At 71.0% G+C, this 114,175-nt stretch carries 97 protein-coding genes and 1 tRNA gene (2 of these 98 only partly in view); 38 read left to right on the top strand and 60 right to left on the bottom strand.

What is annotated here, in order from left to right; all coding sequences use genetic code 11:
* On the top strand, positions 1 to 790 hold the 3' portion of the coding sequence (locus ACFVQ0_RS13745) for an ABC transporter ATP-binding protein (protein WP_390087504.1). The gene continues 1,073 nt to the left of window position 1, outside the view; only the last 790 of its 1,863 coding nucleotides appear in the window; its start codon lies off the left edge, out of view; it ends in the stop codon at positions 788 to 790.
* On the opposite strand, the gene ACFVQ0_RS13740 is transcribed toward ACFVQ0_RS13745, so the two are convergent.
* Positions 729 to 2,315 carry an MFS transporter gene (locus ACFVQ0_RS13740; RefSeq protein ID WP_390087502.1) on the bottom strand — a complete coding sequence of 529 codons (1,587 nt, stop codon included), beginning with the start codon at positions 2,313 to 2,315 and terminating at the stop codon, positions 729 to 731. The two genes, ACFVQ0_RS13745 and ACFVQ0_RS13740, sit on opposite strands and share 62 nt — an antisense overlap.
* Before the next feature lie 138 nt (positions 2,316 to 2,453).
* Here ACFVQ0_RS13740 and ACFVQ0_RS13735 point away from each other — a divergent pair, with 138 nt between their 5' ends.
* Complete coding sequence (locus ACFVQ0_RS13735; protein ID WP_390087500.1) at positions 2,454 to 3,365, top strand: TetR/AcrR family transcriptional regulator C-terminal domain-containing protein; 912 nt, start codon at positions 2,454 to 2,456, stop codon at positions 3,363 to 3,365.
* A 163-nt stretch (positions 3,366 to 3,528) separates the two neighbouring features.
* Positions 3,529 to 5,574 carry a M4 family metallopeptidase gene (locus tag ACFVQ0_RS13730; RefSeq protein WP_390087498.1) on the top strand — a complete coding sequence of 682 codons (2,046 nt, stop codon included), beginning with the start codon at positions 3,529 to 3,531 and terminating at the stop codon, positions 5,572 to 5,574.
* 82 nt (positions 5,575 to 5,656) lie between these two features.
* On the opposite strand, the gene ACFVQ0_RS13725 is transcribed toward ACFVQ0_RS13730, so the two are convergent.
* Complete coding sequence (locus ACFVQ0_RS13725) at positions 5,657 to 6,871, bottom strand: alginate lyase family protein (RefSeq protein ID WP_390087496.1); 1,215 nt, start codon at positions 6,869 to 6,871, stop codon at positions 5,657 to 5,659.
* A gap of 214 nt (positions 6,872 to 7,085) precedes the next feature.
* Complete coding sequence (gene glgP, locus ACFVQ0_RS13720) at positions 7,086 to 9,689, bottom strand: alpha-glucan family phosphorylase (RefSeq protein ID WP_390087494.1); 2,604 nt, start codon at positions 9,687 to 9,689, stop codon at positions 7,086 to 7,088.
* A gap of 765 nt (positions 9,690 to 10,454) precedes the next feature.
* On the opposite strand from glgP, the gene ACFVQ0_RS13715 reads away from it, so the two are divergent.
* The 4 genes from ACFVQ0_RS13715 (at position 10,455) to glgB (ending at position 18,474) form a co-directional block, all read left to right on the top strand.
* Positions 10,455 to 12,494, top strand: a complete 2,040-nt coding sequence (locus ACFVQ0_RS13715) for an alpha-1,4-glucan--maltose-1-phosphate maltosyltransferase (RefSeq protein ID WP_390087492.1) — start codon at positions 10,455 to 10,457, stop codon at positions 12,492 to 12,494.
* Positions 12,491 to 14,197 (top strand): maltose alpha-D-glucosyltransferase, encoded by a 1,707-nt coding sequence (gene treS / locus ACFVQ0_RS13710; RefSeq protein WP_390087490.1) that lies wholly within the window; start codon positions 12,491 to 12,493, stop codon positions 14,195 to 14,197. The genes ACFVQ0_RS13715 and treS overlap by 4 nt, the downstream gene beginning before the upstream one ends.
* 239 nt (positions 14,198 to 14,436) lie before the next feature.
* Positions 14,437 to 15,840: a maltokinase gene (locus ACFVQ0_RS13705; RefSeq protein ID WP_390087488.1), complete on the top strand. Its 1,404-nt coding sequence runs from the start codon at positions 14,437 to 14,439 to the stop codon at positions 15,838 to 15,840.
* Between the two features lie 90 nt (positions 15,841 to 15,930).
* Positions 15,931 to 18,474 carry a 1,4-alpha-glucan branching enzyme gene (gene glgB / locus ACFVQ0_RS13700; protein WP_390087487.1) on the top strand — a complete coding sequence of 848 codons (2,544 nt, stop codon included), beginning with the start codon at positions 15,931 to 15,933 and terminating at the stop codon, positions 18,472 to 18,474.
* Between the two features lie 67 nt (positions 18,475 to 18,541).
* Here the strand turns inward: glgB and ACFVQ0_RS13695 are convergent, their stop codons facing one another.
* From ACFVQ0_RS13695 to ACFVQ0_RS13680, 4 genes are all read right to left on the bottom strand, one after another.
* A complete protein-coding gene (locus tag ACFVQ0_RS13695; RefSeq protein ID WP_390087485.1) occupies positions 18,542 to 19,831 on the bottom strand; it encodes a haloacid dehalogenase-like hydrolase in 1,290 nt (429 codons plus the stop codon).
* Between the two features lie 122 nt (positions 19,832 to 19,953).
* Positions 19,954 to 20,298 (bottom strand): thioredoxin, encoded by a 345-nt coding sequence (trxA, locus tag ACFVQ0_RS13690; protein WP_390087483.1) that lies wholly within the window; start codon positions 20,296 to 20,298, stop codon positions 19,954 to 19,956.
* Positions 20,295 to 20,711, bottom strand: coding sequence for a MerR family transcriptional regulator (locus tag ACFVQ0_RS13685; RefSeq protein WP_390087481.1), 417 nt, complete (start codon positions 20,709 to 20,711; stop codon positions 20,295 to 20,297). The genes trxA and ACFVQ0_RS13685 overlap by 4 nt, the downstream gene beginning before the upstream one ends.
* A 124-nt stretch (positions 20,712 to 20,835) precedes the next feature.
* On the bottom strand, positions 20,836 to 22,197 hold the full coding sequence (locus ACFVQ0_RS13680) for a cation:dicarboxylate symporter family transporter (protein ID WP_311303132.1): 1,362 nt from the start codon (positions 22,195 to 22,197) through the stop codon (positions 20,836 to 20,838).
* Between the two features lie 293 nt (positions 22,198 to 22,490).
* On the opposite strand from ACFVQ0_RS13680, the gene ACFVQ0_RS13675 reads away from it, so the two are divergent.
* The 3 genes from ACFVQ0_RS13675 (at position 22,491) to ACFVQ0_RS13665 (ending at position 25,658) form a co-directional block, all read left to right on the top strand.
* Positions 22,491 to 24,179 (top strand): ATP-binding protein, encoded by a 1,689-nt coding sequence (locus ACFVQ0_RS13675; protein ID WP_390087479.1) that lies wholly within the window; start codon positions 22,491 to 22,493, stop codon positions 24,177 to 24,179.
* Between the two features lie 5 nt (positions 24,180 to 24,184).
* A complete protein-coding gene (locus ACFVQ0_RS13670; protein ID WP_390087818.1) occupies positions 24,185 to 24,859 on the top strand; it encodes a response regulator in 675 nt (224 codons plus the stop codon).
* A gap of 175 nt (positions 24,860 to 25,034) precedes the next feature.
* Positions 25,035 to 25,658: an XRE family transcriptional regulator gene (locus tag ACFVQ0_RS13665; protein ID WP_390087816.1), complete on the top strand. Its 624-nt coding sequence runs from the start codon at positions 25,035 to 25,037 to the stop codon at positions 25,656 to 25,658.
* Positions 25,659 to 25,761: 103 nt separating this feature from the next.
* Here ACFVQ0_RS13665 and ACFVQ0_RS13660 read toward each other — a convergent pair whose 3' ends face one another.
* Positions 25,762 to 26,787 (bottom strand): ATP-dependent 6-phosphofructokinase, encoded by a 1,026-nt coding sequence (locus tag ACFVQ0_RS13660; protein WP_390087477.1) that lies wholly within the window; start codon positions 26,785 to 26,787, stop codon positions 25,762 to 25,764.
* A 225-nt stretch (positions 26,788 to 27,012) separates the two neighbouring features.
* On the opposite strand from ACFVQ0_RS13660, the gene pta reads away from it, so the two are divergent.
* From pta to pyk, 3 genes are all read left to right on the top strand, one after another.
* Positions 27,013 to 29,148 (top strand): phosphate acetyltransferase, encoded by a 2,136-nt coding sequence (pta, locus tag ACFVQ0_RS13655; protein WP_390087475.1) that lies wholly within the window; start codon positions 27,013 to 27,015, stop codon positions 29,146 to 29,148.
* Positions 29,145 to 30,383: an acetate kinase gene (locus ACFVQ0_RS13650; protein ID WP_390087473.1), complete on the top strand. Its 1,239-nt coding sequence runs from the start codon at positions 29,145 to 29,147 to the stop codon at positions 30,381 to 30,383. Before pta ends, ACFVQ0_RS13650 begins: the two co-directional genes overlap by 4 nt.
* Before the next feature lie 74 nt (positions 30,384 to 30,457).
* On the top strand, positions 30,458 to 31,888 hold the full coding sequence (gene pyk / locus ACFVQ0_RS13645; RefSeq protein ID WP_390087471.1) for a pyruvate kinase: 1,431 nt from the start codon (positions 30,458 to 30,460) through the stop codon (positions 31,886 to 31,888).
* A gap of 94 nt (positions 31,889 to 31,982) precedes the next feature.
* Here pyk and ACFVQ0_RS13640 read toward each other — a convergent pair whose 3' ends face one another.
* From ACFVQ0_RS13640 to ACFVQ0_RS13625, 4 genes are all read right to left on the bottom strand, one after another.
* Complete coding sequence (locus tag ACFVQ0_RS13640) at positions 31,983 to 33,305, bottom strand: hypothetical protein (protein WP_390087469.1); 1,323 nt, start codon at positions 33,303 to 33,305, stop codon at positions 31,983 to 31,985.
* Complete coding sequence (locus ACFVQ0_RS13635; RefSeq protein WP_311303141.1) at positions 33,295 to 33,876, bottom strand: DUF6114 domain-containing protein; 582 nt, start codon at positions 33,874 to 33,876, stop codon at positions 33,295 to 33,297. The genes ACFVQ0_RS13640 and ACFVQ0_RS13635 overlap by 11 nt, the downstream gene beginning before the upstream one ends.
* Positions 33,877 to 33,972: 96 nt before the next feature.
* Positions 33,973 to 34,629, bottom strand: coding sequence for a DUF6230 family protein (locus ACFVQ0_RS13630; protein WP_390087467.1), 657 nt, complete (start codon positions 34,627 to 34,629; stop codon positions 33,973 to 33,975).
* Positions 34,630 to 35,227: 598 nt separating this feature from the next.
* On the bottom strand, positions 35,228 to 36,208 hold the full coding sequence (locus tag ACFVQ0_RS13625) for a tetratricopeptide repeat protein (RefSeq protein WP_390087465.1): 981 nt from the start codon (positions 36,206 to 36,208) through the stop codon (positions 35,228 to 35,230).
* A gap of 317 nt (positions 36,209 to 36,525) precedes the next feature.
* Between ACFVQ0_RS13625 and ACFVQ0_RS13620 the strand changes: the two genes are divergently transcribed.
* Positions 36,526 to 37,155 carry a TetR/AcrR family transcriptional regulator gene (locus ACFVQ0_RS13620; RefSeq protein WP_390087463.1) on the top strand — a complete coding sequence of 210 codons (630 nt, stop codon included), beginning with the start codon at positions 36,526 to 36,528 and terminating at the stop codon, positions 37,153 to 37,155.
* Between the two features lie 9 nt (positions 37,156 to 37,164).
* Here ACFVQ0_RS13620 and ACFVQ0_RS13615 read toward each other — a convergent pair whose 3' ends face one another.
* The 5 genes from ACFVQ0_RS13615 to ACFVQ0_RS13595 all read right to left on the bottom strand — a co-directional run bounded on the left by ACFVQ0_RS13615 (position 37,165) and on the right by ACFVQ0_RS13595 (position 42,462).
* Positions 37,165 to 38,244 carry an alpha/beta fold hydrolase gene (locus ACFVQ0_RS13615; protein ID WP_390087461.1) on the bottom strand — a complete coding sequence of 360 codons (1,080 nt, stop codon included), beginning with the start codon at positions 38,242 to 38,244 and terminating at the stop codon, positions 37,165 to 37,167.
* A gap of 84 nt (positions 38,245 to 38,328) precedes the next feature.
* On the bottom strand, positions 38,329 to 40,029 hold the full coding sequence (locus tag ACFVQ0_RS13610; protein WP_390087459.1) for a methylmalonyl-CoA mutase: 1,701 nt from the start codon (positions 40,027 to 40,029) through the stop codon (positions 38,329 to 38,331).
* Between the two features lie 121 nt (positions 40,030 to 40,150).
* Positions 40,151 to 40,483, bottom strand: a complete 333-nt coding sequence (locus ACFVQ0_RS13605; protein ID WP_390087457.1) for a DUF3817 domain-containing protein — start codon at positions 40,481 to 40,483, stop codon at positions 40,151 to 40,153.
* A gap of 76 nt (positions 40,484 to 40,559) precedes the next feature.
* Positions 40,560 to 41,069, bottom strand: coding sequence for a MarR family winged helix-turn-helix transcriptional regulator (locus tag ACFVQ0_RS13600; protein WP_073737055.1), 510 nt, complete (start codon positions 41,067 to 41,069; stop codon positions 40,560 to 40,562).
* A gap of 10 nt (positions 41,070 to 41,079) precedes the next feature.
* Positions 41,080 to 42,462 (bottom strand): MFS transporter, encoded by a 1,383-nt coding sequence (locus tag ACFVQ0_RS13595; protein ID WP_390087455.1) that lies wholly within the window; start codon positions 42,460 to 42,462, stop codon positions 41,080 to 41,082.
* Positions 42,463 to 42,574: 112 nt separating this feature from the next.
* On the opposite strand from ACFVQ0_RS13595, the gene ACFVQ0_RS13590 reads away from it, so the two are divergent.
* Positions 42,575 to 43,561, top strand: coding sequence for a DUF5937 family protein (locus ACFVQ0_RS13590; protein ID WP_390087453.1), 987 nt, complete (start codon positions 42,575 to 42,577; stop codon positions 43,559 to 43,561).
* Positions 43,562 to 43,581: 20 nt separating this feature from the next.
* Here ACFVQ0_RS13590 and ACFVQ0_RS13585 read toward each other — a convergent pair whose 3' ends face one another.
* Complete coding sequence (locus ACFVQ0_RS13585; protein WP_390087451.1) at positions 43,582 to 43,875, bottom strand: MTH1187 family thiamine-binding protein; 294 nt, start codon at positions 43,873 to 43,875, stop codon at positions 43,582 to 43,584.
* Complete coding sequence (locus tag ACFVQ0_RS13580) at positions 43,872 to 44,222, bottom strand: DUF3817 domain-containing protein (RefSeq protein ID WP_024494214.1); 351 nt, start codon at positions 44,220 to 44,222, stop codon at positions 43,872 to 43,874. The genes ACFVQ0_RS13585 and ACFVQ0_RS13580 overlap by 4 nt, the downstream gene beginning before the upstream one ends.
* A 177-nt stretch (positions 44,223 to 44,399) precedes the next feature.
* Here ACFVQ0_RS13580 and ACFVQ0_RS13575 point away from each other — a divergent pair, with 177 nt between their 5' ends.
* From ACFVQ0_RS13575 to ACFVQ0_RS13560, 4 genes are all read left to right on the top strand, one after another.
* Positions 44,400 to 45,032: an AIM24 family protein gene (locus ACFVQ0_RS13575; RefSeq protein WP_390087814.1), complete on the top strand. Its 633-nt coding sequence runs from the start codon at positions 44,400 to 44,402 to the stop codon at positions 45,030 to 45,032.
* Positions 45,032 to 45,682: an AIM24 family protein gene (locus tag ACFVQ0_RS13570; protein ID WP_371776074.1), complete on the top strand. Its 651-nt coding sequence runs from the start codon at positions 45,032 to 45,034 to the stop codon at positions 45,680 to 45,682. Before ACFVQ0_RS13575 ends, ACFVQ0_RS13570 begins: the two co-directional genes overlap by 1 nt.
* On the top strand, positions 45,679 to 46,440 hold the full coding sequence (locus ACFVQ0_RS13565; RefSeq protein WP_390087449.1) for an AIM24 family protein: 762 nt from the start codon (positions 45,679 to 45,681) through the stop codon (positions 46,438 to 46,440). The genes ACFVQ0_RS13570 and ACFVQ0_RS13565 overlap by 4 nt, the downstream gene beginning before the upstream one ends.
* Positions 46,441 to 46,567: 127 nt before the next feature.
* The gene (locus tag ACFVQ0_RS13560) at positions 46,568 to 47,038 is read left to right on the top strand and encodes a MarR family winged helix-turn-helix transcriptional regulator (protein WP_390087447.1); all 471 of its coding nucleotides are present in this window, start codon (positions 46,568 to 46,570) and stop codon (positions 47,036 to 47,038) included.
* A gap of 29 nt (positions 47,039 to 47,067) precedes the next feature.
* Here the strand turns inward: ACFVQ0_RS13560 and ACFVQ0_RS13555 are convergent, their stop codons facing one another.
* Together ACFVQ0_RS13555 and ACFVQ0_RS13550 are read right to left on the bottom strand one after the other, a co-directional pair.
* Positions 47,068 to 48,519, bottom strand: coding sequence for a sensor histidine kinase (locus ACFVQ0_RS13555; protein ID WP_390087445.1), 1,452 nt, complete (start codon positions 48,517 to 48,519; stop codon positions 47,068 to 47,070).
* A complete protein-coding gene (locus ACFVQ0_RS13550; RefSeq protein ID WP_390087444.1) occupies positions 48,516 to 49,175 on the bottom strand; it encodes a response regulator transcription factor in 660 nt (219 codons plus the stop codon). Before ACFVQ0_RS13550 ends, ACFVQ0_RS13555 begins: the two co-directional genes overlap by 4 nt.
* Before the next feature lie 118 nt (positions 49,176 to 49,293).
* Between ACFVQ0_RS13550 and ACFVQ0_RS13545 the strand changes: the two genes are divergently transcribed.
* Positions 49,294 to 49,881: a PepSY domain-containing protein gene (locus ACFVQ0_RS13545; protein WP_390087442.1), complete on the top strand. Its 588-nt coding sequence runs from the start codon at positions 49,294 to 49,296 to the stop codon at positions 49,879 to 49,881.
* 19 nt (positions 49,882 to 49,900) lie between these two features.
* Here the strand turns inward: ACFVQ0_RS13545 and ACFVQ0_RS13540 are convergent, their stop codons facing one another.
* From ACFVQ0_RS13540 to ACFVQ0_RS13525, 4 genes are all read right to left on the bottom strand, one after another.
* Positions 49,901 to 52,141 carry a protein kinase gene (locus ACFVQ0_RS13540; protein WP_390087440.1) on the bottom strand — a complete coding sequence of 747 codons (2,241 nt, stop codon included), beginning with the start codon at positions 52,139 to 52,141 and terminating at the stop codon, positions 49,901 to 49,903.
* Positions 52,138 to 54,591, bottom strand: coding sequence for a protein kinase (locus tag ACFVQ0_RS13535; protein WP_390087438.1), 2,454 nt, complete (start codon positions 54,589 to 54,591; stop codon positions 52,138 to 52,140). The genes ACFVQ0_RS13540 and ACFVQ0_RS13535 overlap by 4 nt, the downstream gene beginning before the upstream one ends.
* Positions 54,592 to 54,807: 216 nt before the next feature.
* A complete protein-coding gene (gene meaB, locus ACFVQ0_RS13530) occupies positions 54,808 to 55,770 on the bottom strand; it encodes a methylmalonyl Co-A mutase-associated GTPase MeaB (RefSeq protein WP_390087436.1) in 963 nt (320 codons plus the stop codon).
* A gap of 27 nt (positions 55,771 to 55,797) precedes the next feature.
* Complete coding sequence (locus ACFVQ0_RS13525) at positions 55,798 to 57,000, bottom strand: acetyl-CoA C-acetyltransferase (RefSeq protein ID WP_390087434.1); 1,203 nt, start codon at positions 56,998 to 57,000, stop codon at positions 55,798 to 55,800.
* Positions 57,001 to 57,135: 135 nt separating this feature from the next.
* Here ACFVQ0_RS13525 and mce point away from each other — a divergent pair, with 135 nt between their 5' ends.
* From mce to ACFVQ0_RS13490, 7 genes are all read left to right on the top strand, one after another.
* Positions 57,136 to 57,564, top strand: a complete 429-nt coding sequence (gene mce / locus ACFVQ0_RS13520) for a methylmalonyl-CoA epimerase (RefSeq protein WP_073736859.1) — start codon at positions 57,136 to 57,138, stop codon at positions 57,562 to 57,564.
* A gap of 226 nt (positions 57,565 to 57,790) precedes the next feature.
* Positions 57,791 to 61,573, top strand: coding sequence for a polarized growth protein Scy (gene scy / locus ACFVQ0_RS13515; RefSeq protein WP_390087432.1), 3,783 nt, complete (start codon positions 57,791 to 57,793; stop codon positions 61,571 to 61,573).
* A gap of 188 nt (positions 61,574 to 61,761) precedes the next feature.
* A complete protein-coding gene (locus ACFVQ0_RS13510) occupies positions 61,762 to 62,700 on the top strand; it encodes a cellulose-binding protein (protein WP_390087430.1) in 939 nt (312 codons plus the stop codon).
* 134 nt (positions 62,701 to 62,834) lie between these two features.
* The gene (locus ACFVQ0_RS13505; protein WP_390087428.1) at positions 62,835 to 63,875 is read left to right on the top strand and encodes an ATP-binding cassette domain-containing protein; all 1,041 of its coding nucleotides are present in this window, start codon (positions 62,835 to 62,837) and stop codon (positions 63,873 to 63,875) included.
* Positions 63,876 to 63,880: 5 nt separating this feature from the next.
* A complete protein-coding gene (locus tag ACFVQ0_RS13500; RefSeq protein ID WP_390087426.1) occupies positions 63,881 to 64,660 on the top strand; it encodes an ABC transporter permease subunit in 780 nt (259 codons plus the stop codon).
* 190 nt (positions 64,661 to 64,850) lie between these two features.
* Entirely contained in the window at positions 64,851 to 66,071 is a 1,221-nt protein-coding gene (locus ACFVQ0_RS13495; RefSeq protein ID WP_390087424.1) for an ABC transporter ATP-binding protein, read from the top strand.
* Positions 66,068 to 66,958 (top strand): ABC transporter permease subunit, encoded by an 891-nt coding sequence (locus ACFVQ0_RS13490; RefSeq protein ID WP_390087422.1) that lies wholly within the window; start codon positions 66,068 to 66,070, stop codon positions 66,956 to 66,958. The genes ACFVQ0_RS13495 and ACFVQ0_RS13490 overlap by 4 nt, the downstream gene beginning before the upstream one ends.
* Before the next feature lie 39 nt (positions 66,959 to 66,997).
* Here the strand turns inward: ACFVQ0_RS13490 and ACFVQ0_RS13485 are convergent, their stop codons facing one another.
* On the bottom strand, positions 66,998 to 67,327 hold the full coding sequence (locus ACFVQ0_RS13485; protein WP_073736866.1) for an ATP/GTP-binding protein: 330 nt from the start codon (positions 67,325 to 67,327) through the stop codon (positions 66,998 to 67,000).
* Positions 67,328 to 67,537: 210 nt separating this feature from the next.
* Here ACFVQ0_RS13485 and ACFVQ0_RS13480 point away from each other — a divergent pair, with 210 nt between their 5' ends.
* Positions 67,538 to 68,581, top strand: coding sequence for an LLM class flavin-dependent oxidoreductase (locus ACFVQ0_RS13480; protein ID WP_390087419.1), 1,044 nt, complete (start codon positions 67,538 to 67,540; stop codon positions 68,579 to 68,581).
* 90 nt (positions 68,582 to 68,671) lie between these two features.
* On the opposite strand, the gene ACFVQ0_RS13475 is transcribed toward ACFVQ0_RS13480, so the two are convergent.
* Positions 68,672 to 69,064 carry an SCO5389 family protein gene (locus ACFVQ0_RS13475; protein ID WP_024490852.1) on the bottom strand — a complete coding sequence of 131 codons (393 nt, stop codon included), beginning with the start codon at positions 69,062 to 69,064 and terminating at the stop codon, positions 68,672 to 68,674.
* Positions 69,065 to 69,327: 263 nt separating this feature from the next.
* Between ACFVQ0_RS13475 and nucS the strand changes: the two genes are divergently transcribed.
* A complete protein-coding gene (gene nucS, locus ACFVQ0_RS13470) occupies positions 69,328 to 69,999 on the top strand; it encodes an endonuclease NucS (RefSeq protein ID WP_390087417.1) in 672 nt (223 codons plus the stop codon).
* 33 nt (positions 70,000 to 70,032) lie between these two features.
* Here the strand turns inward: nucS and ACFVQ0_RS13465 are convergent, their stop codons facing one another.
* The 4 genes from ACFVQ0_RS13465 to ACFVQ0_RS13450 all read right to left on the bottom strand — a co-directional run bounded on the left by ACFVQ0_RS13465 (position 70,033) and on the right by ACFVQ0_RS13450 (position 74,949).
* Positions 70,033 to 72,525: an ATP-binding protein gene (locus ACFVQ0_RS13465; RefSeq protein WP_390087415.1), complete on the bottom strand. Its 2,493-nt coding sequence runs from the start codon at positions 72,523 to 72,525 to the stop codon at positions 70,033 to 70,035.
* Positions 72,526 to 72,766: 241 nt separating this feature from the next.
* The gene (locus ACFVQ0_RS13460; protein ID WP_018102617.1) at positions 72,767 to 73,090 is read right to left on the bottom strand and encodes an STAS domain-containing protein; all 324 of its coding nucleotides are present in this window, start codon (positions 73,088 to 73,090) and stop codon (positions 72,767 to 72,769) included.
* Between the two features lie 238 nt (positions 73,091 to 73,328).
* A complete protein-coding gene (locus ACFVQ0_RS13455) occupies positions 73,329 to 74,177 on the bottom strand; it encodes a 3-hydroxyacyl-CoA dehydrogenase family protein (RefSeq protein WP_390087413.1) in 849 nt (282 codons plus the stop codon).
* Positions 74,178 to 74,307: 130 nt separating this feature from the next.
* Positions 74,308 to 74,949, bottom strand: a complete 642-nt coding sequence (locus ACFVQ0_RS13450) for a TetR/AcrR family transcriptional regulator (protein WP_390087411.1) — start codon at positions 74,947 to 74,949, stop codon at positions 74,308 to 74,310.
* An 82-nt stretch (positions 74,950 to 75,031) separates the two neighbouring features.
* On the opposite strand from ACFVQ0_RS13450, the gene ACFVQ0_RS13445 reads away from it, so the two are divergent.
* Genes ACFVQ0_RS13445 through ACFVQ0_RS13435 form a run of 3 tightly spaced genes read left to right on the top strand, consistent with a single transcriptional unit; the run spans position 75,032 to position 77,159 of the window.
* Positions 75,032 to 75,811: an ABC transporter ATP-binding protein gene (locus ACFVQ0_RS13445; protein WP_390087409.1), complete on the top strand. Its 780-nt coding sequence runs from the start codon at positions 75,032 to 75,034 to the stop codon at positions 75,809 to 75,811.
* Positions 75,812 to 75,823: 12 nt separating this feature from the next.
* A complete protein-coding gene (locus tag ACFVQ0_RS13440) occupies positions 75,824 to 76,573 on the top strand; it encodes an ABC transporter permease (protein ID WP_390087407.1) in 750 nt (249 codons plus the stop codon).
* A 13-nt stretch (positions 76,574 to 76,586) separates the two neighbouring features.
* Positions 76,587 to 77,159 carry a cob(I)yrinic acid a,c-diamide adenosyltransferase gene (locus tag ACFVQ0_RS13435; protein ID WP_390087405.1) on the top strand — a complete coding sequence of 191 codons (573 nt, stop codon included), beginning with the start codon at positions 76,587 to 76,589 and terminating at the stop codon, positions 77,157 to 77,159.
* 38 nt (positions 77,160 to 77,197) lie between these two features.
* Here ACFVQ0_RS13435 and ACFVQ0_RS13430 read toward each other — a convergent pair whose 3' ends face one another.
* Positions 77,198 to 77,773 carry a hypothetical protein gene (locus ACFVQ0_RS13430; RefSeq protein ID WP_390087403.1) on the bottom strand — a complete coding sequence of 192 codons (576 nt, stop codon included), beginning with the start codon at positions 77,771 to 77,773 and terminating at the stop codon, positions 77,198 to 77,200.
* Positions 77,774 to 77,924: 151 nt separating this feature from the next.
* Between ACFVQ0_RS13430 and ACFVQ0_RS13425 the strand changes: the two genes are divergently transcribed.
* The 3 genes from ACFVQ0_RS13425 to ACFVQ0_RS13415 all read left to right on the top strand — a co-directional run bounded on the left by ACFVQ0_RS13425 (position 77,925) and on the right by ACFVQ0_RS13415 (position 81,831).
* A complete protein-coding gene (locus tag ACFVQ0_RS13425) occupies positions 77,925 to 79,121 on the top strand; it encodes a sensor histidine kinase (protein ID WP_390087401.1) in 1,197 nt (398 codons plus the stop codon).
* A complete protein-coding gene (locus tag ACFVQ0_RS13420) occupies positions 79,118 to 79,765 on the top strand; it encodes a response regulator (RefSeq protein ID WP_390087399.1) in 648 nt (215 codons plus the stop codon). Before ACFVQ0_RS13425 ends, ACFVQ0_RS13420 begins: the two co-directional genes overlap by 4 nt.
* 179 nt (positions 79,766 to 79,944) lie before the next feature.
* Entirely contained in the window at positions 79,945 to 81,831 is a 1,887-nt protein-coding gene (locus tag ACFVQ0_RS13415) for a glycosyl hydrolase family 18 protein (protein ID WP_390087397.1), read from the top strand.
* 98 nt (positions 81,832 to 81,929) lie between these two features.
* Here the strand turns inward: ACFVQ0_RS13415 and ACFVQ0_RS13410 are convergent, their stop codons facing one another.
* From ACFVQ0_RS13410 to ACFVQ0_RS13290, 25 genes are all read right to left on the bottom strand, one after another.
* Positions 81,930 to 82,376: a DUF2550 domain-containing protein gene (locus tag ACFVQ0_RS13410; protein WP_037777657.1), complete on the bottom strand. Its 447-nt coding sequence runs from the start codon at positions 82,374 to 82,376 to the stop codon at positions 81,930 to 81,932.
* Between the two features lie 140 nt (positions 82,377 to 82,516).
* Entirely contained in the window at positions 82,517 to 82,891 is a 375-nt protein-coding gene (locus ACFVQ0_RS13405; RefSeq protein WP_311303183.1) for a F0F1 ATP synthase subunit epsilon, read from the bottom strand.
* Between the two features lie 109 nt (positions 82,892 to 83,000).
* Positions 83,001 to 84,443 (bottom strand): F0F1 ATP synthase subunit beta, encoded by a 1,443-nt coding sequence (gene atpD, locus ACFVQ0_RS13400; protein ID WP_327339065.1) that lies wholly within the window; start codon positions 84,441 to 84,443, stop codon positions 83,001 to 83,003.
* Positions 84,443 to 85,357, bottom strand: coding sequence for a F0F1 ATP synthase subunit gamma (locus ACFVQ0_RS13395; protein ID WP_390087394.1), 915 nt, complete (start codon positions 85,355 to 85,357; stop codon positions 84,443 to 84,445). Before ACFVQ0_RS13395 ends, atpD begins: the two co-directional genes overlap by 1 nt.
* 3 nt (positions 85,358 to 85,360) lie before the next feature.
* Positions 85,361 to 86,932, bottom strand: coding sequence for a F0F1 ATP synthase subunit alpha (gene atpA / locus ACFVQ0_RS13390; RefSeq protein ID WP_390087392.1), 1,572 nt, complete (start codon positions 86,930 to 86,932; stop codon positions 85,361 to 85,363).
* A 140-nt stretch (positions 86,933 to 87,072) separates the two neighbouring features.
* The gene (locus ACFVQ0_RS13385; RefSeq protein ID WP_390087391.1) at positions 87,073 to 87,888 is read right to left on the bottom strand and encodes a F0F1 ATP synthase subunit delta; all 816 of its coding nucleotides are present in this window, start codon (positions 87,886 to 87,888) and stop codon (positions 87,073 to 87,075) included.
* Positions 87,885 to 88,427: a F0F1 ATP synthase subunit B gene (locus ACFVQ0_RS13380; RefSeq protein WP_390087390.1), complete on the bottom strand. Its 543-nt coding sequence runs from the start codon at positions 88,425 to 88,427 to the stop codon at positions 87,885 to 87,887. Before ACFVQ0_RS13380 ends, ACFVQ0_RS13385 begins: the two co-directional genes overlap by 4 nt.
* A gap of 41 nt (positions 88,428 to 88,468) precedes the next feature.
* Positions 88,469 to 88,708 (bottom strand): ATP synthase subunit C, encoded by a 240-nt coding sequence (locus ACFVQ0_RS13375; RefSeq protein WP_055538220.1) that lies wholly within the window; start codon positions 88,706 to 88,708, stop codon positions 88,469 to 88,471.
* 72 nt (positions 88,709 to 88,780) lie between these two features.
* The gene (atpB, locus tag ACFVQ0_RS13370) at positions 88,781 to 89,617 is read right to left on the bottom strand and encodes a F0F1 ATP synthase subunit A (RefSeq protein ID WP_390087812.1); all 837 of its coding nucleotides are present in this window, start codon (positions 89,615 to 89,617) and stop codon (positions 88,781 to 88,783) included.
* Positions 89,618 to 89,827: 210 nt separating this feature from the next.
* The gene (locus ACFVQ0_RS13365) at positions 89,828 to 90,271 is read right to left on the bottom strand and encodes a hypothetical protein (protein WP_390087388.1); all 444 of its coding nucleotides are present in this window, start codon (positions 90,269 to 90,271) and stop codon (positions 89,828 to 89,830) included.
* 259 nt (positions 90,272 to 90,530) lie between these two features.
* Complete coding sequence (locus ACFVQ0_RS13360) at positions 90,531 to 91,919, bottom strand: MraY family glycosyltransferase (RefSeq protein ID WP_390087386.1); 1,389 nt, start codon at positions 91,917 to 91,919, stop codon at positions 90,531 to 90,533.
* A gap of 115 nt (positions 91,920 to 92,034) precedes the next feature.
* Positions 92,035 to 93,288, bottom strand: a complete 1,254-nt coding sequence (gene glyA / locus ACFVQ0_RS13355) for a serine hydroxymethyltransferase (protein WP_390087384.1) — start codon at positions 93,286 to 93,288, stop codon at positions 92,035 to 92,037.
* A 118-nt stretch (positions 93,289 to 93,406) separates the two neighbouring features.
* Entirely contained in the window at positions 93,407 to 94,048 is a 642-nt protein-coding gene (locus tag ACFVQ0_RS13350) for a protein-tyrosine-phosphatase (protein ID WP_390087382.1), read from the bottom strand.
* Positions 94,045 to 94,692 (bottom strand): L-threonylcarbamoyladenylate synthase, encoded by a 648-nt coding sequence (locus ACFVQ0_RS13345; protein ID WP_390087380.1) that lies wholly within the window; start codon positions 94,690 to 94,692, stop codon positions 94,045 to 94,047. Before ACFVQ0_RS13345 ends, ACFVQ0_RS13350 begins: the two co-directional genes overlap by 4 nt.
* A 64-nt stretch (positions 94,693 to 94,756) precedes the next feature.
* A complete protein-coding gene (gene prmC / locus ACFVQ0_RS13340; protein WP_123461669.1) occupies positions 94,757 to 95,602 on the bottom strand; it encodes a peptide chain release factor N(5)-glutamine methyltransferase in 846 nt (281 codons plus the stop codon).
* A gap of 45 nt (positions 95,603 to 95,647) precedes the next feature.
* A complete protein-coding gene (gene prfA / locus ACFVQ0_RS13335) occupies positions 95,648 to 96,724 on the bottom strand; it encodes a peptide chain release factor 1 (protein WP_073736888.1) in 1,077 nt (358 codons plus the stop codon).
* 151 nt (positions 96,725 to 96,875) lie between these two features.
* Positions 96,876 to 97,100 carry a 50S ribosomal protein L31 gene (rpmE, locus tag ACFVQ0_RS13330; protein WP_024490824.1) on the bottom strand — a complete coding sequence of 75 codons (225 nt, stop codon included), beginning with the start codon at positions 97,098 to 97,100 and terminating at the stop codon, positions 96,876 to 96,878.
* 155 nt (positions 97,101 to 97,255) lie between these two features.
* Positions 97,256 to 98,356 carry an LCP family protein gene (locus tag ACFVQ0_RS13325; RefSeq protein WP_390087377.1) on the bottom strand — a complete coding sequence of 367 codons (1,101 nt, stop codon included), beginning with the start codon at positions 98,354 to 98,356 and terminating at the stop codon, positions 97,256 to 97,258.
* 351 nt (positions 98,357 to 98,707) lie between these two features.
* Positions 98,708 to 100,759, bottom strand: a complete 2,052-nt coding sequence (gene rho / locus ACFVQ0_RS13320) for a transcription termination factor Rho (RefSeq protein ID WP_390087375.1) — start codon at positions 100,757 to 100,759, stop codon at positions 98,708 to 98,710.
* 391 nt (positions 100,760 to 101,150) lie between these two features.
* On the bottom strand, positions 101,151 to 102,068 hold the full coding sequence (thrB, locus tag ACFVQ0_RS13315) for a homoserine kinase (RefSeq protein ID WP_390087373.1): 918 nt from the start codon (positions 102,066 to 102,068) through the stop codon (positions 101,151 to 101,153).
* 387 nt (positions 102,069 to 102,455) lie between these two features.
* Positions 102,456 to 103,526, bottom strand: coding sequence for a threonine synthase (thrC, locus tag ACFVQ0_RS13310; protein ID WP_390087371.1), 1,071 nt, complete (start codon positions 103,524 to 103,526; stop codon positions 102,456 to 102,458).
* Between the two features lie 6 nt (positions 103,527 to 103,532).
* On the bottom strand, positions 103,533 to 104,834 hold the full coding sequence (locus ACFVQ0_RS13305) for a homoserine dehydrogenase (RefSeq protein WP_371776105.1): 1,302 nt from the start codon (positions 104,832 to 104,834) through the stop codon (positions 103,533 to 103,535).
* Positions 104,835 to 104,960: 126 nt separating this feature from the next.
* A complete protein-coding gene (gene lysA / locus ACFVQ0_RS13300) occupies positions 104,961 to 106,352 on the bottom strand; it encodes a diaminopimelate decarboxylase (RefSeq protein ID WP_327339054.1) in 1,392 nt (463 codons plus the stop codon).
* Positions 106,353 to 106,378: 26 nt separating this feature from the next.
* Positions 106,379 to 107,524: an ArgS-related anticodon-binding protein NrtL gene (nrtL, locus tag ACFVQ0_RS13295; protein WP_390087368.1), complete on the bottom strand. Its 1,146-nt coding sequence runs from the start codon at positions 107,522 to 107,524 to the stop codon at positions 106,379 to 106,381.
* Between the two features lie 66 nt (positions 107,525 to 107,590).
* Complete coding sequence (locus ACFVQ0_RS13290; RefSeq protein WP_242436760.1) at positions 107,591 to 108,025, bottom strand: response regulator; 435 nt, start codon at positions 108,023 to 108,025, stop codon at positions 107,591 to 107,593.
* Positions 108,026 to 108,254: 229 nt separating this feature from the next.
* Between ACFVQ0_RS13290 and ACFVQ0_RS13285 the strand changes: the two genes are divergently transcribed.
* Both ACFVQ0_RS13285 and ACFVQ0_RS13280 read left to right on the top strand, forming a co-directional pair.
* A tRNA-Arg gene (locus ACFVQ0_RS13285) sits at positions 108,255 to 108,326 on the top strand.
* A gap of 197 nt (positions 108,327 to 108,523) precedes the next feature.
* Complete coding sequence (locus ACFVQ0_RS13280; protein WP_390087366.1) at positions 108,524 to 108,835, top strand: hypothetical protein; 312 nt, start codon at positions 108,524 to 108,526, stop codon at positions 108,833 to 108,835.
* A gap of 79 nt (positions 108,836 to 108,914) precedes the next feature.
* Here ACFVQ0_RS13280 and ACFVQ0_RS13275 read toward each other — a convergent pair whose 3' ends face one another.
* From ACFVQ0_RS13275 to ACFVQ0_RS13265, 3 genes are all read right to left on the bottom strand, one after another.
* Positions 108,915 to 109,310 (bottom strand): VOC family protein, encoded by a 396-nt coding sequence (locus ACFVQ0_RS13275; RefSeq protein WP_390087365.1) that lies wholly within the window; start codon positions 109,308 to 109,310, stop codon positions 108,915 to 108,917.
* 43 nt (positions 109,311 to 109,353) lie between these two features.
* Positions 109,354 to 109,830 carry a hypothetical protein gene (locus tag ACFVQ0_RS13270; protein ID WP_390087363.1) on the bottom strand — a complete coding sequence of 159 codons (477 nt, stop codon included), beginning with the start codon at positions 109,828 to 109,830 and terminating at the stop codon, positions 109,354 to 109,356.
* Positions 109,831 to 109,927: 97 nt separating this feature from the next.
* Positions 109,928 to 111,298 carry a cellulase family glycosylhydrolase gene (locus ACFVQ0_RS13265; protein WP_390087361.1) on the bottom strand — a complete coding sequence of 457 codons (1,371 nt, stop codon included), beginning with the start codon at positions 111,296 to 111,298 and terminating at the stop codon, positions 109,928 to 109,930.
* A 432-nt stretch (positions 111,299 to 111,730) separates the two neighbouring features.
* Here ACFVQ0_RS13265 and ACFVQ0_RS13260 point away from each other — a divergent pair, with 432 nt between their 5' ends.
* Positions 111,731 to 114,175: the beginning of a polymorphic toxin type 27 domain-containing protein gene (locus ACFVQ0_RS13260; RefSeq protein ID WP_390087359.1), read on the top strand. It continues 4,971 nt past the right edge of the window; only the first 2,445 of its 7,416 coding nucleotides appear in the window; it begins with the start codon at positions 111,731 to 111,733; its stop codon lies off the right edge, out of view.

The raw sequence follows: 114,175 nt of genomic DNA, 5'->3' as shown, positions 1-114,175 counted from the left end.
GGTCCCGGAGGCCCTGGAGCCCCGGGAGCTGCCGCCGCTCAAGGGCGAACTGCCGGGCCGCGAGGTGGTCTTCGACGCGGTGAGCTTCGCCTACCGCACGGGCGGTGAGGTGCTGCCCCGCTTCGATCTGACCGTTCCGGCCGGCCAGACGATCGCCGTGGTCGGTTCGACGGGCGCCGGCAAGTCGACGCTCGCCAAGCTGCTGGCCCGCTTCTACGACCCGACCGAGGGCCGGGTCCTGCTGGACGGCACCGACCTGCGGGACCTCGCCGTTCCCGAACTGCGGCGCGGGGTGGTGATGGTGACGCAGGAGGCGTTCCTGTTCTCCGGGACCGTCGCCGAGAACATCGCGATCGGCAGCCCGGACGCGACCCGCGAGGAGATCGAGCGGGCCGCGAAGGCGATCGGCGCCCACGACTTCATCAGCGGCCTGCCCGACGGCTACGACACCGACGTACGCAAGAGGGGCGGCCGGATCTCGGCCGGCCAGCGCCAACTGGTCGCCTTCGCCCGCGCCCTGCTGGCGAACCCGGCGGTGCTGATCCTCGACGAGGCGACCAGCTCCCTCGACATCCCGGGCGAACGTGCGGTGCAGCGGGCGATGGACACCGTGCTGCACGGCCGCACCGCGGTGGTCATCGCCCACCGGCTGTCGACCGTGGAGATCGCGGACCGGGTCCTGGTGATGGAGTACGGCCGCATCGTGGAGGACGGCGCCCCCGCCGACCTCATCGGCGGTACGGGGCGGTTCGCGGGGCTGCACCGGGTGTGGCGGGAGAGTCTGGTCTGACCTGGGTGCCCGGCGCGCCGCGCTCCTCCCCCGCCCGTCGCAGCAGCACCACAGAGACCAGCGCGGCCAGTACCATCGCCGCGGCCGCGCCCGCCGCCGCCGTGTTCAGGCCGTGGGTGAAGGCCTTGGACGCGGCGGAGAGCAGGGCGTCCTGGCCGCGCGACGGGAGATCCCGGGCGACGGCCACCGCGCCGCCCAGGGTTTCCCGGGCAGCGTCGGGGGCGTCCGGGGCGGCGTCGGCCATGTCGCGTCCGTAGACGACCGCGCCGAGCGAGCCGAGCAGGGCCATGCCCAGGGCGCCGCCGAGTTCCTGGCCGGATTCGAGTACGGCGGCCGCGGAGCCCGCGCGCTCGGGCGGGGCGGCGCCCAGGGCGAGTTCGTTGGCGAGGGTCATCGCCGCGACCAGGCCGCCCGCGTAGACGGCGGAGCCCGCCAGCGTCGCCCAGAGCGGGGAGCCGGTCCCGATTCCGGTGAGCCAGAGGAAGCCCGCCGCCGAGACGAGGAAGCCGCCGGCCATGACGTAACCGCGGTCCAGGCGCTTGGCGAGCGCGCCCGCGGCGGGTGCGGCGACGATGACGCCGACCGACGGCACCAGGCTCCACATCGCGGCCTCGAACGGGCTCTTGCCGAGTACCGACTGCACGTACTGCGAGAAGAAGGCGGCGAAGCCGATCGTGGCGCCCATCGCCAGCAGGTTGACCAGGACCGAACCCCCGTAGGCGCGGCGGCGCAGGAGGGCCAGGTCGACCATGGGGTGGGCGAGCCGGCTCTGCCGGTGGACGAAGACCAGTCCGAGGACGAGCCCGACGGCGATGCCGAGGGCGGGCAGCGGCCGGTAGCCGTGCTTGGCGAGCTCCTTGATGCCGTGGATCACCGGCAGCAGCGCGGCGAGGGAGAGCGCCGCGCTCAGGACGTCGAACCGCGTCTTCACCGGGTTCCGGGACTCCGGGAGCAGGATCGGCGCGAGCACCAGCAGGAGCGCCATCGCGGGCAGGTTGATCAGGAAGACCGCGCCCCACCGGAAGTGTGCGAGGAGGATTCCGCTGACGACCGGGCCGAGCGAGATCCCGGTGGCCATCACGGTCGTCCAGAGCGCGACGGCCCGGGACCGCTGGCCGCGGTCGTGGAACAGGTTGCGGACGAGCCCGAGCGTGGACGGCATCAGGCAGGCACCGCCCACCCCGAGCAGGGCGCGGGCCGCGATCAGGGCTTCCGGGGAGCGCGCGAGGGCGGCGGCGAGGGAGGCGGCGGCGAACACGACCGTGCCGGCCGTCAGCACCTTCCGGCGGCCGATCCGGTCACCGAGCGCGCCCATCGTGATGAGCAGCCCGGCCAGCACGAAGCCGTACATGTCCAGGATCCAGAGCTGCTGGGTGGAGCCCGGTTCCAGATCGGCGCCGATGGCGGGCAGCGCGTAGAAGAGGATGGACACGTCCATCGAGACGAAGAGCAGCGGCAGCATCAGTACGCCGAGCGCGGTCCATTCACGGCGGCCCGCGAGGGCGGCCGGCGGTGAGGAAGTCATGCCGCGAGCACAGCAGCGGGTCCGCGTACACCACAAACAGCGCCGTAGTGCATGTCCGCCGTCCCGGAGGGCACTTGAGCGGTTCGGGCAGCTCCGGGCGGTGTACGTCGTACTGGGTGCACTAGTACAGTCCGCTCCGTGCCGACCGAACCGCCCTACCTCAGGATCGCCGCCGAGCTGCGCCGGCGGATCGACTCGCGTGAACTCGCCCCGGGTGAGCGGGTGCCGTCCACCCGGGCCGTCGTCCGGGAGTGGGGTGTCGCCATGGCTACGGCCACGAAGGCGCTGTCCGTGCTGCGCGCGGAGGGCCTGGTGCGGGCCGTGCCGGGGGTCGGCACCGTGGTTTCCGAGCGCGGGCCCGAGCTCGGCGCCGCCGGGGCGGGACCGGCGCTGAGCCGGGAGCGGATCGTGCGCACCGCCGTCGGGCTGGCCGACGCCGAGGGGCTGCCGTCGGTGTCGATGCGCCGGGTCGCGACCGTACTGGGCACGTCCACGATGGCGCTGTACCGCCATGTCCCGGGCAAGGCAGAGCTGGTGCGGCTGATGTCGGAGGCGGCCTTCGGTGAGCATCCGCTCGGTCCCGTACCGCAGCACTGGCGGACCGGGCTGGAACTCGCCGCCCGCTGGCTGCGCGCGGTGTACGGGCGGCATCCGTGGATGGTCCAGGCGATGGCGTCCTTCACCCGGCCCACCGCCTCCCCGCACGCGATGGGTTACACGGAGTGGGTGCTGCGGGTCCTCAGGGGTACCGGGCTCGCCCCGCACGCCATGCTCCACACCCATCTGACCCTGTTCGCCTATGTGCAGGGGGTGGCGCTGGCGGCCGACCTGGAGGCGCAGGCGTTCCAGGACACCGGGCTTTCGGACGAGGAATGGATGACGCGGAACGAGCCACAGTTCGAAGCCGTCTCGACAGGTGGTCACTTCCCGGTTCTTCACAGTCTTTTCGAACACGAGGACTTCGAGCTGGACCTCGGCGTCCTCTTCGAATTCGGGCTCCAGAGGACTCTGGACGGCATCGCGGTGATGATCGGCGAAACGTCCGCTTAACGAACATGACCATTACGGCAACGGACGAATTCCGGCCATCTTGTTGACGCGGTCCTGACAGCAACACCTTTCTCCTGCCACTGTTCACCCCGTTCTGCGCACTGCCTGCTCTGCCCGGACGGCTCACCCAGCCGCCGGTACCCCCCTTGCAGAAGGAGTCCGCGTGAGATCCACGCCCAGCCGTCGTGCCACCGCGACCGGCGCTCTGATAGCCGCAGCAGCTCTCCTGGCCGCCGGAGTCCAGACCGGCACAGCCACCGCTACACCGGCCGGCGACAACAGCGCCGCCGCCATCACCGCCGCGGCCTCCGCGGGCGCCGACCACGGTGCGCTGCCCAAGCAGCTCTCTCCGTCCCAGCGCGCGGAGCTGATCCGCGAAGCGAACGCGAGCAAGGCGGCCACCGCCAAGGACCTCGGTCTCGGCTCGCAGGAGAAGCTCGTCGTCCGGGACGTCATCCAGGACAACGACGGCACCACGCACACCCGTTACGAGCGCACCTTCAGCGGCCTCCCGGTCCTCGGCGGCGACCTGATCGTCCAGGAGTCGAAGGCCGGCGCGACCGAGAGCGTCACCAAGGCGTCCAAGGCGACCACCGCCCAGCTGAAGGCCGTGGACACGACCGCGAAGGTCGCCCCGGCGGCCGCCGAGAAGCAGGCGCTCGGCGCGGCGAAGGCCGACGGCTCGGCGAAGACCGCTGCCGAGAAGGCGCCCCGCAAGGTCGTCTGGATGGCGAGCGGCACACCGCAGCTCGCCTACGAGACCGTGGTCGGCGGCCTCCAGGACGACGGCACGCCCAACGCGCTGCACGTCGTCACGGACGCGAGCAGCGGCGCGAAGATCTACGAGTGGCAGGCCATCGAGAAGGGCACCGGCAACACCGAGTACAGCGGGCAGGTCACCCTCGGTACCGCCCCCTCGTACACGCTGACCGACACCGGTCGCGGCGGCCACAAGACGTACAACCTGAACCACGGCACCTCCGGCAAGGGCACCCTCTTCTCCGGCTCGGACGACATCTGGGGTGACGGCACCCCCCAGAACGCCGAGACCGCCGCCGCCGACGCGCACTACGGCGCGGCCGAGACGTGGGACTACTACAAGAACGTCCACGGCCGCACGGGCATCCGGGGCGACGGCGTCGGCGCGTACTCCCGCGTCCACTACGGCAACAACTACGTCAACGCCTTCTGGGACGACAGCTGCTTCTGCATGACGTACGGCGACGGCAGCGGCAACGTGAACCCGCTGACCGCGCTCGACGTCGCCGCGCACGAGATGACGCACGGCGTCACCTCGAACACCGCCGGTCTGGTCTACAGCGGTGAGTCCGGTGGCCTCAACGAGGCGACCAGCGACATCTTCGCCACCGCCGTGGAGTTCTACTCCAACACCAGCGCCGACCCGGGCGACTACCTCATCGGCGAGAAGATCGACATCAACGGCGACGGCACCCCGCTGCGCTACCAGGACAAGCCGAGCAGGGACGGCGCGTCCAAGGACGCCTGGTACTCGGGCATCGGCAACGTCGACGTGCACTACTCGTCGGGCCCGGCCAACCACTTCTTCTACCTGCTCTCGGAGGGCAGCGGCGCCAAGACCATCAACGGCGTCTCGTACAACTCCCCGACCTCCGACGGCCTGCCGGTGACCGGAATCGGCCGCGACAAGGCCGCGCTGATCTGGTTCAAGGCCCTCACCACCAAGTTCAGCTCCAACACGAACTACGCGGGCGCCCGCACGGGCACGCTCGCCGCGGCCGGTGAGCTGTACGGCACGACCAGCGCCGAGTACAAGGCCGTGGCCGACGCCTGGGCCGGCATCAACGTCGGCTCGCGTCCCGGCGGCGGCACCGACCCCGGCGGCACGGTCTTCGAGAACACCACCGCCACGGCCATCCCGGACCACGGCTCGGCGGTCACCAGCTCGGTCAACGTCACCGGCCGTACCGGCAACGCCCCGAGCACCCTCAAGGTCGGCGTGGACATCACCCACACCTACCGAGGTGACCTGGTCATCGACCTGGTCGCCCCGGACGGCACCGCCTACCGGCTGAAGAACTCCTCCTCCAGCGACTCGGCGGCCAACGTCAAGACCACGTACACGGTCAACGCCTCCTCGGAGACGGCGAACGGTACCTGGAAGCTGAAGGTCCAGGACGTCTACTCGGGCGACACCGGGAAGATCAACAGCTTCAAGCTCACCTTCTGAACCGAGTCCCACCACATGCCCCGCAGCTGACGCGGCATCCCGCCCGGGAGGAGAAGAACTCCTCCCGGGCGGTCGCGCGCGCTCAGCTCGGGTTGTTCGCGTGGGTCAGCGTCTCCCAGGCGACGAACAGGTTGTCGGTCCCGGCGGGCCTGCGCTGCTCCGTCAGGGTCTGGGTGTTGGTCATCGCGATGCCCATCCGGTTGTGCAGCGCGTTGAACCCGACCTCGGTGACCGGGCCGAGGTTGTCCTTGAGCGATCCGCCGCAGAGCGAGGACGGAACGGCCGCCCCCAGCTGGTACTTGGCATGCAGCCCCAGCGCGTGGCGCAGCCGGTCCGCGATCTCCGGGTAGAGGTCCTGCCCCTGGATCCGACTGGTCTCCGCGATGTGCGAGATGGCTGAGAGCCCGTAGCCGGTGTGGGTGAGGTCGCGGCAGGTCTCCTGGGAGAGTCCGTCCATGAACGTGGACTGGCCCTGCCAGTAGTTGATGATCTTGTCGCGGGTGTCGAGCCCGCTGCCGGGCGCGGTCTTGGGCAGCGCCCCGTCCGAGGTCAGATAGATGTACGCGGGGACCCGGCCGCGGAACTTGCCGACCGCCTTGTCGTACGAGGTGCGGTCCTCCAGGAAGACCGAGATGCCGATCGCGGCCTCGGTCATGCTCAGCTCCCAGTTCCCGTTGCTGTTGGAGCCGTTGATGACCTTGGGCAGGTAGACGTCGCGCAGCATGGTGGCGAACCGCCCCGCGTTGGGCCAGCCGCTGTAGGTGTACTTGATGATCTCGGCGGCCCTCGGCCAGGAGGAGCCGGCCCAGCCGGTCTGGAGCGGGGCGTTGCTGTTGGTGTGGTCCTTGATCACGGCCGACCAGGCGTCCATCAGCTCGATGGCCTTGGCGGCGTAGCGGCTGTCCTGGGTGATGTACCAGGCGAGCGAGAGCGTGTAGGCGGCTATCGCGTCCTCGCGCTCGTCGGTGCAGCCGTAGTTGGGGTTGGAGTACGAGCCGCACTCCACGACGGCCCGGGGTTTGGCGGTCCGGCCGAGCGAGGCGTACTTGCTCGCCATCATCTGGTCGTACGCGCCCTTCCAGGGCTGCGCGCCCGCCTGCACCTTGGCGCGGACGAAGTCCAGCTGGGGACGGCTGACGAGGACGCCGGGGTGGGTGAAGGCGGCGGGGGCGGCGGCCGCCGGGGCCCGGTCCGGGGCGGCCCGGCCGGCCGAGGCCGGGGTCATGGAGAGGCCGGTGATCAGTGCCGCGAGGGCGGTGGCGAGGCCGAGGCCGCGCGCGATGGTTCCGGTGCGCATGTGGGGGTGCCTTCCGGTGCGGGGGAGGTCCGGCAACTCGGCCCGAAACCACGGACGTTCACACACATGAACTCTGGGTCGAGTTGTGAACCCTGTGATGAGTGAGGAACTTAAAGGCATCGCATGAACACGTCAAGCACTTGTGTTCAGAAGACGAAGGGCCCGGCACCGTGGAGCGGCACCGGGCCCTTCGCATGGGACGGAGAACGCGACGTCAGCGCATCAGCAGCCCCGCGCCTTCGCCCGTGGCCCCGTTCGGCTGCGCGACCAGGCCGAGTTCGGCGCCGCCGGCCAGCAGCCGGTGGGCGGGAAGCACCCGCACCGTGTACCCGTAGGGTCCGGTGCGGTCGAGCGCGAGCGGGCCGTCGTACAGCCAGCGGCCCTCCAGGTCCTGGCCGCCGGCCGGCTTCAGCGGGAAGATCTGGGCATCGGTGATGGCATCGGCGGCGTCCACCCGGCCGGCCACCGCCTGCACCTCCACATCGTCCGGCTCCAGCGCCCCGAGGGTGATCCGGACCCGCAGCGCCAGCGTCGAACCCAGCTCCGCGGAGCCGCCCGCCCCGGTGGGCGTCACCGCCTCGACGTGGTCGACCGCCACCCGGGGCCAGGCCGCCCGGACCCTCGCCTTCCAGTCGGCCAGCTCCCGTGCCGCGGTGGCGTCCAGCGAGCGCTGGGCGAGGGCCGCGGGGGCGTACAGCCGCTCCACGTACTCCCGGACCATGCGCCCCGCGAGGACCTTGGGGCCGAGGGTGCCCAGGGTGCGGCGGACCATCTCGATCCAGCGGTCCGGGAGCCCCTCGCCCCCGTGATCGTAGAAGCGCGGGGCGACCCGGTCCTCGATCAGCTCGTAGAGCGCGTTGGCCTCCAGATCGTCACGCCGGTCCTCGTCCATGGCGGAGCCGTCGGCCGTCGGGATCGCCCAGCCGAAGTCCGGCTCGAACCACTCGTCCCACCACCCGTCCAGGACCGAGAGGTTGAGGCAGCCGTTGAGCGCCGCCTTCATCCCACTCGTACCGCACGCCTCCAGCGGGCGCAGCGGGTTGTTCAGCCAGACATCGCAGCCCGGATAGAGCTTCTGGGCCATCGCCATCCCGTAGTCGGGCAGGAAGACGATGCGGTGGCGCACCCGGGGGTCGTCGGCGAACCTGACCAGCTCCTGGACCAGCCGCTTCCCGCCGTCGTCGGCCGGATGCGCCTTGCCCGCCACGACGATCTGGATCGGCCGCTCCGGGTGCAGGAGCAGCGCCCGCAGCCGGTCGCGGTCGCGCAGCATCAGCGTCAGCCGCTTGTACGAGGGCACCCGGCGGGCGAACCCGATCGTCAGCACGCCGGGGTCGAGCACGCCGTCGATCCAGCCCAGTTCGGCCGGTTCCGCGCCCCGGGTGCGCCAGGAGGCGTGCAGCCGTTCCCGCACCTCGGTGACCAGTTGTTCGCGCAGCGTCCGCCGCACGTCCCAGAGCTGCCGGTCGGGGATGCCGGCGGCGGAGTCCCACCGGCCCGGGGTGCCGCCGGACTCGGTGCGCAGCCGGTAGATCTCGGGGGCGACCCAGGTGGGTGCGTGGACCCCGTTGGTCACGGAGGTGATCGGCACCTCCGGGGGGTCGAATCCCGGCCAGAGTCCGGCGAACATCTCCCGGCTGACCGCGCCGTGCAGGGTGGAGACCCCGTTGGCGCGCTGGGCGAGCCGCAGGCCCATCACAGCCATGTTGAAGACGCCGGGGTCGCCGCCCTCGTACGTCTCCGTGCCCAGGTGCAGGATGCGGTCGGCCGCAACGCCGGGCAGCTCTCCGTCGTCACCGAAGTGACGGGCGACCAGCTCGCGGTCGAACCGGTCGATCCCGGCCGGTACCGGGGTGTGGGTGGTGAAGACGGTGCCCGCCCGTACGGACTCGACCGCGGAGGCGAAGTCCAGGCCGTCGCCGGACAGCTCCCGGATGCGCTCCAGGCCGAGGAACCCGGCGTGGCCCTCGTTGGTGTGGAACACCTCGGGCGCGGGGTGGCCGGTGAGCCGGCAGTAGCTGCGGACGGCGCGCACGCCGCCGATGCCCAGCAGTATTTCCTGGAGCAGCCGGTGCTCGCTGCCGCCGCCGTACAGCCGGTCGGTGACCTCGCGTTCGCCGGGGGCGTTGCCCTCGACGTCGGAGTCGAGCATGAGGAGCGGCACCCGGCCGACCTGGGCCTGCCAGATGTGGGCGCGCAGCGAGCGGCCGCCGGGGAGGGCCAGGACGACCTCGCTCGGTGTTCCGTCGGCTTCGCGGAGCAGGGTGAGCGGCAGCTCGTTGGGGTCGAGGACGGGGTAGTGCTCCTGCTGCCAGCCGTCCCTGGAGAGGCTCTGGCGGAAGTAGCCGTGGCGGTAGAGCAGGCCGACGCCGACCAGGGGTACGCCCAGGTCGCTGGCGGCCTTGAGGTGGTCCCCGGCGAGGATGCCGAGACCGCCGGAGTACTGGGGCAGGGCCGCGGTGACCCCGAACTCGGGTGAGAAGTAGGCGATGGCGGCGGGCAGTGAGACGCCCTGCGCCAGCTGTTCCTGGTACCACCTGGGGCCCTGGAGGTAGTCCCGGAGACCGGCGGACACCTCGGTGAGCCGCCGCAGGAACTCCTCGTCCCCGGCCAGCTCGGCGAGCCGGCCGGCGGACACGGCGCCGAGCAGCCGCACGGGGTCGCCGTCCGCCGTCCGGCCGGCCACCGGGTCGACGGCCTGGAAGAGCTCACGGGTCTCGGTGTGCCAGGACCAGCGCAGGTTGCGGGCGAGGTCGCTGAGCGGTTGAAGGGGGTCGGGAAGGACGGGACGCACGGTGAATCGACGAATGGCCTGCACGTGTTCCACCTTTACAGGGGACGTCCGGATCCGAGGGGACGCACCACGGTGTGCGCCGCTCCGTCACCCTCGACGTTAGCCGGGTGCGGCACTCGGCAACCACGGCGCACGGCCGTCCGGCGGCGTGCGACCCCGGACGGGCCGACCGCCCCCTCCGCTCCACGCCCCCGTGCAACGCCAGGCACGGTAGGTAGATCCGGACCCATCCGTCACAGGCGTTATGGCCGATTCCCTCCCCTCTTACGGTCTTGTGAGCCTTCGCCCCACAGGGAAGGCTTCCCAGTGGCGCCCGCCGTCCCCGCGTGCGCCGGCTTTCCGCAACCCCGCGCACGCGCGGCGGAGCCCGGCGCATTCAGACCGTCACAGATACGCCCGAGTAGTTAACAAACCACCGGATTGGCCCACCGGTATCCGTGGGAAGGCTTCTCCGGTACCCGGAGCGAATGCGTTCGGACGACAGCTCAAGGCGATCCGGCTCTGGCCACGGAGCCGGTTCATCCGCCGTTCGGCGGCTTTCCGCCCACGGTTCGTATGCAATCCGTGCGGCCCGTGCGCATTCGATCCACACCCGTGCACCACACCCGCGACCCATCCATTCGAGTGCCATTCGAGTGAACGCGGACAGGAGCGGCCATGCCCACACCCCACCAGTCGTCAACGGAGCAGCTAGAAAGGACGGAACCCCACCATCGCGGCGCGCGCGTTCAGCCCTCCGCGGCCGCAACGCGCCCTGTTGAGTCAGAGCTCCAGTCCCCAGGTGATTTCATGATCGGTCGCATTCCCGTCCTCGACGTCCGCCCGCTCGTCGATTGCGGAAGAAGGCCCGCCAAGGCGGTTTCCGGTGAGACCTTCGAGGTCTCGGCGACCGTCTTCCGCGAGGGGCACGACGCGGTCTCGGCCAATGTCGTCCTGCTGGACCCGAACGGGCGTCCCGGCCCCTGGACGCCGATGCGCGAACTCGCCCCGGGCACCGACCGCTGGGGCGCGGACGTGACACCCGACGCCGAGGGCCGCTGGACGTACACCGTGGAGGCCTGGAGCGATCCGGTGGCCACCTGGCGGCACACCGCGCGGATCAAGATCCCGGCGGGGATCGACACGGCGCTCGTCCTGGCGGAGGGCGCCGAGCTGTACGAGCGGGCCGCGGAGGGCGTGCCCAAGCGGGACGGGCGGGAGGCGGTGCTGGCCGCGGTCGACGCCCTGCGCGACACGTCCCGCCCGGCCGCCGCCCGGCTGGCCGCCGCGCTCACCCCCGAAGCGGCGGCGGCGCTGGACCGCCATCCGCTGCGTGAGCTGGTCACCGCCTCGCACCCGCTGCCGCTCGTCGTCGAGCGCCGGCGTGCGCTGTACGGGTCCTGGTACGAGATGTTCCCCCGGTCAGAGGGCGCCAGGAGCGAACCGGTGAAGGCGCCGCGCAGGAGCCGGGCGGCGAAGGCGGCAGCGGCCCCGAAACCTCCCCGGATCATCAGCGGCACCTTCCGGACGGCCGCGGAGCGGCTGCCCGCGGTCGCCGCGATGGGCTTCGACGTGGTCTACCTGCCACCGATCCACCCCATCGGGACCACCCACCGCAAGGGCCCGAACAACTCCCTCTCGCCCGCGCCTCACGATGTCGGGGTGCCCTGGGCGATCGGCTCCGCCGAGGGCGGCCACGACGCCGTGCACCCCGATCTCGGTACGCTCGACGACTTCGGCCATTTCGTGGAGACGGCCCGTAACCTGCGCATGGAGATCGCGCTGGATTTCGCCCTCCAGTGCTCCCCCGACCACCCGTGGGTCACCGAACACCCCGAGTGGTTCCAGCACCGCGCGGACGGCTCCATCGCCTACGCGGAGAATCCGCCGAAGAAATACCAGGACATCTATCCGATCGCTTTCGACAAGGATCTCGGCGGAATTGTCACGGAGACCGTGCGTATCCTGCGCTTCTGGATGGATCACGGAGTGCGGATCTTCCGCGTGGACAATCCGCACACCAAGCCGGTGATCTTCTGGGAGAAGGTGATCGCCGACATCAACGGGACCGATCCCGATGTGATCTTCCTGGCCGAGGCATTCACCCGTCCCGCGATGATGCGCGCGCTCGCCACCATCGGATTCCAGCAGTCGTACACCTACTTCACCTGGCGGAACAGCCGGCAGGAAATCACCGAGTACGTGACGGAGCTCTCCGGCGAGTCGGCCTCCTGCATGAGGCCCAATTTCTTCGTGAACACCCCCGACATCCTCCCCGGATATCTCCAGGACGGCGGCAGACCCGCCTTCGAGGCACGGGCGGTGCTCGCGGCGACACTCTCCCCGGCCTGGGGGGTGTACGCGGGGTACGAGCTCTGTGAGAACGCCCCGATCCGCAGCGGCAGTGAGGAGTACCTCAACTCGGAGAAGTACGAGATCCGGCCCAGGGACTGGGAAGCCGCCGAGCGCGAGGGCAGGTCGCTGGCCCCGCTCATCACCACGCTCAACCGGATCAGGCGCCGCCACCCGGCGCTTCAGCAGCTGCGTGACGTGCACTTCCACTCGTCCGACAACGACGCCCTGATCGTGTACAGCAAGCGCTCCGGTTCGAACATCGTTCTGATGGTCGTCAACCTCGACCCGCACCACACCCAGGAGGCGACCGTCTCGTTGGACATGCCGCAACTCGGCCTCGACCGGCACGAGAGCGTGCCGGTGCGCGACGAGCTCACCGGCACTTCCTATCACTGGGGCAGGACCTTCTATGTGCGTCTGGAGCCGGGCGTCACGCCCGCGCACATCGCCGTCCTGCGACCGTCCCCGCCGACCGGAGGGTCACCCACACCATGATCGTCAATGAGCCCGTCCACGACACGTTCGAGGACACCCCGGCCAAGGACCGCGATCCCGACTGGTTCAAGCGCGCCGTCTTCTACGAGGTACTCGTCCGTTCCTTCCAGGACTCCAACGGCGACGGCATCGGAGATCTGAAGGGCATCACGTCCAAACTGGACTACCTCCAGTGGCTGGGCGTCGACTGCCTCTGGCTGCCACCGTTCTTCAAGTCGCCGCTGCGCGACGGTGGTTACGACGTCTCCGACTACACCGCCGTACTCCCGGAGTTCGGTGATCTCGCCGACTTCGTCGAGTTCGTCGACGCCGCGCACCAGCGCGGGATGCGCGTGATCATCGACTTCGTCATGAACCACACCAGCGACCAGCACGACTGGTTCCAGCAGTCCCGTACCGACCCCGACGGGCCGTACGGCGACTACTACGTCTGGGCCGACGACGACAAGCAGTTCCAGGACGCCCGGATCATCTTCGTCGACACCGAGACGTCCAACTGGACCTTCGACCCGGTGCGCAAGCAGTACTACTGGCACCGGTTCTTCTCGCACCAGCCCGACCTCAACTACGAGAACCCGGCCGTCCAGGAAGAGATCCTCGCGGCCCTGCGCTTCTGGCTGGACCTGGGCATCGACGGCTTCCGGGTCGACGCCGTGCCGTACCTCTACCAGCGCGAGGGCACCAACTGCGAGAACCTCCCGGAGACCCACGGCTTCCTCAAGCGGGTCCGCAAGGAGATCGACGCCAACTACCCGGACACCGTGCTGCTCGCGGAGGCCAACCAGTGGCCGGAGGACGTCGTCGACTACTTCGGCGACTACCAGGCGGGCGGCGACGAGTGCCACATGGCGTTCCACTTCCCGGTGATGCCGCGCATCTTCATGGCGGTACGGCGCGAGAGCCGCTACCCGGTCTCCGAAATCCTGGCCAAGACACCGGCGATCCCGAAGAACTGCCAGTGGGGCATCTTCCTGCGCAACCACGACGAGCTGACGCTCGAAATGGTCACGGACGAAGAGCGCGACTACATGTACGCGGAGTACGCCAAGGATCCCCGGATGCGGGCCAACATCGGCATCAGGCGGCGCCTGGCACCCCTGCTGGACAACGACCGCAACCAGATCGAGCTGTTCACCGCCCTGCTGATGTCGCTGCCCGGCTCCCCGATCCTCTACTACGGGGACGAGATCGGGATGGGCGACAACATCTGGCTGGGCGACCGGGACGCCGTACGCACCCCGATGCAGTGGACGCCCGACCGGAACGCCGGCTTCTCCTCCAGCGACCCGGGCCGGCTCTTCCTGCCCACGATCATGGACCCGGTCTACGGCTACCAGGTCACCAACGTCGAGGCGGCGATGGCCTCGCCGTCCTCGCTGCTGCACTGGACGCGGCGGATGATCGAGATCCGCAAGCAGAACCCGGCGTTCGGCCTCGGCTCGTACACCGAACTGCCCTCGTCCAACCCCGCGGTGCTCGCCTTCACCCGTGAGCACGGGGACGACCTCGTGCTGTGCGTGCACAACTTCTCGCGGTTCGCGCAGCCGACGGAGCTGGATCTGCGGTCCTTCAACGGGCGTCATCCGGTGGAGCTGATCGGCGGGGTGCGCTTCCCCGCCGTCGGCCAGTGGCCCTACCTGCTGACTCTCGCCGGACACGGCTTCTACTGGTTCCGTCTCCGCAAGGACGCGCCGCCCAGCTGACCGGCAGGCGGCACACAGGCTCTGGTGCGGGGCGGTTTCCGCCGCTCCGCACGGGGCACTCTCCACCCATATCGAACGCTTCAGGACCCTTCCTGGATCCTCCTGGCGTTTCGTTCCCTCCGAGTCGAGTCCGTACGGACCATCCTGACCCGACACGTCCCGCACAGCCGGACAGCCAAAGCCGCAATCCGGGACACTCTTCGCATCCTGTGGTGTGCCCGGGGAAAGGACGCGATGCCATGTCGGAGGCTGCATCCGCTCAGGTCACCCTGGCGAACAGCACAGCCCTGCTCCCGTCTCTCGGACCGCTGCTCCACGAATGGCTGCCCCGGCAGCGCTGGTTCGCGGGCAAGGGACGGCCGATCACGGCCTTCTCGCTCGTCTCCGCGACCGAGATACTGCCGGTCGAGAAGCCCGGCGACACCGCCGCCGCTACCGGCCCCGGACTCCTGCACCTGCTGGTCCGGGTCCATCAGCCCACCATGCCCGCCCAGCCGCCCATCGACAGCTACCAGTTGCTGCTCGGCGTACGGCCCACCCTGCCGACCCGGCTGGCGCCCGCCCTCATCGGCCATCTGACGGAGGGTCCGCTGGCCGGGCTGACCGTCTACGACGGGCTGCACGACCCGCGCCTCGCCGCCCTGCTGCTGGAGCGGCTGCGCACCCCCGGCACGCTCGGCGCGCTCCGGTTCGGCCGGGGCACGGAGCCGGTCCCGGCCGGTCTCGCGCCCCGGGTGCTGGACACCGAGCAGTCCAACTCCTCGCTCGTCTACGGCAACGCCTACATCCTCAAGCTCTTCCGCCGGGTCTTCCCCGGCACCAACCCCGATCTGGAGCTTCCCCTCGCGCTCTCCGGCGAGGGGTGCGGGCGCGTCCCGGCCCCCGTCGCCTGGTTCGAGTCGGCCGTCCCCGAGCCCCTCACGCTCGGAGTGCTCCAGCCGTTCCTGAGCGGCGCGCAGGACGGCTGGCAGCTCGCCCTGGGCGCACTCGCGTCGGGCGACGACTTCGGCCCGGAGGCCCACGCGCTGGGGCGGGCCACCGCGGAGGTGCACACCGCGCTCGCCTCGGCGCTGCCCACTCCGGCGCTGCGCCGGGGCGAGAGCGAGGAGCAGGCCGCCGGTATGGTGCGGCGGCTGGAGGCGGCCGCGCACGCGGTGCCGGAGCTGGTGCCGTACGTGCCGGGGCTGCGCGCCGCGTTCGACGCCGTGACGGCGCTGGGCCACCGGGGGCGGAGCTGGGCGGCCCAGCGGGTGCACGGCGATCTCCACCTCGGCCAGACCCTGCGCGGGGCCGACGGCTTCTGGTCGCTGATCGACTTCGAGGGCGAACCGGCCCGGCCGCTCACCGAGCGCCGCAGCCCGCAGCCACCGGTGCGCGACATCGCCGGGATGCTCCGCTCCTTCGACTACGCGGCCCGCTCGCACCGGCCGTGGAACGCCGACTGGGCGGCGCGCTGCCGCTCCGCGTACTGCGACGGCTACGCGGCCGCCTCCGGCGTCGATCCACGCGCCGAACCCGAACTGCTGCGGGCCCACGAGACCGACAAGGCGGTCTACGAGGTGCTGTACGAAGCCCGGCACCGGCCCGACTGGTTGCCGGTCCCGATGGCCGCGATCCACCGCCTCGCCGCCGCCACCGGCTGACCCCCGCCGCCGCGCCGACCGGCCGCACCCGGTCCGCCGGCCCCACCTCTCCCGCCCCACCCCGCCCACTCCCCCGAGGAGGCTGTCCCTGTGACCGCCCGCAAGCCGTCCCGCAAAGCGCCCGCTCCCGCCCCCGCCACGAGCACCCCGGAGGCCACGCCCGGCGCGTCCGCGTCCGCCGCCGCGTCCGCCGCCGCCGAGCACGCCGACGCCGCAGGCCCGGCGACCGGAACCCTCGCACCGCTGGAGGCGAGCGCCCCGCCACCGGAGCCGGTCACCACACCGATGCCGACGCCGGACGCGACCCCGGCCCCGGCCGCCGCGCCCACGGCCGCGCCGGCCTCCGCGCCCGCCTCCGCTTCCGCCTCCGCTTCCGCTCCCAAGCGGGCGAAGCGCGCGGCGGCCCCGCCCCGGCCCCGGCGGGCGGGCGGCGGTCAGGGGGTCCGCCCGGCGCGTCCCCTGGACGACGGGGACCGGGCCCGGCTGCTGGCGGGCGAGCACCACGCCCCGCACGATCTGCTCGGCGCGCACCAGATCCGCGGTGGGGTGGCCTTCCGGGTGCTGCGGCCCTACGCACGGACGGTCACCGTGCTGGCGAAGGGGCTCAGGGCCCAGCTGCACGACGACGGCGACGGCTTCTTCTCCGGGCTCCTGCCGATGCCGGCAGTCCCCGAGTACCAGCTCCTGGTCGGCTACGCGGACAACGAGATCGAGATCCACGACCCGTACCGCTTCCTGCCCGCGCTCGGCGATCTCGATCTGCATCTCATCGGCGAGGGCAGGCACGAGGAGCTGTGGACCGCGCTGGGCGCCCGGACGATGGAGCACCAGGGCGTCGCCGGTACCCGGTTCACCGTCTGGGCCCCCAACGCACGCGGGGTCCGCGTCTCGGGTGACTTCAACTACTGGGACGGCACCGGCTTCCCGATGCGCTCGCTCGGCTCGACCGGGGTGTGGGAGCTGTTCCTGCCCGCGATCGGGGAGGGCGCGCTGTACAAGTTCGACATCTGCCGCCCGGACGGTACGCACACGCTGCGCGCCGACCCGATGGCCCGCCATGCCGAGGTTCCGCCCGCCAACGCCTCGGTCGTGACGGCCGCGCACCACGTCTGGCAGGACCAGGAGTGGATGGCCCGTCGCGGGGACGTCCCGGTGCACGAGGCGCCGCTGTCCGTCTACGAGGTGCACCTGCCGTCCTGGCGCCCCGGACTCACCTACCGTCAGCTGGCGGAGCAACTCCCCGCGTACGTACGCGATCTGGGGTTCACGCACGTGGAGCTGATGCCGGTCTCCGAGCACCCCTTCGGCGGTTCCTGGGGCTATCAGGTGACCGGTTTCTACGCCCCGACCTCCCGGATGGGCTCGCCGGACGACTTCCGCTTCCTGGTCGACGCGCTGCACCGGGCCGGGATCGGCGTCATCGTCGACTGGGTGCCCGCGCACTTCCCGCGCGACGAGTGGGCGCTCGCGGAGTTCGACGGCCGGCCGCTCTACGAGCACTCGGACCCGCAGCGCGCCGCGCATCCGGACTGGGGCACGCTCGAATTCGACTACGGCCGCACCGAGGTGCGCAACTTCCTGGTCTCCAACGCCACTTACTGGTGCGAGGAGTTCCACATCGACGGGCTGCGGGTGGACGCCGTCGCCTCGATGCTCTACCTCGACTACTCGCGCGAGGAGGGCGAGTGGTCCCCGAACGAGCACGGTGGCCGGGAGAACCTGGACGCGGTCGCCTTCCTCCAGGAGATGAACGCGACGGTCTACCGGCGCAGCCCCGGCGTCGTCACCATCGCGGAGGAGTCCACCGCCTGGGACGGTGTCACCCGCGCCACGCACCACGTCGGTCCGGGCGGTTTCGGCGGGCTCGGCTTCGGGCTGAAGTGGAACATGGGCTGGATGCACGACTCGCTGGAGTACGTGTCGAAGGAGCCGGTGCACCGCAAGTACCACCACAACGAGATGACCTTCTCGATGGTGTACGCGTACAGCGAGAACTACGTGCTGCCGATCTCGCACGACGAGGTCGTGCACGGCAAGCGGTCCCTGGTCAGCAAGATGCCCGGCGACTGGTGGCAGCAGCGCGCCAACCACCGCGCCTACCTCGGCTTCATGTGGGCCCACCCCGGGAAGAAGCTGCTCTTCATGGGCCAGGAGTTCGCCCAGGGGGCGGAGTGGTCGGAGGGCCACGGCCCGGACTGGTGGCTGCTCGATCCGTCGTACGCGGCGGAGAGCGACCACCGGGGTGTGCGGACCCTGGTCAGCGATCTGAACACGGTGTACGGGGCGACGCCCTCGCTCTGGCAGCGCGACACGGTCCCGGAGGGGTTCGCCTGGGTGGAGGGGCACGCCGCGGAGGACAACGTGTTCGCGTTCGTCCGGTACGACGAGGCCGGATCACCGCTGATCGCCGTCTCCCACTTCTCCCCGGTGGTGCGGCACGACTACCGGATCGGGGTGCCGGACGGACCGGCGGCCTGGGTGGAGGTGCTGAACACGGACGCGGCGCGGTACGGGGGCGGCGACGTGTGCAACGAGGAGCCGCTGAAGCCGGAGGCCGTACCGTTCCACGGCCGGGAGGCCAGCGTGACCCTGACGCTCCCGCCGCTCGCGACGGTGTGGCTGCGGCCGGCCTGACAGCACGGCGGCGGCCCCGGGTCGGTTCCCGGGGCCGCCGCCGACTGCTTCCCGTGCGGGTCCGGCGTCAGTACACCGTGTCCCGCTGGTCGGGTACGAGGCTGCCGTCGCCGCGCCGCACCGGGCCGAAGCCACCGCCGGGCTCGGTGTAGGCGGCGGTCGCGCAGGGGTAGGGCGTGGTCCTGCGGGGCAGCGGTTCGATGAACATGGGGTTCACGACCCAGCGGCCGTCCGCGTTGTCGTAGGCACGGCACATCACCTCGTTCTTGTTGCGGTTGAGCACGAGGTGCGCGCCGGTGGCGTCACCGACGAACGTCACGTCGGTGTCGGCGTCCCCGCCGCCGACGGTGATCCGCCGGTCCGGGGCCTGCTTGTGCCAGGCGGCCCGGCCCTTGATCCCGTAGATCTCCTGGTTGATCCAGCAGCGCTTGCCGTCGATGTACGGGATGGCCTCGCCCTCGGTGACGCCCGTCCCGCCGCAGCCCTCGTTCCTGGTCGTGATGCGGCCCTCGCGGTCGAGTACGGAGCGGATCGCGACGGTGTGCGCGCGGTCGATCCCGATGCCGCGCGACCAGACCTCGGTGACCGGCTCGGAGCCCGCCGAGACGATCCAGACGTCGAACCCGGCCTTCTGGAGCGTACGGACGAGGTCGCGCTGCTGGTCGTAGTAGCGGACGTAGGCCTGGAGGACGTGGGTGCCGACGGTGCGGGTCGCGCCGACGGGCGCGGCGAGGGCCTCCGTGCGGGCGGCCGCCGTGTACGCGCGCAGTTCGGGGACGGTGTGTCCGGCGAAGAGCTGGGGCACCCAGGCGTACTGCGGAACGGTGCGCCGGTGGTTCCACTTCCCCGCGAAGGCGGCCTCGCCGCTCATCGTGGTGCCGTCCTCACGGATCTGGAGGATCTCGTCGGCGCAGCGGGCGTTGGTGGAGGTGGGCAGTGGCGCTCCCACCCGGACCTCCGTGCCGCAGGCCTCGGTGAGGGCCTTCTCCGCGGTGTCGGTCAGCCACTTGCTGGTGTCCTTCCAGCGGGCGGGCCGCAGGATCTTGTCGTGCCGCAGGGACCAGCTGATGGTGGCGTCGGTGACGTCGTTCTTGGTGATGGTGTTGTCCCAGTCGAACGCCGCGACCGGGCGCGGGCCGCCCCTGCCGTGGCAGCTGCCGCGCTCGTCGATCACGCGTTGCAGCCGGGCGCGGTTGTCGCCGTACCAGGGGAGTCCGTCGGAGAGTTGGGGGCAGCGGGCCGTCGGCGGCGCGGACGCGCGACCGGCCGGGGAGGCTGCCACGGGTCCGGCCGCGGCGGCGACCGCGAGTGCGGCGGTCACCGCCGAGGTCCACGCGAGAACAAGTCGGGTGCGCATGCGAGTGGACCGTACATCAATGTTTCCGCGGTGTAGAGGGGGCACGCTCCGCTGCGGGGAAGCGAACTGACGGGCACTCACCCCTTGGCCCCCACGGTGTCCGGCCGCCCGTGGCGGGATTCTCAGACCGCCGCCGGGAGCACCTCTTCGAGCTCCTGGAGCAGCCGCCGCTTCGGCCGGGCGCCGACCATCGACTTCACGGGCTCGCCCGAGCGGAACACCATCAGGGTCGGCATCGACAGCACCGCGTACCGGGAGGTGATCCCGGGGTTCCGGTCGACGTCGATCTGGACGATCTTGATGCGGTCGCCCTCCTCTGCCGCGATCGCCCCCAGCACCGGGGCGAGCTGGCGGCAGGGTCCGCACCAGTCGGCGGTGAATTCGACGAGGACGGGGAGCGAGGCGCCCAGTACCTCCGCGTCGAACGTCCCGTCGGTGACCTCGGCCACGCCTTCCACCTGGATCATGTGTCGTCCTCCCAGTTCAGTTCGCATCGTGGTTCGGGGCCGCCGGGCAGTTCTGCGGACGCCTCCAGCTCGGCGCGGGCCAGCTGGGCGCCCACCTCCGCGCGGACAGAGCGCAGCTGGTCGATGAGCGTGTCCAGCTCGCCGAGCTTGCGCCGGTAGACGGCCAGCGACGCCGGGCAGGAGTCACCGGCCGGATGACCGGCCCGCAGGCAGTCGACGAAGGGCCGGGTCTCCTCCAGGTCGAACCCGAAGTCCTGAAGGGTCCGGATCTGCTGGAGCAGCCGCAGATCGGCCTCGTCGTAGGTGCGGTACCCGTTCTCCGCCCGCCGCGTGGGCAGCAGCCCGCGCGACTCGTAGTAGCGCAGCGTCCGCGTCGTCGTTCCGGCCCGCTCGGCCAGCTCCCCGATTCGCATGTCCCGACGGTAATCCTTGACGTCGGCGTCAAGGCAAGGGCGGCGGTGCGAGGACGGCGGGAGGACGGACGCACGCCGGGCCGGTACGGAAGCTCCGTACCGGCCCGGCGTGCATGGGGGGTTCCTACGCCTTGGCGAGCGAGGGCTGTTCCTCGCCGCCGTCCCTGGCCTCGGGGACGTGCGGCTCCGCGGGGCCCTCGTCCGAGAGCATCGTCTCGTCGAACGGCAGCGCCCCGGAGAGGACCTGGTCGACCTTCTCCCGGTCGATCTCCTTGGTCCAGGTGCCGACCAGGACGGTGGCGACCGCGTTGCCCGCGAAGTTCGTCAGGGCGCGGGCCTCGCTCATGAAACGGTCGATGCCGACGATCAGGCCGACGCCGTCCACCAGCTCGGGGCGGTGCGACTGGAGGCCGCCCGCGAGGGTGGCGAGCCCGGCGCCGGTGACGCCCGCGGCGCCCTTGGAGGCGATCACCATGAAGACCAGCAGCGAGATCTGCTCGCTGATGCTCAGCGGGTCGCCCGTCGCGTTGGCGATGAAGAGCGAGGACATCGTGAGGTAGATCGCGGTGCCGTCGAGGTTGAAGGAGTAGCCGGTCGGCACGGTGATGCCGACGACGGGCTTGCTGACGCCCAGGTGCTCCATCTTCGCGATCAGCCGGGGCAGGGCCGATTCGGACGAGGAGGTGGAGAGGATGAGCAGGAACTCCCGGCCGAGGTACTTCAGCAGGGAGAAGATGTTGAGCCCGGCCACCAGGCGCAGGATCGCGCCCAGGATCAGGAACACGAAGAGCCCGCAGGTGATGTAGAAGCCGATCATGATGACGGCGAGGGACTTCAGCGCGTCCACGCCGGTCTCCCCGACCACGGCCGCCATGGCGCCGAACGCACCGACCGGGGCCAGCCACATGATCATGGCGAGGATCCGGAAGACCAGGCGCTGGAGGTGGCCGATGCCGCGCAGGACGGGCTCACCGGCCGATCCCAGTGCCTGCAGCGCGAAGCCAGCGAGCAGGGCGATGAGCAGGGTCTGCAGGACCTCGCCCGAGGTGAAGGACGACACCATCGTGTCGGGGATGATGCCGAGCAGGAAGTCCGCGGTGGACTCGCTGTCCCCCGCCTGCGCCTCGCCCGCGGCGCGGGTCGCCTCGGTGATGTGGAGGCTGGAGCCGGGCTCCAGGATGTTGCCGACGACCAGGCCGATGGCCAGCGCGACGGTCGACATCACCAGGAAGTAGCCGAGGGCCAGACCGCCGACGGCGCCGACCTTGGCGGCCTTGCGTACCGAGCCGACGCCCAGCACGATCGTGCAGAAGATGATCGGCGAGATCATCATCTTGATCAGATTGACGAAGCCGGTTCCGATCGGCTTGAGCTCGACGGCGGCATCCGGGGCGACAAGACCCACCAGGATGCCGAGCCCCACCGCCACGATCACGGCGAGATACAGATACTTCGTACGGTCCCGTTTGGCGGCGGCCACTGCCACGAGGGTCTCCTCGGCTCATCTTTGTCCCTCCCCCGTCCCTGGGGGCCCCGGCGACTATTCCGCGCCCTGTGATGCCGGTCACCCTTACGTGCATTTCGTTCACAAGAGGGGCCGGCCATTGGGGGGTGGAAGAAGGAGCGGGGCTGGGTGCGTGCAGCTGCAAGGCGGAGGATTGAGGCAACGCGGAGCGTTGTTGATTGACGACAACGCCGCAGATGTGCGTACCCAGCCCCGCGACGCCGCCCCCCAATGGCCGGCCCCTCTTAGGTTTTCGGCCAGGCAGACTGTGGCTCATGCGTCTTCCCCGTACCCGTCCACACAGCCTGGCCGGTCAGCTTTTCGCCATGCAGGTGGTGCTGGTGGCGGCCGTGGTGGCGGGGTGCGCCTTCTTCGCGTACGCCTCGGGCAGCGCGCAGGCCCGCGAGACCGCGACCAGGCAGGCGCGGGCGGTGGCGCTCTCTGTGGCCGATTCGCCTTCCGTACGGGAGGCCATCCGCACCCCGGACCCCTCTGCCGTGCTCCAGCCGTACGCGGAAGCGGCCCGCCGGGACACCGGGATCGCCTTCGTCACGATCATGGATCCGCACCGGGTCCGCTGGACGCACCCGGACACCGGCCAGATCGGGGCGACCTTCCTCGGGCACACCGCGCGGGCGCTGCGCGGGGAGACGTTCTCCGAGACGTACACCGGCACGCTCGGCCCCTCCATCCGGGTCGTCACACCGGTGAGGGACGGTGGCCGGATCGTCGGCCTGGTCAGCGCGGGCATCACGGTCGAACGGGTCTCCACCCAGGTACGGGCGCAGCTGCGCGCGCTGGGCCTCGCGGCGGGTGCGGCGCTGGCGCTCGGCGGCGTCGGCACCTACGTGATCAACGCCCGGCTGCGCCGGCACACCCACGGGATGAACGCCGCCGAGCTGAGCCGGCTGCACGACTACCACGAGGCCACGCTGCACGCGGTGCGCGAGGGGCTGCTGATGCTCGACGGGCAGCGCAGGATCGCCCTGATCAACGACGCGGGCCGGGAGCTGCTGGGGCTCGCCCCGGGGACGGTCGGGCGCCGGGTCGCCGAACTCGATCTGCCGGCGCCGCTGACCGGGGCGCTGCTCGCCTCGGAGGAGCGGGTCGACGAGGTGCATCTGACGGCGGACCGGGTGATCGTGGTCAACACCCGTCCGGTGGTGGGCGGCGAGCGGCGCGGCACCGTCATCACCCTGCGCGATCACACCGAACTCCAGGCGCTCTCCGGTGAGCTGGACTCGGAGCGGGGCTTCACGCAGGCGCTGCGCTCGCAGGCCCACGAGGCGGCGAACCGGCTGCACACGGTGGTGTCGCTGATCGAGCTGGACCGGGCCCAGGAGGCGGTCGGCTTCGCCACGGCGGAGCTGGAGCTGGCGCAGGCCCTGACCGACCGCGTCGTCGGCGCGGTGGCCGAACCGGTGCTGGCGGCCCTGCTGCTGGGCAAGGCGGCGCAGGCGAACGAGCGGGGCGTGGAGCTGGTGCTGGCGGACGACAGCCTGATCGACGACGGGGCGCTGCCCGCGTCGCTGCCGCAGCGCGATCTGGTGACCGTCCTGGGCAACCTGATCGACAACGCGGTGGACGCGGCGTCAGAGGCGGCGGCCGGCCCGCCGGACACCGTCCCCGCCGACGGCGCCGTCCCCGGCCAGCGCACCTCGTCCCCGCACCGCCCGGTCCGCGCCCGGGTCACCGTCACGGCACTCGCCGGGGACGGCGAACTCCTGCTGCGGGTAGCGGACAACGGGGCCGGCGTCGATCCGGCCGACGCCGCGGAGGTGTTCCGGCGCGGCTGGTCGACGCACGGCGCCGGCCGGGGGATCGGCCTGGCGCTCGTCCAGCAGGCCGCGCACCGCAACGGCGGCTCGGTCACACTGGAGCGGGGGCCCGACGGCGGCGCGGAGTTCACCGTACGGCTGCCGCTGCGCGACGGCAGCGGCGCGAGAAGGAGCAGGGCCACATGAACCCCGTGATCAGGGTGCTGGTCGTCGAGGACGACCCGGTCGCCGCCGACGCCCACCAGCTGTACGTCGACCGGGTGCCGGGGTTCGCGGTGGCCGCGGTCGCGCACTCGCGCGCGGAGGCGGTGCGCGCGCTGGAGCGCACGCCGGTCGATCTGCTGCTCCTGGATCTCTACCTGCCGGACGGGCACGGTCTGCACCTGCTGCGTTCGCTGCGGGCCGCCGGGCACACGGCCGACGTGATCGCCGTGACCTCGGCCCGCGACCTGGCCGTGGTCCGGGAAGGGGTGTCGCTCGGTGTCGTCCAGTACGTGCTGAAGCCGTTCACCTTCGCCACCCTGCGCGACCGGCTGGTCCGCTACGCGGAGTTCCGGGCGGCGGCCGGCGAGGCGAGCGGACAGGACGAGGTCGACCGCGCGCTCGCCTCGCTGCGCTCCCCGCAGCCCGCCCGGCTGCCGAAGGGGCTGAGCGGCCCGACGCTGGAGGCGGTGACCCGCGCGCTGCGCTCGGCCCCGGACGGGGTGACGGCCGCCGCCGCGGCGGCGGAGCTGGGGATCTCCCGCATCACCGCGCGCCGCTACCTGGAACACCTGGTGACCGCGGGGCGTGCGGTGCGCAGTCCGCAGTACGGACAGATCGGGCGCCCCGAACTGCACTACCGATGGGTGGCGGAGGCCCGCTGAACGGACTGCGGGGCGGCCCCGTAGACCCTTCACCGCGCCTAGGAGATTCCTACGAGCCGTGGCCTCGGTGGAACACACCGTAGTCAGACCGCCTCCGAACTCTTACGGTAGGGCCGTGCACCCCACCCCGCCTTTCAACGCCCCCGCCGCGCGCAGACTGCGCGAGGCCCTGGGAATGGCTCCCGGTCATGTCGCCTACGGCCTCGGCGCCCAGTACGGACTGCGGATCACCGCCGAGACCGTAGCCGCCTGGGAGCGTGGGCTCGCCCTGCCCAGCGAGTACGAACTCACCGCGCTCGCGGGCGTGTTGTGGTGCGCTCCCGGTGAACTCCTGACCGCCGCCCGGACCCTGCGCGAGCACCGGGTCGCCCGGCAGCTGTCGCCTGACGAGCTGGCGGGCCTGGTGGGGCTGGCCACGTCCGCGTATCTGCGCATGGAGGAGTCCGGGCGGTGGCGGGGCAACGAGCGCCAGTCCGCGGCGCTCACCGAGGCGCTGGGGCTGACGGCCGCGGACTTCGTGACGGCGACCGGCCGGGACGAGGAGCTGGCCGAGCTGCTGCGCAGCGCCGTCACGACGCGCTGGCAGGCGTATGTGAAGCCGGTCGCCAAGGTGGTGCCGGTGGACCGGCGGCTGCTCCAGGGCGTCCTGGAACAGCTGCACTCCGAGTACCAGGCGCTGATGGTGTCCACGCTGAGCTGGAGCAGTACCGGCACCGAACGGGAGGGCGCGACGGGCGACGCCGGCCGGGCGTTCCTGGCGCAGATCGTGGTGCGGTTCTGGCGGACGGCGGAGAAGTGACCGGCCACCCGGCCCGCCGCCGGCCCACGCGAAGGGGCCCGGTCCGCCTCACCTGATCGGCGGTGCGGTCCGGGCCCCGGCAACGCTCTCTCCGGCCGCCGGGTCAGAAGACCGACTCGGCCTCCCGCATCCGGTCCAGCGGAACGTGCTTCAGCTGGGTCACCGCGTCGGCGAGCGGCACCATCTCGATGTCGTTGCCGCGCAGCGCCGTCATCCGGCCGAAGTCGCCCCGGTGGGCGGCCTCCACCGCGTGCCAGCCGAAGCGGGTGGCGAGCACCCGGTCGTAGGCGGTCGGCGTGCCGCCGCGCTGGACGTGGCCGAGGATGACCGGGCGGGCCTCCTTGCCGAGGCGGGTCTCCAGCTCGACGGCGAGGCGGTTGCCGATGCCCTGGAAGCGCTCGTGGCCGAACTGGTCGATCGCGCCCTTGGCGTACGGCATCGAGCCCTCGGCCGGGTGCGCGCCCTCCGCGACACAGATGACGGCGAACTTCTTGCCCCGGGCGAAGCGCTCCTCGACCATCTTGACCAGGTCCTCGACCTGGAACTTCCGCTCGGGCAGGCAGATGCCGTGGGCCCCGCCGGCCATTCCGGACTCCAGCGCGATCCAGCCCGCGTGGCGGCCCATCACCTCGACGACCATGACGCGCTGGTGGGACTCCGCGGTGGTCTTCAGACGGTCTATGGCCTCGGTCGCGACGCCCACGGCGGTGTCGAAGCCGAAGGTGCGGTCGGTCGCCGAGATGTCGTTGTCGATGGTCTTCGGTACGCCGACGACGGGCATACCGGCGTCCGAGAGCATCCGGGCGGCCGTGAGGGTGCCCTCGCCGCCGATCGGGATCAGCGCGTCCATGCCGTAACGGCGGCTCAGCTCGGCGCAGTTCTCGGCCGCCTCGCGGAGCCGGTCGCGCTCCAGCCGGGCGGAGCCGAGGATGGTGCCGCCGCGGGCGAGGATGCCGCTGACCGCGTTGAGGTCGAGGGGGCGGAAGTGGCCGTCCAGGAGCCCCTTGAACCCGTCCTCGAATCCGATGACCTCGTCGCCGTGACCCACCACGGCACGGTGCACGACCGAGCGGATCACTGCGTTCAGGCCTGGGCAGTCTCCGCCTGCGGTGAGAACTCCGATGCGCATCGTGCTATATCTCCTGCTCGCTAGGGCCTGTCCGGCGGCAACTGCGGAATCCCCCGTACCGTGAGCCACGGTGATTGTCCCATGCCTGGTACGTACCCCGCGCTCCCGGCTGCTCCGGGGCCGCGGAGCGGGGCTTTCGCCCGGCGGGCGGCTCCTCGGCCCCCGCAGGTATCGTCAAACAGGCGATATCACCCATACCTGCCAGTCAAGGACGGGAGAGCACGCGTGACGCGCAGCGTGTACGTGACCGGGATCGACCGGGGAGACGGCCGCCAGGTCGTCGATCTGGGAGTCATGGAGCTCCTGACGCGTCAGGTGGACCGGGTCGGGGTGTTCCGCCCGCTGGTACACGACGACCCCGACCGGCTGTTCGAGCTGCTGCGGGCCCGCTACCGGCTCTCCCAGGACCCGGGGACGGTCTACGGCCTCGACTACCACGAGGCGTCCGCGATCCAGGCGGAGCAGGGTACCGACGAACTCGTCTCCCGGCTCGTCGACCGCTTCCACCGGGTCGCCCAGAAGTACGAGGTGGTCCTCGTGCTCGGCACCGACTTCGCGGCCACCCAGCTCCCCGACGAGCTGGCCCTCAACGCCCGTCTCGCCAACGAGTTCGGCGCCTCGGTCGTCGCGGTGGTCGGCGGCCAGGACCAGAACGCGGAGTCCGTGCGGGCCGAGACCCGTAACGCCTACCGCGCGTACGCCGGTCTGGGCTGCGACGTGGTCGCGATGGTGGTGAACCGGGTGGCCTCCGAGGACCGCGAGGTCATCGCGGAGCGGCTCGCGGCCATCCTGCCCGTCCCCTGTTCCGTACTGCCCGACGATCCGGCCCTGTCGGCGCCGACGGTCGCCCAGATCACCGCGGCGCTGGGCGGGACGGTGCTGCTGGGCGACGATTCGGGGCTGGCCAGGGACGCGCTGGGCTTCGTGTTCGGCGGCGCGATGCTCCCTAATCTGCTGAACGCGCTGACCCCGGGCTGCGTGGTGGTGACGCCCGGGGACCGGGCGGACCTGGTGGTCGGCTCGCTGGCCGCGCACAGCGCCGGGACCCCGCCCATCGCGGGCATCGTGCTGACGCTGAACGAGCGCCCCGGCGAGGAGATACTCACGCTGGCCGCGCGGCTCGCACCGGGCACCCCGGTCGTCGCGGTGGCCGACGGTTCCTTCCCCACCGCCGAGAAGCTCTTCGCCCTGGAGGGCAAGCTGAACGCGGCGACGCCGCGCAAGGCCGAGACGGCGCTGGGCCTCTTCGAGCGCCACGTCGACACCGGGGCGCTCCTCGACCGGATCTCGGTCGCCCGCAGCGGCCGGGTCACGCCGATGATGTTCGAGCACGAGCTGCTGGAGCAGGCCCGCGCCGACCGGCGTCGGGTGGTCCTGCCGGAGGGCCCGGAGGAACGGGTGCTGCGCGCCGCCGACGTACTGCTGCGGCGCGACGTCTGCGACCTCACCCTCCTCGGTGACCCCGGCACCATCCGCAAGAGGGCCGCCGACCTCGGCATCGACCTGGCCGGCACCCAGCTCGTCGACCCGCAGACCTCCGAGCTGCGCCAGGGCTTCGCGGAGCGATACGCGCAGCTGCGCGCCCACCGGGGGGTGACGGTCGAGCTCGCGTACGACGTCGTCTCCGACGTCAACTACTTCGGGACCCTGATGGTCCAGGAGGGGCTCGCGGACGGCATGGTCTCCGGGGCGGTGCACTCCACGGCGGCGACGATCCGCCCGGCCTTCGAGATCATCAGAACGAAGGGGGCCGAGCGAAGCTCGTCGGGCAGGGTGGCGGCGGGCGCTGGGGGGACAAAACCGGACGCGTCGATCGTGTCCTCGGTCTTCTTCATGTGCCTCGCGGACAAGGTCCTGGTGTACGGCGACTGCGCGGTCAACCCGGACCCGGACGCGGAGCAGCTCGCGGACATCGCCGTGCAGTCCGCGGTGACCGCGGCCCGCTTCGGCGTGGAGCCCCGGATCGCGATGCTCTCGTACTCGACGGGGACCTCGGGCACGGGCGCCGACGTCGACAAGGTCCGCGAGGCGACGGAGCGGGTGCGCGCGAGCCACCCGGAGCTGATGATCGAGGGCCCGATCCAGTACGACGCGGCGGTGGAGCCGAGCGTCGCCGCGACGAAGCTGCCGGGCTCCGAGGTGGCGGGCCAGGCCACCGTTCTGATCTTCCCGGACCTGAACACCGGCAACAACACCTACAAGGCCGTGCAGCGCTCGGCGGGAGCGGTGGCCGTCGGCCCGGTCCTCCAGGGGCTGCGCAAGCCCGTCAACGACCTGTCCCGGGGCGCGCTGGTGCAGGACATCGTCAACACCGTGGCGATCACGGCGATCCAGGCACAGGGCGAGGAGCGACCCGCATGACCACCACAGAAGGTGCCGCCGCAGTCGAGGGGGCGAGCCGGGTGCTCGTCCTCAACTCCGGCTCCTCCTCCGTGAAGTACCAGCTCCTGGACATGCGCGACCACTCCCGGCTGGCGTCCGGGCTGGTCGAGCGGATCGGCGAGGAGACGTCCCGGCTGGTGCACACCCCGCTGACCGGCGGCGGTGGCGAGAGCCGCGAACGCCTGGGCCGGATCCCCGACCACGACGCGGCGCTCAGGGCGGCCGCGGAGGAGCTGGCCGCCGACGGGCTCGGCCTGGACTCCCCCGAGCTGGCGGCGATCGGCCACCGGGTGGTGCACGGCGGGCTGCGGTTCACCGAGCCGACCGTGATCACCGACGAGGTGCTGGAGGAGATCGAGCGCCTGGTCCCGGTGGCGCCGCTGCACAACCCGGCGAACATCACCGGCATCCGCACCGCGCAGGCGCTGCGCCCCGACCTGCCGCAGGTGGCGGTCTTCGACACCGCGTTCCACACCACGATGCCGGAGTACGCGGCCCGGTACGCCATCGACGTCGAGACGGCCGACGCGCACCGGATCCGGCGCTACGGATTCCACGGCACCTCGCACGCGTACGTCTCGCGCAAGGCGGCCGAGCTGCTGGGCAGGACACCGGAGGAGGTCAACGTCATCGTGCTGCACCTGGGCAACGGGGCGTCGGCCTCCGCGGTCGCGGGCGGCCGGTGCGTGGAGACGTCGATGGGACTGACCCCCTTGGAGGGGCTGGTGATGGGTACCCGATCGGGAGACATCGATCCGGCCGTCACCTTCCATCTCAAGCGGGTGGCGGGAAAGTCGGCGGACGAGATCGACGTCCTGCTCAACAAGAAGAGCGGTCTGGTCGGCCTCTGCGGCGACAACGACATGCGGGAGATCCGGCGCCGGGTCGACGAGGGCGACGAACGTGCCGCCCTCGCCTTCGACATCTACGTCCACCGGCTGAAGAAGTACATCGGCGCCTATTCGGCGGTCCTCGGCCGGGTGGACGCCGTGGTGTTCACGGCGGGGGTCGGCGAGAACTCCGCTCCCGTACGGGAGGCTGCGATCGCCGGTCTGGAGGAGCTCGGCCTGGTGGTGGACGCGGATCTCAACGCCGTACGGTCCGGCGCACCCCGGCTGATCTCGCCGGATTACGCGCGGGTCGCGGTCGCCGTGGTGCCGACGGACGAGGAGCTGGAGATCGCCGGCCAGACCTACGCACTGGTCGACAACTGAGCACCCCCGCGCCCTTTTGTATCTTCCACCAGCCGGAATATTCCGCCGCGAAACAAACCGATAGGATCCGCCTCATGCGCCGTTCCAAAATCGTCTGCACCCTCGGCCCCGCCGTCGACTCCCATGAGCAGCTCGTCGCTCTGATCGAGGCCGGCATGAGCGTGGCCCGATTCAACTTCAGTCACGGTTCCCACGCGGAGCACCAGGGTCGTTACGACCGGGTCCGCAAGGCCGCCGCCGAGACCGGCCGGGCGGTCGGCGTACTCGCCGACCTCCAGGGCCCGAAGATCCGCCTGGCGAAGTTCGCCGAGGGCCCTGTCGAACTGGTCCGCGGGGACGAGTTCGTCATCACCGCGGAGGACGTCCCCGGGGACAAGTCGATCTGCGGGACGACCTACAAGGGCCTGCCCGGAGACGTCGCCAAGGGCGACCCGATCCTGATCAACGACGGCAACGTCGAGCTGAAGGTCGTCTCCGTGGACGGCCCCCGGGTCCACACCATCGTCATCGAGGGCGGGGTGATCTCCGACCACAAGGGGATCAACCTGCCGGGTGCGGCGGTCAACGTCCCGGCCCTGTCCGAGAAGGACATCGACGACCTCCGCTTCGCCCTGAAGATGGGCTGCGACCTGGTCGCCCTCTCCTTCGTGCGCGACGCCGGTGACGTCAAGGACGTCCACAAGATCATGGACGAGGAGGGCCGCCGGGTCCCCGTCATCGCCAAGGTCGAGAAGCCGCAGGCCGTCGAGAACATGGAGGGCGTCGTCGCGGCGTTCGACGGTGTGATGGTCGCCCGTGGCGACCTCGCGGTCGAGTACCCGCTGGAGAAGGTCCCGATGGTGCAGAAGCGCCTGGTGGAGCTCTGCCGCCGGAACGCCAAGCCGGTGATCGTCGCGACCCAGATGATGGAGTCGATGATCACCAACTCCCGTCCGACCCGCGCCGAGGCGTCCGACGTCGCGAACGCGATCCTGGACGGCGCGGACGCGGTCATGCTCTCCGCGGAGTCCTCGGTCGGCGCGTACCCGATCGAGACGGTCAAGACGATGTCGAAGATCGTCGTCGCGGCCGAGGAGGAGCTGCTCTCCAAGGGCCTCCAGCCCCTGGTGCCGGGCAAGAAGCCGCGTACCCAGGGCGGTTCTGTGGCCCGTGCGGCCTGCGAGATCGCGGACTTCCTGAACGGTGAGGCGCTGGTCGCCTTCACCAAGTCCGGCGACACCGCCCGCCGCCTCTCCCGCTACCGCGCGGCCCAGCCCATCCTGGCCTTCACCACGGACGAGTCCACCCGCAACCAGCTGGCCCTCAGCTGGGGCGTGGAGGCCCACGTGGTCCCGCACGTGGACACCACGGACGCGATGGTGGACCTGGTCGACGCGGAGCTGCTGAAGCTGGACCGCTACAGCAACGGCGACACCATGGTCATCACGGCCGGCTCGCCCCCCGGCGTCCCCGGCACGACCAACATGGTGCGCGTGCACCACGTGGGCGGCCAGGGCCGCGACTGACGGCCTCCGCCGCAGACATGACTGTGGGCCGCATCCCCGAAAAGGGGGTGCGGCCCACAGCCGTTGTGCGGCTCACGAATGGGTCAGGGGTGCGTCAGCTGCCCCGGGTGAAGTAGTTGTGCAGGCCCGGCACCGTCAGCGTCCCGCCGAACTGGCCGGCCTGGGTCACCTTCACCTTGGTGAAGAAGGCGAACGGCACGTTGATCGGCGGCGGCGTCTCGGGGCTGAACGTGATCGGGATGAGGCCGAAGAGGTTGCCCTTCAGCTCCTCCGTGTACATCGTCACCTCGCCGTCGCGGATGGTGGAGGTGGAACCCTTGCGCGACGTCACATGGCCGGTGGCGCCCGACTGCGGGCCGACCGTGAGCTGGTGGAGGTCCTTGATGTCGATGGAGGAGGCGGTGAACTTCAGCACCTTCTTCGTGGAGCCGTCGCCCTTCTGCACCTCCACGATGCCCTTGTAGTCGAGTCCGCTCAGGGTGAGCAGCGAACTCTCCAGGATCCACGGGTCGTTCGGGAGGCGGGGGATGCCCTGCTCCAGATCGGCGTCGGCCAGTGCCTTCGGGTCGGCGGTCGGGCACGGGAAGGAGGGCTTGGCGCCGTCCGGGATGTCCTCGTCCTTCTTGGGGTCGAGTCCCTTGACGTCCTTGCCCAGCTCCTTGACCGGCTTGCCGGCCTTGGCCGCCGCCTCGCGGATGGCGTCGGCGGTCTTGTCGGCCGTGTCCTTCGCCGCGTCCGTGACCTCCTTGACGGGCTTGTCGGCCGGCTTGTCCGCCGTCTTGCCGGAGGCCTTGTCCGAGGACTTCTCGTCCGTGGTGCTCGTGGAAGGCTTCGGGGACGCGGTGGTGGCGCTCGGGGAGGGGTCCGGCGTCTTCTTGTCCGGTCCGTCGAAGAGGTCCTTGAGCGCGTCTCCGAGGCCCAGCGGGTCGAGCGGGTTCTTCGACTTGGTGGGCGAGGGGGTCGCGCTCGGCGTCTCGGCCGGGGTTTCGCCGGCCTTCTTCGCGGAGTCGGTCTCCGTGTCGCCCGAGGCGCTCGCGGACGGGGTGGCGGAGGGCTTCGGAGTGGCCCCGTCGCTCTTGTCCGGTGTGGCCTTGCCGCTCACCGAGGCGGACGGGGACGGCTTCTTGGTCTCCGATGCGGAGGGCGAGGGCGACTCGCTCGGCTCGTCGGAGCGGGTCACACAGGGGCCGGGCGCGTAGGGGATGTCCGCGCTGTCGTCGGCCATCGCCAGCTTGGGGGTGAGCCCCATCCCGACGAAGACAGCCGTCGGCATCGCTGCGAGCGCGAACGCCTTCTTACCGGAGGGCATGTGCAGCTTCGTCAGAAGCGACTTCCTGGGGGCGGCGTGCCGGGGCCCCCTGTGTTCCTGGAGCCCGCTCTCGTCCGAGCGGTTCATCTGCTTGTCGTCACCCCGCACGATGCCTCCCGCCCTCGGCCTCGGCCGTCGTGTCGTACGGGGCCTGCCGCTCGGGGACGCCGGCCCCGTGGAGCGCGCCCTCGGGAAGCGGCTCGCCCTTCGCGAACGAGAGGGTGTCCGGGGCCTCCTCGGCGGGAGCGGCCGCGGCCGGCGCGGGCTCTTCCGCCGCCGGCGCCTCGCCCGGGGCCCACGACACGGAGAGCGCGCCGCCGATCAGGGCGAAGATGAAGCCGATCACGAAGCCGCCGATGTTGGCGACGGGTATGGAGATGAGGGCCAGCAGAATCGCCGCGACACCGGCGAACACACGGACGACGCTGTGGAACCACATCGTCAGGCCCAGTGTGACGAGCAGGACACCGATGATCAGCGAACCGGCGCCGGCCGTGGTGGACATCGCCAGCGTCACGTTGCCGAGGTGCATGTTCGCGTACGGGAAGTACATGATGGGCACGCCGCCCAGCATGGTGAACAGTCCGGCCCAGAACGGCCGGTCACCCCGCCAGGTGCGGAAGCCTCGCCGGGCGACGGAGAGGTAGTGCTCGTTCTGCCCTTGGGATTCGGGGCTCATGGAAAACAGCTCCCTGGGAACCGGTACTGCTGTGAGAAGGAGAAGGGTGGACGGTCGGGGACCCGCTGTGCGCCCCCGACCGCCCGGGCTAGTGCCCTAGTAGCACTCGTTGACGCCCTTGGACAACGCCAGATGCAGACCCGGCAGCTTGAACGTTCCTGCCGTAGTGGCCCACGCCTGCTGCTTCACGCCCGTCAGCTTGGCGGTCTCGGCCCGCTGCGCGAACCCGTTCGGGTTGACGTACTTCCCGGCCTTGGGCTGGACGCCCGGGTTCGCCAGATCGCCCGTGCGCACACCGATGTCGATGTTTCCGAACTCGGCGTCAGCGTTGAGATCCGAGACGTCGAGGTAAAGACCCGTGGCGTCGACCAGCTTGCCATTGGTCTTGGCCGGGTCACCGGCTGTCAGCCGCAGTGTCACGCTGCCCAGCCCGAACGGCAGGTTGGGGGTGACGACCGACTGGCACATCTTGCTGATGGTGGCGTGGCTGAACCCGGAGACGGCCACGGCGTGCGCCTTGCCCTCCTTCGTGGGGTCGGCGCCGTCCTCCGTCGCGATGGAGCCGTACTGGACGAAGTTCTCGCCATTCAGCTCGGCGGCCGAGACCTTGAACTGCTGCCCCGACACGCTGAACGACGCGGCGAGCGCACCCTGCGCCAGGCCGACACCCACCGCGGCGGTGGCTACGACACTCGGCACCATGACGACGGCGAAACGCTTCCATCTCGTGCCACCGCGAACCTGGGAACTCATACTTTTCCTCCTTCTCGGACGTACATCTCCGGCCTGGCATCCTGCCCGGCCCGGGATGGAGAAGTGCTACGTCCCCGGAAAGGAGAGCGCCCGCGAACGGGGACGTGAACCGCGCCCGAAACACCGGCGATCACCCCCGAGCGACAACCACTGGCCACGCCTGAGCGCAACCTCTTCGGACAGGCCCTGCCGTTCGGCAGGAACCCCCCTGTCCGGAACCGGCGCCACTGCCGCCGGCCCACCCGGTGGGGACCCAACAGAGCCGCCGCACCGACTGGCAGCCGGACTGGCGTTATTGGACCGAGCGTGGCCGATCGTGGTCCATTCGCGGCCGTGACACAAGGGGGTTCGTTACTCACTGGTAACGGCGCGATAACCCGGTCACGACGGGGCGGCACCGGTCAGCCACACAGGGTTGCCCCGGACCGGCAGACGAACTACGCCATTGGCGCCCGAAGTCGGACAGAACCTGGTGAGTGATTTACTCGCAGTAACAGCGGGTGCGGTTATCAAGATTTGGTAAAGTTCGGGCTTCTCTTATCGCCCTGACGCGAAAACGGCCGCGACTCCGGGGAGGAGTCGCGGCCGTGTTGTCAGATCAGAACAAGACGCGCGCGAGAGCGGTGCGCGCGGCGCCGACCCGGGGGTCGTCCGGGCCGATCACCTCGAACAGCTCCAGCAGCCGCACCCGCACCCGGTCCCGGTCGTCACCGAAAGTCCGGCGGACCGTCTCGACGAGACGGCCGAACGCGTCCTCGACATGACCGCCCACCAGATCCAGGTCGGCCGCGGCGAGCTGGGCCGGCACATCGGCCGGATTCTCGGCGGCGTCCTTGCGGACCTGCTGCGGGTCCGTCTTCTGGACCCGGGCCAGGAGTTCGGCCTGGGCGAGGCCGAGCTTGGCCTCGCTGTTGGCCGGCTCGTCGGAGAGGACGTTCTTGTACGCCTGGACGGCACCGGCGAAGTCATTGGCGTCCAGCGCCTGCGCGGCCGCCTCCAGCAGGGCGTCGTACGGCCCGGCGGGCGCCGGTGCGGGCTCCTGTCCGGCAGCGCCCGGAGCCGCCGCGTCCCGGTCGACCACGATGCCGGTGAGCCCGAAGCGCTCCTCGCCGACCTGGATCAGCTGGTCCAGGGTCTCCCTGATCTGGGCCTCGGGGGCCGCGCCCTGGAAGAGCGGCAGGGCCTGCCCGGCGACGACGGCGAAGACCGCCGGGATGCCCTGGATCCCGAACTGCTGCATCAGCATCTGGTTGGCGTCGACATCGACCTTGGCCAGCACGAAGCGGCCGTTGTACTCCTGGGCCAGCCGCTCCAGGAGCGGGCCCAGCTGCTTGCACGGCTCACACCACTCGGCCCAGAAGTCGATGACGACGGGGACTTCGGCGGAGCGCTGCAGTACGTCGCTCTCGAAGCCCGCCTCATCGACGTCGAACACAAGAGAGGAAGCGGGTACGGCGGCGGGGCCACCCTGCCGGGCGGACTCGGCTCGGGCCTGCTCCGCCTTCACCTTGGCCTCACCGGCCGCCTTCACCGCGGCGAGGTCGACGACGCCGCTCATGGACATGTTCCTAGGCTGCATACGTACATCCTCCCCCCTTGGCACACCGATCCGGAAAGCGATACGTGAACCGCGCCCGTCCGCGACCCCCGCCGGTGTGCGAGGTGTACGGACAGACACGGTCCCGGGGCCCCTGAAAGACCCGGTTCGGCACCCGGTCCCCACCCGGTGCCTGTGGCTGTCGATCGTCCGTCGCGCGACGACGGCACAGCCGTCGTCCTTACGCTACGACCCGTAGCGTAACTGGCCATGCCCCCTGCTGAACAGGACCACCCGGTGATCTGTCTCACGGCCGACGGGGCCGGTCGAATTTAGCTACTGGCGGGTATGGTCGCGTCATGCTCAGCCGCAGCCACCCCAAACCCGCACGAACGGGACGTCCGCGCAATGCCGCGACCGATGAGGCGATCCTGGAGGCGACCAGAGCCTCGCTGGTCGACCTCGGCTGGTCGAAGCTGACGATGGGCGATGTGGCGACGCGGGCCGGGGTCGCCAAGACGACGCTGTACCGGCGCTGGGCGGGCAAGAACGAACTCGTCGTGGACGCGGTCGCGGTCCTCTTCGACGAGCTGGAACTCCCCGATCTGGGCAGCCTGTCCGCCGATGTGCAGGCGGTGGTGCTCCAGTTCGCCGCGCTGCTGGAACGGCCGGAGACCCAGACGGCGCTGATGGCGGTGGTCGCGGAGTCGACCCGGGACGAGGCGCTGCGGACCCGGATCCGCGACTCGATCGTGAACCGGCAGAAGCGCCTCGTCCTGCAGGGCCGCCGACGGGCCCAGGACCGGGGCGAGCTGCCGGTCGAGCCGGACGAGGCCACGGCGGCCCTGACGGCGGATCTGATCTTCGATGTGATCGCCGGCGCGGTGGTGCACCGGGCGCTGGTGAGCGCCGAGCCCGTCGATACCGACTGGGCCCGGCGCTTCACGCTGCTGCTGCTCGCGGGGCTGGGCGCGGCCGCCGCGGGGTAGCGGTACCCGCTACTGCTGCCAGGCGCAGCTGCCCAGCGTGGCCTTGCCGGCGGAGACCAGCCGGTCCGCCCGCTTCGGCGCCATCAGCTTGGTGCGGTCGCTGTGGCAGACGACGGTGCGGTCTCCCTGGCCGGCCAGGTCCACCAGGATCTGGTCCCAGTGGCGGTACTGGACGTCATGGCCGGAGTCGGCGTAGGTACGGACGACCGGGGTGACCGGCAGTGCCTTGCGCCAGGTGGCCAGGGCGGCGGCCGTCGGCACGGTGGTGTCCTTGTCGCCGCCGTACAGGTAGACGGGCGCCTTCAGCTTCGACAGGTCGGGCCCGGGACGCTGGCAGTAGAGCTTCTGCTCGTGCACCTGCGGCGCCGGATCGGACTTCTGGCCGCGCTGGTTGTACGTGCGGGCGCCCTCCTCGTACGCGGTGTCGGCGAAGCCCGGGATGGACTTGACGGCGCTGTCATCGGGGAACGCCCACCAGGAGCGCGGGTCGGCTATCGAGTCCTTGACCGCGTCGGCCAGCGCGTCGTCGCTCAGACCGCAGTACGCGGCCTTCTCACCGTACGGCGGGAGCGCGGCGGCCAGGTGGAGGGCCTTGATCCGGCCGGGGGCGCGGGCGGCGAGCTCCGCGGCGTACGGGCCGCCGCCGGAGATCGCGATCACCGAGACCTTCTTGACGCCGATCCGGTCCAGGACCTCCAGGGCGTCCTTCGCGAAGTCGGCCTTGCCGAGCGAGGGGTCGTACTCGGTGTCACCGAAGCCGTTGCGCTCCACGGAGATCAGCCGGAGGCCGAACGACTCCCGGGTGGAGCGGAAGAAGTCGGTCATGTGCGCGGCGCGCGCGCTGGTGCCGGTGCCGCCGATGTAGAGGACCGGGGTGCCGCCCCTGCGCCCTTCGTCGATGTAGTGCGCGGTCCGGCCGCTGGAGAGCTTCGCGGCCTGCACATCCGGGCCGAGCGAGTCGAAGGTGTCCTGCACCCTCGGCTTCGGTGCCGGTGCGGCGCTGACCGCCGTCGAGCCGCTGACCAGCAGCGTCCCGAGTACGGCGAGTGCGGCGCCCGCGGCCGCTGTGATTCTCCCGGACAGTCTCACGGTGTTGCCTCCAGAGGGGTACGAGTATCGCGGCTGCGCCTACCCGGCCCCCTGGAGGTGACACCTGTAACTGCCAACTACCTGTCAGAAGCCGGGCGGCTCCGTGTAGGTGCCCCACTCCTCGCGCAGCACCCCGCAGATCTCACCGAGGGTCGCCTCCGCCCGTGCGGCGTCGAGCATCGGGGCGATCATGTTGGAGCCGTCGCGGGCGGCGGCCAGCATCGCGTCCAGCGCGGCGCCCACCCGGGCGTCGTCGCGGCCGCTCTTGCGCCCGGCGAGCTCGCTGACCTGGTCGCGCTCGACCTCGTGGCTGACCCGCAGGATCTCCAGGTCGCCGGTGACCGAGCCGTGGGCGACGTTGACGCCGACGACGCGCTTGTCGCCCTTCTCCAGCGACTGCTGGTAGCGGAAGGCGGATTCGGCGATCTCGCCGGTGAACCAGCCGTCCTCGATGCCGCGCAGGATGCCGGACGTCATCGGGCCGATCGGGTGCTGCCCGTCCGGGTGGGCCCGGGTGCCGCGCTCCCTGATCTGCTCGAAGATCTTCTCGGCGTCCGCCTCGATCCGGTCGGTGAGCTGCTCCACGTACCAGGAACCGCCCAGCGGGTCGGCCACGTTGGCGACGCCGGTCTCCTCCATCAGCACCTGCTGGGTGCGCAGGGCGATCTCCGCGGCCTGCTCCGAGGGGAGCGCGAGGGTCTCGTCGAGGGCGTTGGTGTGCAGGGAGTTGGTGCCGCCGAGGACCGCGGAGAGCGCCTCCACGGCGGTGCGCACCACGTTGTTGTAGGGCTGCTGGGCGGTGAGCGAGACGCCGGCGGTCTGGGTGTGGAAGCGGAGCCACTGCGCCTTGTCGGTCTTCGCGCCGTACGTCTCCTTCATCCAGCGGGCCCAGATCCGGCGGGCGGCGCGGAACTTGGCGATCTCCTCGAAGAAGTCGAGGTGCGCGTCGAAGAAGAAGGAGAGGCCGGGGGCGAAGGTGTCGACGTCCAGCCCGCGGGAGAGGCCCAGCTCCACGTATCCGAAGCCGTCGGCCAGGGTGTACGCCAGCTCCTGCGCGGCCGTGGCTCCGGCCTCGCGGATGTGGTAGCCGGAGACGGAGAGCGGCTTGTACGCGGGGATGTCGCGGGCGCAGTGCTCCATCAGGTCACCGATGAGACGCAGATGGGGCTCGGGCTGGAAGAGCCACTCCTTCTGCGCGATGTACTCCTTGAAGATGTCCGTCTGGAGCGTGCCGTTGAGCACGGCCGGGTCGATGCCCTGGCGCTCGGCGGCGACCAGGTACATGCAGAAGACGGGCACGGCGGGGCCGCTGATCGTCATCGACGTCGTGACGTCACCGAGCGGGATGTCCTTGAAGAGGACCTCCATGTCGGCGGCGGAGTCGATGGCCACCCCGCAGTGGCCGACCTCGCCGAGCGCGCGGGGGTCGTCCGAGTCGCGCCCCATCAGCGTCGGCATGTCGAAGGCGACGCTGAGGCCGCCGCCGCCCGCGGCCAGGATCATCTTGTAGCGCTCGTTGGTCTGCTCGGCGTTGCCGAAGCCGGCGAACTGGCGGATCGTCCAGGTGCGGCCCCGGTAGCCGGTCGGGTAGAGCCCGCGGGTGAAGGGGTACTCACCGGGCCAGCCGATCCGCTCGAAGCCCTCGTACGCGTCCCCCGGGCGGGGGCCGTAGGCGGGCTCGACCGGATCCCCGGAGAGCGTGGTGAAGTCCGCGTCACGCTTGCGGGCCTTGTCGTAACGGGCCTGCCAGCGTTGGCGGCCTTCCTCGATCGCGTCAGCGTCCATGCGTACAAATTTACTAGGACGTCCTAGTAAATGTCGATGGCAAACCGCCCGGCGCTTTGCGCGGGGCGGTTCGGACCAGCCTTCGGACGCGGGCTCGGACCGGGCTTCGGACCGGCGCCGGTCAGGCCTTCGCGGGCACCGGGGCGGCGTCCGTGAGCAGCGGCTCGACGTCGCGGACGACCTTGCGCTCGACGAAGAACGCGGCCGTCGGGATCGTACCGGCGATCAGCACCCAGAGCAGCTTGCCCATCGGCCACTTCGCCTTGGAGCCGAGGTCGAAGGCGAAGATCAGGTAGATGATGTAGAGCACGCCGTGGATCTGCGAGACGACGAGCGTCAGGCCCTCGCCGGTATCGAAGCCGTACTTGAAAACCATGCAGGTGCAGAGCACGAGCAACATGACGGCGGTGACGTAGGCCATCACCCGGTATCGGGTCAGCACACTGCGTTTCATGCCATCGAGCCTAACCGGACGTCCGGGGCGATCTTGCAGCGGGCCGGGCCCGGAACCGCGCCCTCCGCGGACCCGCTCAGATCTCCTCGAAGTCCTGCGCGGCGATCCGCAGCGGCCGCAGCAGCGCGAAGATCTCGCCGCACTCCTCCGCGTCGTACACCCCGAGCCCGAACTCCATCGCGACCAGGTCCTCCGTGGCCGCCTCGACGACCTCGCGACCCTTGTCCGTGATCGAGGCGAGCGTGCCCCGCCCGTCGTTCGGGTTGGGGCGCTTGTCGACCAGGCCGGAGCGCACCAGCCGGTCCACGGTGTTCGTGACGGACGTGGGGTGGACCATCAGCCGCTCACCGATCTTGGACATCGGCAGCTCACCGGCCTTGGAGAAGGTGAGCAGGACCAGCGCCTCGTACCGCGCGAACGTCAGTCCGTACGGTTTGACCACCGCGTCCACCTCGGCGAGCAGGATCTGCTGCGCACGCATGATCGAGGTGATCGCCCCCATGGAGGGCACGGGACCCCAGCGCTGCTGCCAGTGTTCGTCGGCGCGGGCGATGGGATCGAAGGGGAGACTGAGCGGCTTCGGCACGGCATCGACCTTACCCACTGGTCACATGCTGGTCCGCCCCGTCTCGAACTTCGGTCCGAATTCGGTGAGCGGGTCCGGTTCTGCGGACCTCCGCCACGAGCACCAGCAGGCACAGGGTGCCCACCGCTCCCGCCCCGGCGACCACCTGGTGCACCGGGAAGAACTCGGCGGCCAGTCCCGCCAGCGCCATGCCGACGCCCTGGAGCGTCATGAGCCCGGCGGTGAGCACGGTCATGGCCCGCCCGCGGAGCTCGTCCGGGACGGCCTCGACGAACCACTGGTCGAGCCCGATGACGTACGCGGAACCCACCCCTGCCAGCACCAGCGCGACGGCCGCCAGGGCGGCTCCGGGGCGGAACCCGTACAGCACCAGGGGCAGCAGCCCGGCCCCGGCGAGGGGCAGCACGACACGGGCACGGGTACGGGGGCTCAGCGCGGCGCCCGTGTACAGCTCGGCGGCGATGGAGCCGACCGGCATGGCGCACATCAGCAGCCCGAGCGCGGCGCTGCCCACACCGATCTCGTCGGCGTACGGGGCGGCCAGCGCCTCCGGCGCGACGACGAACATCGGGGGCAGCCAGAAGAGCAGCAGCAGTGCCCGGATCCGGCGGTGGCCCAGCACCAGCCGGGCGCCCGCGAGCGACTCCCCCAGCAGGCTGCCGCCACCCTTGCCCGTGGCGCGGGCCGGCCGGTCCCGGGTGCCGAGCCTGAGCAGCGCGGCCGAGCAGAGGAAGGTGGCCACGGTGATGGTGATCGCACCGCGCGGCGAGACCACCGCCAGCAGCAGCCCGCCCACGCCGAAACCGGCCAGCAGCGCGCTCTGCGAGACGATCCGCAGCAGCGAGCGGCCCAGCACGAAGAGGTCGCCCTCGCCCAGGATGTCGGTGAGCGCGGCCATCCTGGTCCCGGTGAAGACCGGTGAGACGGCGGCCACCAGGCAGCGCAGCAGGAGCAGTCCGGCGACGGGGGTGCCGGGGAGCACCATCACGGCGACGCAGGCCGCGCAGATCAGGTCGCAGGTGACCAGGACCCGGCGCGCGGGGTAGCGGTCCGCGATCCCCGCGAAGAGGGTGCCTCCGACGAGGTACGGCAGCATGCCGAGCGCGAAGGTGAGGGCGCTGAGCAGGGGTGAGTCGGTGAGGTCGTACACGAGGACGGTCAGCGCGAGCTCACTGACGACGACGCCGAGCAGCGAGAGCAGGTGCGCGGCGAAGACGGCGCGGAACTCGACGACGGCGAAGACGGCCCGGTAGCCGCGGGAGGGCTCCTCCGGCACGTCGGCGGGGGCCGCGGGGGCCCGGAGCACGGGCGGTTCGCTCGGGTCAGGGGAACCGGCGCGCTCCGGGTCGCGGGGTGGGTGGCCGTCCGTCGGCGGATCGGTGTCTCTCGGCATGGACGCAGCCTGCGGGAACGCGGCACGCGGTCCGTAGACTTTCGGTCCCAGCCGAATCTTCCCCGCGACTCATCCGCCCGAACCTGCCACCCGACTCGTCCCGAGGCCGCGCATGCCGTTCCATCTGCATTTCGAGGAGAGCGATCTGCTGCGCTGCCGGTTCGCGCTCTCCCCGCTCGGGGAGACCCAGGCCGCCGTGCGGGTGCTGGCCACACCGCAGCGGCAGGGCTATCACCTGCCGTGGCTGCGCCGGATCCGGGACGCGGCCGCCGGGCTGGATCTCGGGCCGCTGTGGCTGCTGATGAACGAACGCGGTCACAGCCCGGACTTCTTCTGCCCGCCGCCGCAGGGGCCGCTCACCTCGTTCGAGGAGGAGATCGCGGGCGTGCGGGCGGTCGATCCGGCGCTGGCGCGGGAGGACATCGCATGGGCGCTCTCGGAACGGCCCGGGGCGCTGGAATCCGCCGCCGGGCAGGCGATGCTGGCCGATCCGGCGCGGACCGTGCGGGAGCTGGCCGATTTGCTGGAGCGGGCCTGGCGGGCGCTGGTAGAGCCGCACTGGCCCCGGCTGCGGGCGCTGCTGGAGGCGGATGTGGCGTATCACTCCCGGCGGCTCGCGGCAGTCGGCTTCGAGCGGCTGCTGAGCGAACTGAGCCCGCAGCTGAGCTGGGCGGATTCGACGCTCACCATCGCCCGCACGGCCGGCCGGCACTCCCGGGTGCTCGGCGGGCAGGGCCTCGTGCTGATGCCGAGCGTGTTCGCCTGGCCGAACGTGGTCGGCGGCTTCGAGGCCCCCTGGCTGCCCGCGGTCATCTATCCGGCGCGCGGGATCGGCGGGCTCTGGACGGAGCCCGGCGACCGCACCCCGGACGCGCTGGCCCGGCTGCTCGGCCGGGCCCGCGCCGACGTCCTGTGCGCGCTGGACGAGCCGGCCGGCACCACCGCGCTCGCCCACCGGCTCGCCCTCGCGCCGTCGTCCGTCTCGGAGCACCTGTCGGTGCTGCGGTCCTCGGGGCTGCTGACCTCGCGCAGGTACGGGCACCAGGTGCTGTACGAGCGGACGCCACTCGGGATCGCGCTGGCGGCGTCCCAGCCGTAGTGCCGGTCAGCGGACCGGCGTCAGCCGGCGAGGTACCGCTCGACCGTCTCGACCTTGGAGTTCAGACCGTCGGTCACACCGGGGCGGATATCGGCCTTGAGGACGAGGGAGACCCGCCCGGACCGCGCCTCGACGGCGGCGACGGCGCGCTTGACGACGTCCATGACCTCGTCCCACTCCCCCTCGATGGAGGTGAACATGGCGTCCGTGCGGTTGGGCAGCCCGGACTCGCGGACGACGCGGACGGCGTCGGCGACGTACTCGCCGACGTCCTCACCGACGCCGAGCGGGCTCACCGAGAAGGCGACGATCATGCGCTGACCGTCCCTTCGCGGCGGGCGCGGGCGGCGATGACGCCGTCGGCCTCGTAGCGCTTGAGCACCTTGTCGCCGTACAGGCCGCCGAACGGCAGCACGCAGAGCAGGAAGAAGAACGCGACGCGCTTGAGCGGCCACTTGGTCTTGTTCCAGACGTCCAGCAGCAGCACGACGTAGATCACGAAGAGCACGCCGTGCAGCATGCCGAGCGGCATCATCAGGAAGTCGATGTCGGAGATCCGGCTCAGCACAGAGCCGAAGAGGATCAGCGCGGGGAAGGACAGCGCCTCGGGAATCGAGATGAGGCGCAGCCGGTGCAGGGCGGTGGCGGTCTTGATGTCCACGGGGGCACCTTCGGTGGGAGGACGGTGACAGCTTGTGAACGCAGGCACAAGCGCGACCATTGTGGCACCGGCCGCTGTCCGGCCGTGGAGCGGGGGCCGTTTCGCGCCCTTCGGGCACTCCTTGTCCTCATTCGTGGGACGGGCCGGATTTCCGGCGGCTACCGTCGCACCGTGGCAATGTTCCGACTCCAAGGCAGCAAGACGCTCGCCGTCGACCTGACCGGCGACGCCGTCAAGGCGAAGAACGGCTCGATGGTCGCGTACGACGGCCGGATGGCGTTCAAGAAGATGACCGGCGGCGGTGAGGGTCTGCGCGGCATGGTGACCCGACGGCTGGCCGGCGAGCAGATGGCCGTGATGGAGGTGAAGGGAGAGGGCACCTGCTACTTCGCGGACCGGGCGAGCGACATCAGCCTCGTCTCGCTGCGCGGCGAGAAGCTGCACGTCGAGGCGAGCAACCTGCTCTGTACCGACGCCGGTCTGCGCACCGGCACCACCTTCACCGGGCTGCGCGGCGGCGGGACGGGCAACGGCCTGTTCACCACCACCGTCGAGGGGACCGGCCAGGCGGCGATCATGTCGGACGGCTCCGCCGTGGCGCTGCGGGTCTCCGCCCAGTACCCGCTCTTCGTCGACCCCGGCGCCTACATCGCCCACCAGGGCAGCCTCCGGCAGCACTTCCAGTCCGGGGTGAACTTCCGGACGCTGATGGGCGAGGGGTCCGGCGAGTCCTTCCAGATCCGCTTCGAGGGCGAGGGACTCGTCTACGTCCAGCCCAGCGAGCGGAACACGATCGGGGGCGATCTCTGATGCCGTTCCGCGAGATCAACTCGAAGATGGTCGAGGCGACGGTGGTCCCCGGCCAGAAGATGTTCAGCCAGCGCGGCGCGATGCTGGCCTACCGGGGCGAGGTGTCCTTCACACCGAACATCCAGGGCGGTCAGGGCGGTGTGATGTCGATGATCGGCCGCCGGGTGGCGAACGAGGCGACCCCGCTGATGACGGTCGAGGGAAGCGGCACCGTGATGTTCGGTCACGGCGGCCACCACATCCAGGTGATCAACCTGTCCGGGGACACCCTCTACGTGGAGGCCGACCGGCTGCTCGCCTTCGACGGCGCGCTCCAGCAGGGCACGATGTTCATGGGCTCGCAGGGCGGCGTGATGGGCATGGTGCGCGGCCAGGTCAGCGGCCAGGGCCTGTTCACCACGACGCTGAAGGGGCACGGGGCGGTGGCGGTGATGGCGCACGGCGGGGTGATCGAGCTGCCGATCACGCCGGGCCGCGATGTGCACGTGGACCCGCAGGCGTACGTCGCGCACCACGGCGACGTCCGCAACAAGCTCTCCACCGCGCTCGGCTGGCGCGAGATGGTGGGGCGCGGTTCCGGCGAGGGGTTCCAGCTGGAGCTGAGCGGCAGTGGTGCGGTGTACGTCCAGGCCTCCGAGGAGAAGCTGTGAGCACGCCCGTGGTCTTCGATCCGATGACTCTGCCGTCGGACGACAACGTCAACGCGTACACCTTCTGTGTGGAGCTCAAGGGGAGCCAGTGGTTCCTGCAGAAGGGCAAGATGATCGCCTATTACGGGCGGATCGAGTTCAACGGCATCGGGCACGGCCGCTTCGAGCGGCTGGTCCGTACGAGCTTCCACTCGCCGCTGCACGCGAGCGACTGGGTGGTCGCGGAGGGCAGCGGGAAGATGCTGCTCGCGGACCGGGCGTTCGATGTGAACTCCTACGACCTGGAGGACGGGAACCTCACGATCCGGTCCGGCAATCTGCTGGCCTACCAGCCGACGCTGGCGCTGAAGCAGTCGATCGTGCCGGGCTTCCTGACGCTGATCGGCACGGGGAAGTTCGTCGCCGCGTCCAACGGTCCGGTGGTCTTCATGGAGCCGCCGCTGCGGGTCGATCCGCAGGCGCTGGTGGGCTGGGCGGACTGCCCCTCGCCCTGCCACCACTACGACCACGGCTATATGACCGGTGTGCTGGGCGGGCTGCGGGGGCTCACCGGGATCGGCGGCGCCTCCGGCGAGGAGCACCAGTTCGAGTTCGTGGGCGCGGGTACGGTGCTGCTCCAGTCCACCGAGGTGCTGATGGCCGAGCAGCCGACCGGGGCGGTGCCGCAGCAGGCGGGTGTTCCGGGCGCGGGTCAACCTGGGTCCAGCCCCCGCACCCCTGGCCGGCCGGGGGACCTCCAACGGCGTCTCGGGTTGTGAACGGTACTCTGCGGAGTGTGACGCCGAACCCTCCGCACCTCATTATTCGCGGGACCCGGCCGGCGCGTGCCGGGCGTCACACCGACTAACTTCGTCCGGATTTCAACTTCTTAGGTAGAATCCATATATGGAGACCGAGACGGCCACCCGCTGGCTGACCAACGCGGAGCAGTGCGCCTGGCGCACCCACCTGGATGTCAGCAGGCTGCTGATGCACCAGCTGGAGAAGGACCTCCAGCCGTTCGGCCTGACCAACAACGACTACGAGATCCTCGTCAACCTCTCGGAGGCGCAGGACCAGCGGCTGCGGATGAGTGATCTCGCCACCGCTACCCTGCAGTCCAAGAGCAGGCTCTCGCACCAGGTCACCCGCATGGAGAGCGCGGGCCTGGTCCGCCGGGAGAACTGCGAGTCCGACCGGCGCGGGCTGTACGCCGTCCTCACGGAGGCCGGCGCGGAGACGATGCGGAAGGTGGCACCGCACCACGTGGCATCGGTCCGCAAGCACTTCATGGACCTGCTGACCCCGGAGGCGCTGGAGCAGCTGCACGCGGCCCTCGCCCCGGTCGCGGACCATCTGCGCGCACGCCGCGTCTGACTCAGGTCCGGCACACACGGGGGCGGCGCTCAGCGCGGGCCGGGCAGCCACAGCTCGAACCGGGCGCCGCGCTCCCCCGCACCGGTCACGGTCAGCCGGCCCCCGTGCCGGGTGGCCACATCGCGGGCGATGGCGAGGCCCAGCCCGGCCCCGCCGTCGTCCCTGGCACGGGCGTCGTCGAGGCGCACGAAGCGCTCGAAGATCCGCCCCCGCTCCGCCTCCGGCACCCCGGCCCCGTCGTCCGTGACCGAGACGACCGCGCCACCCCTCTCCGCCCGCACCGCCACGGCCACCGAACTCACCGCGTGCCGCTCGGCGTTGTCCAGCAGATTGCCGATCACCCGGGCCAGCTGACCGCGTGAACCGGTCACTTCGAGCCCGCCGGGCTCGGGCGCCGACACCACCACCGGAATCCGGTCGCCGGTGCGCTGCGAGACCTCCGCGCGGACCAGCGCGGCCAGCTCCAGCCGCGCGTTCCCGGGCCGCTCCCCCGCGTCCAGCCGGGCCAGCAGCAGCAGATCGGCGGCGAGCACCTGGAGCCGCACGGTGTCGGCCACCGCGCCCTCCACGTCCAGCAGCTCCGGGTGCGCGGCGCCCACCTCCAGCTGGGTGCGGAGCGAGGCGATCGGGGAGCGCAGCTCGTGCGAGGCGTCCGCGACGAACCGCCGCTGCCGGTCGACGGAGGACTCCAGCGCGGTGAGCGTCTCGTTGGTGGTACGGGCCAGCCGGGCGACCTCGTCGCGCGAGGCGGGCTCCGGCACCCGCCTGCTGAGATCCTCGGACGCGGTGATCGCCGCCATCTCGCGCCGGATGTCCTCGACCGGGCGGAGCGCGCGCCGGGTCACCAGCCAGGTCACCCCGGCGACGACGAGCAGCACGACGGGGAGCGCGGCCAGCATCGCGGCGCGCACGCTCGCCACGGCCCGCTGCTCGGCGGCGAGCGGGGCACCGGCATGGACGGTGAGGGTCAGCCCGGTGGAGTCCGTCGCCTCGACGGAGGCGAACCGGTAGTCGGCGCGGTCGCCGTCGACGGTGGCGGTGCCGTTGCCGAAGTCCGGGTCATCGGTGGAGACCTCACCCCGGCCGGGGTCCGCGCCCGCGCCGTCGTCATCGTCGTCATCGTCGTCGCGGTCACCGTCGTCGTCACCCTTCTCCGGGGTGCCGTGCGGGGGCTGCGGGGTGACCCGGTCCGTGCCGGTGCCGCTGATCGCCTCCAGGTCCTTGGAGACGGCGACCACCCGCCCGTCCTCGTCGGTCACCTGGACCGGGTGGTCCTCCTCGTCGCCCGTCTCCAGCCGGTCGTACGGGACGTCGAGGGCCAGCTGCCCTGCGGTCTCGCGGGCCGCCACCTCGGCCTGGAGACCCGCCTGGTCCGTGAGGTTGGCGCGCAGGACCAGCAGCGCGGCCAGCCCGGCGGCGACGAGGGCGAGGGCGACGACCACCGTGGCACCGAGCGCCGCCCTGGCCCGTACCGATCTCACAGCGCCTCCAGCCGGTAACCGGCGCCGCGCACCGTGCGGATGGCGGCCGGGCCGAGCTTGCGGCGCAGGGTGCTGACGTACACCTCGACGATGTTCGGGTCGCCGTCGTAGGCGAAGTCCCAGACGTGCTCCAGGATCTCCGCCTTGCTCACCACGTGCCCGGCCCGCAGCACGAGTTGTTCGAGCACGGCGAACTCCTTGGTGGTGAGCACGATCTCGTCCCCGCCGAGGTGGATCCGGCGGGCGGCGGTGTCCATCCGCAGGGCGCCGACGGTGACCACGGGCGAGGCGGAGCCGCCGCGCCGGCGCAGCAGTGCGCGGACCCGGGCGACCAGCACCACGTAGCTGAACGGTTTGGTGAGGTAGTCGTCGGCGCCGGTGTCCAGCCCCTCGGCCTCGTCGTACTCCCCGTCCTTCGCCGTCAGCATCAGGATGGGCACCTCGTGTCCGGCGGCGCGCAGGGCGGCGCAGACCCGGTAGCCGTTCATCCCCGGCAGCATGATGTCGAGGACGACCAGGTCGTAGGCGCCCTCCGAGGCCCGGTGCAGCCCTTCGAGCCCGTCGTGCACGACGTCCACGGCGAATCCCTCGGCGGTGAGCCCCCGGGCCAGGGAGATCGCCAGCCGCTTCTCGTCCTCCACGATCAACAGGCGCATGCGCACAGCCTCCCAAACCGAACCTGAAGACGGCTTCAGGTGGCTTCAGGCTGCGTTCAGCATCGCCCCGGCAGGGTGGATCCCGTCGCAACGGACCATCCGACCGGGAGGACCCCTCATGAAGCGAAAGATCGTCATCGCCGCCGTCACCGCTGCCGTACTGGCCGGCGGCGGGGCCGCCACCGCCGTCGCCCTGGCGGGCAGCGGCACGACGGGCGGCTCGGGCGGCACGGCGGGCCGGGAGAGCGCCCGCGTCACCGTCGGGGACGCGGCCGGGGCCGCCGTCCGGGCCGTCCCCGGCACGGTGACCGAGGCCGAACTCGACGAGGAGGACGGCCGGCTCGTCTGGGAGCTCGACGTGTACGGCTCGGACCGGGCCCGGCACGACGTGACGGTGGACCCGGACAGCGGCAAGGTGATCGGCAAGCACGTCGAACACGACGACGGCGACCGGCACGCGCCCCGCAGGACCGCCGTGACGCTCGACGAGGCGGTCCGGGCCGCGCTCGGCTCCGTGCCCGGCACGGTGACCTCCGTCGAGCTGGAGGACCACGACGGACGCGGCGGCCGGGCGGTGCGCTGGGAGGTCGACATCCGGGGCAAGGACGGCGCGAAGCACGAGCGGAACGTGGACGCGAAGACGGCCGAGGTCACGGTGGACCGGCCGGACAGCGACGACGGGGACGACGACGGGGACGACGACTGAGGGACCCCCGCGCGCCCGGTCAGGGCACGTAACCGGAGACGACCGTCCCGTCGGGGAAGCACAGGAACACGATGTCGCCGACGGCCAGCAGCTGCGGCGGGCCCTTGGGCGGGAAGGGGACGCCGGTGTAGCTGGTGCTGTTCTCCGGTTCCCCGTCCTTCCGCCGGTACGTGCCCACCCCCGCGCCCGAGGCCGCGAGGACCAGGTCCCCGGCCACCGAGGGCGCACCGCCCCCGTCCGCGAACCGGTCCGTGGGCCACTTCTCCACATCGCCGGCCACGGAGAAGGCGCGCAGGCTCTCGTCGTCGTTGAACACCACCGTTCCGTCGTCGGTCAGCGCCACCGGGTCCCGGACCGTGAACCCGTCGGCGATGATCCGGTGCTCCCGGGGCCGGTCCACGTCGTTCATGGCGGCGAGGCCCGTCCCCGTCGCCGCCCGGCAGACCAGCACCCGCCCCCTGAGCGCCGGGTCCTCGCACGGGAAATCGTTCGCGGACAGCCGCTCCTTCACGGTGCCCGTCGCCGCGTCGACGATCCGGGTGTCGCCCGCGACCGCGACCAGCCGCCCGTCGTCGGCGACCAGGACGGGCCGGGTGCCGTCGTAGGGCTTGTGCCACAGCTCGCCCCGGTCGCCGGTCAGCCGGCGGGCGGCCAGCCTGCCGGTGCCGGGCGAACCGCCGGCGGTGACGTAGAAGAGGGTGTCGCCGTCCTGGACGGCGGCGGAACCGGTCTGCCCGGCGGGCAGTTTCGCCCGCCACCGCTCCTCGCCGTCCGTGATCCGGTAGCCGACCAGGGCCTGGCCCACGAACGCGTACACGGTCCCCTTCGTGAAGCCGGCGACGACGGCCCCGGCGGCGCCCCCCGCCCCCTTCGGGACCTGCCAGCGCTGTCTGCCGTCGGCCGCGTCGAGCGCGGTGAGCCCCTTCGTCCCGCCGCACAGCAGGGCCGACTCCGCGAGGCCGCACTCGCCGGAACCGCCCCGGACGGTGGACTTCCACGCCTTCCAGCCGGCGGGCCGGACGGACGGGTCGGTCGCCGCCTTGCCGAAGTCGCCCGTGCGGCCGCTGTCGGCGCGGGGAACCGCGCGCACGCCGACGGTCTCCGCGGCGTGCGAAGGACCGCCGCCGGGACCCGAGGACCGGGCGCCGCTCCCCGGACCGCCGCCCCCGGCAGGCGGGTCCGGCCAGAGCAGGTAGCCCAGCAGCAGGCAGACCGTGACCGCCACGGCCGCCAGGACCAGCTGGGGCGCCCGGCGCGGACCGCCGCCCGTCCCGGCCTCCTCCGGAAGGGGGAAGGCGACGGGCGGCCCCGGCGGCAGCGGCGGCGGTACGAAGGGCGCGGGACCGGCCTCGGCCGGAGCCGAGTCGGCGCACTCCCTGGCCGCCCGCCCGTAGTCGGCCTGCTGCTCCCGTACCCCCGGCGTCCAGGGGAACGGGACCACGGGCCCCGCCGGGAGCAGCAGCGCGGCCAGTTCCCGGGAGCCGGGGCGCCGCTCGGGCCGTGCGTCCAGGCACCGGGAGATCACCTCGCGCAACAGCGGCGGCACGCCAGAGAGTTCGGCGTCACCCCGGGCGATCCGGAAGATCACCGCCGCCATGTCGGAGTCGTCGAACGGACCGCGCCCCGCCGCCGCGAACGCCAGCACCGCGCCCAGGCAGAACACGTCGGACGCGGGCACCAGCGCCGCCGAGCCGTTGACGTGCTCGGGCGAGATGTAGCCGGGGCTGCCGACCACGACCCCGGTACGGGTCAGCTGGGTGGCGTCGAAGGCCTGGGCGATGCCGAAGTCGATCACCTTGGGTCCGTCGGGGCCCAGGAGCACGTTGCCCGGTTTCAGGTCGCGGTGCAGCACCCGTACGGCGTGCATGTCCGCGAGTGCCAGGGCCAGGTCCGCGCCCATGGCCCTGACCACCGGCTCCGGCAGCGGCCCGTCCCGGCTCACCGCCTCCGCCAGCGAGGGGCCGGGGACGTACTCGGTGGCGAGCCAGGGCGTGCGGCTGCTCGCGTCGCCGCCGAGGAACGCGGCGGTGCGGGGGCTGCGCACGGCGGCGGCCGCCTGGATCTCCCGCCGGAACCGGACCCGGAACCCGTCGTCCAGGTCGAGTTCGAGCCGTACGGTCTTCAGCGCGACGAGCGCCCCGGCGGGCGCCCCGACCGGCCGCGCCAGGTACACCTCGCCCATGCCACCCGTGCCGAGCAGGCCGAGGACGCGGTAGGGCCCGATCCGGGTCCGGGTGCCGGGGGCCGGCCGTTCGATCATGAGGCGGACGCGCCGGGCAGCGGGACGGAGAACACCTTGCCGCCGTGCTGGATGACGTAGACGGCCCCGCCGACCGGGAGGACCTCCGGCGGCAGCACCTCGTCGGACAGGACGACGCCCCACTGGAGCGTGTCGTAATCCTTGCGCGTCTCGGGCCCCGGAGCGCCCTTGAGCGCGGTCCTGCGCGGCGGGCCGGGTTTGCCGCCCTTGTGCAGGGCGACGCTGTACAGGCTGGTGCTGTCCGCCCACACCAGGGTGTCCGCGACGATCACGGGGAGCGAGACGGCGTTGATCGGGTCGTCGAAGGACCGCCGGTCCAGCGGGTAGCGGGCGAGGATCTTGCCGTCGTCCCGGCCGGCCAGGACGATCTCAGGGTCGATGTCGTCCGGCGCCCAGGGGAGGCCGGTGCGGACCAGGACGACCACATGGTCGTCGACGGCGGCGAGGGCGGCATCGCCGTCGGTGACCGTGTCCGGCAGCGGGATCTCACCGTCGGACGCGAGCGAGGGGGCGCGGAGCCGCTGCACGGCCATGTGCTTGCCGTCCTCCGAGTAGGTGTACGCGGCGCAGTAGACGTACGGGGCCCGGATCAGCGCGTCGTAGCACCGGGAGTCCAGCCCCTCCTTCCTGCGGCCGAGCTCGGCGCCGTCCCCGGTGCGCAGGGCCCGCAGCCCGTCCCGGCCGCGCAGGTAGAGCACGCCGTCCCTGGTGCTGAGCGGCCAGAAGTCGTACTCCTCGGCCTTCGCGAGGTTGTCGCCCACCAGCGGTTTGCGCCACTGCTCCTGGCCGGTGGCGAGGTCGAACGCGGCGACCCTGGCGCCTTCCGGGGTGGGGCCGATGTCCGCGAGGACCAGTCCGTCGGCGACCAGCGGCGCGCTCTCGAAGCCGTGCGTCGATCCGGCGCGGGTCTCCCAACGGGGTTTGCCGGTACGGGAGTCCAGCGAGACGATCCGGTCCCCGGTGGCGAGCAGCACCTGGTCGCCGTAGACGGCGGGCCGGGTCGATCCGGACGGCATGAAGACCTGGCCCGTGGGGCTGATCCGGGCGCCGACCTCATCGGCGTCCAGGCGGGCCGAGTAGTCCCACAGTTTCTTTCCGCCGGACGGCGAGAGCGCCTCGTACGAGCCGGCCGTGGTGCGGCAGACCAGCACGTCCCGGCCCGCCGCGCAGCCGAGCGGGGTCCCGGTCATCTTGCCCTGCCAGGTCTGCCAACCGGCGGGGTGGACGTCACGGCCGTACGGGACGGTGCCGGAGCCCTCCCGGCCGCCCTGGGCGTCGATGCCGGCGAGCACCTCGGCCGGTTCCTTCCGGTCGTCCCCGCCCTTGCCGCCCTCGCGCAGGGCCAGCAGCGCACCGGTCGCGGCCCCGAGGAGGACGAGCGCGGCGAGGGCGGCCAGGAGGTTCCGGCGCCGCCGGGAACGGGGAGGCGTGGCGGGCTCCGGTGCGGGCGTGGGCACCTGGGGCGGGCGCAGCACGAAGTCCGTCGCCACCGTGGGGTGGCGGGGCGCCTCCCGGCTGCCGGTGGCCGCCTCGGTCGGCGTGTATCCCGGCAGCAGCGGCCCGTCCAGCGCGCAGACCCTGGCCAGCTCCCGCCGGTACTCCGCGATCTGCTGGGTCACCGGTGCGGGCCACCCGTCGGCGGCGCCCGGCGCGAGGAGGGCGGCCAGCGCGGCGGCGGTGGGGCGGGCGGCGGGGTCCTCGGTCAGGCACTCCTCAAGGACCGCGCGCAGCCCCGCCGGGACCTCCGTCAGATCGGCCTCGACGTACTTCACCCGGTACAGGACCGCGGCGACGGGGCCGTCCCCGAACGGGTCCCGGCCGGTGGCGGCGAAACAGAGCACGGAGGCGAGGCAGAAGATGTCGGAGGCCGGTACGACGCGTCCGCTGCCCGCCACGTGTTCCGGCGACATGAAGGCGGGGCTGCCCACCATCCGGCTGGTGGTGGTGAGCGGGGTGCCGCCGGGGTCGCGGGCGATCCCGAAGTCGATGAGGCGCGGTCCGTCGGCGGCGAGCATCACGTTGCCGGGCTTCACGTCGCGGTGCACGATGCCCGCCGCGTGGACGGCCGCCAGGGCCAGGGCGAGCCCGGCGCCCAGCATCCGGACCTCGGTCTCGCTCATGGCGCCCGCGCCCCGCACGGCGGCGGACAGGGTGGGCCCCGCGACGTACTCGGTGGCGAGCCAGGGCACTTCGGCGTCGGCGTCCCCGTCGAGCAGCGGGGCGAGGCGGGGGCCGGTGACGGACCGGGCGACGGTGATCTCGCGGCGGAAGCGGCTGCGGAAGCCGGGGTCCTGGGCCACGTCGCGGCGGACGGTCTTGACGGCGGCCGGGCCGGAACCGTCGCCCCGGTCCCCGAGGAAGACCTCGCCCATGCCGCCCGCCCCGAGCCGGGCCCGTATCGCGTACGGGCCGATCCGTCTGGGCGAGTCCTCCCGCAGCGGACTCAGCATGTGCCACTCCCCCCTGGCGCGCATGACACGTGACCGGCGGCAATCGTGTCACGTGGGGGGCGAGTGCGGCAGGGCGGAAGGACGCGAACGGCGCACTCCAGCCGCATGACTGACGTGTTATCAGCCATGCGGCGCGGAATGCGCCGGATCCGGGTGCGGCCCTGTCAGATCCGGGCCCGGCCGCCTCGGGCCTGCCCGGTTCCGTGCCCGGCCGGCTCAGGACTCCCCGGTCAGTCCCGCCACCAGTTCGTCCGCCGCCGTGTACGGGTCGAGCCGGCCCGCGACGATGCGTTCCGCGAGGGCGCCGAGGCGCCGGTCGCCGTGCAGGTCCCCGATGCGTTCGCGGAGCCGGGTGACCGCGATCGTCTCGACCTCGCGGGCGGCGCGGGAGGCGCGGCGCTCCGCGAGCACCCCGTGCTCCTCCATCCACGCCCGGTGCTTCTCCAGCGCCTCGACGACCTCGTCGATGCCCTCGCCCCGGGCCGCGACCGTCTTCACGATCGGCGGCCGCCAGTCGCCGGGGCCCCGGGACTCCCCGAGGCCCAGCATGTGGTTCAGCTCGCGGGCGGTGGCGTCCGCACCGTCCCGGTCGGCCTTGTTGACCACGTACACATCGCCGATCTCCAGGATCCCGGCCTTGGCCGCCTGGATTCCGTCGCCCATACCGGGGGCGAGCAGGACGACGGAGGTGTCGGCCTGGGAGGCGATCTCCACCTCCGACTGGCCGACGCCCACGGTCTCCACCAGGATCACGTCGCAGCCCGCCGCGTCCAGCACCCGGATCGCCTGCGGGGCCGACCAGGCGAGGCCGCCCAGATGCCCGCGCGTGGCCATGGAGCGGATGTAGACGCCCGGATCGGAGGCGTGGTCCGACATCCGGACCCGGTCACCGAGGAGCGCGCCGCCGGAGAACGGTGAGGACGGGTCGACGGCGAGGACCGCGACCCGCTTGCCCTGGCGCCGGTACGCGGAGACGAGCGCGGAGGTCGATGTCGACTTGCCGACACCGGGCGAGCCGGTCAGGCCGACCACGTAGGCGTTGCCCGCCAGCGGCGCCAGGGCCGCCATCACCTCGCGCAGTTGCGGCGACGCCCCCTCCACCAGCGAGATCAGCCGGGCCACGGCCCGGGGCCTGCCCTCGCGGGCCTGCTCCACCAGGGTGGGGACGTCCACCTTCACGCTCGGTCTCCTCGCTCGCTCGTACGACTACTTGCCCGGAACGCGGAGGATCAGCGCGTCGCCCTGACCGCCGCCGCCGCAGAGCGCCGCCGCCCCGGTACCGCCGCCGCGCCGCTTCAGCTCCAGAGCCAGGTGCAGCACCACCCGGGCGCCGGACATCCCGATCGGGTGACCGAGCGCGATGGCGCCGCCGTTGACGTTGACCTTCTCCGAGGTCACGCCGAGGTCCTTCATGGACTGGACGGCGACGGCCGCGAACGCCTCGTTGATCTCGATGAGGTCGAGGTCCTCGACGCCGATGCCCTCCTTCTTGAGGGCGTGCCGGATCGCGTTGGACGGCTGGGACTGGAGCGAGTTGTCCGGGCCCGCCACATTGCCGTGGGCGCCGATCTCCGCGATCCAGTCGAGGCCGAGCGCCTCGGCCTTGGCCTTGCTCATGACGACGACCGCGGCGGCGCCGTCGGAGATCTGCGAGGAGGTGCCGGCCGTGATCGTGCCGTCCTTGGCGAAGGCGGGGCGCAGCTTGCCGAGCGACTCGGTGGTCGTCTCGGGCCGGATGCCCTCGTCCTTGGCGAAGAGGACCGGGTCGCCCTTGCGCTGCGGGATCTCGACCGGGGTGATCTCGGCCTCGAACAGGCCGTTCTTCTGGGCGGCGGCGGCCCGCTGGTGGGACTGGGCGCCGATCTCGTCCTGGGCTGCGCGGTCCAGGCCGAGGCGGGTGTTGTGCTTCTCGGTGGACTCGCCCATCGGGATGTTCTCGTAGGCGTCGGTCAGGCCGTCGTACGCCATCGAGTCGAGCATCTCGATCGCGCCGTACTTGTGGCCCTCGCGCGACTTCGGGAGCAGGTGCGGGGCGTTCGTCATGGACTCCTGGCCGCCGGCCACCACGATGTCGAACTCACCCGCGCGGATCAGCTGGTCGGCCAGCGCGATGGCGTCGAGCCCGGAGAGGCACACCTTGTTGACGGTGAGCGCCGGGACGCTCAGGGGGATGCCGGCCTTGACCGCTGCCTGGCGTGCCGGGATCTGCCCTGCCCCGGCCTGCAGCACCTGGCCCATGATCACGTACTCGACCTGGTCGCCGCCGATGCCGGCCCGCTCCAGCGCGGCCTTGATGGCGAAGCCGCCGAGGTCGGCCCCGGAGAAGCTCTTCAGCGAGCCGAGGAGACGGCCCATGGGCGTACGGGCGCCCGCGACGATCACAGAAGTCGTACCGGTCGTTCCTGACATGAGGCGCAGCCCCTTGGGATTAGAAGTGAACGAGGGTTTACTTGAATGTACTGAGCGGTACCGCAACCGTCATCCGGCGGCGGGTGTGATCGCGCGCACGTTGCGTAACCACTCGCGGAGCGCTGCACTGTTCCCATGCTGACGCGAATCGACCACATCGGGATCGCCTGTTTCGACCTCGACGCCACCGTCGAGTTCTACCGCTCGACCTACGGGTTCGAGGTCTTCCACACCGAAGTCAACGAGGAGCAGGGCGTACGCGAGGCCATGCTCAAGATCAACGAGACGTCGGACGGCGGCGCCTCCTACCTCCAGCTGCTGGAACCGGTGCGCGAGGACTCCGCGGTCGGCAAATGGCTGGCCAAGAACGGCGAGGGCGTGCACCACATCGCCTTCGGTACGGCCGACGTGGACGCGGACGCCGCGGACATCCGGGAGAAGGGCGTCAGGGTGCTGTACGACGAGCCCAGGACGGGTTCGATGGGGTCCCGGATCACCTTCCTGCACCCCAAGGACTGCCACGGTGTCCTCACCGAACTGGTCACGTCCAAGCCAGAGCACTGACGACAACATCTTCTCAGGGATACCCGGCCCGGTAGAGTGGGCTGTTCCGGGCCGGGGCCGGATCGGGGCCGCGCCGCGTCCTCAGCCGTTGATCTGTCACCATTCCCCGGGGGGACCGTTCGCCGGCGGACGGTACTCGTGCGGAGTTTGCGACCAGGGTTGGGGTCTCCCCTGCTCGAACAGACTCGAACAGAGTTGAGAGCTCGGGGAAGGATGGGACCGCGCAGTGCGGGGCTACGAACGCCAGGAGAGCCACCGGGCTGAAGACGACCATCTCTCGCGGTTCGAGGCCGAGATGGACCGGCTGAAGACCGACCGGGAGAAGGCCGTCCAGCACGCCGAGGACCTCGGTTACCAGGTCGAGGTCTTGCGCGCCAAGCTGCACGAGGCCCGCCGCAGTCTGGCGACCCGTCCCGCGTACGACAGCGCGGACATCGGCTACCAGGCGGAGCAGTTGCTCCGTAACGCCCAGATCCAGGCCGAGCAGCTGCGCACCGACGCGGAGCGCGAGCTGCGCGACGCCCGTGCGCAGACGCAGCGGATCCTCCAGGAGCACGCCGAGCACCAGGCGCGGCTCCAGGCCGAGCTGCACAACGAGGCCGTGCAGCGGCGCCAGCGGCTCGACCAGGAGCTGGCGGAGCGCCGCCAGACCGTCGAGTCCCATGTCAACGAGAACGTCGCGTGGGCCGAACAGCTGCGGGCCAGGACCGAGTCCCAGGCCCGCCGGCTGCTGGAGGAGTCACGGGCCGAGGCCGAGCAGGCGCTGACCGCCGCCCGCGCGGAGGCCGGCCGGCTGGCGGACGAGACGCGGCAGCGGCTGGGCTCCGAGGCCGAGTCCGCCCGCTCAGAGGCCGAGTCGATCCTGCTGCGGGCCCGCAAGGACGCCGAGCGGATGCTCAACGCCGCGTCCAGCCAGGCGCAGGAGGCGACCACCCACGCAGAGCAGCTGCGCACCTCCACGACGGCGGAGACCGAGCAGACCCGGCAGCGGACCGCCGAGCTGAACCGGACGGCCGAGCAGCGCATGCAGGAGGCCGAGACGCAGCTGCGCGAGGCCCGCGTGGAGGCGGAGAAGGTCCTCTCGGAGGCCAAGGAGGCCGCGGTCAAGCGGCTGGCCGGCGCCGAGTCGCAGAACGAGCAGCGCACCCGTACCGCCAAGTCGGAGATCGCCCGGCTGGTCGGCGAGGCCACCAAGGACGCCGAATCGCTGAAGGCGGAGGCCGAGCAGGCGCTCGCCGACGCCCGTGCCGAGGCGGACCGGCTCCGCTCGGAGGCCGCCGACGACGCCCGCACCGCCGCCGCGGAGGACGCCGCGGCCCAGCTCGCCAAGGCGGCCCGCGCCGCGGAGGAGGTGCTGACCAAGGCGTCGGACGACGCGAAGTCGACCACCCGCGCGGCGGGCGAGGAGGCAGAGCGGATCCGCCGCGAGGCCGAGGCGGAGGCGGACCGGCTGCGCGGCGAGGCCAGCGAGCAGGCGGACCAGCTCAAGGGCGCGGCCAAGGACGACACCAAGGAGTACCGGGCCAAGACGGTCGAGCTCCAGGAGGAGGCGCGCCGGCTGCGCGGCGAGGCCGAGCAGCTGCGCTCGGAGGCCGTCGCGGAGGGCGAGCGGATCCGCGGCGAGGCCCGCCGGGAGGCCCTCCAGCAGATCGAGGAGGGCGCGAAGACCGCGGAGGAGCTCCTCGCCAAGGCGAAGGCCGACGCGGAGGAGCTGCGCGGCGCCGCCGGCACCGAGAGCGAGCGGGTCCGCACCGAGGCCACCGAGCGGGCGGCGGTGCTGAAGAAGCAGGCGGAGGAGGCCCTGGAGCGGGCCCACGCCGAGGCGGAGACGCTGCGCGGCGAGGCCGAGGAGCTCGTGGAGGCGACGACCTCCGCGGCCGAGCAGTCCGCGACGGAGCTGCGCGAGGAGACCGAGCGCGCGGTCGCGGCACGGCAGGCGGAGGCGGCCGAGGAGCTGACCCGGCTGCACACGGAGGCCGAGTCCAGGGTCACCTCGGCCGAGCAGGCGCTGAGCGAGGCGCGCACCGACGCGGAGCGCGTCCGGCGCGAGGCGAACGAGGAGTCGGAGCGGCTGCGGTCAGAGTCCGCGGAGCGGCTGCGCACCCTCCAGGAGCAGGCGGAGGCAGAGGCCCAGCGGCTGCGCGACGAGGCCGCCGCCGACGCCTCGCAGTCCCGTGCGGAGGGCGAGTCCGTCGCCGTACGGCTGCGGAGCGAGGCGGCCGCGGAGGCGGAGCGGCTCAAGACCGAGGCGCAGGAGAGCGCCGACCGGGTGCGCTCGGAGGCGGCCGCCGCCGCCGAGCGGGTGGGCACGGAGGCCGCGGAGGCGCTGGCCGCCGCCCAGGAGGAGGCGAACCGGCGCCGCCGCGAGGCTCAGGAGACGCTCGACGCGGCGCGCGGCGAGGCGGACCAGGAGCGCGAGCGGGCCCGCGAGCAGAGCGAGGAGCTCCTCGCCTCCGCCCGCAAGCGGGTCGAGGAGGCGCAGGCGGAGGCCCAGCGGCTGGTCGAGGAGGCGGACGGCCGGGCGACCGAGATGGTCTCCGCCGCCGAGCAGACGGCCCAGCAGGTACGGGACGCGGTCAGCGGGCTCCAGGAGCAGGCGGAGTCGGAGATCGCCGGGCTGCGCTCCACCGCGGAGCACGTCGCGGAGCGGACGAAGTCAGAGGCGCAGGCGGAGGCGGACCGGCTCCGCGCCGACGCGCACGCCGAGCGGGAGCGGGCCGGCGAGGACGCCTCCCGGATCCGCTCGGTCGCGAACGAGGAGACCGAGGCCGCGAAGGCGATGGCCGAGCGGACGGTCTCCGACGCGATCACGGAGTCCGAGAAGCTGCGCTCCGACACCGCGGAGTACAGCCAGCGGATGCGGACCGAGGCGTCCGACGCGCTGGCCTCCGCGGAGCAGGACGCGGCGCGCAGCCGGGCGGAGGCCCGCGAGGACGCCAACCGGATGCGCTCGGAGGCGGCGGTCCAGGCCGACCGTCTGGTGTCGGAGGCGACCGCGGAGAGCGAGCGCCTCCGTACCGAGGCGGCGCAGCAGGCGGCCCGGATCGGCGACGAGGCGGCGGCCGAGTCGGAGCGGCTGCGGGCGGAGGCGGCGGCCACCGTCGGTTCCGCGCAGGAGCACGCGGCCCGGACCCGCGAGGAGTCGGAGCGGCTGCGGAGCGACGCGGAGGCGGCGGCCGAGCAGATGCGTGCGGAGGCCCGTCAGGAGGCGGACCGGCTGCTGGACGAGGCCCGCGAATCGGCCTCGAAGCGCCGGGCCGACGCCGCGGAACAGGCCGACCAGCTGATCAACAAGGCCCAGGAGGAGGCGCTCCGCGCCGCCACCGAGGCCGAGGAGCAGGCCGACACCATGGCCGGAGCGGCTCGGAACGAGGCGGTCCGGATCACCTCCGACGCCACCGTGGAGGGCAACTCCCTGGTGGAGCGGGCCCGTACGGACGCGGACGAGCTGCTGGTCGGCGCGCGCCGGGACGCCACCGCGATCCGGGAGCGGGCCGAGGAGCTCAGGACCCGCCTTGAGGGCGAGATCGAGGAGCTGCACGACCGGGCCCGGCGGGAGACCTCCGAGCAGATGAAGACGGCCGGCGAGCGCGTCGACAATCTGATGCGGGCGGCGACAGAGCAGCGCGAGGAAGCCGCGGAGAAGGCCAAGGAGCTGCTGGCCGACGCGAATTCGGAGGCGAGCAAGGTCCGGATCGCCGCCGTGAAGCGGGCCGAGTCGCTGCTCAAGGAGGCCGAGCAGAAGAAGGCCAGCCTGGTGCGCGAGGCGGAGAAGCTGCGGTCCGACGCCGAGTCGGAGGCCAAGCGGACGGTGGACGAGGGCCGGCGCGAACTCGACGTCCTGGTACGCCGGCGCGCGGACATCAACACGGAGATCTCCCGTGTCCAGGACGTGCTGGAGGCGTTGGAGTCTTTCGAGACCCCCGCGGCGGGCGGTAAGGGCGCCGACAGCGTCAAGGCGGGAGCAACAGCGGGCACTCGTTCGAGTGGCAAGCCGTCCGATGGGTAGGACGTGTCCGGCGGGCTTCCGCGGTCCGGCGGGAACATTCAGCCCCCCGAGTGGCAAGGCTTGCGCGGGTTAGCCACTCAAAAGAGGTGTCATTCTCCAGATCAAACAGGCATCTGCTCGATGACACGCCGTCCGGGCCCCTAGGATTCCCTCTATCACCTCACCGGTCTTACTTCGACAGGAACCCCATGAGTGACCCTTCCTCCCCCTTCGGCTTCGAGCTCGTGCGGCGTGGTTACGACCGCGGTCAGGTGGATGACCGCATTACCAAGATCGTCGCCGACCGTGATAGTGCCCTTACCCGCATCACCTCGCTGGAAAAGCGCATCGAGGAGCTGCACCTCGAAACGCAGAACGCCCAGGCCCAGGTGAACGACGCGGAGCCGTCGTACGCCGGACTCGGTGCGCGCGTGGAGAAGATTCTGCGCCTGGCCGAGGAGGAGGCGAAGGACCTGCGAGAAGAGGCCCGTCGCGCCGCCGAGCAGCACCGTGAGCTCGCCGAGTCCGCCGCCCAGCAGGTCCGCAACGACGCCGAGACGTTCGCCTCCGAGCGCAAGGCCAAGGCCGAGGACGACGGCGTCCGCATCGTCGAGAAGGCCAAGGGCGAGGCCACCACGCTCCGCTCGGACGCGCAGAAGGACGCCGCGCAGAAGCGCGAGGAGGCCGACGCGCTCTTCGAGGAGACCCGCGCCAAGGCCGCCCAGGCCGCCGCGGACTTCGAGACCAACCTGGCCAAGCGCCGCGACCAGTCGGAGCGCGACCTCGCGTCCCGTCAGGCCAAGGCCGAGAAGCGTCTGGCCGAGATCGAGCACCGCGCGGAGCAGCTCCGCCTGGAGGCCGAGAAGCTCCGCACGGACGCCGAGCGCCGGGCCCGTCAGACGGTGGAGACCGCGCAGCGCCAGTCCGAGGACATCGTGGCCGACGCGAACGCCAAGGCCGACCGGATCCGCAGCGAGTCGGAGCGCGAGCTGGCGGCGCTCACCAACCGCCGCGACTCGATCAACGCGCAGCTGACCAACGTCCGCGAGATGCTGGCGACGCTGACCGGCGCCGCGGTGGCCGCCGCCGGCACCCCCGCCGACGAGGAGCCCGCCACGCGCGGCGTCCCGGCCCAGCAGACCCGCTGACGCCAGGAGCGACGCGGTCACGACCGGTGGTCCCCCGACACACCGGCCGGTCCGGATTCCACACGCCCGATTCCGACGCGCCCGGTTCCGCCTTTCTGGTGGCGCCGGGCGCGCGGCCGTTCTAGCGTGAACGCATGATCGAGCTCGATGGCCTCACCAAGCGATACGGCAGGAAGGTCGCGGTCGACCAGTTGTCGTGCCGGATCAGACCGGGAATGGTGACGGGTTTTCTGGGACCCAACGGGGCGGGCAAGTCCACCACGATGCGGATGATGCTCGATCTCGACAACCCGACCAGCGGATCGGTACGGATCGACGGCAAGCACTACCGCGATCTGGAAGAACCCCTGAAGTACATCGGCGCGCTGCTCGAAGCCAAGTCGATGCACGGCGGTCGCAGCGCGTACAACAACCTGCTCTGTCTGGCGCAGAGCAACCGCATCCCCCGGAGCCGGGTCGCGGAGGTCCTGGACACTGTCGGCCTGACCGCGGTGGCCAAGAAGAAGTCCAAGGGCTTCTCCCTCGGCATGGGCCAGCGCCTCGGCATCGCCGCGGCGCTGCTCGGTGATCCGGAGATCCTGATGTTCGACGAGCCCGTCAACGGTCTGGACCCCGAGGGCATCCACTGGATCCGGAATCTGATGAAGGCGCTCGCCTCGGAGGGCCGGACGATCTTCGTCTCCTCGCACCTGATGAGCGAGATGGCGCTGACGGCGGATCACCTGATCGTGATCGGCCAGGGGAAGCTGCTGGCCGACACCTCGATGGCCGACTTCATCCACCAGAACTCCCGCAGCTACGTACGGCTGCGCTCGCCGGAGCAGGAGCGGCTGCGCGACGTGCTGCACGCGGAGGGCGTCGTCGTCGTCGAGTCGGGCAACGGCACGCTGGAGGTCGACGGCGCGGCCTCAGAGGACCTGGGCGAGCTCGCCGCCAGGCACTCCATCGTGCTGCATGAGCTGAGTTCCCAGCGGGCCTCGCTGGAGGAGGCGTTCATGCAGATGACGGCGGAATCCGTGGAGTACCACGCGCACTCGGAACGAGGAGCCGAGCCGCCGCCGGTGGGGCCGCACTGGGGCGACCAGTGGAATCAGCCGCCGGGCGGCGCGGCACCCGGGCCTCCCGACAGCGCTCCCGGGGCTCCCGGCGGGTCCGGCACCGGCAAGGGGGCGTGACGACGATGGCATCGGTACCCGCGGTCCTGACCTCCGAATGGACCAAGATCCGTACGGTCTCCTCGACCACCTGGACGCTGATCTCCGCGTTCGTGGTCACCGTCGCGATGGGCGCGGCGCTCTGTGCGGTAATGAACTCCCAGTTCAACGACCTCTCCGACGCCGAGCGGGCCACCTTCGACCCCACCTTCGTCAGCTTCTCCGGGATGATTCTCGGTCAGCTCGCGATGGTGGTCTTCGGTGTCCTGGTGGTCGGTACGGAGTACAGCTCCGGCATGATCCGCGCCTCGCTGGCGGCCGTGCCGCAGCGCGCCACGTTCCTCTTCAGCAAGATGCTGGTGGCCACGGTGCTGGCGCTGGTGGTCGGTCTGGTCACCAGCTTCGTGACGTTCTTCCTCGGCCAGGCGCTGCTGGGTGACCACAGCACCGACATCGGCGCGGACAACGTGCTGCGGGCGGTGGTCGGCGGCGGCCTCTACATGGGGCTGATCGCGCTCTTCTCCATGGCGGTGGCGACGATGCTGCGCAGCTCGATGCTGTCGCTCGGCATCCTGATGCCGTTCTTCTTCCTCGTCTCGCAGATCCTGTCGGCGGTACCGGGCGCCAAGAGCGTCGCCCGGTACTTCCCCGACCAGGCCGGTTCCAAGATCATGCAGGTGGTGCCGGACGCGATGAACAGCGATCCGGCGCCCTACGGGCCGTGGGCCGGGCTGCTGATCATGGTGGCCTGGGTGGCGGCCGCGGTGCTCGGCGGCTTCCTCGTCCTCAAGAAGCGGGATGCCTGACCTCAGGAGCTGCCCGTCTCCTGGCGCGGGCGGAGGGCGCGGACCCCGGTCCGCGCCCTCCGCCACGGACGCGCCGCCCGCAACGGCTTGGCCGGAACCGTAAAGGCCTGGTTATCCTCCTAACTCTTACGGGGGGCGCGCGGCCGGACGGCCTGGGCCCCGACGACAGATAAGTCGATGGGGCTGGAGCATGATCGAGGCAGTCGGCCTGACCAAGCGCTATGGCGCGAAGACGGCCGTGTACAACCTTTCCTTCCAGGTGCGGCCGGGCACCGTCACCGGATTCCTCGGTCCCAACGGGTCGGGCAAGTCGACGACGATGCGGATGATCCTCGGCCTGGACCGGCCGACCGCGGGCAGCGTGACGATCGGCGGGCACGCGTATCGCAGCCTGCCGAACGCGCCGCGTCAGGTGGGCGCCCTGCTCGACGCCAAGGCGGTGCACGGCGGCCGCAGCGCCCGCAACCACCTGCTCTCGCTCGCCCAGCTCGCCGGTATCCCTGCCGCCCGGGTCGACGAGGTGCTCGGGGTCGTGGGCCTCCAGGACGTCGCCCGCAAGCGCTCCAAGGGCTTCTCGCTCGGCATGGGGCAGCGCCTGGGCATCGCGGCCGCCCTGCTGGGCGACCCGCAGGTGCTGCTCTTCGACGAGCCGGTCAACGGCCTCGACCCGGAGGGCATCCTCTGGGTCCGTAATCTGATGAAGATGCTGGCCTCCGAGGGCCGTACGGTCTTCGTCTCCAGCCACCTCATGAGTGAGATGGCGCTCACCGCCGACCATCTGATCGTGATCGGCCGGGGCCAGCTGATGGCCGATATGAGCATCACCGACTTCATCTCGGCCAACTCGGCCGACTTCGCCCGGGTCCGGGTCCAGGACAACGGTTCCGAGCAGCGGGAGAAGCTCACCGCCACCCTCACGGAGGCGGGCGGCCGGGTGATGCCGGAGCCGGACGGCGCCCTGCGGATCACCGGGCTCGGGCTGCCCCGGATCAGTGATCTCGCCCATGACTCCGACGTACGGCTGTGGGAGCTCTCACCGCACCAGGCCTCGCTGGAGGAGGCGTACATGCGGATGACGCAGGGCGCCGTGGACTACCGCTCGACGGCGGACCAGAAGGCGGGACTGCAGCCGCCCCCGCCGGGGATGGGATACGGGCAGCACCCCGGGTACGCCCCGCAGCAGCCCGCCGCCCCCGACGTGCCGCAGCAGGGCTGGTACGCCCCGCCGCCGCCCGGGGACAACCCGTACGCGACAGCCCCCGCACCGGGCGCCCCGGCGCCCTACGCCCCGGCCCAGGCCCCGGCGGCGCCCCCCGTCCCCAGTGCCCCCGCCCCTGCCCCCGCCCCCGCCCCCACCGCTCCTGCCCCGGCAGACCCGACCGCGCGCGACACCAGCGAGGACCCCCGATGACAACGCCGTCCACGCCGCAGACGCCGTTCCAGCAGACGCCGTTCCAGCAGCAGGCGTACCAGCAGCCGCCCGCACCGCAGCAGAACGCGGGGGCCGGCTACTACACCTCGCCGATCCCGGTGCGCCGGGCCACCCTCGCCGACGCCCTCGCCTCGGAGTGGACCAAGATCCGTTCGGTCCGCTCGACGATGTGGACGCTCGGCGTCCAGATCGTGCTGCTGCTCGCCATCGGCCTGCTCTCCGCGATCGCGGTCGACGCGTCCGACACCGATCTGGGCGCCACCCCGGTGCTCAGCCTCGGCTTCTTCGGCGTGCTGCTCGGCTCGATCTGCGTGATCACGCTCGGCGTGATGACGATCGCCTCCGAGTACGGCACCGGGATGATCCGTACGACGATGACGGCCTGCCCCAGCCCCGGCCGGGTGCTCAGCGCGAAGGCCATCGTCTTCTTCCTGCTCACCTTCGTCCTGACGACCGTGATGACCTCGATCGTCGCGGTGCTCCAGACGGCCATCCTGGACGCCGACACCCCCAGCGGCTCCGACTGGCTGCGCAGCACGGTCGGCGTGGGCCTCTACATCGCGACGCTGGGGCTGCTCTCGCTGGCGATCGGTGCGCTGATCCGGCACTCGGCGGGCGCGATCACGATCATGATCGGCGTGGTGCTGCTGCCGCTCGTGCTGGCGATCTTCATGTTCGCCAAGTCGCTCGCGACGCTCCAGGAGTGGCTCCTGGAGTACTCGATCCCCAACCAGCTCAGCAACTTCTACGACGCCTCGGTCACCGAATCGGGGCCGTCCGGCTGGGAACCGCTGTGGATCATTCTCGTGGTGACCGCCGTGGCCATGGGCGGCGCCTACCTCGTGATGAGCCGCCGCGACGTCTGACGGCCGCCGCCCCGGTGCCGCGCACCGGAGGCGGAGCGTTCAGTACCGAGGCGCGTTCCTGGACCGCTGCACCCGGGTGGTGCGGCGGTCCTTCGCGTTCCAGCACGCCTTGTGCCAGTGCCTGCGGTCGTCGATGCCGCCGTACTGGGGCCAGGCCACCAGGTGCGGGACGCCGGACGGGATCTCCTGGTCGCAGCCGGGGCACCGGTAACGCTTGCCCGCCGCGCTCGCGCCGCTCACCGGCCGGACCGACCAGTCCTCGCCCTGCCACTCCTCCGCACGCCCGCCACCCCCGTACCGGTCCCCCACCGCGCCGGCGCTATCGGTGGGACTTTCGCCGCCTCGGGGGCGGTTGCGGCGCGGGGACACGTGACACCTCACGGGGCAGGCTGGGCAGTTCCCGTCCAGCGTAGGGCCATTCGGCCGGGGCATATGTACCGCACCGCGCGCGGCCCGGACCCGGGCGGGACGGGTTACCGGAAAATCGCAACAACTTCCGGCCCGACCGTGCCTTTGGCACGTGTCAGACGTTGTTGCCAGCAGGGGAGAGCCGCGTCGGCCGCAAGGAGGCAATAGGCGATGCGTGTGGGAACGTTCGTACTGGCAGCCCAGTTCCCGGGGCAGGGACCGGGGGAAGCGCTGCACCGCGCGATCCGGTCCGCCGAGGTCGCGGAGGAGTCCGGGCTCGACTCGGTCTGGCTGGCAGAACATCATTTCGTGCCGTACGGGGTCTGCCCGTCCGCGGTGACACTGGCCGCGCTGCTGCTCGGCCGCACCCGCAGAATCCGGGTGGGCACGGCGGTGAGCGTGCTTCCGACGCAGCATCCCGTCGCGCTCGGCGAGCAGGCCGCGCTGCTCCACCTCACCAGTGGCGGCCGGTTCGTCCTGGGCGTCGGCCGGGGCGGTCCCTGGATCGACCTGGAGGTGTTCGGCGGCGGCCTGGAGGCCTACGAGAGCGGCTTCCCGGAGTCCCTGGGGCTGTTGCTCGACTGGCTGCGCGAACCGCGCGTGGCGGGCCGCGGGGAGCGTTACGGCTTCCCCGAGGTGGCGGTGGTCCCCCGGGCCGACGAACTGTCCGACCGGGAGAGCGGCGAGAACCCCGGCGGTCCCGAGGTGGTCGTCGCGTGCACCTCGCCGAAGAGCGTGCGGCTCGCGGCCGAGAACGGCCTGCCGATGCTGCTCGGCATGCACTGCGGGGACGAGGAGAAGGCCGAGATGGTCGGCCTCTGGCGGACCGCCGCGCTGGCCGCGGGCCGGTCGCCGGAGAGCGTGCGGGAGGCCGGGCACGTATCGGCGGGGGTGGCCCAGATCGGGGACCGCGTGGAGGACGCCACCGAGACGCTCGTGAAGGCGATGCCCGGCTGGCTGCGGCAGGGCCTGGACGCCCATGTCACGGTCGACGGCAGGCACCGCGTGATGCGCGACCCGGTCGGTTATACGGAGATGCTGTGCGGCATTCATCCGGTGGGCCCGCCCCGGCTCGCGGCGGACCGGCTCGCGGCCACGGCGGAGCGCACGGGTATCACGCGCTTCGCGCTCCTGGTCGAGGGCTCGGGAGATCTGGTGGCCACGGAGGAGAACGTAGCGCGGCTGGGCACCGAAGTACTGCCGCTCCTGAAATGACCGCCGAAAACCGCCCTTTCGCCGTACGAACAGGAGCTGCCGCCCCGGACCAGTCGCACCTCCCGCGGCCCGGAGCGGCAGCAACGACGTTCAGCAGTCCCGTAGTTCGGGCGACTGGTTGAGCAGCTGGCCCCTCACCGAGGTGAACTTGGCCAGCCGGTCGTCGACCGAGGCGTCCAGCGGGAACACCGCGACACGGTGGCAGTTCTGGAATGCCAGACGCACTCCGAAGTGCCGCTGCAGCGCGCCGCGGATCGCGTCACTTGCGAGTGCGCGCAGCAACTGGCCGCGTGCCTGCTCGCTGGGCGGCGGCGTCTGGTTGTCGGCGAACTCGCCGCCGTCGACCTTCAGCTGAGCCACCAGCGAGCTGATCATCTCCCACGCGAAGGGCAGGGAGGTCCGGACGCAGTCGACGAAGTCGGCTTCGTCGACCTCGCCTCGCTCGGCCTGTTCCAACAGCGCCGGTGAGACGTCGAGCGACATGGGTTCTCCTCTCGCGACCCCGGCAGAGTGCCGGAGCCTTACGGGCAGGGAAGGAGGACGGCGACGCAGCGTGCACAGACGGCGACCTCCTGCATCCACGGTAAGGGCGCAGTCCGGGCCGCACCAGGAGATTGGGAACACAACCGGCCAATAACGAAGGGGTTCAAAGACGGACAAGCCAGATTCGGTCAGGTAGGGGCGGGGATGGAGTGACGGGTGGGTGAATCGCGTCGACCGCCTGTCGTCGAGTAGCGTTGCCGACCATGCGTCTCGTCATCGCCCGCTGCTCCGTGGACTACGCGGGCCGGCTCACGGCCCACCTGCCCTCCGCTCCCCGTCTGATCCTGGTGAAGGCGGACGGGAGCGTGTCGATCCACGCCGACGACAGGGCGTACAAACCGCTCAACTGGATGTCACCGCCCTGCACCCTGAAGGAGGGCGCCGGCGACACCGAGGGCGTCTGGACCGTGGTGAACAAGGCGGGCGAAAAACTGATCATCACCATGGAGGAAATCCTCCATGACTCGTCCCACGAACTGGGCGTCGATCCGGGCCTGATCAAGGACGGCGTGGAGGCTCACCTCCAGGAGCTGCTCGCTGACCGGATCGAGACCCTCGGCGAGGGCTACACACTGATCCGCCGCGAGTACTTCACCGCCATCGGTCCGGTCGACATCCTGTGCCGTGACGCCGACGGCGGGACGGTGGCCGTCGAGCTGAAGCGGCGCGGCGACATCGACGGCGTGGAACAGCTGACCCGTTACCTGGAGCTGCTCAACCGCGATCCGCATCTCGCCCCGGTGAAGGGCATCTTCGCCGCCCAGGAGATCAAGCCCCAGGCCCGCGTACTGGCAACGGACCGGGGTATCGGCTGCGTCGTCCTCGACTACGACGCGATGCGCGGCATCGAGGACGACAAACTCCGCCTGTTCTGACGGCGGGGCGTCCGCACCCCGCCGCCGTTCCGCTCAGACCACCGACGGGCTCTCCGACGGCGCCCCGGACCCCTCCGCGCTCGCGCTCATGGCCCCCGAGGGCCCACTCGCCGAGTCCGACGAATCGGGCTCACCCGGGTCGTCCGTCTCGGGGTCCGTGGGCGACGGCGACTCACTCGCCGGCGGAGTGGAGGTGCTCGGGGACTCGCTCACCGGCGGCGGATCCGACTCCGGCGGCTCGGAGGACCTGGACGACGTGTCGGACGGGCTCGGCCCGTCGCTCGACGGCTTGCCCGGGGAGGACGGGGTGTCCTCGGGGGCACTCGACCCCGGTGACGAACTCCCGCTCCCGGTCGGCGCGGACCCGGTGCCCGTCGGCCCCGGCGTCGACGACGTGGAGCTCGTCGCCGGGGCCGACGGCACCGCCGGGTCCGCCGGCTCCTCGGCCGGGACCTCGTTCTCGTTGTCGTCGCCCTCGCTGACCGACTGCTCGGTCGAGACGGCGGGATCGTCCTGCGGATCGCTGTTGGACGTCAGCCCGAGCGTCACCACCGTGCCGAGCACCCCGGCCAGCAGCACACCCGCACCCGCGGCGACCAGGTTGCGGCGCGCCCCGCCCAGCACCGCGAAACGGCCCCCCGGCCCGCTTCCGGCGCCCTTCGGAGCGGTCTGCCGGGACAGGACGGTGGCGGTGTCATCGCCGTACGGCACCGGCGTCACAACCGGTATGACGGAGGTCGTGGCACCGGACGGCGTCGTCTCGAAGCGGCTCGCCGGCACCTCCTCGTCCACCGGGAGCTGCCCGGCCGCCGCGGCGCCGGAGAGGTCCTCGACCAGGGCGAGCGCCCGGCGCCCGGCCACGGCCCCCGGCTTGTCGGCGAGCGCCCCGCGCATGCTGATGGAGGTCTCCAGCTCGGCCCTGGCCCGGTCCGGATGACCGGCGCAGAGGGCGAGTACGCCCAACTCGTGGTGGAAGTAGGCCTCTTCGGCCACCTCGCCGGCGATCCGGGCCGCTTCCTGGCCGATCCGCAGGGACTTCTCCCAGGCGCTCCAGTGCAGCCCTGCCGCGAAGGCGGGCGAGGCGCTGCGGGCCAGCAGTACGGCGACGCTGGTCTGCCCGGCCCCGTCCCCCGGCACCAGCTGGGCCATCGCCGCGACGATCGCGTCGGCCTCCGCGACCGTCCGGGCGGGGGTGACCGAGGGGTGACCGGCCCACCAGGCGTAGTGCTGGGCGGCCGTACGGGCCCGGCCCGTGGCGTCGTCCCCGTATCCGGCGGCCGCCAGCTGGGCGAGCACCCCGGCGGCCAGCCGGTAGCGGGATCCGGCCGGGGAGAGCAGCCCGCAGCCGGCCAGCTCCCCGAGTGCGGCATCGGCGTGGGTGTCCCCCACGAGTGCGGGCAGATGCGCCTGGTGCGGCACCTCGCCGCCCAGCGCGACCGCGAAGCGCAGGGTGTCGCGCGCGGCCTCGCTCAGCCGGGAGGCGAGCAGCGCGGCGGGCGCGGCGCCCTCCCCGAGGCTGGGCAGCGGCAGGTCGAGGGGTTCGGGCGGCGACGGCTCCGCGGCGTCCGGCCGGCTGTCGAGGTAGCCGTACTCGTCGTACGCGGTGGGGTCGGCGCGGAGCTGGTCGCGCTGGCGCAGCAGGGCGCCCGCCTGGACGAAGCGCAGCGGGAGGCCCTCGGACTCGAACCAGAGGTCGCCCGCCCAGTTGGACTCCTCCTCGGTGAGCGGCCGTTCGACGACCCGCTCCATCAGGACGACAGAGGCGGCGCGGTCGAGCCCGGTGAGGAAGACCTCTTCGAGGTGGGAGTCCGGGTCCGGTGCGGCGACGTCGGGCGTCGCGGCGAGCAGGAAGGCGCATTCGGGCGTCGCGTCGAACAGTTCGTCCAGCGCGGCGCCGCCGAGCTCCAGGTCGTCCAGGACGACTACGGCGCCGGTGGTGCGCAGCTTCTCCAGCAGCAGGGCCCGGTCCGGGCGGTGCAGCGGTGCGTCATGGACGGCGTCGAAGAGCCCGTACAGCAGGTCCGTGACGGTCCGCTTGTGGCCGTTGAGCCGGACGACTCCGTCGGGTGCGAGTTGGGCGCAGTCCGCGGCGACCGCTTCGAGGAGCGCGGTTCGGCCGGATCCGGCCGGTCCGGTGAGCCGTACCGAGCGCCCTCTGGCCAGCAGGCGGACCAGCCGCTCGCGTTCGTCCGCGCGCTCCAGGAGGGGCAGCTGGAGGACGGGGGGTCCGGGCGGCACGGGGGGTGCGGCGGCGCGTTCGCGTTCCGCGCGCTCCGCGGGGGTGCGGCGGACCGGTTCAGCGGGGTGCTCGCCCGGCCGGACCGGTTCGACCTCGCTGCCGTCGACCGGGTTGACCGTGAGCAGGAGGCTGCCCGATATGAGCTGGACGACGCGGGCCTGCTGCGGTGTTTGCTGACCGAAATCGGGCGTCAGCGGATCGCGGGCGGGACGCCGGCGCCCCGCGTCCTGCGCGGAGCCGTTGCTGTCGTGGCCGTACTCTTCCGGCCCCCGGTGTGTCGGGTCCATCGCCAAAGCCCCCAAGACGCGTCGAGCGCGGTTGTCCCTCCCGGCCTCGCACGTCCAGCTGTTGCTTCCGGTCCGGTGTCCGCCAGGTGGGTCCGTCAATCGGCAGACGGCCGAACCCTAAACCTTCGCACAGTATCTACGAACATCCGGGGTGCCGGGCCGCCCGACAGATCACGGTCTCGTGAGGATTGTGCGGGACCGGCCGCGGGCGCGGACGGATGTCCGCCGCCCGCCGGGCACCTCAGACGCGGGGCAGGGACTCCGCCGCGATTCCGCCCTCGATGGCCAGGATGCGGTGGAGTCTGGTGGCCACCAGAAGTCGTTGCATCTGCGGTGGCACCCCGCGGAGCACCAGCCGCCGGCCGGCCCGCCCGGCCCGTCTGTGCGCGCCCATGATGACACCGAGTCCGGTGGCATCCCATGAATCCAGCTCGGTCAGGTCCAGCACCAGATCGCCGACTCCGTCGTCGAGGGCCGAGTGCAGGACCGTACGGGCGTCCGCCGCGCTTCGGACGTCGAGGCGGCCCCCGACGACCAGCTCGGCGTGGTCGCCCCTGATGTGCATATGCGCTCCCCTGGAATGCTCCGTAGCAAGGTCCGTCTGTCTGAAACTGCCTCTGCCCCAACTGACTGCGACAGCGACAGGGAAGTTGCCGTCTGTAAGCGAACCGATACCGAATTCACTCCGTGGAGTGAACCGGGCCCGCCGTGGATCCCCCTGTGGATCCACTGATTCCGGGGGCGACCCCCGTGGCCTCCGGGCCTGATTGACGGCAGATCAGGCGCCGAAGGACCAGAAACGATCAGTAGGTGTAAAAACCCTGCCCGCTCTTGCGGCCGATGTCACCTGCATCGACCATCCGGCGCATCAGCTCCGGAGCAGCGAACTTCTCGTCCTGGGACTCGGTGTAGATGTTGCCGGTGGCGTGCAGCAGGATGTCGACCCCGGTCAGGTCCGCGGTGGCGAGGGGGCCCATGGCGTGGCCGAAACCGAGCTTGCAGGCGATATCGATGTCCTCGGCCGAGGCGACGCCCGATTCGTACAGTTTGGCGGCCTCGACGACCAGTGCCGAGATCAGCCGGGTGGTGACGAATCCGGCCACGTCGCGGTTGACCACGATGCAGGTCTTGCCGACCGACTCGGCGAACTCGCGTGCGGTGGCCAGGGTTTCGTCGCTCGTCTTGTAGCCGCGCACCAGCTCGCAGAGCTGCATCATCGGGACCGGCGAGAAGAAGTGCACCCCGACGACGCGCTCCGGACGCTCGGTCACCGCCGCGATCTTGGTGATCGGGATGGCGGAGGTGTTGGAGGCGAGCACCGTGTCGTCCCGGACGATCTTGTCGAGGGCCCGGAAGATCTCGTGCTTCACCTCCAGCTTCTCGAAGACGGCCTCGACGACGACGTCCGCGTCCGCGACCGCGTCGAGATCGGTGGTCGTGGTGATGCGGGCGAGCGCGGCCTCGGCGTCGGCGGCCGCGAGCTTGCCCTTGGAGACGAACTTGTCGTAGGAAGCCCTGATGCCGTCACGGCCCCGGTCCAGGGCCGCGTCGGTGACATCCCGCAGCACGACGTCCCAGCCCGCCTGGGCGGAGACCTGCGCGATACCGGACCCCATGAGTCCGGCTCCGATGACGGCGAGCTTCCTGGCCACGTTGACACCCCTGGTTTCCGTACGGTTCCTGTTCCATGCCCTCCGGCGGAGGTTAGTCCCCGTGGGGGGCGCTGGGGCTGCGAAGAGATGCGCGTCACGTCTCAAATGACGGACATCACACCGGGATGCGTCATTCGGCGGTGCGCCGGGCGTAGTTGAGTACCTTTTCGCCCAGCAGGTCCTCGATGTCATCGAGCATGACGAGGGCGTCGCGGGACACCTCGGCGGCCTTGCGGCCCGCGACCATCTCGCGTCCGATGTACCCCATGAGCGTGCTGTGCACCCAGGAGAGCTGACCGGCCACCAGAACCGGGACCGGGTCGCCGGGCTCCGCGTCCGACTCCTCCAGGAGCGTTTCCTCCAGGCGGAGGAGGGCCTCCTGCTGTATGTGCCAGAGGCGGGCCTTGAGCCCGTCGGCGCCCTCGATGACCCGCATGAAGCTCTCGTACCCCTCCATCAGGCCGACGGTGGGTGACACACCCTCCACCTGGACGCGCAGTTCGCGCAGGACGGCTTCGGCGGCGGACTCGCCACTGTCCCGGCCCCGGACGTACCGCGAGAGCCGCTCCACGATGCCGCTGCCGCGGTCCAGGAAGAGGTCCTCCTTGGTCGGGAAGTAGTTGTAGACCGTGTTCACCGAGACGTCGGCGGCACGGGCGACCTCCGCGATGGTGACCGCGTCGAAGCCCCGTTCGAGGAAGAGGCCGGTGGCCACGTCCGAGAGGTGCTGCCTGGTCCGGCGCTTCTTGCGCTCCCTGAGTCCCTCAGCCATGGACCCATCGTAGAGCTCGACTGGGGTCCCTGAATATTTGGTGTCATTGCAATTTTTCAGTGACTCTGTTTTTGTGGTCGCTATGCCAATCATCAGCACGGCCGGGCTCGCCCGGACCTTCGACACCAAGGCCGGCCCCGTCCAGGCCGTACGCTCCGTCGATCTGACCGTCGCGGCCGGCGAGATCGTCGGGCTGCTCGGCCCCAACGGAGCCGGCAAGACCACCACGCTGCGCATGCTCACCACGCTGCTCGCCCCCACCGGCGGCACCGCCACCGTCGCCGGCCACGACCTCGTCACGGATGCGGCGGGGGTACGGGAGAACTGCGGCTACGTCGCCCAGTCGGGCGGGGTGGACCCGCACATCACGGTGCGGGAGGAGCTGGTCACCCAGGGCCGGATGTACCGGCTCGGCAAGGCCGCGGCGATCGCCCGCGCCGGCGAGCTGGCCGGGGAGCTCGGCCTGTCTGAACTGCTCGACCGCAGGACGGCCTCGCTCTCCGGCGGCCAGCGGCGACGGCTCGACATCGCGATGGGGCTCACCCACCGGCCGCCGCTGCTCTTCCTCGACGAGCCGACCACCGGCCTCGACCCGGGCAGCCGCACCGATCTGTGGGACCTGGTGCGCCGGCTGCGCGACGAGTACGGCACCACCGTCGTGCTCACCACCCACTACCTCGACGAGGCGGACGCCCTCGCCGACCGGCTGGTCGTGATCGACGGCGGCCTGGTGGTCGCGCAGGGCACGCCGACCGCGCTGAAGACCCGTCATACGGGCTCCCCCGACGCCTCGCTCCAGGAGGCCTTCCTCGCGATCACCGGCCGCGCCCCCGCCGCCGAAACCGCTCCCGTCGCCGTTTAGGAACCGAACCCGATGCTTCTCCACGACACCGCGCTGATCTTCGGGCGGTACGCCCGCCAGACCCTGCGCTCGAAGTTCCAGATCCTCTTCGGCATCCTCATGCCGCTGCTGTACCTGCTCCTCTTCGGCCCGCTGCTCACCGGACTGCCGCTCGGCAGATCCGGTGACTCCTGGCAGATCCTGGTCCCCGGACTGCTGCTCCAGCTCGGCCTGTTCGGCGCCTCGTTCGCCGGATTCGCCATCATCATCGACAAATCGACCGGTGTGGTGGAGCGGATGCGGGTGACTCCGGTCAGCCGGTTGGCCCTGCTGCTCGGGCGGGTGCTGCGGGACACCCTGCTCTTCATGTTCCAGGCCTTGCTGCTGGTCCTGGCCGCCCTGCTGATGGGACTGCGGGCCCCGCTCGCCGGAGTGCTGATCGGCTTCGCGTTCGTCGGCCTGCTGACGGTTTCGCTGGCCTCGCTGTCGTACGCCCTGGCCATGAAGGTCAGCACCCCGCAGGAGTTCGGCCCGGTGATCAACTCGGTCACCATGCCGGCCATGCTGCTCTCGGGGCTGATGCTGCCGATGACGCTGGGCCCGAAGTGGCTGGACGTGCTGTCCCACTTCACTCCGTTCCGCTATCTCGTGGACGCGGTGCGGGACGCGTACATCGGCTCGTACGCCACGACGCACATGCTGTACGGGGTCCTGGTCGCCCTCGGGTTCGCGGCACTGGCCGTGACGGTGGGCACACGCGTGTTCAGGAAGGCAGGCGCGTAACTAGGCTGACCACATGGTCAATCTGACGCGCATCTACACCCGCACCGGCGACCAGGGCACCACCGCCCTCGGCGACATGAGCCGGACCGCCAAGACCGATCTGCGGATCTCCGCGTACGCCGACACCAACGAGGCCAACGCGGTCATCGGGACGGCGATCGCGCTCGGGCAGCTGACCGACGACGTCGTGAAGGTCCTCGTCCGCGTGCAGAACGACCTGTTCGACGTGGGCGCCGACCTGTCGACCCCGGTCGTCGAGGAGCCGAAGTACCCGCCGCTGCGGGTGGAGCAGTTCTACATCGACAAGCTGGAGGCGGACTGCGACCACTTCCTGGAGCAGGTGGAGAAGCTCCGCAGCTTCATCCTGCCCGGCGGCACTCCGGGCGCGGCCCTGCTGCACCAGGCGTGCACGGTCGTCCGGCGCGCCGAGCGGTCCACCTGGGCCGCGTTCGAGGTGCACGGCGAGGTGATGAACCCGCTGACGGCGACGTACCTCAACCGGCTCTCCGACCTGCTGTTCATCCTCGCCCGGGTGGCGAACAAGGAGGTGGGCGACGTGCTGTGGGTACCGGGCGGCGAACGGTAGCCCCTCCCCCGGCCCGTCCGGTGGTCGAGGACAAAGCCTCACCCGGGCGGGCCCGACACCCTCTCCGTGTCCCGCTCCCGCCCGGGGTCCCGCTTCGGGAACACCGTGTAGCTCGCCGCAATCACCAGGTTGATCCCGAGCACGAACAACATCGTCTGCTGCCAGGACCTCAGCGACGCCACGTCCCCGTCCCCTCCCACGTACCAGACCGCCCCCTGGAGCAGCGCCAGCGCCGTCACGGCGGCCAGCGTCCACCGCCCGGCCACCCGCCACTCGTGCACCGCCCGCGCCATCCCGTACTTCGGCGGCCTCACCGGTGGCGGCCCGCCCGCGAAGCGGTGCGCGACGCGGGCATCGACCCAGCGGATCGTGGAGTGGCCGAGGCCCACCGTGAAGCCGATGTACACGGCGGCCAGTCCGTGTTTCCAGTCCGGAGCGGCGCCGTTCTTCAGGTCGACGGCCGTCACCACCAGCAGGACCAACTCCAGCAGCGGCTCGCACAGCAGCACCGCACCACCGAGCCTCGGCCTCTTCGCCACGTAGCGCAGGGCGAGCCCCGCGGCCAGCAGCACCCAGAAGGCGATCTCGCAGAGGACGATCAGCGTGACGATCACGGTCCTGCTCCTTTCGCTCCCCTCCAGCCTCCCCGCCCCGGCGCCCCCGGTCGTCGCCCGGAGTGACGAACCGCCGCTGCATACTTCGATGTACTCGCGGCTCACTCCCCGTACGGAGGCCGGCCCTCGGCCCGCCGTGTTGGATGGAAGGGTGCTCATCCCTCCCCGCCCCCACCGCGACGACGTCCTCATCGCGGTCACCGGCCTGCTCGGCGGCCTGGTGCTGTGGCTGCTCGGCCTGCACACGCAGAACGGCCGGCCCCTCGGCGCCCCCGGGATCGAGCTGGTCCCGCTCGCCGTGATGGCGTCGCTGGCGCTGCTGCGCCGGAGCGCGCCGCAGACCGCCCTGGTGATCGGCACCCTGGCGCTGGTCATGGACCAGTTCACGGCCGGGAACCTGGCGACCGTGCTGCTGTACACCGACGTCATGTACGCCGCCGTGCTGTACGGCACCCCGGCGGCCGCCCGGCGCATCCCGGTGACCACCCTGCTGATCACGGTCACCGTCACGGTCGGCTTCCTGGCCTGGTTCCGCAGTGCGGAGGCGCTGCTCATCGGCATCGTCACCGGACTGGTCTCGTTCGTGCCCGCCCTCACCGGGGTCAGTGTCCGCAACCACCGCGACGCCGCCGGGGCCGAGCGGCTGCGCGCCGATCAGACGGCTCTGCTGGCCGAGATGGACCGGGCGCAGGCGGTGACCGCGGAGCGCACCCGGATGGCGCGCGAGCTGCACGACATGGTGGCCAACCACCTTTCCGCGATCGCCATCCACTCGACGGCCGCGCTCTCCCTCGACGACCCGGAGACGTCCCGGAACGCCCTGGGTGTCATCCGGGAGAACAGCGTCGACGGTCTGGCCGAAATGCGCCGCCTGATCGGGCTGCTGCGGACCGGCGCGGCGGATCCCGGACCCAGCGCCTCGCCCACCCTCGGCTCGCTGGACGCCCTGATCGAGCAGCACCGTACGAACGCCGCCTCCAGCGGGCTGACATGCGTGCTGGAGGACTCCCGCGCCGGAACCGGTCCACTGCCGGCGCCGGTCGAGCTGGCCGCGTACCGCATCGTGCAGGAGTCCCTCACCAACGCCCTCAAGCACGCCGGGCCGGGGCCGGTCACGGTCAGGCTGGGGCAGCCGGGGCGGCGGCTGACGGTGGAGGTCACCAGCGTCCTGGGGAGCCGGCCCGGTCCGCGCGCGCCCGGCTCCGGGGCCGGGCTGACCGGGATGCGGGAGCGGGTGGCGCTGCTCGGCGGGGAGTTCGAGGCGGGGCCGGTGCCGGCCGGGAACGGGACGAAGATCTGGCGTGTACGGGCTGAACTGCCCGTCGGGGAAGGAAACGTGAGGGCATGAGCATCCGGGTTCTGGTGGCGGAGGACCAGTCGGCGGTGCGTGCGGGGCTGGTGCTCATCCTGGGCAGCGCGCCGGACATCGAGGTCGTCGGGGAGGCCGGCGACGGGGAGGCGGCGGTGCGGCTGGCCCGTGAGCTGCGCCCCGATCTGGTGCTGATGGACGTCCAGATGCCCAGGCTGGACGGGGTGTCGGCGACGCGCCAGGTGGTCTCGGAGGGGCTGGCGGACGTACTGGTGCTGACGACCTTCGATCTGGACAGTTACGTCTTCGGCGCGTTGCGGGCGGGGGCGTCGGGCTTCCTGCTGAAGGACACCGAGGCGAACGCCCTGCTCGAAGCGGTCCGCACGGTGGCGGGCGGCGAGGGGCTGATCGCCCCGGCGGTGACGCGCCGGCTGATCGCGGAGTTCGCGGGTGCCACCGCCGCGCCGCCGGAGCCCGCGGACCGGACGGTGCTGGACTCCCTGACCCGGCGCGAGCGCGAGGTGCTGAACTGCCTCGGCGAGGGACTGTCGAACGCGGAGGTCGCGGTGCGGCTGTCGATGGCGGAGGCGACGGTGAAGACGCACGTCAGCAGGGTGCTGGGGAAGCTGGGGCTGCGCAGCCGGGTCCAGGCGGCGGTACTGGCACAGGAGTTGGGCATCTGAGGTTTACTCCGGCCGTACTCCGATCTTTGGTCTGGACCTCTTGACGATTGGTCCAGACCTTCTTAATCTCACCGAACACACTGCGGTGAGTACGCCATGACAAGGCGCACTCAGGGCGGCGCAGGGTTTGCAGTCGACGGACCATCCCCGTTTGTCCGGACCTCACCCCAGGAGCACCGTTGAGCACTGAGACCCCCCGCCGGACCCGATTCAGACTCGGGGCCGGGAAAGCCACCAGATCAAGAGCCGTCGCGGGCCTCACCGCACTGCTCCTCCCGCTCGCCGCGATGGTCGGCATGGCCTCCCCGGCCCAGGCAGCCACCTCGGCGACCGCCACCTATGTGAAGAAGTCCGACTGGGGCAGCGGCTTCGAGGGCCAGTGGACGGTGAAGAACACCGGCACCACCGCCCTCAGCTCCTGGACCATCGAGTGGGACTTCCCGGCCGGCACCGGTGTCGGCTCCGCCTGGGACGCCACCGTCACCAGCTCCGGAAACCACTGGACCGCCAAGAACCTCGGCTGGAACGGCACGGTCGCGCCGGGCGCCAGCGTCTCCTTCGGCTTCAACGGCACCGGCTCCGGTTCCGGCGCCGCCAGCAACTGCAAGCTGAACGGCGCCTCCTGCGACGGCGGCAGCGTCCCCGGTGACAACGCCCCCTCCGCGCCCGGCACCCCCACCGCGAGCGGCATCACCGACACCTCCGCGAAGCTGAGCTGGAGCGCGGCCACCGACGACCACGGCATCAAGAACTACGACGTCCTGCGGGACGGCGCGGTCGTCGCCACGGTCACCGGCACCACGTTCACCAACACCGGACTCACCGCCGGCACCGACTACTCGTACACCGTGCGGGCCCGCGACACCGCGGACCAGACCGGTCCGGCCAGCGGCGCGGTCAAGGTGCACACCACCGGAGGCGGCGGCACCGACCCCGGCGGGCCGGGCACCGGCGACAAGGTCAACCTGGGCTACTTCGCGGAGTGGGGCGTCTACGGCCGCAACTACCACGTGAAGAACCTGGACACCTCCGGTTCGGCCGCGAAGATCACCCACATCAACTACGCCTTCGGCAACGTGACCGGCGGCAAGTGCGCGATCGGTGACTCGTACGCCGACTACGACAAGGCCTACACCGCCGACCAGTCGGTCGACGGCGTCGCGGACACCTGGGACCAGCCGCTGCGCGGCAGCTTCAACCAGCTGCGCAAGCTCAAGGCCAAGTACCCGCACATCAAGATCCTCTGGTCCTTCGGCGGCTGGACCTGGTCCGGCGGCTTCGGCCAGGCGGCCCAGAACCCCGCCGCGTTCGCCCAGTCCTGCTACGACCTGGTGGAGGACCCCCGCTGGGCCGATGTCTTCGACGGCATCGACATCGACTGGGAGTACCCCAACGCCTGCGGTCTGACCTGTGACACCAGCGGCCCGGCCGCGCTGAAGTCGCTCACGTCCGCGCTGCGCACCAAATTCGGCAGTAACAACCTGGTGACCGCCGCCATCACGGCCGACGGCTCCGACGGCGGCAAGATCGACGTCGCCGACTACGCGGGCGCCGCACAGTCGCTGAACTGGTACAACGTGATGACGTACGACTTCTTCGGCGCCTGGGACGCGAAGGGCCCGACGGCTCCGCACTCCCCGCTCACCCCGTACACCGGCATTCCGAAGGCCGGCTTCAGCTCCTCCGAGGCCATCGCCAAGCTGAAGGCCCAGGGCGTCCCCGCCTCCAAGCTGCTGCTCGGCATCGGCTTCTACGGCCGGGGCTGGACCGGAGTCACCCAGGACGCGCCCGGCGGCACCGCCACCGGCGCCGCCCCGGGAACGTACGAGGCGGGCATCGAGGACTACAAGGTCCTCAAGAACAGCTGCCCCGCCACCGGCACCATCGCCGGTACGGCGTACGCGCACTGCGGCACCAACTGGTGGAGCTACGACACCCCGGCCACCATCTCGTCCAAGATGACCTGGGCGAAGAACCAGGGCCTGGGAGGCGCGTTCTTCTGGGAGTTCAGCGGGGACACCAGCAACGGTGAACTCGTGAGCGCGATGAACAACGGTCTGAAGTAATCCCCACGGCCGCACCGTTCAGCGCGTAACCCCGAAAAGCACCGGGGAGACAGGTCCGCCCCCTGTCTCCCCGGTTTTCGTGTGTGTGCGGTGCGGCCTCAGGCCACATTGACTCGCTGGCCGGGCGGTGCCGCCTCCAGCCAGGCGAGGAAACCGGTCAGCGCGTCCTCGCTCATCGCCAGCTCAAGGCGGGTCTCCCGGTGGAGACAGCCGAGCACGATGGCGTCGGAGAGAAGCGCGAGCTCCTCCTCGCCCTCCGGCATCCGGCGGGCGACGACCTCGATCGCGGAACGCTCCAGCACCCGGCGCGGACGCGGGGAGTAGCTGAAGACCCGGAACCAGTTCACCTTGTCGCCGCTGTACCGGGCGACGCCGTACACCCAGCCCTTGCCCGAGAGGTCGGGCTCCACGGGCACATTCCAGCGCAGGCTGCAGTCGAAGGTCCCGCCGGAGCGCTGAATCAGCCGCCGGCGCAGACCGAAGACGAAGAGACCAACCGCGACCAGTGCGACGACCAGCCCGCCCACCCACAGCGCGAGGAACATCTCCACCGACCTCCTCGCGTCGTCGAGTAAACGGATACCGCCCGAACTTCACCTGCACCTGCATCGCCTCAGCCGCGACACGGTCTGGAGAGGTCTCCAGCTCGGGCCGCGGCTGAGGGTAAAGCCATTTCGCGGGGTGGCTAGTGCACCGCCACCGCACGCAGTCGCACATCGGCGCGGCGCTCGGCGGCGCCGTCCGTGTCCGACTTCGCACGCTCCAGCGCACGCTCCGCGCGCTCGACATCGATCTCGTCCGCCAGCTCGGCGATCTCCGCCAGCAGCGAGAGCTTGTTGTCCGCGAACGAGATGAAACCGCCGTGCACCGCGGCGATGACAGTGGAGCCATCGCTCGTACGGATCGTCACCGGGCCCGATTCCAGCACACCCAGAAGCGGCTGGTGACCGGGCATGACGCCGATGTCGCCGGACGTGGTGCGCGCGACGACCAGGGTGGCCTCGCCGGACCAGACACTACGGTCCGCCGCGACCAGCTCGACGTGCAGCTCAGCAGCCAAGGGTGGCTCCTCGGGTCACCACCCGGCGGTCATGCCGGGTGTTGGGTCAATTCTACGGGGCGTGGTGAGGGGGACGGGACGCACCCGTCCCCCTCGGTGAGCCGGAGGCTCAGGAGACGCCGAGCTCCTTGGCGTTGGCCTTGAGGTCCTCAATGCCACCGCACATGAAGAACGCCTGCTCGGGGAAGTGGTCGTACTCACCGTCGGCGATCGAGTTGAACGCGGCGATCGACTCGTCGAGCGGAACGTCCGAACCGTCCACGCCGGTGAACTGCTTGGCGACGTGGGTGTTCTGCGACAGGAAGCGCTCGATGCGACGGGCGCGGAAGACGGTGAGCTTGTCCTCCTCGCCGAGCTCGTCCATTCCGAGAATGGCGATGATGTCCTGGAGGTCCTTGTACTTCTGAAGGATTCCCTTGACCCGCATGGCGGTGTCGTAGTGGTCCTTCGCGATGTAGCGCGGGTCCAGGATCCGGGACGTGGAGTCCAGCGGGTCCACGGCCGGGTAGATGCCCTTCTCGGAGATCGGACGGGAGAGAACCGTCGTCGCGTCGAGGTGGGCGAAGGTGGTGGCCGGAGCCGGGTCGGTCAGGTCGTCCGCGGGGACGTAGATCGCCTGCATCGAGGTGATCGAGTGACCACGGGTCGACGTGATGCGCTCCTGGAGGAGACCCATCTCGTCGGCCAGGTTCGGCTGGTAACCCACCGCGGACGGCATACGGCCGAGCAGGGTGGACACCTCGGAGCCGGCCTGGGTGTACCGGAAGATGTTGTCGATGAAGAAGAGCACGTCCTGCTTCATCACATCGCGGAAGTACTCCGCCATGGTCAGACCGGCCAGCGCGACCCGGAGACGGGTGCCCGGCGGCTCGTCCATCTGACCGAAGACAAGCGCCGTCTTGTCGATGACGCCGGACTCGGCCATCTCCTCGATGAGGTCGTTGCCCTCACGGGTACGCTCACCGACGCCCGCGAACACCGACACACCGTCGTGGTTGTTGGCGACGCGGTAGATCATTTCCTGGATCAGAACGGTCTTGCCGACACCGGCACCACCGAACAGACCGATCTTTCCACCCTTGACGTACGGGGTGAGAAGGTCGATGACCTTGACGCCGGTCTCGAACATCTCGGTCTTCGACTCAAGCTGGTCGAAGGCCGGGGCCTTGCGGTGGATCGGCCAGCGCTCGGTGACCTCGGCCTCGGCCTCGGGCTTGTTCAGGATCTGACCGAGGGTGTTGAACACCTTGCCCTTGGTCATCTCGCCGACCGGCACCGTGATGCCGGTGCCCGTGTCCGTCACCGGGGCCTGGCGGACCAGACCGTCGGTGGGCTGCATCGAGATGGCACGGATCACGCCGTCGCCGAGGTGCTGGGCGACCTCAAGCGTCAGGACCTTGATCTTGCCGTCCTCGGCCGGGTCGGCCACCTCGACGGTCAGCGCGTTGTAGATCTCCGGCATCGCGTCGACGGGGAACTCCACGTCGACGACCGGGCCGATGACCCGGGCGACGCGGCCCGTGGCAACGGCCGTCTCAACTGTGGTCGTCATTACTTGTCACTCCCCGCGGTCGCGTCGGCCAGCGCACTGGCACCACCGACGATCTCGCTGATTTCCTGGGTGATTTCGGCCTGGCGGGCCGCGTTGGCAAGCCGGGAGAGGCTCTTGACGAGCTCCCCGGCGTTGTCGGTGGCCGACTTCATCGCGCGGCGGCGGGCAGCGTGCTCGGAAGCAGCGGCCTGCAGCAGCGCGTTGTAGATCCGGCTCTCGACGTACCGCGGAAGCAGGGCGTCCAGGACGTCCTCCGCCGACGGCTCGAAGTCGAACAGCGGCAGGATCTCTCCCTTGCCGTCCTCGTCCTTCGTGAGGTCGAGACTGAGCGGCAGCATCCGGTTGTCCACCGGGTTCTGCGTCATCATCGAGACGAACTCGGTGAAGACGATGTGCAGCTCGTCCACGCCGCCCTCGGCGGTCTCCTTGGTGACCGCCTCGATCATCGGGGCGGCCGCCCGCTTCGCATCCGCGTACGTCGGGCTGTCGGTGAAGCCTGTCCACGACTCCACGATCTTGCGCTCGCGGAAGTTGTAGTAGGCGACACCCTTGCGGCCGATCACATACGTGTCGACCTCCTTGCCCTCACCGCGCAGCCGCTCGGTCAGCTGCTCCGCGGCCTTGATGGCGTTGGAGGAGTAACCGCCGGCCAGACCGCGGTCGCTCGTGACGAGCAGGATCGCGGCCCGTGCCGGGGACTCGGCCTCGGTGGTCAGCGGGTGCTTGGTGGTGGAGCCGGTCGCCACCGCGGTGACCGCACGATTCAGCTCGGTGGCGTACGGCATCGAGGCCGCCACCTTGCGCTGCGCCTTGACGATGCGCGAGGCGGCGATCATCTCCATCGCCTTGGTGATCTTCTTCGTGGCGGTGACGGAGCGGATGCGGCGCTTGTAAACGCGAAGCTGAGCGCCCATCTATCAGCCCTCGCCCAGAAGCTTGCCGTCCGAGGTCTCGAACTGCTGCTTGAAGGCGGCGACCGCGTCGGCGATCGACTGCAGCGTGTCGTCGGACATCTTGCCGCCCTCGACGATGCTGGTCAGGAGCTCCTTGCGCTCGCGGCGCAGGTACTCCAGCAGCTCGCTCTCGAAGCGGCGGATGTCCTCGACCGGGACGTCGTCCATCTTGCCCGTGGTGCCGGCCCAGACCGAGACGACCTGCTCCTCGACCGGGATCGGGGCGTACTGCGGCTGCTTCAGCAGCTCGACCATGCGCTTACCGCGTTCCAGCGAGGCCTTCGAGGCCGCGTCCAGGTCGGAACCGAAGGCGGCGAACGCCTCCAGCTCGCGGTACTGGGCGAGGTCCACGCGGAGCCGGCCGGAAACCTGCTTCATGGCCTTGTGCTGGGCGGAGCCACCGACACGCGAGACCGAGATACCGACGTTCAGGGCCGGACGCTGGCCGGCGTTGAACAGGTCGGACTCCAGGAAGCACTGGCCGTCGGTGATGGAGATGACGTTGGTCGGGATGAACGCCGACACGTCGTTCGCCTTGGTCTCGACGATCGGGAGGCCCGTCATCGAACCGGCACCCATCTCGTCGGAGAGCTTGGCGCAGCGCTCCAGCAGACGCGAGTGCAGGTAGAAGACGTCGCCCGGGTAGGCCTCGCGGCCCGGCGGACGGCGCAGCAGAAGCGATACGGCGCGGTACGCGTCGGCCTGCTTCGAGAGGTCGTCGAAAATGATCAGGACGTGCTTGCCCTGGTACATCCAGTGCTGGCCGATGGCCGAACCGGTGTACGGCGCCAGGTACTTGAAGCCGGCCGGGTCGGACGCCGGGGCGGCGACGATGGTCGTGTACTCAAGCGCGCCGGCCTCTTCGAGGGCACCGCGCACGGAGGCGATGGTGGAGCCCTTCTGACCGATGGCGACGTAGATGCAGCGCACCTGCTTGTTCACGTCGCCCGAGCGCCAGTTGTCACGCTGGTTGATGATCGTGTCGACGGCCAGCGCGGTCTTACCCGTCTGACGGTCGCCGATGATCAGCTGACGCTGACCCCGGCCGATCGGCACCATGGCGTCGACGGCCTTGTAGCCGGTCTGCATCGGCTCGTGCACCGACTTACGGACCATGACGCCAGGGGCCTGCAGCTCAAGCGCGCGGCGACCGTCGGTCGCGATCTCGCCGAGTCCGTCGATCGGGTTGCCGAGCGGGTCGACGACGCGGCCGAGGTAGCCCTCGCCGACGCCGACGGAGAGCACCTCACCGGTGCGCTGCACCGGCTGGCCCTCCTCGATCCCGTTGAACTCGCCGAGGACGATCGCACCGATCTCGCGCTCCTCAAGGTTGAGGGCGAGACCGAGGGTGCCGTCCTCGAACTTCAGCAGCTCGTTCGCCATGGCGGAGGGCAGGCCCTCCACCTTCGCGATGCCGTCGCCGGCAACGCTGACCGTACCGACCTCCTCGCGCGAGGCCGCGTCCGGCTTGTACGACTGGACAAAGTTCTCCAGCGCGTCCCGGATCTCCTCCGGCCGGATCGTGAGCTCCGCCATCTGGGTTCCCTGCTCTCCTTGTTGGGCCCGAAGTTTCTTAAGGGGGTCTGGGGGCCGACCCCCAGGAATCTTCTGCAATTTCTGCACGGCCCAACCGGGCCGCTGGTCTTGCTCTGTCTCTGTTACTGCGCCGGGCTGGGTCAGCCGGCCATCCGCCGCGTCGCCTCGTCGAGGCGCTCGGCGATGGTGCCGTTGAGGACCTCGTCACCGACCCGCACCGTGACTCCGCCGAGGACCTCGGGGTCCACGTCGAGGTTCAGGTGCATCGACCGGCCGTAGATCTTCGCCAGGGCCGCGCCGAGGCGCTGCTTCTGCCGATCGCTCAGCGGCACTGCCGAGGTGACGATCGCGACCATGCGGTCACGGCGCTCCGCGGCGAGCTTGGAGAGGGAGTCGAGTCCCTCTTCCAGGCTACGTCCCCGAGGCTGGGTGACAAGCCGCACGATGACGCGCTCGGTCGTGGGCCGCGACTTTCCGCCGAGCAGGCTGCGCAGCAGCTCGCTCTTGGCGGCGGTGGTCGCGGTCCGGCTGGTGAGCGCGGCGCGCAGCGCCGGGTCGGAGGCGACGATCCGGCCGAACCGGAACAGCTCGTCCTCGACGTCGTCGAGGTCTCCGGAGCGCTGGGCGGCGGTGAGGTCTGCGGTGTTCGCCAGCTCCTCGACCGAGTCGACCAGGTCGCGGGACTGCGACCAGCGCGAGCGGACCATGCCGGAGACCAGATCGACGGCTTCGCCGCCCACCTGGCCGCGCAGCAGGCGCCCGGCCAGCTCGGCCCGTGCCTCGCCGGCCTGGGCCGGGTCGGTCAGGACCCGGCGCAGCGACACCTCGCGGTGCAGCAGCGCCGTGACGCCGGCCAGGTCCTCGGCGAGCTTCGCCGCGTCGACCGACGTGCTGTCGGTCAGTGCGTCGAGGCGCTCACGCGCGGCAGCCAGTGCTTCGCGGCTCGCGCCGTTCATCGGACGGCCTCGGCCTTCGCCTCAAGCTCGTCGAGGAAACGGTCGACGGTGCCACTCTGCCGGGCGTGGTCCTCAAGGGACTCGCCGACGAGCTTGCCGGCCAGGTCGGTGGCGAGCTTGCCCACGTCCTGACGCAGCGCGGACGCCGCCGCCTTGCGGTCGGCCTCGATCTGGGCGTGGCCCGCAGCGACGATCTCCTCGCGCTGGCGCTGGCCTTCCGCCCGCATCTCCTGCAGGATCACGGAACCCTGCTCCTGCGCCTCCTGGCGCATACGAGCGGCTTCGTGACGGGCTTCGGCGAGCTGAGCCTTGTACTGCTCAAGAACGCTCTGGGCCTCGGTCTGCGCCGCATCGGCCTTCTCGATACCGCCTTCGATGGCCTCGCGACGCTCTTCCAGAACCTTGTTGATGTTCGGGAGGAGCTTCTTGGCGAGGAAGCCGAAGACGATGACAAAGGCGATGAGGCCGATGACGAGCTCGGGGATCGGGGGGATGAGCGGATTTTCCGTCTCCGCCGCGATCGTAAGCATCTGGCTCACATCAGTGCCTTTCGTCTAGGGGGCTTGTCTGGATCCGTGGATCAGGAGCCGTAGACGAACGGCATGACCAGACCGATGAGTGCGAGCGCCTCGCAGAAGGCGAAACCGAGGATCTGGTTGGCACGGATGAGACCGGCAGCCTCGGGCTGACGGGCGAGAGCCTGGGTGCCGTTACCGAAGATGATGCCGACGCCGACGCCGGGGCCGATGGCCGCCAGGCCGTAACCGATGGAGCCGAGAGCCTTCAGGTCGCCGGTGACAGCGGCAAGGGTCGAAGACATGCCAGTTCTTCCTTCTCTTTCAAGAACCGGTGGGGGTTGGCCACCGGACGAGTAGCGGGTTTTCGAGCGGACTCAGTGGTTCTCTGCGAGCGCGCCCTGGATGTAGGTGCAGGTCAGGAGCACGAAGACGTAGGCCTGAAGCGCCTGCACGAAGAGTTCGAACGCAGTCATCACGATCGTCATCACGAACGAGACGCCTGCGTAGGCAAAGCCGATGCCGTTCAGCAGGTACCAGCTGGCGAGCGTGAAGAGCAGCAGCAGAGTGTGCCCGGCAAACATGTTGGCAAACAGTCGGACCGCGTGGGTGAACGGGCGAACAAGCAGGTTAGAGAACAGCTCGATGAACGCCGCGAGATAGGCAACCGAGCCCAGCGACTTGTCGTAGCCAGTGAAGTTCTTGAACGCCCCGACGAAGCCGTGGCGCTTGAACGTCAGGCTGACCCAGACGATGTAGACGATCGCCGCGAGCACCGCGGGGTACGCGATGATCGAGGTCACCGGGAACTGGGCGACCGGAATGATCGACCAGAGGTTCATCATCCAGACGAAGAAGAACAGCGAGACGACGAGCGGGACGTACTTCTCGCCCTCACGCTTGCCGATCGTCTCGTAGACGATGCCGCGGCGGATGAAGTCGTATCCCGTCTCGGCGACCATCTGCAGCTTGCCCGGGACGATCTTCGGCTTGCGGAAGGCCGCCCAGAAGAAGCCGACGATGATGATCGAGCCGAGCAGGGCCAGCAGCATCGGCTTGTTGAAGTACAGGTTGCTGTCCGCGTCGCCCCAGATGGGCTCGAACAGGAACGAGTGCAGGCCGGGTGCCGGGAAACCACAACCGGAGAAGATGTGGCAATCGGTCTCGAAGGCGAGCACCTGTGTCGGGTCAGCACTCACCGCGGGCTCCTTCAGCGTGGCGCATAGGTACGGCAACCTCGTTGTGTCGGCGCGGCGCGCAGCCGCGGTTCGGCACTGGACTGGTGTTTCGGATGTGTGAGCGGCAGTCAGGCATTGAGCCTCGCGATCGAGCAGGCGTCAGCTCGTATGCCCGCGCCCGCGGTGCCGCAGTTGAAACCGGACGATAGCAGGGTCCTGAACTCACCCTTATCCCGCCCCTACCCTTCACGACCTGGACCCAGTGTTCTTGGGCTTCTCACTCTTGTCGGAGTTCGACTCGGGCTCGACGTAAAGGATCTTGGCCTTCATGTGCGCACGCGCCTGTGCACCGATCCACGCGAGTGTCGTCACGACCAGGGTGATCGCGAACGCCTTCGGGTTGAACATCGTGGTGTTCTTGAACACGGCGACGAAAATGAACAGCAGGAGCAGCTGAGCCGTGTACAGCATCAGCCCCATCGCCTGGAACAGGTGGGGCAGGGACTTGGCGGTCCGCTGCAGAACCACCAGTCCGATGCCCATGAAGAGGATGACCACGATCGTCGCAACGACCGCGCCCAGGGCCCCCTTGCCACCGGCGACGCCACCGGCGATCGCGGCGGCGACAGCGCCGGCGACAGCAGTGGGTACGGCGACTTGGAAGAGAGTCCGGACATCGTTGGACGGCATGGCGGCAGCTCCGCTTGCTGGGGGTCGGCAGTGTGTCGTCATGGACGAGCGTAGGCCCGGTCCGAGTCGATGCCTCGGGGCCAAGGGACCGCGCTACTCAGGTCCTTCGGCTCTGACACCGGGTTCGTGAACGGTATCACAAACTATTTGATGAGGTCTTTACCAAGAAAGTGTGGTTGCTGTCACACGTGAGAGTTACTTGACGCGTGTGAGCGAGACAACTCGACACCTTGTCTGGTAATGACCCGCGATGACCGAATTATCGACGCGTGGAATCCGCCTTGCGCCGGTCCGCGAAGCGCGAACGGGGGCCAATGGCGGTCGCTCCGTTGACGCCCGAGACTCCTGCCGCGATCGGGGCCCGCGCGGCGGCCTCCTCTTGCCGCTCTGACTCCATCTCGGCATCCAGCGGCCCCTGTTGGCGCTCCGCCCCGCCCTCGGACGCCGCCGGCTCCCCGGCCGGGCGGCGCCGGCGCCGGTAACGCGGCGGCACGATGCGCTGCGCCCACAGCGGGGCACGCGGGGTGAAGCGCGGCATCAGCAGCAGGATCAGGCCGAGCGCGCTCAGACCCACGATCACCAGGACGATCCACATGGACGCCGAGTGCACGGAGTAGCCGACCGCGCCGAACGCGATCAGGGCCGACCAGAAGTACATGATCAGCACGGAGCGGCTGTGCGAGTGGCCGATCTCCAGCAGCCGGTGGTGCAGGTGCCCCCGGTCGGCGGCGAACGGCGACTGGCCGTTCCAGGTGCGCCGCACGATCGCCAGCACCAGGTCGGCCGCCGGGATCGCGATGATGGTGAGCGGCAGCAGCAGCGGGATGAAGACCGGCAGCATCGCGTGGGTCGCCTGCCGCTCGCTGCCCTCGAAGATCTTCATGGTGTCCGGGTCGACCTGGCCGGTCACCGAGATCGCGCCGGCGGCCAGCACCAGGCCGATCAGCATCGAGCCGGAATCGCCCATGAAGATCCGGGCCGGATGCATGTTGTGCGGCAGGAAGCCGAGGCACATGCCCATCAGGATCGCCGTGAAGAGCGTCGCCGGAGCGGCCGCCTCGATCATGTGTCCGTACCAGAGCCGGTACGTGTAGAGGAAGAACGCGGCCGACGCGATGAGGACCATGCCGGCCGCCAGGCCGTCGAGCCCGTCGACGAAGTTCACCGCGTTGATCGTGATGACCACCAGCGCGACCGTGAGCAGCGTGCCCTGCCACTGGGTGAGGGCGACGGTACCGACGCCGGGGATCGGCAGCCACAGGATCGTCAGGCCCTGGAGGACCATGACCGCCGCGGCGATCATCTGGCCGCCCAGCTTGATCAGGGCGTCGATCTCGAACTTGTCGTCCAGGACCCCGATCAGCCAGATCAGGGCCGCCCCGGAGAGCAGCGCGCGGGGTTCGCTGGAGAGGTCGAAGACGCTGTCGAGGTTGGCCAGGTGATCGGCGACGATCAGCCCGGCGCAGAGCCCGCCGAACATCGCGATGCCGCCGAGCCTCGGTGTCGGTTCACGGTGGACGTCGCGCGCCCGGATCGCGGGCATCGCCCCGATCGCGATGGCGAACTTACGCACCGGGCCGGTGAGCAGGTAGGTCACCGCTGCCGTGACACAGAGCGTCAGCAGGTAATCACGCACGGGCTGCCCCACAACTATCGCCGGCCATCTCAGCCCACACCTTAACTATGTCGGCCTCATGGTTGAGGACACGGAGCTACCCGCGATGGTTGCACGAGCCAGCCCCATTCAGGACATACAACCCATGTCACACCGCGTACGGCGGGAATTTCGCCGCCAGTTCCCGGACGTCCGCGAGAACGTCGCCCTCCTCCCGTACAGCGGCGCCGAACAGCGCCGCGAGCCGGGCCATGGCGGCTTCGTCCATGCCCTGGGTGGTGACGGCGGCGGTGCCGAGCCTGATGCCGCGGGCGTCTCCGTACGGAAGGGCGCAGGTGTCCAGCACCAGGCCTGCGGCGGCCAGCCGGGTGCGGGCGGTGGGGCCGTCCACGCCGAGCGGGGCCGGGTCCGCGACGATCAGGTGGGTGTCCGTGCCGCCGGTGGTGACGTCGAAGCCCTCCGCGGCCAGTCCGGCGGCGAGGACCCGGGCGTGGGAGACCACACGATGTGCGTACGCGGCGAAGGCCGGGGTCCCCGCCTCGTGGAAGGCGACGGCCTTCGCGGCCACCGTGTGCATCTGGGCGCCGCCCTGGGTGAAGGGGAAGACCGCCCGGTCGATCCGCTCGGCCAGCTCCGCGCCGCACAGGATCATGCCGCCGCGCGGTCCGCGCAGCACCTTGTGCGTGGTGGCGCAGACGACGTCCGCGTACGGGACGGGGTTCGGCGCCGCTCCCCCGGCGATGAGCCCCATCGGGTGCGCGGCGTCGGCGATGAGGTAGGCGCCGACCTCGTCGGCGATCTCGCGGAACCTCGCGTGGTCCGGGTGGCGCGGGTAGGAGATGGAGCCGCTGACGATGGCCTTGGGGCGATGGGTGCGGGCCAGGGTGCGGACCTGCTCGTAGTCGATCAGTCCGCTCCCGGCGTCCACCCCGTAGCCGATGAACTCGAACCAGCGGCCGGAGAAGTTGGCGGGTGAGCCGTGGGTGAGGTGTCCGCCGTACGGGAGTCCCATCGCGAGCACCGTGTCGCCGGGGCGCAGCAGCGCCGCGTACGCCGCGAGGACGGCGGAGGAGCCGGAGTGCGGCTGGACGTTGGCGTGCTCGGCGCCGAAGAGGGAGGTGGCGCGGCGGACGGCGATGCGCTCGGCGGCGTCCGCCTGTTCGCAGCCGCCGTGGTGGCGTCTGCCGGGGTAGCCCTCCGCGTACTTGTTGGCGAGCGGCGAGCCCAGGGCGGCGAGGACCGCGGGCGAGGTGAAGTTCTCCGCGGCGGTCAGCTGGAGCGTGCCGGACTGCCGGCCCAGCTCCGCCAGCAGCACGTCCGCGATCTCGGGGTCCTCCCGGCGCAGGGCGCCGAAGTCTTGCGGCAGGGTGGCCGGTGGTGCGGCGGAAGCGGTGACCGGCATCGGGGGCTCCGGGCCTGGGAGGAGTGCGCTGACAACAGCTCAGCTCCAATGTAGGCCCGGGACGGGCCCGCTGCCCGCTGTCACGCCCCTGGGTACGCCCGTTGGGACCCCGCGCCGGTCAGCGCGGGGTCGATACGCCGGTCAGCGCGGTGACGACCGGCTCCAGGGCCTGGTTGATCTCGTCGCCGATGGACCGGAAGAACGTGATCGGGGCGCCGTACGGGTCGTACACCTCGTCGGCCTCCGCGGTCGGTGCCAGCAGCCAGCCGCGCAGCGCGGCGGCGGCGCGGACCAGCGCGCGGGCGCGCTCGACGACGCCCTCGTCCTTGGCGTCGGGCAGCGTCGCGTGGTCTATCGCCCGGACCAGCCGGGTGAACTCCTTGAGGGTGAAGGTCCGCAGACCGGCCGAGTGCCCCATCGAGATGACCTGGGCCCGGTGGTCGCGGGTGGCGGTGAGCACCAGGTCGGCACGGATCACGTGCTCGTCCAGCAGCTCACGGCCGACGAAGCCGGTGGCGTCGGCGCCGAAGTCCGCGAGGACGACCTCGGCGTTGGCCTCCATCGGGGCACCCTCGTGCCCCCAGGTGCCGGCACTCTCCACGATCAGGCCGCCCTGGAGCGGGTCACCGAGGCGGTCCACGAGGGCGTGCCGGGTCAGCCGCTCGGTGATCGGTGAGCGGCAGACGTTGCCGGTGCTGACGTGGAGGATGCGGAAAGTGTCGGTCCGGCCCGCTATGCCACGCCCCTCAGGGGCGGTCAATTGGCCACCTCAAGGTCGGGAACCACCTTGCGCAGCTCCTCCGCGGAGAGCGCGCCGGCGCGCAGCAGGACCGGCACCCTGCCGGTGACGTCGACGATCGAGGACGGGACGATGCCCGGGGTCGGACCGCCGTCGAGGTAGACGGAGACGGAGTCGCCGAGCATCTCCTGGGCGGCGTCGCAGTCCTCGGGCGAGGGGTGTCCGGTGAGGTTGGCGCTGGAGACGGCCATCGGGCCGACCTCGGTGAGCAGCTCGATGGCGACCGGGTGCAGCGGCATCCGGATCGCGACGGTGCCGCGGGTCTCCCCGAGGTCCCACTGGAGGGACGGCTGGTGCTTCGCGACAAGGGTGAGGGCGCCGGGCCAGAACGCGTCGACGAGCTCCCAGGCCTGCTCGGAGAAGTCGGTGACCAGACCGTGCAGGGTGTTCGGGGAGCCGATCAGGACAGGGGACGGCATGTTGCGGCCGCGCCCCTTGGCCTCCAGCAGGTCCCCGACCGCCTCCGCGCCGAAGGCGTCCGCACCGATCCCGTACACCGTGTCGGTGGGCAGCACGACCAGTTCGCCGCGGCGGACGGCGGACGCGGCCTCACGCAGACCCGTCGTACGGTCGGTCGCGTCGTTGCAGTCGTATCGCCGTGCCATCAGCCGGCCTCCTCAAGCATGTACGGGTAGGGCTGGTACGGGTCGTGCGTATGGTGTCCGCCGGTCACGGCATGGCCTTGCGGGCCGTGGCGAAACGGGGGCGGTTGTTCAGGTCGGGGTGATCGGCCGCGTCGGCCCAGCCCCGTTCCTCTGTGAAGATCCACGGCACCTGGCCGCCCTGGGTGTCGGCGTGCTCGATGACGACGAGGCCGCCGGGGCGCAGGAGCCGGTGGGCGGTGCGTTCGATGCCCCGGATGGTGTCGAGGCCGTCCTCACCGGAGAAGAGCGCCATCTGCGGGTCGTGGTCGCGGGCCTCCGGCGCCACGTACTCCCATTCGGTGAGCGGGATGTACGGCGGGTTGGAGATGACCAGGTCGACCTGTCCGTCGAGCTCGGGAAGGGCCGTCAGAGCGTCTCCGCGGTGCACGGTGACCCTGGAGTCCTCGGCGTTCTTCCTGGTCCATTTGAGGGCGTCCTCGGACAGCTCCACGGCGTGCACGCGCGAGCGCGGCACCTCCTGGGCCATGGCGAGGGCGATGGCGCCCGATCCGGTGCACAGGTCGACGATCAGCGGCTCGACGACGTCCATCGCACGGACGGCGTCTATCGCCCAGCCGACGACCGATTCGGTCTCGGGCCGGGGCACGAAGACACCCGGCCCGACCTGGAGCTCCAGGTAGCGGAAGAAGGCACGTCCGGTGATGTGCTGGAGCGGTTCGCGGGCCTCGCGCCGGGCGATGGTCTCCCAGTAGCGGGCGTCGAAGTCGGCGTCCGGCACGTTGTGCAGCTCGCCCCGCTTGACGCCGTGCACGAACGCGGCGAGTTCCTCCGCGTCGAATCTCGGCGAAGGCACACCGGCGTCGGCCAGCCGCTGGGTGGCCTGGGCCACCTCGGCGAGCAGCAGGTTCATCGCGGTTCTCCGTACAGGTTCACGAGCGGTGCGGGGTGGTGGAGCTTACGCGGCGGCGAGCTTCGCGGCGGAGTCGGCGTCGACGCAGGCCTGGATCACGGCGTTCAGGTCACCGTCGAGCACCTGGTCCAAGTTGTACGCCTTGAAGCCGACGCGGTGGTCCGAGATGCGGTTTTCCGGGAAGTTGTAGGTGCGGATCTTCTCGGAGCGGTCGACCGTGCGCACCTGGCTGCGCCGTACGTCGGAGGCTTCCTGCTCCGCGGCCTCCTGGGCGGCGGCCAGCAGCCGCGAGCGCAGGATGCGCATGGCCTGCTCCTTGTTCTGGAGCTGGCTCTTCTCGTTCTGGCAGGAGGCGACGACGCCGGTGGGCAGGTGCGTGATGCGGACGGCGGAGTCCGTCGTGTTGACGGACTGGCCGCCGGGCCCGGAGGAGCGGTAGACGTCGATCCGCAGGTCGTTGGCGTGGATCTCGACGTCGACCTCCTCGGCCTCGGGCGTGACCAGCACTCCGGCGGCGGAGGTGTGGATGCGGCCCTGGGACTCGGTGGAGGGCACCCGCTGCACGCGGTGCACGCCGCCCTCGTACTTCATCCGGGCCCAGACGCCCTGGCCGGGCTCCGTGGCTCCGTTGCCGCCCTTGGTCTTGACGGCGACCTGGACGTCCTTGTAGCCGCCGAGCTCGGACTCGGTGGAGTCGATGATCTCGGTCTTCCAGCCGACGCGCTCGGCGTAGCGCAGGTACATGCGCAGCAGATCGCCGGCGAACAGGGCGGACTCGTCGCCGCCCGCGCCCGCCTTGATCTCCAGGAGCACGTCCTTGTCGTCGCTGGGGTCACGGGGTACGAGCAGGAGGCGGAGCTTCTCGGTGAGCTCCTCGCGCTCCTTCTCCAGGTCCTTGACCTCGGCGGCGAAGTCGGGGTCGTCGGCGGCGAACTCGCGGGCCGTCTCGATGTCCTCGCCGGTCTGCTTCCAGGAGCGGTACGTGGCGACGATCGGGGTCAGCTCGGCGTAGCGCTTGTTGAGCTTGCGCGCGTTGGCCTGGTCGGCGTGGACCGCGGGGTCCGCGAGCTTCTTCTCAAGATCGGACTGTTCGCCGATCAGTTCCTCGACCGCCTCGAACATCTTCGGGCTCCTGGTTTCTTCGCTGGACGTGCCTGCCGGCCGGGCGGGATGCCTGCCGGGCGGGGTACGGGGATGCCGTGTCCCGGCCGGAAAAAACGCCGGTCTCGGCGCCCCCGGGAAGAGGGCGCCGAGAACCGGCGCAGTTGGCTCGCTACTTGCTGGCGGAGCCGGCAGCCTTGCCGAAGCGGGCCTCGAAGCGGGCCACACGGCCACCGGTGTCGAGGATCTTCTGCTTGCCCGTGTAGAACGGGTGGCACTCGGAGCAGACGTCCGCACGGATGGCGCCGCTGTCCAGGGTGGACCGGGTGGTGAACGAGGCGCCACAGGTGCAGCTGACCTGGGTCTCGAAGTACTGGGGGTGGATCTCGCGCTTCAAGGGTGTCTCCTAGTTTCGGGAGGGCTCCGGGTCGTACGCGCGGATTGCGTGTCCGTGAACCGGGGCCGACGTACCAGTCTGCCAGGACCGGCCGTATCTCCCAAAACCGGGGTCTGTCCGAAACTATTCCCGTGACTGTTCCCGGGCGCTCCGGGTCACCCGACGATGTCGCCCGCGTCGCCCTTGTCGCCCGCCGACTTCTCGGTGGCGGACGCGGGGATCGGCAGATCGTGCCGGAGCGCCGTCCACACCTGCTGTCCGGCCTTCTCCTGCGGTATGACGCGGTTCGGGTCCGCCGGGTCGTACTCGACCGGCAGGGTCACCATGTGGACGTTCTGGGCGCCGAGGCCCTTGAGCCCGTTGGCGAAGCCCGCGAGCTTCTTGACCGAGCCGAGGTCCGAGTCGGTCGTGATGGCCTTGGTCGCCGTGTCCGCGAGGCCGAACAGCTTGGTCCCGTCGAGGACGCCGACGCTCTTCGCCTGCACCATCAGCGCCTTGATGAACGCCTGCTGGAGCTGGATGCGGCCGAGGTCGCTGCCGTCGCCGACGCTGTGCCGGGTACGGACCAGGCCGAGCGACTCCTCGCCGTTGAGGGTGTGGGTGCCCGGTTCCAGGTTCAGGTGGCTCTTGGGGTCGTTGATCGCCTTCTTGGTGGTGATCTCGACCCCGCCGAGCTTGTCGATCAGCTTCTTGAAACCGGTGAAGTCGACTTCGAGGTAGTGGTCCATCCGGATCCCGGACATCGACTCGACGGTCTTGACCGCGCAGGCGGGTCCGCCGACCTCGTACGCCGTGTTGAACATCGCGCGCTGTTCGCCCGCGACGTCCGCGCCGCTCTCGTCGCTCTTGCACTCGGGCCTGGTGACGAGGGTGTCACGGGGGATGGAGACGACACTGGCGCTCTTGTGGCCCTTGTTGACGTGGACGACCATCGCGGTGTCGGAGCGGGCCCCGCCCTGGTCGGCGCCGTACTTCTGGTTCGCGCCGGAACGGGAGTCGGAACCCAGGACGAGGATGTCCTCCGAGCCGTTGTCGACGTTCTGCGGGCGGTTCTTCCCGAGGGCGTTGTTGATGTCGACGGCCTTGAGGTTGCCGTCGAGCTGGAAGTAGGCGTAACCGAGTCCGCCACCGCCCACGACGACCAGTCCGGCCAGGCTCCAGGCGGCTATGACGGTCGCCCTGCGGCGGCGGGACGGCTTCCTCCGGCGCTTGCCGGTAGCCCGTATTCGGCCTGTGCTCCCGCTCTGCTCGGTCATCCGTCTCCTCGATCCCTCGGCTGCTCCCGGCTACCCCCTGCTGCGGTGTGCGGGTCCTGTGCCGCGTCGTCCCTGTTGGGTACGACGTCACGGCGACAAGAAGGGTTGCACAGCGCGCTGTGGCCGCCGGGCCCTCGGGCGGGAGCCGGGCGGAGGCCGGGAGCAGCCGGTGACCCGGCGTTCACCTGCGGTTTCTTGCCCGTTACAGGCAACACGGGGCGGCCGCTCCCGCCACCGGCCGTGTGGCGAAGGTCTCGGAACGGCCACGGCAGGGACCGGCGTACGGCACAGGGCCACCCCCGGCACCGAAGTGGCGGGGGCGGCCCTGGATACGGCTTCCGGGGGCGACGACTAGTCGTTGTTGCCCGGGGCCGGTGTCGTCTTCTGGATCTGGAGCAGGAACTCCGCGTTGGACTGGGTCTTCTTCATCCGGTCCAGGAGGAGCTCGATCGCCTGCTGCTGGTCCAGCGCGTGGAGCACCCGGCGCAGCTTCCAGACAATCGCCAACTCGTCGCTGCCGAGCAGGATTTCTTCCTTACGGGTGCTGGACGCGTCGACGTCCACCGCCGGGAAGATGCGCTTGTCGGAGAGCTTGCGGTCGAGCTTGAGCTCCATGTTGCCGGTGCCCTTGAACTCCTCGAAGATCACCTCGTCCATGCGCGAGCCGGTCTCGACGAGCGCGGTGGCCAGGATGGTCAGCGAACCGCCGTCCTCGATGTTGCGCGCGGCACCGAAGAAGCGCTTCGGCGGGTACAGCGCGGTCGAGTCGACACCACCGGACAGGATGCGGCCGGAGGCCGGGGCGGCGAGGTTGTACGCGCGGCCCAGACGGGTGATCGAGTCCAGCAGGACGACCACGTCGTGACCCAGCTCGACGAGACGCTTGGCGCGCTCGATGGCCAGCTCGGCGACGGTGGTGTGGTCCTCTGCGGGACGGTCGAAGGTCGAGGAGATGACCTCGCCCTTCACCGACCGCTGCATGTCGGTGACTTCCTCCGGACGCTCGTCCACCAGGACGACCATCAGGTGGCACTCGGGGCTGTTGACCGTGATCGCGTTGGCGATCGCCTGGAGGATCATGGTCTTACCGGTCTTCGGCGGGGCCACGATCAGGCCTCGCTGGCCCTTGCCGATGGGGGCGACCAGGTCGATGATCCGCGTCGTCAGGATGTTGGAGTCGGTCTCCAGGCGGAGCCGGTCCTGCGGGTAGAGCGGCGTCAGCTTCTGGAACTCCGGGCGGCCGCGGCCGGTTTCGGGCGCCATGCCGTTGACCGTGTCGAGGCGGACCAGCGCGTTGAACTTCTCGCGCCGCTCGCCGTCCTTGGGCTGGCGCACCGCACCGGTGACGTGGTCACCCTTGCGCAGGCCGTTCTTGCGGACCTGGGCGAGCGACACGTACACGTCGTTCGGACCCGGCAGGTAGCCGGAGGTCCGGATGAACGCGTAGTTGTCGAGGATGTCGAGGATGCCCGCGACGGGGATCAGGACGTCGTCGTCGGTGACCGGCGGTGCGTCACTGGCGAAGTCGTCACGCCCGCGACGGCCACGGCGGTCGCGGTAGCGGCCGCGCCGGCCGCGCCGGCCGCCCTCGTCGTCGAAGTCGTCCTGCGGCCCGCCGCCGCCCTGCTGGCCCTGGCCCTGGTTCTGCCCCTGGCCCTGACCCTGGCGCTGGCGCTGGCCGCCCTGGCCACCGCCCTGCTCGTCGCCGCCCTTGCCGCGACGGTCGCGCTGGCGCTCGCGACGGTCGCCGCGGTCACCACGCTCGCCGCGCTGACCACGGTCCTGGCGGTCGCCCCTGCGGCCCTCCGCGTTGTCCGCGGCGGCCTCGGCCTTGGACTCGGAACGGTCCTCCGCGGCTGCCTCGCGCTTCGGCTCGTCCTGCGTACGGTCCTTGGCCTGCGCCTTGGTGTCCGCCTTGGTCTCCGGGCTGCCCGCCTGGGCGGTCGCACGGCGACGACGGCGCTCGCCCGCGGGCTGCTCGTCGCTGGCCGGCTGACCGGGGATGTCGATCTGCTGCTGGTCCGCGGTCTTCTCGGCGGCAGCGGCGGCGGCCGGGGCCTCCTCGGCACCGGTGCGCGCCTTGGAGGTGGCCCGGCGCTTCGGCTTGGTCCCGGCCTCTTCCGCGGGGGCCGCGGCGGCGGCCTTGGCGGCCTTGGGCGCGGAGGAGCCGCCGGCCTGGGCCTCCTTGATGACCTCGATCAGCTGGCTCTTGCGCATCCGCGCAGTGCCCTTGATGCCGAGGCCGGACGCGACCTGCTGCAGCTCGGCCAGGACCATGCCGTCAAGGCCGGTGCCGGAGCGGCGGCGCCGTGCGGTGGTGCCAGTGGCAGCACCTTCGGCGGGCGCGGCGCTGTCGACGCTCTTGTCGGCAGTCACGCCCATCAGATCGGTGGTGTCGCTCACGAAGGGTCCTTCCCTGGAGCGGACGTCGGCCTTCTGGCTCGGCGACCGGTTGTGCTGTCCGACTGCGGTCTTTGGTTGTGCGGACCGTGCCGGGGCGGTGGTCCGCCGGGTAGGTGCGGCGGAGAGATGAACGTGTGCATGGGCCCGGCGCGAGCATCCCCCTGCTCGGCCCACTCCTGGACGAGCGAGAGGGTGTCGTGCCGGTTCCGGAGCGTGCTCGAAACTGCTCAGGCAGGCTGCTCAGGCAGTTGGGGAGGCTCCCGGAAGAAATGGTGGTCCCGGAAAGGGACACGAAGCAACGCGCCACATAGACGTCGATTGCAGACTTGAGGTTAACACTACCGGCTCCAACAAACATTCCCCCTCTCACGCACCGGCAATCACTTCTCGGCTACGGGGCGAGTGGCAGCACACTCGCACCCGGGGCGTCGAGAGTGAGCCGGTTGGCCGCCCAGCCCTCGCCCGCCAGCCGTGCGACCTTGTCGGCCGCACCGTCCTCGGCCAGTGCCAGCACGGTCGGCCCGGCACCGGAGATGACCGCGGGGACGCCGTCCGCGCGCAGTCGGTTGACGAGTTCCACGCTCTGCGGCATCGCCGGGGAGCGGTATTCCTGGTGCAGCCGGTCCTCCGTGGCGGTGAGCAGCAGCTCGGGGCGCCTGGTCAGGGCCTCGACGAGCAGTGCGGCACGGCCCGCGTTGAAGGCGGCGTCGACATGCGGGACGGTGCGCGGCAGCAGTCCGCGGGCGGTCTCCGTGAGCACCGGGTTGCCGGGGACGAAAACCACCGGAACGATGGAATCAGCGGGGTCCATCCTGATGGCGCGGGCCGATCCGCCGTCCATCCACGCGAGCGTGAAACCACCGAGGAGGCAGGCCGCGACGTTGTCCGGATGGCCCTCGATCTCGGTGGCGAGCTCCAGCAGGGCGGCGTCGTCGAGCCGGGCGTCACCGCCGGTCGTCACGGCGCGGGCGGCGACGATGCCCGCGCAGATGGCGGCGGAGGACGAGCCGAGGCCGCGGCCGTGCGGGATGCGGTTGGCGCAGACGATCTCCAGGCCGCGGGGCTGTCCGCCGAGCAGGTCGAAGGCGGTGCGCAGGGACCGTACGAGCAGGTGGTTCTCGTCGCGGGGCAGCGTGTCCGCGCCCTCGCCGGCGATGTCGATGTGCAGTCCGGCGTCGGCGACGCGGACGACGACGTCGTCGTAGAGCCCCAGCGACAGGCCGAGGGCGTCGAAGCCCGGACCCAGGTTGGCGCTGGTTGCGGGGACGCGCACCCGTACGGCGGCGGCTCGGAAGGCGGGACCGGCCATCGCTCTGACGACTCTCCTTGTGAGGCGGCGGGGAATTCCGAAGCGCTGCGAGATATTCGGGTCTCTTCGCGGCTCTGCGGTTTCTTCTGGGGGTGGGCGATTACGGCGGCGGGTATCGCGTGAGCCCGGATGGAACGGACAGCCGCAACGGCCCGCGCACCCCGGTCATATGCGGCGGGGTGGGTTGGGTACAGCTTATCGAAGGAAGGTTCTGTGGCGACATAGGGCGCACAGGAGGCGCACGATGCGTGTCGCCCGTCGATGGTGCGCTCTCCGCCCCGAAAAGGGCGGTTGAGCCGCCTTCCTGACGAATCCGCTGCCCCGGCGGCCGCACGGTGCGCGGTATGCACCGTGCGGCCGCCGGGGCGGTGCGTCCGCGGACACGCCCTACGCGAGGCCCAGCTTCTCGGCGGCGGCGACCGCGTCGACCGGGACGGTGACGGGCTGGGGGGCGCCGGCGACGGCCCAGTCCGGGTCCTTGAGGCCGTTGCCGGTGACCGTGCAGACGATGCGCTGGCCCCGGTCGACCTTGCCCTCTTCTGCGGCCTTGAGCAGACCGGCGACGGACGCGGCCGACGCGGGCTCCACGAAGACGCCTTCCTGGGAGGCCAACAGCCGGTAGGCGGACAGGATCTGCCGGTCCGTCACCTCGTCGATGGAGCCGCCCGACTCGTCGCGCGCGTTGAGCGCGAACTGCCAGGAGGCCGGGTTGCCGATCCGGATGGCGGTGGCGACGGTCGACGGGTCCTTGACGATCTCGCCGCGCACGATGGGTGCGGAGCCGGAGGCCTGGAAGCCCCACATCCGCGGCTTGTGCGTGGACAGGCCGTCCCCGGCGTACTCGGTGTATCCCTTCCAGTACGCGGTGATGTTGCCCGCGTTGCCGACCGGCAGGACGTGGATGTCCGGGGCGTCGCCGAGCGCGTCGACGATCTCGAAGGCGGCCGTCTTCTGGCCCTCGATGCGGACCGGGTTGACCGAATTGACCAGCGCCACCGGGTAGTTGTCCGAGAGCGAGCGGGCCAGCGTCAGGCAGTCGTCGAAGTTGCCGTCGACCTGGAGGATCTTCGCGCCGTGCACGAGCGCCTGGCCCATCTTGCCGAGCGCGATCTTGCCCTGCGGTACGAGGACGGCGCAGACCATGCCCGCACGGACCGCGTACGCGGCGGCGGAGGCGGAGGTGTTGCCGGTGGAGGCGCAGATGACGGCCTGCGCACCCTCCTCCTTGGCCCGGGTGATCGCCATGGTCATTCCGCGGTCCTTGAAGGAACCGGTGGGGTTGGCGCCCTCGACCTTGAGGTGCACCTCGCAGCCCGTGCGCTCGGAGAGGACCTGAGCGGGTACGAGCGGCGTGCCGCCCTCACGGAGCGTGACGACCGGCGTCGTGCTCGTGACCGGGAGACGGTCCCGGTACTCCTCGATGATGCCGCGCCACTGGTGGGTGCCCTTGGTGGTCATGGGTCCTTACTCCCCTTCAACACGCATGATGCTGGCGACACCGCGTACGGTGTCGAGCTTGCGCAGCGCCTCGACCGTCCCCGAGAGGGCGGCGTCGGGCGCGCGGTGGGTGACGACGACGAGCGAAGCCTCGCCGCCGCCTTCCTGACGGCCTTTCTGGCGGACCGTATCGATGGATACGCCCTGTTCGGCGAAGACCGTCGCGACCTGGGCGAGTACGCCAGGCTTGTCGGCCACGTCGAGACTGATGTGGTACCGCGTGACCACGTCGCCCATGGGGCTGACCGGCAGACGCGTGTACGCGGACTCACCGGGGCCCGGGGCCTCGTTGAGTTTGTTGCGGCAGACCGCGACGAGGTCGCCGAGGACCGCGGAGGCGGTCGGCGCGCCACCGGCGCCGGGGCCGTAGAACATCAGCTGCCCGGCGGCCTCCGCCTCGACGAACACCGCGTTGTACGCCTCGCGGACGGAGGCGAGCGGGTGGCTGAGCGGGATCATCGCGGGGTGCACGCGGGCCGTGACCGAGCGGCCGTCGGCAGCGCGCTCGCAGATCGCGAGGAGCTTGACGGTGCAGCCCATCCGGCGGGCGGAGGCGATGTCCGCGGCGGTGACCTCGGTGATGCCCTCGCGGTGCACGTCACCGATCCTCACCCGGGTGTGGAAGGCGATACCGGCCAGGATCGCGGCCTTGGCGGCGGCGTCGAAGCCCTCGACGTCGGCGGTGGGGTCGGCCTCCGCGTAGCCGAGCGCGGTGGCCTCGTCGAGCGCCTCCGAGTACCCGGCGCCGCTGGTGTCCATCTTGTCGAGGATGAAGTTCGTGGTGCCGTTGACGATGCCGAGGACCCGGTTGACCTTGTCGCCGGCGAGGGACTCGCGCAGCGGCCGGACGAGCGGGATGGCGCCCGCCACGGCGGCCTCGTAGTAGAGGTCCCGGCCGTGCTTCTCTGCCTCGGCGTGCAGCGCGGCGCCGTCCTCGGCGAGGAGCGCCTTGTTGGCCGAGACGACGCTCGCGCCGTGCTCGAAGGCGGAGCGGATGAGCGTACGGGCGGGCTCGATGCCACCGATGACCTCGATGACGACGTCGATGTCGCCCCGTTTGACCAGGGCCGTCGCGTCGGTGGTGATCAGTGCGGGGTCGATGCCCTCGCGCACCTTGGAGGGCCGGCGCACGGCGACACCGGCGAGCTCCACCGGCGCGCCGATGCGCGCGGCGAGGTCGTCGGCGTGCGTCGTCATGATGCGCGCCACCTCTGAGCCGACCACTCCACAGCCCAGCAGCGCCACCTTCAGCGGACGCGTACGCATCATCCGACCTCGTTTCCTTTACATCTGATGTATGGACCAGTCTCACTCACCGGACGGGCGTTCCCCGCCACCCGTCCGGATCCTGAGATGTTTATCGGGGACCTGGGGTGTGTCCCGGGAAATACGGCGTCAGCCGACATCGAGACGCAGGAGATCTTCCTCCGTCTCGCGCCGGACGATGACCCGCGCCTCGCCGTCGCGCACGGCGACGACCGGCGGGCGCAGCGCGTGGTTGTAGTTGCTCGCCATGGAACGGCAGTACGCGCCGGTGGCGGGCACCGCGATCAGGTCGCCGGGGGCCAGGTCGGACGGCAGGAAGGCGTCCTTGACCACGATGTCGCCGCTCTCGCAGTGCTTGCCCACGACCCGGACGAGCATCGGTTCCGCGTCCGAGGTGCGCGAGACGAGCGCGACGCTGTACTCGGCGTCGTACAGCGCGGTGCGGATGTTGTCCGACATGCCGCCGTCGACGCTGACGTACGTCCGCAGCCCCTCCAGGGGCTTGATCGTGCCGACCTCGTACAGCGTGAAGGCGGTCGGTCCGACGATGGCGCGGCCCGGTTCGACGGAGATCCGGGGGGTGGCGAGCCCGGCGGCCTCGCACTCGCGGGTCACGATGTCGCCGAGGGCCTTGGCGATCTCGTGCGGCTCGCGCGGGTCGTCCTCCGAGGTGTACGCGATGCCGAGGCCGCCGCCGAGGTCGATCTCGGGCAGCTCGACGCCGTGCTCGTCGCGGACCTCGGCCAGCAGCTGCACCACGCGCCGGGCGGAGACCTCGAAGCCGGCCATGTCGAAGATCTGCGAGCCGATGTGCGAGTGGATGCCGATCAGTTCGAGCCCGTCGAGCGTGAGCGCCCGGCGCACGGCCTCCGCGGCCTGTCCCCCGGCCAGCGCGATGCCGAACTTCTGGTCCTCGTGGGCGGTGGCGATGAACTCGTGGGTGTGGGCCTCGACGCCGACGGTCACCCGGATCTGCACGGGCTGGCGGCGGCCGAGCCGCTGCGCGATGTGGGAGACCCGGACGATCTCCTGGAAGGAGTCGAGCACGATCCGCCCGACGCCCGCCGTGACGGCCCGCTCGATCTCGTCGACCGTCTTGTTGTTGCCGTGGAAGGCGATGCGCTCGGCGGGCATCCCGGCGTCCAGGGCGGTGGTCAGCTCGCCGCCGGAGCAGACGTCGAGGTTGAGGCCCTCCTCCTTCAGCCAGCGCACGACCGCGCGGGAGAGGAAGGCCTTGCCGGCGTAGAAGACGTCGGCGCCGGGGCCGAAGGCGTCGGACCAGGCGCGGCAGCGGTCCCGGAAGTCGGCTTCGTCGAGGAAGTAGGCCGGGGTGCCGAACTCCTCGGCCAGCCGGGCGACTTCGATCCCGCCGACGGTCAGGGCGCCGTGCTCGTCGCGGGTGACGGTGCGGGACCAGACCTTCTCGTCGAGGACGTTGAGGTCCTCGGCCGGGGCGGAGTAGTGGCCCTCGGTCATGACGTCGGCGTGACGGGGACCGGCGGGGTGTGCGGATCGGCTCATCGTGTTGCTCTGCTCTCTCGGGTCTCTCAGAGGTACGGGGGCGCGCTGACGCCGAGCAGGGACAGGCCGCCTGCCAGCACCGTCCCGGCGGCTTCGGCGAGGGCGAGCCGGGTGCGGTGGGCGGCCGAGGGTTTCTCGTCCCCGACGGGGAGCGGTGACGCGGCGTCGTGGAAGTCGAAGAACGCGTGCGCGACCGCTTCGAGGTGGCGGGCGAGCCGGTCGGGTGCGCGGTGCCGGGCCGCGGCGGCGAGGACGGCGGGGTGGTCGGCGATGGCTGCGAGGAGCGCGAGCGCCTCGGGCTCCGCGAAGGCCGCCTCGTCGGCGTCCTGTGTGTTGCCGGGGCCCCGGCCGTCGCCGCCCGAGAACCCGAGCAGCTCGGCGCCGCGGCTCAGCGCACGGGCGCGGGAGTGCGCGTAGCGGACCAGGAACAGCGGGTTGCCCTCGCCCTGCACGAGGAGCTCGTCCCCGAGCGGGGCGCGGTCGTGCCCGGCGGGCCGGAGCAGCCCCCAGCGGGTGGCGTCGGGCCCGAGCCGCGCGAGCAGCTCCCCGGCGGCGGCACCGGCGGGGACGGGCCGAATCTCCGTCGGTGATGCGGGGGAATGCGCGGGGGCGGGCTCCGCGGGCGGTACGGGGGCGGGCCGCGCGTAGGCGTCGCCGGTGATGCCGAGCCGCGTCCAGTCCGGGTCGCAGGCCCCGTCGCAGCTGATCCGCACGGATGCGCCCTGCGCCCGCGCGAGCCTGCGCACCGCGTCGGCGGTGACCGCGGCCCGGACCTCGGGGGCGTGGCTGAATCGCAGCGGTACGCCTGCGAGCGCGTCGCCGTGCCCGTACCGCGCCTCCCGCTCCAGCACCTGGTGGACGAGTGCGCTGTGCGCGGCGGCGTCGGTGGCGGCGTCGAGGGTGAAGTTCAGGAAGCCGGGGCCGGTGATCTCGACCCGCCCGATCCCGGGCGCCCCGGCCATGCGCACCCGAAGGATCTCGGCCACCTCGCGCGCGGGCAGCGCGGCGGGCCCGGCCAGCTGGAGAGCGACGGCACTGGCGTAGTCGCCCCGCCCGCCCGGCCGTGTCCTCTCCACTCGCACGCGCGCGGGCACGGGCGCGCGCAAGGCGTCCTCGTCGACCGCGCGGCGCACGGCGTGCAGCACGGTCGAGGAGAGATCGGCGGGGGTCACGGGCCAAGCGTATGGGAGGGAGGGGGGCCTTTCGCGAACCGGTTTCGCCATCCGGTCAGCATCCGGTCAGCCGGCGGCGCTCTCCGCCCGCCCGGCACCCTGCCTCCCGTCGAGCGCGGGCGGCCGACCGCGCTCCATCAGCTGTCGTACGACCCGCACCAGCTCGCTCGGCTCGAAGGGCTTCGCCAGGAACGCGTCGACCCCGGCCGCCACACCGTTGTCCACCTCGTACGGCGTGCAGGCGCTGATGATCGCGACGGGCAGATGCCGGGTCCGCGGATCGGAGCGGAGTCTGGTGGCCGTCTGCAGACCGTCCAGCCGGGGCATGACGACATCGAGCGTGATGACATCGGGACTGACCCGATGCACCAGATCCAGACACTCGACACCATCGGCCGCGGTCACGACCTCGAAGCCCTCAAGCTCAAGATTGACCCTGATCAACTGCCGGATGACCTTGTTGTCGTCGACAACAAGCACGCGGCCGGACGCCACTGACACCCTTCGAGAGTAGGCGGACCGGAGTGGCTGCGTCCGGGTTTTGCCCACTTCCGTCCCCGGACGGATGGCGGCGCAGGTTGGCCGGATGTGTGTGCGACGGTCCGGGCGCGCCGTCCAGCGCCTGCGCGGCGGCTCCGCGGTGCCTCTGTGGCGACTCGGAAATACCTGTTCACGGCCACCCCGTCGAAGCTGGTAGTGTTTCACCCGTCGCAGAGCAACACCGCGATACGCCCCCGTAGCTCAGGGGATAGAGCATCGGCCTCCGGAGCCGGGTGCGCAGGTTCGAATCCTGCCGGGGGCACTTCCACCGGGACAGCGTGTTTACGGCGCTGGACAGGTGAAGTGCCAGATATTCGAGAGCCGGACCCAGTTCCACTGGGTCCGGCTCTTTGTCGTTGCGTGCCCGGCGACCAGCGGCCAGCGACCACGGGCGGTGGCTCAGCCGCGGCTCCGGCTACGATGCCGCCCACCCCGAAGCCGCTGCTATCCTCCGGGCGATTGAGCCGCACCACCCAGAGTGCGCGCGTCATGGGGGGACACATGTTCGGCGTTGTTGCAGGACTGATCGTCGCGCTGGTCTTCGCGACAGGTGGTGCTCGGGTCGCCCTGAACATTCGAGGTGCCGCCACCACGATGGCGCGACGCCGCGAAGAGAATGTAGACCTGCAACGGCAGGCTCAGGGGATGCTCGGCGCCGCACCCATCGTCTGGCCCGTGGTGCTCTTTCGTTGCGCGGGTGCGGTCGTCGGGTTGAGCGGCCTGGCGGCGGCACTGTTGGCGGTGCTGTTCATCATGGCCGACATCACTTAGGTCCGTACGAACTCACGGGGCGGGGTCACCATCGCGCCCGCCCGCCTGCCGCGGCCCAGTCCGGGCAGCCGTTGAGGCCCTAGCTCTGCGGCGCCAGGGTGCGCACGACGCAGAACTCGTTGCCCTCGGGGTCTGCCATGACCACCCAGGTCCGGTCCGCCCCCTGGCCCACGTCCGCCCTGGTGGCTCCGAGGGCGAGCAGGCGGTTCACCTCGCCCTCGGTGCTGTCGTCGATCGGGCTGACGTCGAGGTGCAGCCGGTTCTTCACGGCCTTGCCCTCGGGCACCTGGATGAACAGGAGAGTGGGGGGCATCTGACGGGCCCGGACGTCCTCGGCGGTCGGTACCCAGGAACCGATCTCGACCTTGCCCTCGCTCCGGTCGATCACCTCGAAATCCAGCACTTCGCACCAGAAGGCCGCGAGCCGCTCCGGATCGTGACAGTCAACGGACAACTCGGTGAATCTGCTTGCCATAACTCCCCCAGATCGTGCGGACGGGTGCCAGCGTACTGCCCGCCTACGGGGCCGTCCCGCCGCCCCGAGCGGTCTCCCGGCTCCAGCGCACTTCGTTCACTGCCTCCGCGGCCTCCCGGCGCACCTCGGGGGCGGGATGCCGAAGGAACCGTTCAACGACCGGAAGCACCGCCTGGTCATGAGTCGAGTGGAGTACGCCCAGGACGTACTCCAGGAGCACAGGCTCCAAGGCATCCGCACCGAGGGCGAGCGGCTCCAGCACCCGGTAGGGGAGCTCGTAGCGCGTGGAGGCGGTGAAAACCGCGTGCAGCGCGGACTCGCGTACGGGGTAGGGCTCATCGGAGAGCGCGACCGCGACGAGATGCCCGACGGCCCGCTCGGCGTCGCCCGGTGTCAGGCGACCCGTTTCCAGGACGTCGCTGACGACGTCGAGGCAGAGGTCCCGGCGGCCTCCACCGGAGCCGTTCAGTTCCTCCCAGGCCGATTCGATCAATGCCGTCAGGCCCTGATATCCGTCCATGGTCAGAGCATAGGAAGCGCCCCGTCGTCCGTGCGGGCGGCGGCCTCGTTGCCGCCGCCCGCACGGATCGGTCAGCCGGATCGGTCAGCCGGAACGGTCAGCCGGTCGGGAAGTGGTCCGGAGTGCTGATCCGGTCCTTGAGCAGTGCTCCGGACTCGGTCAGTACGCCGCTGGTGCTGTAGTCCGTGCCCTCGCACGTACCCGGACGGAGCGCGGCGCTGGTCTCCGGAGCGTCGGAGTAGGTCCAGTTCGCGTAGCTGATCTTCAGCTGGTCGAGCAGGTCCAGCCAGGTCGTGGTGCTCGCCCGGTCCATCGTCCCACCGCCGGTGGCGCTCACCGTGCCGAACTCGGTTACGAACAGTGGCAGTTGCGCGGCGGCCCGGCTCACTGCCGCGCGGTAGTCGTCCTTGTGGCTGGCGGCGTAGAAGTGGAACGTATACATGATGTTGGTGGCATTGACCGGGTTGTTGATGATCTCGCTCTCGCCGGAGCCGTCGGAGACTCCCAGCGAGGACCAGCCACGGGTGCCGACCACGATCACGGCGTCCGGGTCGGCGGCCCTGATGACCGGGATGACCTGTTCGGCGTAGCTCTTGATGGCCGACCAGCTCACGCCGTTGGGCTCGTTGGCGATCTCGTAGATCACGTTCGCCTTGTCGGCGTTGCGGGCGGCGACGGAGGCGAAGAACGTCTTGGCGCGGTCGAGGTTGTAGTTCGGATCGCCCGGCGTCAGGGTGTGGAAGTCGATCAGGGCGTACATGCCCCGGTCCTCCGCCATGTCGACGAGGCCGTTCACGCGGTCCGTGAAGCCCGCCGGGTCGGTCTCGTAGCCGTCTTCCTGCACGTACATGGCGATGCGCAGGAGGTCCGCCTTCCAGTCATGGGCCAGCGCGTCCATCGAGGCGGCGTTGTAGCACTGGCTGAACCACTGGATGCCGTGGGTACTCATGCCCCGCAGCTGTACGGGACGGTCGTACTGGTTGCACAGGTTGACGCCGCAGACGTGAAGCTGTCCGTTGATCCCCACAGGGGTGCCGTCGTCCACGACCGGGGGCTCTCCGGTGGAGCCCGTGCAGGTGACGCCGTTGAGCGTGAACGCCGAGGGGGCCGGGTTGGCGGCCGCGAAGGAGCCGGTGAACCCGAGGTCTGCCGTGGCGCCGGTGGCCAGCGCGGCGTTCCAGTCCGGGGCGGTGGCGGTGACGGCGGAGCCGGACTGCGACCAGGTGGCGTTCCAGCCCTGCGCGACCCGCTGCCCCGCGTCCGGCATGGCGAATTCGAGCTTCCAGCCGGCGACGGGGGCGCCCAGGTTGGTGATCTTCACCGCGGCCTGGAAGCCGCCCTGCCAGGTGTTGGTGACGGTGTAGTCGACCCGGCAGCCGGTGGCGGCCACCGCCGACTGGGGGGCGGCCAGGGCCGTGAGACCCAGGACCGTCGCGCAGGTCGCCAGTAAGGCGAGAAAGCGTTTCAAGGCGTTCCTCCTCGTGCGAAGCGGACAACGACGATGGGAGCCAGGGGCCACAGGGATGATGGGAGCGCTCCCATTTCTCCGTTGGCCCGTGACCGTACACCCGTTCACCGAAGGTGCAGAAGGCATTCGACCGCCGGAGATTCCGACGACTCGGCCCACGCTCGGAGTCCGGCGTCCCGCTGGGTAACAAGATGATCACCAACGGGATCACTTTGCCCACTAGTGAATCCTGTGCCCGGTTAGTGAAGATCATTCAACCTTCACGTGAAGGCATGTTCATGGCACTCTCACGGAGCAAGCGGCAGCGTCGACGTGTGGAAAAGGCGAGCACGCCGGCAGTTGTCGCGCCGCGGGAGTCCGACCCCGACAGCGGGCCACCTGTCATGCTCATGCGGAGGTGCTGCCGAACGGTCTAGAGATTGCAAGGCAGACATGTCAATGCTCAGAGACGTCGGCAGACGCCGGCGTCGCATACGTTCCGCTCTGACGAGAGCCACGAGTGCGACGGCGCTCGTCACCGCCGCGGCCGTGCTGATGGGTGTGATCCAGGCCCCGCAGGCGCTGGCCGCCCCGGCACCGGAGGAGGACACCGGGGCCAGCCGCAACAGCGTCGGTGAGTCCCCCCGGCGTGACCGCTGCCTCGCCGGTGTGGCGCTGCACGTCGGCGGACCGCAGATGAAGGCCAAGGCCATCGAGGCCCTGACCGGCACCGACGCGCAGCTCCGTGAGGCCATCGGCGACATCGGCTGGATCGGCTTCGGCCCCCTGGGCACGGCCGGAACCGCCGACGAGGACGACGGCAAGGCCTACCGGAACGCCATGGACTCGCGTACCGAGGAGCTCGACGAGGCCAACAAGCCCTACCGCGAGTCCGCGTGGGCCAGCGACGACATGGAGTGGCACGCGCCCTCCTTCGGCGCGGACGTGAACTACTTCACCGCGATCAACCAGGTCCAGCTCGTCTCCCCGCTCGGCTGGGACGGCCACAGCGAGGCCAGCGACGAAGCGATCGCGCGGGCCCGCGCGATCGCCGACGAGAACCAGGGCAAGGACAGCTGGGACGACGCCTCGGCCGACTGGATGCTGCGGGACGTCGGGTACAAGTTCTCGGGCGGTACCACCTCCAGCGACATCGCCGCCTACCTGAGGCGTGGCGGATACGCGGCCGGGGCACCGGCCGAGGACTCCCCCGAGTACCGCGTCGAGGTCGAGGACCTCAAGCAGGCCTGGGCGGCCTGCGACTACCAGAACCCGATCGACCCGCGCCGTAACCTCAACGCCCCGCTCATGACCGCGATGGTCGAGTGGGAGTCGGAGTACGCGGGGCAGGCCCCCCAGCGCGCCGCGGTCATCCAGGCGGAGGCGGACGCCGCCGCGGCGACCCAGGCCGCGACCAACGACATGGTCGAGGCCATCCGGCAGGCCTGGATCGTCGAGCAGATCCTGACCTGGCGCAAGTACTGGCAGGACGAGCTCGCCAACGACCCCGACACCATCTTCGACAAGCCCGACCAGGCGTTCTACGACAAGGCCACGGCCGACCTGAGCGCCGCCCGTACCAAGGTGGCCGACCTGGTCGTCTCGGCCAAGGCGCAGGCGGGCAAGGCCGCCACGGCCGCGCAGAAGGCAGCGACCTCGCAGCAGGAGGCCTGGGCCGTCGCGGACAGCGCCCATGTTCCGCGCGGCCGGGGCCTGATGTACGCCCAGCAGTCGGTCCAGGTGGCCCGCGCCTCCGCGGCCGCCGCCACGGCCGCCTCGAAGGCGACCGAGACCGCGCTCTCCGCCGCCAACGCGACGATCGCGAACGCGGACGCCCTGCTCGCCAAGGCGCAGACCGACTCGCACGCGATCAGCACCGAGTTCCGCCGGGTCGCCGCCGAGGAGGCCGCCGCCCAGGCGAAGGCCGCCGCCGACAGCGCCGAGACCAACGCCTCGGCCGCCGCCGACAGCGCGAAGACCGCGAAGGACGCCCGCACCACGGCGGAGCAGAAGCGCGACAAGGCCGAGACCGCCGCGGCCACCGCCGCTTCTCAGCGCGCCAAGGCGCAGACGGAGAAGGCCAACGCGGCCGCCTCCCGCGCCACTGCCGCCACCGAACGGGTCAAGGCTCAGGAGGCCGAGCAGCGGGCGGCGACCCAGCAGACGACGGCCAGTAGCGCCGATACGGCTGCCGAGACGGCGACCACCGACGCGACGGCCAAGCGCAAGCTCGCCACCGAGAAGGCGAAGGCCGCGCAGACCGCGCGGGAGAAGGCCGTCGTCGCACTCCAGGCGAAGCAGGCCGTCGCGGCCCGCGCCGCCGCGCTCGAAGCGGCGGCCACCGCTGCCGAGGGCACCGCCGCCTCGGCCGAGACCCGGGCCGCGGCCACCGCCGCCCGTACGGCGGCGAACCAGGCGGCGCAGGCCGCCACCGCCGCGCAGACCGCGGCGGACGAGGCGACCACCGCCGCCGTCGGCGCGCGGACCGCCGCGACGAAGGCGGAGGGCGCCGCCAAGCGGGCCGAGGCCGACGCGGACAAGGCGTGGTCGGCGTACCGCACATCGCTCGGCGCGGCCTCCTCCGCGTACGCGGCGGCTGCCGTGGCGCTGGACGCTTCGCAGGACGCGGCGCTCCTCGCGGACAACGCCGCCACGGCGTCGGGGAACGCCACGGAGCTGGCCGAGAAGGCCGAGCAGGAGTCGGTGGCGGCCGGGGCCGGCGCGGCCTCTGCCGTGAAGACGGCCGCGACCGCCGTCGGCCGTGCCTACGCGGCCGGACAGGCGGCACTCGCCGCGCGGGACAGCGCGAAGGAGGCGATCACCGCTTCCAACGAGGCCATCTCGGTGGGAACTCCCTACCGGGTGACGGACAGTTCGGCCGCGTTCGCCGTACTCGTC

Source organism: Streptomyces sp. NPDC057900 (assembly GCF_042887885.1).
In the GTDB taxonomy this organism is placed as follows: Bacteria; Actinomycetota; Actinomycetes; order Streptomycetales; family Streptomycetaceae; genus Streptomyces.
This window is presented reverse-complemented; position numbering and strand designations above follow the sequence as displayed.

Bases quoted from the DNA above. Each gene is read 5' to 3' on its own strand.
- ACFVQ0_RS13740 (WP_390087502.1), bottom strand. From the start codon at position 2,315: ATGACTTCCTCACCGCCGGCCGCCCTCGCGGGCCGCCGTGAATGGACC.
- ACFVQ0_RS13725 (WP_390087496.1), bottom strand. From the start codon at position 6,871: ATGCGCACCGGAACCATCGCGCGCGGCCTCGGCCTCGCCACCGCCCTC.
- ACFVQ0_RS13715 (WP_390087492.1), top strand. From the start codon at position 10,455: ATGATCGGTCGCATTCCCGTCCTCGACGTCCGCCCGCTCGTCGATTGC.
- treS (WP_390087490.1), top strand. From the start codon at position 12,491: ATGATCGTCAATGAGCCCGTCCACGACACGTTCGAGGACACCCCGGCC.
- ACFVQ0_RS13705 (WP_390087488.1), top strand. From the start codon at position 14,437: ATGTCGGAGGCTGCATCCGCTCAGGTCACCCTGGCGAACAGCACAGCC.
- ACFVQ0_RS13695 (WP_390087485.1), bottom strand. From the start codon at position 19,831: ATGCGCACCCGACTTGTTCTCGCGTGGACCTCGGCGGTGACCGCCGCA.
- trxA (WP_390087483.1), bottom strand. From the start codon at position 20,298: ATGATCCAGGTGGAAGGCGTGGCCGAGGTCACCGACGGGACGTTCGAC.
- ACFVQ0_RS13685 (WP_390087481.1), bottom strand. From the start codon at position 20,711: ATGCGAATCGGGGAGCTGGCCGAGCGGGCCGGAACGACGACGCGGACG.
- ACFVQ0_RS13675 (WP_390087479.1), top strand. From the start codon at position 22,491: ATGCGTCTTCCCCGTACCCGTCCACACAGCCTGGCCGGTCAGCTTTTC.
- ACFVQ0_RS13665 (WP_390087816.1), top strand. From the start codon at position 25,035: ATGGCTCCCGGTCATGTCGCCTACGGCCTCGGCGCCCAGTACGGACTG.
- ACFVQ0_RS13660 (WP_390087477.1), bottom strand. From the start codon at position 26,787: ATGCGCATCGGAGTTCTCACCGCAGGCGGAGACTGCCCAGGCCTGAAC.
- ACFVQ0_RS13650 (WP_390087473.1), top strand. From the start codon at position 29,145: ATGACCACCACAGAAGGTGCCGCCGCAGTCGAGGGGGCGAGCCGGGTG.
- pyk (WP_390087471.1), top strand. From the start codon at position 30,458: ATGCGCCGTTCCAAAATCGTCTGCACCCTCGGCCCCGCCGTCGACTCC.
- ACFVQ0_RS13635 (WP_311303141.1), bottom strand. From the start codon at position 33,876: ATGAGCCCCGAATCCCAAGGGCAGAACGAGCACTACCTCTCCGTCGCC.
- ACFVQ0_RS13630 (WP_390087467.1), bottom strand. From the start codon at position 34,629: ATGAGTTCCCAGGTTCGCGGTGGCACGAGATGGAAGCGTTTCGCCGTC.
- ACFVQ0_RS13625 (WP_390087465.1), bottom strand. From the start codon at position 36,208: ATGCAGCCTAGGAACATGTCCATGAGCGGCGTCGTCGACCTCGCCGCG.
- ACFVQ0_RS13620 (WP_390087463.1), top strand. From the start codon at position 36,526: ATGCTCAGCCGCAGCCACCCCAAACCCGCACGAACGGGACGTCCGCGC.
- ACFVQ0_RS13610 (WP_390087459.1), bottom strand. From the start codon at position 40,029: ATGGACGCTGACGCGATCGAGGAAGGCCGCCAACGCTGGCAGGCCCGT.
- ACFVQ0_RS13605 (WP_390087457.1), bottom strand. From the start codon at position 40,483: ATGAAACGCAGTGTGCTGACCCGATACCGGGTGATGGCCTACGTCACC.
- ACFVQ0_RS13595 (WP_390087455.1), bottom strand. From the start codon at position 42,462: ATGCCGAGAGACACCGATCCGCCGACGGACGGCCACCCACCCCGCGAC.
- ACFVQ0_RS13590 (WP_390087453.1), top strand. From the start codon at position 42,575: ATGCCGTTCCATCTGCATTTCGAGGAGAGCGATCTGCTGCGCTGCCGG.
- ACFVQ0_RS13585 (WP_390087451.1), bottom strand. From the start codon at position 43,875: ATGATCGTCGCCTTCTCGGTGAGCCCGCTCGGCGTCGGTGAGGACGTC.
- ACFVQ0_RS13575 (WP_390087814.1), top strand. From the start codon at position 44,400: ATGTTCCGACTCCAAGGCAGCAAGACGCTCGCCGTCGACCTGACCGGC.
- ACFVQ0_RS13570 (WP_371776074.1), top strand. From the start codon at position 45,032: ATGCCGTTCCGCGAGATCAACTCGAAGATGGTCGAGGCGACGGTGGTC.
- ACFVQ0_RS13560 (WP_390087447.1), top strand. From the start codon at position 46,568: ATGGAGACCGAGACGGCCACCCGCTGGCTGACCAACGCGGAGCAGTGC.
- ACFVQ0_RS13550 (WP_390087444.1), bottom strand. From the start codon at position 49,175: ATGCGCCTGTTGATCGTGGAGGACGAGAAGCGGCTGGCGATCTCCCTG.
- ACFVQ0_RS13545 (WP_390087442.1), top strand. From the start codon at position 49,294: ATGAAGCGAAAGATCGTCATCGCCGCCGTCACCGCTGCCGTACTGGCC.
- ACFVQ0_RS13540 (WP_390087440.1), bottom strand. From the start codon at position 52,141: ATGATCGAACGGCCGGCCCCCGGCACCCGGACCCGGATCGGGCCCTAC.
- ACFVQ0_RS13535 (WP_390087438.1), bottom strand. From the start codon at position 54,591: ATGCTGAGTCCGCTGCGGGAGGACTCGCCCAGACGGATCGGCCCGTAC.
- ACFVQ0_RS13525 (WP_390087434.1), bottom strand. From the start codon at position 57,000: ATGTCAGGAACGACCGGTACGACTTCTGTGATCGTCGCGGGCGCCCGT.
- mce (WP_073736859.1), top strand. From the start codon at position 57,136: ATGCTGACGCGAATCGACCACATCGGGATCGCCTGTTTCGACCTCGAC.
- ACFVQ0_RS13510 (WP_390087430.1), top strand. From the start codon at position 61,762: ATGAGTGACCCTTCCTCCCCCTTCGGCTTCGAGCTCGTGCGGCGTGGT.
- ACFVQ0_RS13505 (WP_390087428.1), top strand. From the start codon at position 62,835: ATGATCGAGCTCGATGGCCTCACCAAGCGATACGGCAGGAAGGTCGCG.
- ACFVQ0_RS13500 (WP_390087426.1), top strand. From the start codon at position 63,881: ATGGCATCGGTACCCGCGGTCCTGACCTCCGAATGGACCAAGATCCGT.
- ACFVQ0_RS13495 (WP_390087424.1), top strand. From the start codon at position 64,851: ATGATCGAGGCAGTCGGCCTGACCAAGCGCTATGGCGCGAAGACGGCC.
- ACFVQ0_RS13490 (WP_390087422.1), top strand. From the start codon at position 66,068: ATGACAACGCCGTCCACGCCGCAGACGCCGTTCCAGCAGACGCCGTTC.
- ACFVQ0_RS13480 (WP_390087419.1), top strand. From the start codon at position 67,538: ATGCGTGTGGGAACGTTCGTACTGGCAGCCCAGTTCCCGGGGCAGGGA.
- ACFVQ0_RS13475 (WP_024490852.1), bottom strand. From the start codon at position 69,064: ATGTCGCTCGACGTCTCACCGGCGCTGTTGGAACAGGCCGAGCGAGGC.
- nucS (WP_390087417.1), top strand. From the start codon at position 69,328: ATGCGTCTCGTCATCGCCCGCTGCTCCGTGGACTACGCGGGCCGGCTC.
- ACFVQ0_RS13465 (WP_390087415.1), bottom strand. From the start codon at position 72,525: ATGGACCCGACACACCGGGGGCCGGAAGAGTACGGCCACGACAGCAAC.
- ACFVQ0_RS13460 (WP_018102617.1), bottom strand. From the start codon at position 73,090: ATGCACATCAGGGGCGACCACGCCGAGCTGGTCGTCGGGGGCCGCCTC.
- ACFVQ0_RS13450 (WP_390087411.1), bottom strand. From the start codon at position 74,949: ATGGCTGAGGGACTCAGGGAGCGCAAGAAGCGCCGGACCAGGCAGCAC.
- ACFVQ0_RS13445 (WP_390087409.1), top strand. From the start codon at position 75,032: ATGCCAATCATCAGCACGGCCGGGCTCGCCCGGACCTTCGACACCAAG.
- ACFVQ0_RS13440 (WP_390087407.1), top strand. From the start codon at position 75,824: ATGCTTCTCCACGACACCGCGCTGATCTTCGGGCGGTACGCCCGCCAG.
- ACFVQ0_RS13435 (WP_390087405.1), top strand. From the start codon at position 76,587: ATGGTCAATCTGACGCGCATCTACACCCGCACCGGCGACCAGGGCACC.
- ACFVQ0_RS13420 (WP_390087399.1), top strand. From the start codon at position 79,118: ATGAGCATCCGGGTTCTGGTGGCGGAGGACCAGTCGGCGGTGCGTGCG.
- ACFVQ0_RS13410 (WP_037777657.1), bottom strand. From the start codon at position 82,376: ATGTTCCTCGCGCTGTGGGTGGGCGGGCTGGTCGTCGCACTGGTCGCG.
- atpD (WP_327339065.1), bottom strand. From the start codon at position 84,443: ATGACGACCACAGTTGAGACGGCCGTTGCCACGGGCCGCGTCGCCCGG.
- ACFVQ0_RS13395 (WP_390087394.1), bottom strand. From the start codon at position 85,357: ATGGGCGCTCAGCTTCGCGTTTACAAGCGCCGCATCCGCTCCGTCACC.
- atpA (WP_390087392.1), bottom strand. From the start codon at position 86,932: ATGGCGGAGCTCACGATCCGGCCGGAGGAGATCCGGGACGCGCTGGAG.
- ACFVQ0_RS13385 (WP_390087391.1), bottom strand. From the start codon at position 87,888: ATGAACGGCGCGAGCCGCGAAGCACTGGCTGCCGCGCGTGAGCGCCTC.
- ACFVQ0_RS13375 (WP_055538220.1), bottom strand. From the start codon at position 88,708: ATGTCTTCGACCCTTGCCGCTGTCACCGGCGACCTGAAGGCTCTCGGC.
- ACFVQ0_RS13365 (WP_390087388.1), bottom strand. From the start codon at position 90,271: ATGCCGTCCAACGATGTCCGGACTCTCTTCCAAGTCGCCGTACCCACT.
- glyA (WP_390087384.1), bottom strand. From the start codon at position 93,288: ATGCCGGTCACCGCTTCCGCCGCACCACCGGCCACCCTGCCGCAAGAC.
- ACFVQ0_RS13345 (WP_390087380.1), bottom strand. From the start codon at position 94,692: ATGGCACGGCGATACGACTGCAACGACGCGACCGACCGTACGACGGGT.
- prmC (WP_123461669.1), bottom strand. From the start codon at position 95,602: ATGAACCTGCTGCTCGCCGAGGTGGCCCAGGCCACCCAGCGGCTGGCC.
- prfA (WP_073736888.1), bottom strand. From the start codon at position 96,724: ATGTTCGAGGCGGTCGAGGAACTGATCGGCGAACAGTCCGATCTTGAG.
- ACFVQ0_RS13325 (WP_390087377.1), bottom strand. From the start codon at position 98,356: ATGACCGAGCAGAGCGGGAGCACAGGCCGAATACGGGCTACCGGCAAG.
- thrB (WP_390087373.1), bottom strand. From the start codon at position 102,068: ATGGCCGGTCCCGCCTTCCGAGCCGCCGCCGTACGGGTGCGCGTCCCC.
- thrC (WP_390087371.1), bottom strand. From the start codon at position 103,526: ATGACCACCAAGGGCACCCACCAGTGGCGCGGCATCATCGAGGAGTAC.
- ACFVQ0_RS13305 (WP_371776105.1), bottom strand. From the start codon at position 104,834: ATGATGCGTACGCGTCCGCTGAAGGTGGCGCTGCTGGGCTGTGGAGTG.
- lysA (WP_327339054.1), bottom strand. From the start codon at position 106,352: ATGAGCCGATCCGCACACCCCGCCGGTCCCCGTCACGCCGACGTCATG.
- ACFVQ0_RS13275 (WP_390087365.1), bottom strand. From the start codon at position 109,310: ATGGCAAGCAGATTCACCGAGTTGTCCGTTGACTGTCACGATCCGGAG.
- ACFVQ0_RS13270 (WP_390087363.1), bottom strand. From the start codon at position 109,830: ATGGACGGATATCAGGGCCTGACGGCATTGATCGAATCGGCCTGGGAG.